103 protein-coding genes, 1 tRNA gene and 1 pseudogene (1 of these 105 running past the window's edge) are annotated in these 115,343 nt (G+C 56.4%); 38 read left to right on the forward strand and 67 right to left on the reverse strand.

What is annotated here, in order from left to right; all coding sequences use genetic code 11:
- A partial coding sequence (locus Poly51_RS31095; protein WP_222435931.1) for a hypothetical protein occupies positions 1-189 on the reverse strand: 189 nt, incomplete at its 3' end.
- A 247-nt stretch (positions 190-436) separates the two neighbouring features.
- On the opposite strand from Poly51_RS31095, the gene Poly51_RS31640 reads away from it, so the two are divergent.
- From Poly51_RS31640 to Poly51_RS23595, 5 genes are all read left to right on the forward strand, one after another.
- Positions 437-568: a hypothetical protein gene (locus Poly51_RS31640; protein WP_261344128.1), complete on the forward strand. Its 132-nt coding sequence runs from the start codon at positions 437-439 to the stop codon at positions 566-568.
- A 1,016-nt stretch (positions 569-1,584) separates the two neighbouring features.
- Positions 1,585-2,019 (forward strand): hypothetical protein, encoded by a 435-nt coding sequence (locus Poly51_RS23580; RefSeq protein WP_146460760.1) that lies wholly within the window; start codon positions 1,585-1,587, stop codon positions 2,017-2,019.
- A gap of 111 nt (positions 2,020-2,130) precedes the next feature.
- Positions 2,131-2,628 (forward strand): hypothetical protein, encoded by a 498-nt coding sequence (locus tag Poly51_RS23585; RefSeq protein WP_146460762.1) that lies wholly within the window; start codon positions 2,131-2,133, stop codon positions 2,626-2,628.
- Between the two features lie 377 nt (positions 2,629-3,005).
- Positions 3,006-3,440 carry a DUF7832 domain-containing protein gene (locus Poly51_RS23590; protein ID WP_146460764.1) on the forward strand — a complete coding sequence of 145 codons (435 nt, stop codon included), beginning with the start codon at positions 3,006-3,008 and terminating at the stop codon, positions 3,438-3,440.
- 182 nt (positions 3,441-3,622) lie between these two features.
- Positions 3,623-4,096, forward strand: coding sequence for a hypothetical protein (locus Poly51_RS23595; protein WP_146460766.1), 474 nt, complete (start codon positions 3,623-3,625; stop codon positions 4,094-4,096).
- 592 nt (positions 4,097-4,688) lie between these two features.
- Here the strand turns inward: Poly51_RS23595 and Poly51_RS23600 are convergent.
- Together Poly51_RS23600 and Poly51_RS23605 are read right to left on the reverse strand one after the other, a co-directional pair.
- Positions 4,689-5,003: a type II toxin-antitoxin system RelE/ParE family toxin gene (locus Poly51_RS23600; protein ID WP_146460769.1), complete on the reverse strand. Its 315-nt coding sequence runs from the start codon at positions 5,001-5,003 to the stop codon at positions 4,689-4,691.
- 9 nt (positions 5,004-5,012) lie between these two features.
- Positions 5,013-5,255: a ribbon-helix-helix domain-containing protein gene (locus Poly51_RS23605; RefSeq protein WP_146460770.1), complete on the reverse strand. Its 243-nt coding sequence runs from the start codon at positions 5,253-5,255 to the stop codon at positions 5,013-5,015.
- A 191-nt stretch (positions 5,256-5,446) separates the two neighbouring features.
- Between Poly51_RS23605 and Poly51_RS23610 the strand changes: the two genes are divergently transcribed.
- Positions 5,447-5,662 carry a type II toxin-antitoxin system HicB family antitoxin gene (locus tag Poly51_RS23610; RefSeq protein WP_146460772.1) on the forward strand — a complete coding sequence of 72 codons (216 nt, stop codon included), beginning with the start codon at positions 5,447-5,449 and terminating at the stop codon, positions 5,660-5,662.
- The gene (locus Poly51_RS23615) at positions 5,659-5,844 is read left to right on the forward strand and encodes a type II toxin-antitoxin system HicA family toxin (protein WP_146460774.1); all 186 of its coding nucleotides are present in this window, start codon (positions 5,659-5,661) and stop codon (positions 5,842-5,844) included. The genes Poly51_RS23610 and Poly51_RS23615 overlap by 4 nt, the downstream gene beginning before the upstream one ends.
- A gap of 248 nt (positions 5,845-6,092) precedes the next feature.
- Here Poly51_RS23615 and Poly51_RS23620 read toward each other — a convergent pair whose 3' ends face one another.
- Complete coding sequence (locus Poly51_RS23620; protein WP_146460776.1) at positions 6,093-6,509, reverse strand: CBS domain-containing protein; 417 nt, start codon at positions 6,507-6,509, stop codon at positions 6,093-6,095.
- A 562-nt stretch (positions 6,510-7,071) separates the two neighbouring features.
- On the opposite strand from Poly51_RS23620, the gene Poly51_RS23625 reads away from it, so the two are divergent.
- Entirely contained in the window at positions 7,072-8,061 is a 990-nt protein-coding gene (locus Poly51_RS23625) for a sugar phosphate isomerase/epimerase family protein (protein ID WP_146460777.1), read from the forward strand.
- A gap of 299 nt (positions 8,062-8,360) precedes the next feature.
- Here Poly51_RS23625 and Poly51_RS23635 read toward each other — a convergent pair whose 3' ends face one another.
- Positions 8,361-12,077 (reverse strand): carboxypeptidase regulatory-like domain-containing protein, encoded by a 3,717-nt coding sequence (locus Poly51_RS23635; RefSeq protein ID WP_146460779.1) that lies wholly within the window; start codon positions 12,075-12,077, stop codon positions 8,361-8,363.
- A 161-nt stretch (positions 12,078-12,238) separates the two neighbouring features.
- Here Poly51_RS23635 and Poly51_RS23640 point away from each other — a divergent pair.
- The 3 genes and pseudogenes from Poly51_RS23640 to Poly51_RS23650 form a co-directional block, all read left to right on the forward strand.
- Positions 12,239-12,454 (forward strand): annotated as a pseudogene (locus Poly51_RS23640) (integrase core domain-containing protein); the annotation flags it as partial.
- A 97-nt stretch (positions 12,455-12,551) separates the two neighbouring features.
- Positions 12,552-13,160, forward strand: coding sequence for a hypothetical protein (locus tag Poly51_RS23645; protein WP_146460781.1), 609 nt, complete (start codon positions 12,552-12,554; stop codon positions 13,158-13,160).
- Positions 13,161-13,245: 85 nt separating this feature from the next.
- Entirely contained in the window at positions 13,246-13,950 is a 705-nt protein-coding gene (locus Poly51_RS23650) for a 3-keto-disaccharide hydrolase (protein WP_146460782.1), read from the forward strand.
- Between the two features lie 3 nt (positions 13,951-13,953).
- Here the strand turns inward: Poly51_RS23650 and Poly51_RS23655 are convergent, their stop codons facing one another.
- From Poly51_RS23655 to Poly51_RS23685, 7 genes are all read right to left on the reverse strand, one after another.
- The gene (locus Poly51_RS23655; RefSeq protein WP_146460784.1) at positions 13,954-14,562 is read right to left on the reverse strand and encodes a thymidine kinase; all 609 of its coding nucleotides are present in this window, start codon (positions 14,560-14,562) and stop codon (positions 13,954-13,956) included.
- Between the two features lie 132 nt (positions 14,563-14,694).
- The gene (locus Poly51_RS23660) at positions 14,695-15,309 is read right to left on the reverse strand and encodes a DUF2238 domain-containing protein (RefSeq protein ID WP_246114723.1); all 615 of its coding nucleotides are present in this window, start codon (positions 15,307-15,309) and stop codon (positions 14,695-14,697) included.
- A gap of 10 nt (positions 15,310-15,319) precedes the next feature.
- The gene (locus Poly51_RS23665; protein ID WP_246114724.1) at positions 15,320-16,366 is read right to left on the reverse strand and encodes a leucine-rich repeat domain-containing protein; all 1,047 of its coding nucleotides are present in this window, start codon (positions 16,364-16,366) and stop codon (positions 15,320-15,322) included.
- Positions 16,367-16,383: 17 nt separating this feature from the next.
- Complete coding sequence (locus Poly51_RS23670) at positions 16,384-17,703, reverse strand: Gfo/Idh/MocA family protein (protein ID WP_146460785.1); 1,320 nt, start codon at positions 17,701-17,703, stop codon at positions 16,384-16,386.
- Positions 17,704-17,736: 33 nt separating this feature from the next.
- Positions 17,737-19,302: a sulfatase gene (locus Poly51_RS23675; protein WP_146460787.1), complete on the reverse strand. Its 1,566-nt coding sequence runs from the start codon at positions 19,300-19,302 to the stop codon at positions 17,737-17,739.
- 11 nt (positions 19,303-19,313) lie between these two features.
- A complete protein-coding gene (locus Poly51_RS23680) occupies positions 19,314-20,555 on the reverse strand; it encodes a glycosyltransferase (protein WP_146460789.1) in 1,242 nt (413 codons plus the stop codon).
- A 2-nt stretch (positions 20,556-20,557) separates the two neighbouring features.
- Complete coding sequence (locus Poly51_RS23685; RefSeq protein WP_146461622.1) at positions 20,558-22,396, reverse strand: sigma 54-interacting transcriptional regulator; 1,839 nt, start codon at positions 22,394-22,396, stop codon at positions 20,558-20,560.
- Between the two features lie 490 nt (positions 22,397-22,886).
- Between Poly51_RS23685 and Poly51_RS23690 the strand changes: the two genes are divergently transcribed.
- Entirely contained in the window at positions 22,887-24,059 is a 1,173-nt protein-coding gene (locus Poly51_RS23690; protein WP_246114726.1) for a type III polyketide synthase, read from the forward strand.
- 26 nt (positions 24,060-24,085) lie between these two features.
- Here Poly51_RS23690 and Poly51_RS23695 read toward each other — a convergent pair whose 3' ends face one another.
- Entirely contained in the window at positions 24,086-24,919 is an 834-nt protein-coding gene (locus Poly51_RS23695; RefSeq protein WP_146461626.1) for a class I SAM-dependent methyltransferase, read from the reverse strand.
- A gap of 413 nt (positions 24,920-25,332) precedes the next feature.
- On the opposite strand from Poly51_RS23695, the gene Poly51_RS23700 reads away from it, so the two are divergent.
- Entirely contained in the window at positions 25,333-26,550 is a 1,218-nt protein-coding gene (locus Poly51_RS23700) for a hypothetical protein (protein WP_146460790.1), read from the forward strand.
- Positions 26,551-26,722: 172 nt separating this feature from the next.
- Here Poly51_RS23700 and Poly51_RS23705 read toward each other — a convergent pair whose 3' ends face one another.
- The 12 genes from Poly51_RS23705 to Poly51_RS23760 all read right to left on the reverse strand — a co-directional run bounded on the left by Poly51_RS23705 (position 26,723) and on the right by Poly51_RS23760 (position 35,246).
- On the reverse strand, positions 26,723-27,658 hold the full coding sequence (locus tag Poly51_RS23705) for a lactate/malate dehydrogenase family protein (RefSeq protein WP_146460792.1): 936 nt from the start codon (positions 27,656-27,658) through the stop codon (positions 26,723-26,725).
- Between the two features lie 46 nt (positions 27,659-27,704).
- Positions 27,705-28,586: a class II aldolase/adducin family protein gene (locus tag Poly51_RS23710; RefSeq protein WP_146460794.1), complete on the reverse strand. Its 882-nt coding sequence runs from the start codon at positions 28,584-28,586 to the stop codon at positions 27,705-27,707.
- A gap of 90 nt (positions 28,587-28,676) precedes the next feature.
- Positions 28,677-28,958 (reverse strand): EutN/CcmL family microcompartment protein, encoded by a 282-nt coding sequence (locus tag Poly51_RS23715; protein WP_146460796.1) that lies wholly within the window; start codon positions 28,956-28,958, stop codon positions 28,677-28,679.
- Complete coding sequence (locus tag Poly51_RS23720) at positions 28,955-29,590, reverse strand: hypothetical protein (RefSeq protein WP_146460798.1); 636 nt, start codon at positions 29,588-29,590, stop codon at positions 28,955-28,957. The genes Poly51_RS23715 and Poly51_RS23720 overlap by 4 nt, the downstream gene beginning before the upstream one ends.
- The gene (locus tag Poly51_RS23725; RefSeq protein WP_146460800.1) at positions 29,587-29,850 is read right to left on the reverse strand and encodes a EutN/CcmL family microcompartment protein; all 264 of its coding nucleotides are present in this window, start codon (positions 29,848-29,850) and stop codon (positions 29,587-29,589) included. The genes Poly51_RS23720 and Poly51_RS23725 overlap by 4 nt, the downstream gene beginning before the upstream one ends.
- A gap of 5 nt (positions 29,851-29,855) precedes the next feature.
- Positions 29,856-31,280: an aldehyde dehydrogenase family protein gene (locus Poly51_RS23730; RefSeq protein WP_146460802.1), complete on the reverse strand. Its 1,425-nt coding sequence runs from the start codon at positions 31,278-31,280 to the stop codon at positions 29,856-29,858.
- A gap of 55 nt (positions 31,281-31,335) precedes the next feature.
- The gene (locus tag Poly51_RS23735) at positions 31,336-31,650 is read right to left on the reverse strand and encodes a EutN/CcmL family microcompartment protein (RefSeq protein WP_146460804.1); all 315 of its coding nucleotides are present in this window, start codon (positions 31,648-31,650) and stop codon (positions 31,336-31,338) included.
- 8 nt (positions 31,651-31,658) lie between these two features.
- A complete protein-coding gene (locus Poly51_RS23740) occupies positions 31,659-32,858 on the reverse strand; it encodes an acetate/propionate family kinase (protein WP_146460806.1) in 1,200 nt (399 codons plus the stop codon).
- 123 nt (positions 32,859-32,981) lie between these two features.
- A complete protein-coding gene (locus Poly51_RS23745) occupies positions 32,982-33,251 on the reverse strand; it encodes a BMC domain-containing protein (protein ID WP_146460808.1) in 270 nt (89 codons plus the stop codon).
- Between the two features lie 77 nt (positions 33,252-33,328).
- On the reverse strand, positions 33,329-33,622 hold the full coding sequence (locus Poly51_RS23750) for a BMC domain-containing protein (protein WP_146460810.1): 294 nt from the start codon (positions 33,620-33,622) through the stop codon (positions 33,329-33,331).
- Between the two features lie 99 nt (positions 33,623-33,721).
- Positions 33,722-34,450 carry a phosphate propanoyltransferase gene (gene pduL, locus Poly51_RS23755; RefSeq protein WP_146460812.1) on the reverse strand — a complete coding sequence of 243 codons (729 nt, stop codon included), beginning with the start codon at positions 34,448-34,450 and terminating at the stop codon, positions 33,722-33,724.
- Between the two features lie 16 nt (positions 34,451-34,466).
- Positions 34,467-35,246 carry a DeoR/GlpR family DNA-binding transcription regulator gene (locus Poly51_RS23760; protein ID WP_146461628.1) on the reverse strand — a complete coding sequence of 260 codons (780 nt, stop codon included), beginning with the start codon at positions 35,244-35,246 and terminating at the stop codon, positions 34,467-34,469.
- 229 nt (positions 35,247-35,475) lie between these two features.
- Here Poly51_RS23760 and Poly51_RS23765 point away from each other — a divergent pair, with 229 nt between their 5' ends.
- Both Poly51_RS23765 and Poly51_RS23770 read left to right on the forward strand, forming a co-directional pair.
- Positions 35,476-36,276: an SDR family NAD(P)-dependent oxidoreductase gene (locus Poly51_RS23765; RefSeq protein WP_146460814.1), complete on the forward strand. Its 801-nt coding sequence runs from the start codon at positions 35,476-35,478 to the stop codon at positions 36,274-36,276.
- A gap of 90 nt (positions 36,277-36,366) precedes the next feature.
- A complete protein-coding gene (locus Poly51_RS23770; protein ID WP_146460816.1) occupies positions 36,367-37,212 on the forward strand; it encodes a sugar phosphate isomerase/epimerase family protein in 846 nt (281 codons plus the stop codon).
- Here Poly51_RS23770 and Poly51_RS23775 read toward each other — a convergent pair.
- Both Poly51_RS23775 and Poly51_RS23780 read right to left on the reverse strand, forming a co-directional pair.
- Entirely contained in the window at positions 37,209-37,937 is a 729-nt protein-coding gene (locus Poly51_RS23775) for a family 16 glycoside hydrolase (protein WP_146460818.1), read from the reverse strand. The genes Poly51_RS23770 and Poly51_RS23775 overlap by 4 nt on opposite strands.
- 106 nt (positions 37,938-38,043) lie before the next feature.
- The gene (locus tag Poly51_RS23780) at positions 38,044-39,477 is read right to left on the reverse strand and encodes a DUF58 domain-containing protein (protein WP_146460820.1); all 1,434 of its coding nucleotides are present in this window, start codon (positions 39,475-39,477) and stop codon (positions 38,044-38,046) included.
- A gap of 117 nt (positions 39,478-39,594) precedes the next feature.
- Here Poly51_RS23780 and thiL point away from each other — a divergent pair, with 117 nt between their 5' ends.
- Positions 39,595-40,497, forward strand: coding sequence for a thiamine-phosphate kinase (thiL, locus tag Poly51_RS23785; protein WP_146460822.1), 903 nt, complete (start codon positions 39,595-39,597; stop codon positions 40,495-40,497).
- Between the two features lie 27 nt (positions 40,498-40,524).
- Here thiL and Poly51_RS23790 read toward each other — a convergent pair whose 3' ends face one another.
- A complete protein-coding gene (locus Poly51_RS23790) occupies positions 40,525-42,507 on the reverse strand; it encodes a carbon starvation CstA family protein (protein WP_146460824.1) in 1,983 nt (660 codons plus the stop codon).
- A 156-nt stretch (positions 42,508-42,663) separates the two neighbouring features.
- Between Poly51_RS23790 and Poly51_RS23795 the strand changes: the two genes are divergently transcribed.
- The 3 genes from Poly51_RS23795 to asnS all read left to right on the forward strand — a co-directional run bounded on the left by Poly51_RS23795 (position 42,664) and on the right by asnS (position 46,919).
- Positions 42,664-43,737, forward strand: coding sequence for an FAD-dependent oxidoreductase (locus Poly51_RS23795; RefSeq protein ID WP_186775765.1), 1,074 nt, complete (start codon positions 42,664-42,666; stop codon positions 43,735-43,737).
- A gap of 63 nt (positions 43,738-43,800) precedes the next feature.
- Entirely contained in the window at positions 43,801-45,453 is a 1,653-nt protein-coding gene (locus tag Poly51_RS23800; RefSeq protein ID WP_146460827.1) for a divalent metal cation transporter, read from the forward strand.
- A 71-nt stretch (positions 45,454-45,524) separates the two neighbouring features.
- Entirely contained in the window at positions 45,525-46,919 is a 1,395-nt protein-coding gene (gene asnS, locus Poly51_RS23805) for an asparagine--tRNA ligase (protein ID WP_146460829.1), read from the forward strand.
- Here the strand turns inward: asnS and Poly51_RS23810 are convergent.
- The 10 genes from Poly51_RS23810 to Poly51_RS23855 form a co-directional block, all read right to left on the reverse strand.
- Positions 46,916-47,935, reverse strand: a complete 1,020-nt coding sequence (locus tag Poly51_RS23810; protein WP_146460831.1) for an ABC transporter substrate-binding protein — start codon at positions 47,933-47,935, stop codon at positions 46,916-46,918. The two genes, asnS and Poly51_RS23810, sit on opposite strands and share 4 nt — an antisense overlap.
- Before the next feature lie 122 nt (positions 47,936-48,057).
- The gene (locus Poly51_RS23815) at positions 48,058-48,864 is read right to left on the reverse strand and encodes an ABC transporter permease (protein WP_146460833.1); all 807 of its coding nucleotides are present in this window, start codon (positions 48,862-48,864) and stop codon (positions 48,058-48,060) included.
- A complete protein-coding gene (locus Poly51_RS23820; RefSeq protein ID WP_146460834.1) occupies positions 48,861-49,628 on the reverse strand; it encodes an ABC transporter ATP-binding protein in 768 nt (255 codons plus the stop codon). Before Poly51_RS23820 ends, Poly51_RS23815 begins: the two co-directional genes overlap by 4 nt.
- Positions 49,625-50,806, reverse strand: coding sequence for a cadherin repeat domain-containing protein (locus Poly51_RS23825; protein WP_146460835.1), 1,182 nt, complete (start codon positions 50,804-50,806; stop codon positions 49,625-49,627). Before Poly51_RS23825 ends, Poly51_RS23820 begins: the two co-directional genes overlap by 4 nt.
- Complete coding sequence (pilM, locus tag Poly51_RS30690; RefSeq protein WP_186775766.1) at positions 50,803-52,401, reverse strand: type IV pilus biogenesis protein PilM; 1,599 nt, start codon at positions 52,399-52,401, stop codon at positions 50,803-50,805. The genes Poly51_RS23825 and pilM overlap by 4 nt, the downstream gene beginning before the upstream one ends.
- A gap of 36 nt (positions 52,402-52,437) precedes the next feature.
- Positions 52,438-54,126, reverse strand: a complete 1,689-nt coding sequence (locus tag Poly51_RS23835) for a type II secretion system protein GspK (protein WP_186775767.1) — start codon at positions 54,124-54,126, stop codon at positions 52,438-52,440.
- Entirely contained in the window at positions 54,123-55,127 is a 1,005-nt protein-coding gene (locus tag Poly51_RS23840) for a prepilin-type N-terminal cleavage/methylation domain-containing protein (protein WP_146460838.1), read from the reverse strand. The genes Poly51_RS23835 and Poly51_RS23840 overlap by 4 nt, the downstream gene beginning before the upstream one ends.
- Positions 55,124-55,597, reverse strand: coding sequence for a prepilin-type N-terminal cleavage/methylation domain-containing protein (locus tag Poly51_RS23845; protein WP_146460840.1), 474 nt, complete (start codon positions 55,595-55,597; stop codon positions 55,124-55,126). The genes Poly51_RS23840 and Poly51_RS23845 overlap by 4 nt, the downstream gene beginning before the upstream one ends.
- Entirely contained in the window at positions 55,594-56,196 is a 603-nt protein-coding gene (locus Poly51_RS23850; protein ID WP_146460842.1) for a prepilin-type cleavage/methylation domain-containing protein, read from the reverse strand. Before Poly51_RS23850 ends, Poly51_RS23845 begins: the two co-directional genes overlap by 4 nt.
- Positions 56,197-56,201: 5 nt before the next feature.
- Positions 56,202-56,612 carry a type II secretion system protein GspG gene (locus Poly51_RS23855; protein ID WP_246114727.1) on the reverse strand — a complete coding sequence of 137 codons (411 nt, stop codon included), beginning with the start codon at positions 56,610-56,612 and terminating at the stop codon, positions 56,202-56,204.
- Between the two features lie 499 nt (positions 56,613-57,111).
- Here Poly51_RS23855 and Poly51_RS23860 point away from each other — a divergent pair, with 499 nt between their 5' ends.
- Positions 57,112-58,602, forward strand: a complete 1,491-nt coding sequence (locus Poly51_RS23860) for a hypothetical protein (RefSeq protein ID WP_146460846.1) — start codon at positions 57,112-57,114, stop codon at positions 58,600-58,602.
- Between the two features lie 11 nt (positions 58,603-58,613).
- Here Poly51_RS23860 and Poly51_RS23865 read toward each other — a convergent pair whose 3' ends face one another.
- Both Poly51_RS23865 and Poly51_RS23870 read right to left on the reverse strand, forming a co-directional pair.
- Positions 58,614-59,258 (reverse strand): hypothetical protein, encoded by a 645-nt coding sequence (locus tag Poly51_RS23865; protein WP_146460848.1) that lies wholly within the window; start codon positions 59,256-59,258, stop codon positions 58,614-58,616.
- Positions 59,255-60,577 (reverse strand): hypothetical protein, encoded by a 1,323-nt coding sequence (locus tag Poly51_RS23870; RefSeq protein ID WP_246114728.1) that lies wholly within the window; start codon positions 60,575-60,577, stop codon positions 59,255-59,257. The genes Poly51_RS23865 and Poly51_RS23870 overlap by 4 nt, the downstream gene beginning before the upstream one ends.
- A 142-nt stretch (positions 60,578-60,719) precedes the next feature.
- On the opposite strand from Poly51_RS23870, the gene Poly51_RS23875 reads away from it, so the two are divergent.
- Complete coding sequence (locus tag Poly51_RS23875; protein ID WP_186775768.1) at positions 60,720-61,799, forward strand: DUF1570 domain-containing protein; 1,080 nt, start codon at positions 60,720-60,722, stop codon at positions 61,797-61,799.
- Here Poly51_RS23875 and Poly51_RS23880 read toward each other — a convergent pair.
- The 3 genes from Poly51_RS23880 to acnA form a co-directional block, all read right to left on the reverse strand.
- Entirely contained in the window at positions 61,774-64,722 is a 2,949-nt protein-coding gene (locus Poly51_RS23880) for a PQQ-dependent sugar dehydrogenase (protein ID WP_146460852.1), read from the reverse strand. The genes Poly51_RS23875 and Poly51_RS23880 overlap by 26 nt on opposite strands.
- A gap of 177 nt (positions 64,723-64,899) precedes the next feature.
- Positions 64,900-65,181 carry a peptidylprolyl isomerase gene (locus tag Poly51_RS23885; RefSeq protein ID WP_146460854.1) on the reverse strand — a complete coding sequence of 94 codons (282 nt, stop codon included), beginning with the start codon at positions 65,179-65,181 and terminating at the stop codon, positions 64,900-64,902.
- A gap of 23 nt (positions 65,182-65,204) precedes the next feature.
- The gene (acnA, locus tag Poly51_RS23890) at positions 65,205-67,910 is read right to left on the reverse strand and encodes an aconitate hydratase AcnA (protein ID WP_146460856.1); all 2,706 of its coding nucleotides are present in this window, start codon (positions 67,908-67,910) and stop codon (positions 65,205-65,207) included.
- 311 nt (positions 67,911-68,221) lie between these two features.
- On the opposite strand from acnA, the gene Poly51_RS23895 reads away from it, so the two are divergent.
- Positions 68,222-69,187, forward strand: coding sequence for a hypothetical protein (locus Poly51_RS23895; protein ID WP_146460858.1), 966 nt, complete (start codon positions 68,222-68,224; stop codon positions 69,185-69,187).
- On the opposite strand, the gene Poly51_RS23900 is transcribed toward Poly51_RS23895, so the two are convergent.
- Positions 69,151-70,269 (reverse strand): glycosyltransferase, encoded by a 1,119-nt coding sequence (locus tag Poly51_RS23900; protein ID WP_146460859.1) that lies wholly within the window; start codon positions 70,267-70,269, stop codon positions 69,151-69,153. The two genes, Poly51_RS23895 and Poly51_RS23900, sit on opposite strands and share 37 nt — an antisense overlap.
- Positions 70,270-70,568: 299 nt before the next feature.
- Here Poly51_RS23900 and Poly51_RS30695 point away from each other — a divergent pair, with 299 nt between their 5' ends.
- Positions 70,569-70,730, forward strand: coding sequence for a hypothetical protein (locus Poly51_RS30695; protein WP_186775769.1), 162 nt, complete (start codon positions 70,569-70,571; stop codon positions 70,728-70,730).
- 150 nt (positions 70,731-70,880) lie between these two features.
- On the opposite strand, the gene folP is transcribed toward Poly51_RS30695, so the two are convergent.
- From folP to Poly51_RS23925, 5 genes are read right to left on the reverse strand one after another with little or no spacing between them, the layout of a single operon-like run.
- Positions 70,881-71,735: a dihydropteroate synthase gene (folP, locus tag Poly51_RS23905; protein ID WP_246114729.1), complete on the reverse strand. Its 855-nt coding sequence runs from the start codon at positions 71,733-71,735 to the stop codon at positions 70,881-70,883.
- Between the two features lie 47 nt (positions 71,736-71,782).
- On the reverse strand, positions 71,783-72,319 hold the full coding sequence (gene lptE, locus Poly51_RS23910) for an LPS assembly lipoprotein LptE (protein ID WP_146460861.1): 537 nt from the start codon (positions 72,317-72,319) through the stop codon (positions 71,783-71,785).
- Positions 72,316-73,665 carry a tetratricopeptide repeat protein gene (locus tag Poly51_RS23915; RefSeq protein WP_246114730.1) on the reverse strand — a complete coding sequence of 450 codons (1,350 nt, stop codon included), beginning with the start codon at positions 73,663-73,665 and terminating at the stop codon, positions 72,316-72,318. Before Poly51_RS23915 ends, lptE begins: the two co-directional genes overlap by 4 nt.
- A 50-nt stretch (positions 73,666-73,715) precedes the next feature.
- Positions 73,716-74,474 (reverse strand): DNA repair protein RecO, encoded by a 759-nt coding sequence (gene recO / locus Poly51_RS23920; RefSeq protein WP_146460863.1) that lies wholly within the window; start codon positions 74,472-74,474, stop codon positions 73,716-73,718.
- Between the two features lie 57 nt (positions 74,475-74,531).
- A complete protein-coding gene (locus Poly51_RS23925) occupies positions 74,532-74,855 on the reverse strand; it encodes a hypothetical protein (RefSeq protein ID WP_146460865.1) in 324 nt (107 codons plus the stop codon).
- 229 nt (positions 74,856-75,084) lie between these two features.
- On the opposite strand from Poly51_RS23925, the gene Poly51_RS30700 reads away from it, so the two are divergent.
- The gene (locus Poly51_RS30700) at positions 75,085-78,195 is read left to right on the forward strand and encodes a DUF11 domain-containing protein (protein ID WP_186775770.1); all 3,111 of its coding nucleotides are present in this window, start codon (positions 75,085-75,087) and stop codon (positions 78,193-78,195) included.
- 221 nt (positions 78,196-78,416) lie between these two features.
- Here the strand turns inward: Poly51_RS30700 and Poly51_RS23945 are convergent, their stop codons facing one another.
- The 3 genes from Poly51_RS23945 to pyrF form a co-directional block, all read right to left on the reverse strand.
- Complete coding sequence (locus Poly51_RS23945) at positions 78,417-79,733, reverse strand: beta-ketoacyl-[acyl-carrier-protein] synthase family protein (RefSeq protein ID WP_146460873.1); 1,317 nt, start codon at positions 79,731-79,733, stop codon at positions 78,417-78,419.
- A gap of 130 nt (positions 79,734-79,863) precedes the next feature.
- Positions 79,864-81,096, reverse strand: a complete 1,233-nt coding sequence (locus tag Poly51_RS23950; RefSeq protein ID WP_246114731.1) for a hypothetical protein — start codon at positions 81,094-81,096, stop codon at positions 79,864-79,866.
- A gap of 163 nt (positions 81,097-81,259) precedes the next feature.
- Positions 81,260-82,153 (reverse strand): orotidine-5'-phosphate decarboxylase, encoded by an 894-nt coding sequence (gene pyrF / locus Poly51_RS23955; protein ID WP_146460875.1) that lies wholly within the window; start codon positions 82,151-82,153, stop codon positions 81,260-81,262.
- Positions 82,154-82,273: 120 nt separating this feature from the next.
- Here pyrF and Poly51_RS23960 point away from each other — a divergent pair.
- The 3 genes from Poly51_RS23960 to Poly51_RS23970 all read left to right on the forward strand — a co-directional run bounded on the left by Poly51_RS23960 (position 82,274) and on the right by Poly51_RS23970 (position 83,775).
- Positions 82,274-82,346 (forward strand) — tRNA-Pro (locus Poly51_RS23960).
- A gap of 610 nt (positions 82,347-82,956) precedes the next feature.
- Entirely contained in the window at positions 82,957-83,274 is a 318-nt protein-coding gene (locus tag Poly51_RS23965) for a hypothetical protein (protein WP_146460877.1), read from the forward strand.
- A gap of 111 nt (positions 83,275-83,385) precedes the next feature.
- Positions 83,386-83,775, forward strand: coding sequence for a hypothetical protein (locus Poly51_RS23970; RefSeq protein WP_146460879.1), 390 nt, complete (start codon positions 83,386-83,388; stop codon positions 83,773-83,775).
- 1,154 nt (positions 83,776-84,929) lie between these two features.
- Here the strand turns inward: Poly51_RS23970 and Poly51_RS23980 are convergent.
- From Poly51_RS23980 to Poly51_RS23990, 3 genes are all read right to left on the reverse strand, one after another.
- Positions 84,930-87,629: a BatD family protein gene (locus tag Poly51_RS23980; RefSeq protein ID WP_146460882.1), complete on the reverse strand. Its 2,700-nt coding sequence runs from the start codon at positions 87,627-87,629 to the stop codon at positions 84,930-84,932.
- A 110-nt stretch (positions 87,630-87,739) separates the two neighbouring features.
- Positions 87,740-88,927: a hypothetical protein gene (locus Poly51_RS23985; protein WP_146460884.1), complete on the reverse strand. Its 1,188-nt coding sequence runs from the start codon at positions 88,925-88,927 to the stop codon at positions 87,740-87,742.
- A 93-nt stretch (positions 88,928-89,020) separates the two neighbouring features.
- A complete protein-coding gene (locus Poly51_RS23990) occupies positions 89,021-90,268 on the reverse strand; it encodes an HD-GYP domain-containing protein (protein WP_146460887.1) in 1,248 nt (415 codons plus the stop codon).
- A gap of 378 nt (positions 90,269-90,646) precedes the next feature.
- Here Poly51_RS23990 and Poly51_RS23995 point away from each other — a divergent pair, with 378 nt between their 5' ends.
- Positions 90,647-92,107 carry a rhomboid family intramembrane serine protease gene (locus Poly51_RS23995; protein WP_146460889.1) on the forward strand — a complete coding sequence of 487 codons (1,461 nt, stop codon included), beginning with the start codon at positions 90,647-90,649 and terminating at the stop codon, positions 92,105-92,107.
- Here Poly51_RS23995 and Poly51_RS24000 read toward each other — a convergent pair.
- Both Poly51_RS24000 and Poly51_RS24005 read right to left on the reverse strand, forming a co-directional pair.
- Positions 92,104-93,426 carry a hypothetical protein gene (locus Poly51_RS24000; protein WP_146460890.1) on the reverse strand — a complete coding sequence of 441 codons (1,323 nt, stop codon included), beginning with the start codon at positions 93,424-93,426 and terminating at the stop codon, positions 92,104-92,106. The two genes, Poly51_RS23995 and Poly51_RS24000, sit on opposite strands and share 4 nt — an antisense overlap.
- 27 nt (positions 93,427-93,453) lie before the next feature.
- Complete coding sequence (locus Poly51_RS24005) at positions 93,454-93,657, reverse strand: hypothetical protein (RefSeq protein ID WP_146460892.1); 204 nt, start codon at positions 93,655-93,657, stop codon at positions 93,454-93,456.
- A 198-nt stretch (positions 93,658-93,855) separates the two neighbouring features.
- Between Poly51_RS24005 and Poly51_RS24010 the strand changes: the two genes are divergently transcribed.
- Together Poly51_RS24010 and coaD are read left to right on the forward strand one after the other, a co-directional pair.
- Positions 93,856-95,124, forward strand: a complete 1,269-nt coding sequence (locus Poly51_RS24010; protein WP_246114732.1) for an aminotransferase class V-fold PLP-dependent enzyme — start codon at positions 93,856-93,858, stop codon at positions 95,122-95,124.
- 45 nt (positions 95,125-95,169) lie between these two features.
- The gene (gene coaD / locus Poly51_RS24015; protein ID WP_186775771.1) at positions 95,170-95,667 is read left to right on the forward strand and encodes a pantetheine-phosphate adenylyltransferase; all 498 of its coding nucleotides are present in this window, start codon (positions 95,170-95,172) and stop codon (positions 95,665-95,667) included.
- Positions 95,668-95,672: 5 nt separating this feature from the next.
- Here coaD and Poly51_RS24020 read toward each other — a convergent pair whose 3' ends face one another.
- Positions 95,673-96,539: a phosphatase PAP2 family protein gene (locus Poly51_RS24020; protein ID WP_146460894.1), complete on the reverse strand. Its 867-nt coding sequence runs from the start codon at positions 96,537-96,539 to the stop codon at positions 95,673-95,675.
- A 356-nt stretch (positions 96,540-96,895) separates the two neighbouring features.
- Here Poly51_RS24020 and Poly51_RS24025 point away from each other — a divergent pair, with 356 nt between their 5' ends.
- The 4 genes from Poly51_RS24025 (at position 96,896) to Poly51_RS24040 (ending at position 99,948) form a co-directional block, all read left to right on the forward strand.
- The gene (locus Poly51_RS24025; RefSeq protein ID WP_146460896.1) at positions 96,896-97,696 is read left to right on the forward strand and encodes a DUF6655 family protein; all 801 of its coding nucleotides are present in this window, start codon (positions 96,896-96,898) and stop codon (positions 97,694-97,696) included.
- Positions 97,697-97,789: 93 nt separating this feature from the next.
- Positions 97,790-98,527, forward strand: a complete 738-nt coding sequence (locus Poly51_RS24030) for an SDR family oxidoreductase (RefSeq protein ID WP_146460899.1) — start codon at positions 97,790-97,792, stop codon at positions 98,525-98,527.
- A gap of 3 nt (positions 98,528-98,530) precedes the next feature.
- A complete protein-coding gene (locus Poly51_RS24035; protein WP_146460900.1) occupies positions 98,531-99,274 on the forward strand; it encodes an SMC-Scp complex subunit ScpB in 744 nt (247 codons plus the stop codon).
- A complete protein-coding gene (locus Poly51_RS24040) occupies positions 99,271-99,948 on the forward strand; it encodes an HAD family hydrolase (RefSeq protein WP_146460902.1) in 678 nt (225 codons plus the stop codon). The genes Poly51_RS24035 and Poly51_RS24040 overlap by 4 nt, the downstream gene beginning before the upstream one ends.
- A 16-nt stretch (positions 99,949-99,964) precedes the next feature.
- Here Poly51_RS24040 and Poly51_RS24045 read toward each other — a convergent pair whose 3' ends face one another.
- Both Poly51_RS24045 and Poly51_RS24050 read right to left on the reverse strand, forming a co-directional pair.
- Positions 99,965-101,302, reverse strand: a complete 1,338-nt coding sequence (locus tag Poly51_RS24045) for a DUF1552 domain-containing protein (RefSeq protein ID WP_146460903.1) — start codon at positions 101,300-101,302, stop codon at positions 99,965-99,967.
- Between the two features lie 45 nt (positions 101,303-101,347).
- The gene (locus Poly51_RS24050; protein ID WP_146460905.1) at positions 101,348-103,771 is read right to left on the reverse strand and encodes a DUF1588 domain-containing protein; all 2,424 of its coding nucleotides are present in this window, start codon (positions 103,769-103,771) and stop codon (positions 101,348-101,350) included.
- Between the two features lie 440 nt (positions 103,772-104,211).
- On the opposite strand from Poly51_RS24050, the gene Poly51_RS24055 reads away from it, so the two are divergent.
- Complete coding sequence (locus Poly51_RS24055; protein ID WP_146460906.1) at positions 104,212-104,433, forward strand: small basic protein; 222 nt, start codon at positions 104,212-104,214, stop codon at positions 104,431-104,433.
- 151 nt (positions 104,434-104,584) lie between these two features.
- Positions 104,585-105,583 carry an acyl-CoA desaturase gene (locus Poly51_RS24060; protein ID WP_146460908.1) on the forward strand — a complete coding sequence of 333 codons (999 nt, stop codon included), beginning with the start codon at positions 104,585-104,587 and terminating at the stop codon, positions 105,581-105,583.
- A 54-nt stretch (positions 105,584-105,637) separates the two neighbouring features.
- Here the strand turns inward: Poly51_RS24060 and Poly51_RS24065 are convergent, their stop codons facing one another.
- From Poly51_RS24065 to Poly51_RS24095, 7 genes are read right to left on the reverse strand one after another with little or no spacing between them, the layout of a single operon-like run.
- Positions 105,638-106,507: a type II secretion system protein gene (locus tag Poly51_RS24065; protein ID WP_146460909.1), complete on the reverse strand. Its 870-nt coding sequence runs from the start codon at positions 106,505-106,507 to the stop codon at positions 105,638-105,640.
- On the reverse strand, positions 106,508-106,915 hold the full coding sequence (locus Poly51_RS24070) for a hypothetical protein (protein ID WP_146460911.1): 408 nt from the start codon (positions 106,913-106,915) through the stop codon (positions 106,508-106,510). It lies immediately after the preceding gene.
- Positions 106,912-107,487 (reverse strand): hypothetical protein, encoded by a 576-nt coding sequence (locus tag Poly51_RS24075; protein ID WP_146460912.1) that lies wholly within the window; start codon positions 107,485-107,487, stop codon positions 106,912-106,914. The genes Poly51_RS24070 and Poly51_RS24075 overlap by 4 nt, the downstream gene beginning before the upstream one ends.
- Complete coding sequence (locus Poly51_RS24080; protein WP_146460914.1) at positions 107,487-107,936, reverse strand: hypothetical protein; 450 nt, start codon at positions 107,934-107,936, stop codon at positions 107,487-107,489. Before Poly51_RS24080 ends, Poly51_RS24075 begins: the two co-directional genes overlap by 1 nt.
- Entirely contained in the window at positions 107,933-109,114 is a 1,182-nt protein-coding gene (locus Poly51_RS24085; RefSeq protein ID WP_146460915.1) for a hypothetical protein, read from the reverse strand. Before Poly51_RS24085 ends, Poly51_RS24080 begins: the two co-directional genes overlap by 4 nt.
- Before the next feature lie 13 nt (positions 109,115-109,127).
- Complete coding sequence (locus Poly51_RS24090) at positions 109,128-109,925, reverse strand: hypothetical protein (RefSeq protein WP_146460917.1); 798 nt, start codon at positions 109,923-109,925, stop codon at positions 109,128-109,130.
- 20 nt (positions 109,926-109,945) lie between these two features.
- Complete coding sequence (locus Poly51_RS24095; protein ID WP_146460919.1) at positions 109,946-110,941, reverse strand: type II secretion system F family protein; 996 nt, start codon at positions 110,939-110,941, stop codon at positions 109,946-109,948.
- An 813-nt stretch (positions 110,942-111,754) separates the two neighbouring features.
- On the opposite strand from Poly51_RS24095, the gene Poly51_RS24100 reads away from it, so the two are divergent.
- Complete coding sequence (locus Poly51_RS24100) at positions 111,755-112,351, forward strand: RNA polymerase sigma factor (protein WP_146460920.1); 597 nt, start codon at positions 111,755-111,757, stop codon at positions 112,349-112,351.
- Between the two features lie 284 nt (positions 112,352-112,635).
- Positions 112,636-115,343 carry the 5' portion of a serine/threonine-protein kinase gene (locus Poly51_RS24105; RefSeq protein ID WP_146460922.1) on the forward strand. Its footprint extends 481 nt past the window's final position, so only the first 2,708 of its 3,189 coding nucleotides appear in the window; the start codon lies at positions 112,636-112,638; the stop codon falls past the right edge of the window.

Raw genomic sequence — 115,343 nt, forward strand, 5'->3', positions numbered from 1 at the left:
GTATGATTTCTTGTTGGAAATCGAACGCGACGCATAGAGGCATCGAACCATCGCATGCAACGGAGCCGGGCTTGCGAGTCTTAACGAATGGAACATCAACTGTCCCGGCCCGCTGATGCGTACCGTTCCCCGACTGACGTGTTCGCACGGAATCGCGATGTCTCGCAATGACCCGATGCTGATCGACAACACGGCAGCACTGCTAGCTCATCTCGAATCTTCTCGGATGACATTCCAATGGCTGATTCCGCCTAAAGCAGGACAGTCCATCTTGCTTTCACCTTCACATCTTCGACTACTCGTTGACGATGCTCCGGTGGCGAGTTGTCCGCTAATGGGCTCGTTCATAAGGTTCGTTTGTGCTTCCATTGGTGAGATTAAACACACGCCGGGTACGACAAACTCTGCGACTGGTACCTTGAAACTATCGACTTGCATGTCTGATCGCATGCTCGACATCGACTACGATTGCACTGAGTTGCCCGGCGTCGAGGGATCATGCTACTCTGGTGGTGGTTTGATTTCCGTTCCGCTGACGGACTTCCTCCTAGATCACGAAATCCGATGAAAGACGGCGGGGAACCAAACGATGCAACCGAGCGGCGAAGTCGGGCGTCTTGAAGTGGTTGATCTTCCGTCGCCGCCGGCTGATCGTCAACGTTCGCCAACTGAAGAAGACTCTGCGGTGGAAGCCAGCTACGTTTGCAAGCAAAAGAGATTTGCGCGATTTGTTGCGCGGACGATTCGGCGCTCACGACAACATGCGGGGTGATCGCACGGACGATGCGCGGGCGAACTGTTTGCGGCCCTTGATCTGGATCGATTGATACTCGCTCGCTGCCGACAATCTGGTCGCACATGGACTTCCACGTTCGGCCATCACCGAGATTCCTGGCTGAACCTTTTGCCGCAACGGTTGCTCTGTCGATCGATTCCGGTGGGTGCGATGACCCGAGCGGCCGATTTGCCGACGGTCGATGGGCATGGTACGATTGGTGCAACGCCGATCAACGTGGTTGGCGACAACCCGCTGCAAATGTGGCGAACCATGAAATGCACGGGAGATCGCCATGACGGTCTCGCAAATGGATCGTCTTGGGGGCGATCCCCGTGATTTCGGACGTTACACGAATCGAATCAAAGACAACGCGGATTCGTTGTGGTTGATCTGACTTTGCATCGCCTGCGCGGTCGATTGTTGCGCGGTCGGCAGGCTCGTGATTCAGTCCGAGATGCGCGGTCGTCGGTACGCGGGGCAGTTCATGCTCGAGATTGGTGCGCGGTTGCAATTCCGCAGCGAGTGCCCGTGGCGTTTCCTTGATCTACTATCCAATCTTCGAGCAATCATCCACAGTCAACGTTCAACTTGGCGTGCTCGGTCAAGCTTGCTCGGTCTTGCTTCGGTCGGCTACAATGGGCGGGCACGTCGATCGGACTGGCCAATCGGCAACCACACCGTCAGCACCCATCATGTAACCATGCCGTGCACCGGAGCACGGCATGAGAATTTTACAAATGGACACCACAATGGCCGTGCCGCAGTGACGGCGGCCGTTCGCCGACTGAAACATGACAGCGATCCGAATGGAAACCGTCAACCCATATCAACCGCCCTCATCACCGACACCGGAGGCGGTTCCTGATTCGCGTCTGCGGTTCCTCGCTTACCTCGTGCCTACCACACTAGCAGTCGGGCTTACTCTGCTGCTCTGGGTTGTACTTGTCTCGATTCTCAATGGCCTAATAGGACACCGTTTCTCGATGCTGCTTTGGGCGTTCACCCTTTTTCTTTCTTCGTCGATTTCGATCGTTACGCTCAATCGCCTTTGGCGAACACGAGCCCAACCGCTCGCCTTTGGTTTGGCCTTCGCGGTATTTAGTATTGTCTTTGCTTTTGCCGAAGGCGACACCTCGAATGGCACCGATTATTGGATTATGACTATCGTTTACGGTAGCTTGCTGTCTTTGCCTATCGCCATGTTTTTTCTCGCTCGGCGTATCGTGCGCAATGTCGTGTGACCTCAAACCGACGGCGAACCATCCGATGCACCGAAGGACCGGTGGTCAGTTTTCACGAATGGATGCTCAGCTCCCGGTCCTCGGTGATCGGTACCGTTCCGTCAATAAACGATGACTGAAATCGAAGACCAAGCCGAGTCGCAGGGCACGAGTTCTCCGTCAAGACGATCGCTCGTTGGCGGGGCTGGACTTGCGTTTGCCCTGCTGGGATTGGTCGCCGCGATTATGTCGCCCTGGATCATCGACGCGATTGAACCTGAACGGAAGCCAATCGACGAGGTCGCGGTTGAGTTCGCCACAAAGATCAAGGACCGGCTCGTTGCTAAGGCGAAGCGTCAAGAATATGTCTCGCCTGTTGAGGCGAATACAGGATTCAACGTTGCGAAATGGTATCCGGCAGGCACTATCGCTTTAGGATTGTGTGGAATCTGCCTTGGGGTTGGAGGATTTTGCCGACATGAAGACTTGCGAATTACTGGTTCGTCGGTTGCCGTCGGTCTGGCTGCAATCGTATTTCAGTACTTTTTGCTACTGGCGGCTGCTATCATATTCTTGATGTTGGTCGGGATCATCCTGTCGGCGATGGGCATCGACCTGCCAACGCCTTGAACGTTCGCTAACCCAAAGTGAAGACGGAACCATGCGATGCACCGGAGCCGGGCTTGCAAGGTTTCACAAATGGAACGTCAACTGTCCCGGCCCGCTGATCGCCGCCGTTATCGGACTGAGATGAAAACGCTCGCTCTACTGCTAACGCTCTTCGCTTGCATTGCGTCCAACGCAATGGCTGAGCCACTGCGTATTGCGACGTACAATCTGAACTGGGGCAATCGACGTGGCGACGTTCCCACTGGTGCAAACCCGCGATCACCTTGGCTCTTTGGCAACGGGCCCTCGCATTGGTACAATCTTTCGTAACTCAGAGTCACTCGCTTCGTTCAGGGCGGTGACGTAAAAACCTCCCGTTACACGCCCCTAGATTTCTCATGAGCGACGTCACCGTTTACGACAAGGCAAAATGGCACTTCGGTGGCGACTACCCCGCCGACCTCGACGCGGACTACGCCTACACTCACGCTGGCTACTTTTTCGGCTGGATCGTCGACAACGACTTGGTTGACTCCGACTTCCTCGACGACATCGGGGATGAGATCGCCCGTTTTCGGGCGCGCGAAATTTCCGCCCGTGAGCTGTTCATCATCACTGACGGCGCACTCGTTGACGACATGATGAACGACACCGGCAATGCATTTGCTGCACACTACTTCGATTTCACGAATGGCCAATACCTCGCCGACTACGAGTCTTTGCTGTGCGACGGACTACCAACAATGTACCACGCCGAAGATACGCCGGAGAATTACGAGACGATCTGCGCCAAAATCACGGAACGCTTTGACGAATGGAACGCGTCTCGGTAGTTCGCCGGGGCGTGTAACATGGTTTTTACGCTAGGCCTTCGGCACACCTTCGTTGGTAGGCAACGTGCGTTGGCATTGGTACAATTTCTCGTGATTCAAACTCCACCGCTTCGTTTGGGGCGGTGTCGTAAAAACCTTCCGTTATCCGCCGCAGGTTTTCCATGAATGCCACCGCTCACTTGGTGTTTGACCGCGCGTACTACGAATCCAACTACGACGCTTGGCTCCGACATCGCGCCAAGCTCCGCCCGTACGCGGTTTACCTTTCGCTGGCCTTGCTCGCTTTTGGCGTCATCATGGCTTTTGCTTTCCGCGCCCAGTGGTTTGTTGGCGTCCTGTTCGTCTGCGCTGGCATCTACGAACTCATCGAGGCGTTGACTCACAAATCGCGCTGGATCAACGCCCGCGTCAAGGCAACCCGTGAGAACAAAACCGTTGACATGCAACTCTCGGAGACAGAACTGACCACAACATCTTCGGTCGCGCATGGGACGATCCAGATTGATGCTTTTTCCGACATCATCCCAGCACCCGACGGTGTGTGTCTGATCCCCGAATCTGGCGTGTCCATCTACATTCCCGCTGCAACCGTCGAGCCGACCGACGCATTTCGCCCTCTGGTGGATGCGTGGATGGCAGCGCGTAGCGGCGGATAACAGGGTTTTTACGCAAGGCCTTCGGCACACCTTCCTTGGTTGGTCACGCGGGCTCGCATTGGTACAATCTCTCGTAGTTCAGGCATCGCTCGCTTCGTTTAGGGCGGTGTCGTAAAAACCTTCCGTTATGCAACCGACCGATCAACCGCTTCGCTTTTGCTTTACTCTCGGGTGCAACCAAACGCGTTGATCCGCGGCCCTTGCGATGGAGGCCGGGACGTTCGCTTCGATCGCGCTGAAAGGTGTCGCTGGGTTTTCCTGAATTGGCGATATTGTTCGTCCCCGAGCCCTGGTGCTAAACCGTTTTCATCGGCAACGTTCACTGGCGATTCCACGCAAGGGCCGCTCAGCTTTTTTGTTGGTCGTGGCGGTCGGTCGCATAACATGGTGTTCACGCTAAGTCAGGGCTTACGTCATTGCTGAATCTTCCGTTGATCAAAGCTCAACCGCTTCGGTCACGGGCTCTCCGCTGCAAACCCGCGATCGCCTTCGCTGTTTGGCAAACCGCGTCTGCATTGCTAAACTTTTGTCTAATTCAATGTCGTTCGCTTCGGTGAAGAACGGCGACGTAAAAACCTTCCGTTGTCGGTCGCTAGCTTTTTGTGATTTCGACGTCCATGTGCTGACCTCCACGCAACACTCTTACGACCTCGATCGAATCTTCTCTTTCGATGTAGAACACGACATGGTTGGAAAAATCCTTCACCAGCCTCGTTCTCAGGCCCGCTAGTTCGGGAACGCTGGTGGCGAACGGCCCACCACTTTCGGGGAGCATCGCCAGCCCCTTGATCGTCTGCTCGGCTCTTTCGAGAAACCGCAACGCAGCATCAATGCTGCCATCCGCGATGTACATTGCGTGTGACTCAACGTCCTCGACGGCTTTGGGCCGTCGCGTAATTGGTTTCATGCTCGCCACTTACTTGACGCTCTTTGAAACCACACGTTCTTTAATCGCCTGCCATTCTTCGTCTGTCCATGGTTCGGCTGGCCCACTCGATATGCCAGCCATCAACGCATGCTCAATTTCGAGTTGCTTTTCGTTCGCTGCCGCGACTAACGCGACAATAAACTCGCTCGGATTCGCAAATCCGCCTTTTTCCGTGGCTTGATCCACAAATTGCATCAAATCGTCTGGCAAATCGACTGGTATATTGGACATAGGGATTAACCTCACTCGTATGGTTCGCGACCGACAACATGGTGTTTACGCAGAGGCCCTTCGGGCACACCTTCGATGTGGTGCTGGCCTCGCTTCCATTATACAATCAAATCCAATTCAATTCACCTTCGCTTCGGCTGCGTCGGTGTCGTAAAAACCTTCCGTTGTGCGGCCTACTCCAAGGAAACCTGATGCTCACACCAAACTACAACGCTGTGATTCGCCAAGACGGCGAATGGTGGATCGGCTGGATCGAAGAGGTTCCTGGCGTGAACTCACAGGGCGCGACCCGTGACGAGTTGATATCGAACCTTCGCGAAGCACTCGCTGAAGCGATCGAGATGAATCGCGACGACGCTCGCAAGGCCGCTGGCGCGGCCTATGAAGAGGTGGCGATCCAGCCGTGAAACGTCGCGACCTCATTCGACATCGTATGGACAACGGTTGCGTTCTGATCCGCGAGGGCGGCAGTCATTCGTGGTGGGGCCAACCCGTGACTGGCGCGCGGTCGGCGTTGCCTCGTCATCGTGAAATCTCCGATCATCTTGCCCGGAAAATCTGTCGCGATCTCGGAATCCCAGATCCGTAGGCCGCACAACATGGTTTTTACGCTAGGCCTTCGGCACACCTTCGTTGGTTCGTCACGCGGGCTGGCCTTGGTGCAATCTTTCGTACCGATAGGCATCGCTCGCTTCGTTCAGGGCGGTGACGTAAAAACCTTCCGGTCGCGAGTTGCGTAAAGCCTGGGGTGTGAAGAGGCTGTAGCTCGTTTCGATCGTGCAGGCGTCAGGTTCCCGACGACACCTTTGGTTCGTGCGGTACAAACAATGCGAAAATCTAAGCGTCGGCAAGGAAACGAATCAAATCCGTGGACGTCACGATCCCCACGAGATTCTCGCCATCGACGACAGGTAGTGCGTGAAAGTTTTTTGAGCCGAGCATTCTTGCCGCCTCACGAACAGTTCCCGATATCGGGATCGTGGTGACATTGGCATTCATCACATCACGCATCTTGTAAGTGTGGTCAAGAATTTCGTCCAACTCCCTGCCGTCTTGGTTGCCAAATTCACCAAACGAAATCCTCATATAGTCATTCCAACTGACGATTCCAATGAGCTTCTGGCCGCTCGTAACAGGGATATGGTGGATATCGTCTTCCTCAAAGATCGTCCGCAGCTTCGAAACGGCTTCTCCGTCTTGAACGTATTTCACATTGGATGACATGATCTTTGAAATGGGTTCGTTCTTACGCATGAGATAAATCACCTTTGTATGATGGATGGACTGAGAACAACGAGAACCAAGAACCGTGCCAGATTCGTCTTGGCATCTGACACAATTGCTCAAGCCGTCGGCAACTGTGTTAAGTTACTGGCCGTCGCAAATCACGTGCCGTACGGCATTCAGATCGACGTTCAGGGAAAACACGTTCGTTGCCCATACGTCATGTGCGGGCCCGCACGCTTGCGGTGCTAGCTCGCGCGCTTGCGGAAAGGTGTCAAGTCACCGTCACGGTCGCAATGCCAGGGGGGGAAAGATGTCGAACGCCTTTTCCGACCCAGGTCTCTCTGAGACTCGGCTACACGAACGCTGCTCGATAGATGGCATAGGGCGCTGGCCGGTTATCCAGTCAGGTGACTGGCGATGTGGTTCGCTTCGCTCGTGCGTTCCAATCTGGCGACAAAAGGCGTCGACGAAACAATACGTTGCCAATTCGACGGCGTTATACTGCGTCGACAGTCGGTTGGAGACGCACCGATCTCACACTCGCCATTATTTTTATTTATCGTTCTCGTGATCCAATTGGGAAATCACCATGTCTGCAATGAATCGTCGACGCATGCTGACCGGTTCGGCGGGAACTTTGGCGGCGCTGGGATTGGTCCGCGTCGCCGCTGGCGAAACCTTTCCGGAGACCAAGGTCGCCGCGACTGCGACAGGGACGACATCGACAGCGAATCCGATCGCCGTATCGACGTATTCTTATTGGCGATACCGCGACGACAGCAAGTTGACGATCGAGCAGTGCGTCGACCTTGCCGCCGACGCTGGCTTCGACGCGGTCGAAGTCTTGCACGTCCAAATGGAAGACACATCGAACGCGACGCTGCAACGCATCAAACAGCGTTCGTTTCGCCACGGGATGTCGCTATGCGGCATGTCGACCCACCAGTCGTTTGTCTTCCCAGATCCGGCCGAGCGTCGAAGCAATGTCGATCATACGATTGATTGCATCGAACTGGCTTACGCGATGGGGATTCCCACGATCCGCGTCAATACCGGGCGTTGGGGGACGTCGGGCAGTTTCGATGAACTGATGGCGAACAAGGGCATCGAGCCACGGTTGGAGGGGCACACCGATGACGAGGCATTCGACTGGATCCGTGATGGTTTTGAAAAGTGTTTGCCGGTGGCTGAAAAGTGTGGCGTCGTGATGGGATTGGAGAATCACTGGGGCCTAGGACGCACCGCCGACGGTGTCTTGAAAGTCATCAACGACGTGAATTCACCTTGGCTGCAAGCGACACTGGACACGGGAAATTTTCTGGAAGACCAATACACCCAGTACGCCAAACTCGCCCCCAAAGCAGTTCTCGTCCAAGCGAAAACGTACTTCGGTGGCGGAACGTGGTATTCGCTGGACATCGATTATGCTCGCGTCGCGGAAATCCTGCGGAGCGTCAACTATCAGGGTTACATCAGCTTGGAATTTGAGGGCAAGGAAGACCACGCCACGGCGATCCCCAAGAGCCTTGCTCTGCTACGTAGCGCATTTGCTGTCGCAGGCTCTCGCAAGAACGAATAATGCAGACCTCTGCGGTCTTCGAATCTCTTGCGCTGCAAAATCTACACCGCAAAGTTTGGAAGACCGCAGTGATCAGTTCGGAACGGGTTGGGGTCTATCGCGACAGGATTGCGAGTGTGGCGCCGAAGTACCAGGTGTCGGCGCTGCGGCCTTCGGTGGTGATCATGTAACGTCCGAAGCCGCTTAGGCGAATTCGGGGTGACCACCAGAAGTGAACACCACTCTCGGGATAGACGGCCGCGAGTGCGCCGTCGAAACTGAACTCCGTTTCGCCATCCTCGTCGACCGATCCGTCGTCGTCATTCTCCTCTCGCTCGGTTGCCCTCGCTGGTTGTCGCCGGCCCGAGCGTTTCGTTGATCATGTTGATCAAGGCGTCGCCCCGGATGTCCTTGGCAATGACTTTTCCATCAGGATCAATCAGGAACGTCGCTGGGATACTCTGGATGCCGTAGTCCGATGACGCGTCGCTGCTATCTCCCACATGAACTGGAGTCCAAGGCATCGGGTTTTCGGTGACGTATTCATTCGCGGTCTCGGCTTCTGCGTCCATGCTCAAACTGATGATCACCAGTCGTTCATCGTCTTGATGTTTCTCGTAAACCTTCTGCAAGTTTGGCATCTCGGCCAAGCAGGGACCGCACCAAGTCGCCCAAAAATCCAGCAGCACATATTTGCCGGCGTAGTCCGATAGTTCGATCGATTCATTGTCGAACGTTTTCGCTGTGAAGGCCGGGGCAGGATCGCCGACGTTGACGAACTGACGCAATTTCAACGTCAACTCGCCGACATCCAAGGGTTCGTCACTACGACCGCTGGGCATTTCGGGGACTGGAAAGTGATGAACGACACTGCCCAGTGATTCGCCGAACCCGCATTGGTTGGTCGCCGTGGCGGCATGGATCGACAGTGAAAGCGTGTAGTCATCGGCGGGCACGTCGTCGACGCGGAATGTTCCATCGTCACGGATCACAACCGCATACAGTCTGTTTTGCTTATTCGTGTACGCGATACCTTCGTCTGTTTCGCTCCACTGGGCGTACCACTTCTGTTTTTCCTCGTTCGTCAACTTATCTACCGCGTCGGGATACTTGAACTTGGACGAATCCGGCATGATCAAATTCGTCCCCCAGTCGTACTTGGCATCGGTGTCAGGAACAAAGACTCGTCCGATCACGGGACGACCATCGCCGCCGATTCGGACCTCGTGATCGCCGCCCGGTTCGGTCGTCAACCGCACGGTATGCGAGAAAAGTTCGCCTTGGGTTTTCCTCGGGATGACTCGTTGCATCGAGAACGATTCGCCTGGCAAAACTCGTTTCAACACAAACCGTCCTTCGTTATCCGTGGTGGCGCGTCCCTCGATCCTAAATCGCGTTTGATCGTAGGGAACAGAGTCGGTGTGGTGCAGCGCCACGTCGGTTTCGGATGCCGGTTCGCTACCGATACGGACCGTGCCACTGATCGTCGCCCATGGTTCAATTTTCACCGTTTGGCCAGTCGTGAATGCTTCGCCCGCGATCAACTTTCCGCCGAAGGGGTGCAAGAACATCAACCGGAACGCGTCCGACTGGGACGGCAATTCAAATCGTCCTTGTTCATCCGTCGTGACCATCAATTCGTCTCTGGCATCGGATAAGCGGCCGTTGACGATGCGTACATCATATTGACCCGTCAGGGCAACGACGACCTGCGCTCCCGCGGCAGGCAGGCCGCCGTCCAGCGTCACGACACCCTTGAGCGGCGCAGAGGGTTCGAGTTCAAACGAAAGCGAAACTTCGCCCTCGTCAGACCGCAACACCCGCGAGTCCATCGGAGCGTACCCTTTGGCTTCGATCCGCAGCAGGTGGCCAGGTCGCGGGAAACCGAAGGTGCTTTGAAACGTGCCCGCGCTGCCGAGTTTGCTACTCTGTCGCTCCCAGTTAATCCAGTCGCTTCCCTCGAACTGCATCCCTTGAATGACTTCAAATTCTTCGATGGGCTGCTTGGTTGTCGCATCGACAACCTTCCCGCTGACCATCAACGGGCGAATGAATGTTACGACTTGTTCCTCGTCGCTGGCCGACAACTTGTATTGGCGTTTGTCCAAGAAGCCTTCCGCCAGCATGTCGAACGCGATCTCGTCCACCGGCCCGTTGTCCCACTGGTAGATTCCCTGCTTGTTCGACTTTTGAGGGATACTCGCATCGACCAACGAACGGTGACCACGCCACGTATCAGGAACGATCCACACACCGGGCAGCGGATTGCCCGCAGCGTCCACGGTGCGCAGTCGGAATGGATTGCCGGGTAGCAGCTCAATCGCGATCACACCGGTGTCCGCCGTTACGTCAATCTCTTTCAGTTCCGGTGCAAACTTGTCGGCCACGATCGTCAAGATCAACTGTCCCAGCTTTCTTTGCTTAAATTCAAACTCGCCCGCCGCGTCAGATGTTGTTCGAGGGTAGTCCGAACCGAATCGATCACTGCCTTGGAAAATCGTTGCTCCTTTGATCGGATTACCGCTCGTGTCGACGATTTTGCCTTTCACGGTGATGCCTTGTTTCATCACCATGCGATGCGTTCCCGAGCGAACTTCATCGACGGACACTTGGCCCGCGGTTTCGCCAAACGTTGAATCGCTGATATAGTCGGGATGAGTGAGTTTCAGCCAGACTTGCGAAAACTCCTTTGGCATCACGTCGCAAACCCAGCGTCCTTCCGAGTCGGTTTGCACGTCGTGCTTATACACTCGAGCTTGTGGTCGAGAGCTATCTTTCACGCCCGATGCATCAAGCACGGAGACGGTGGCATCTTTGATCGGGCTGCCCGCTTCATCCAGCACGTGCCCGCTAATCGTTGTGCCCACAGGCATACGGAATTCAAATGTCTCGCCGAGTTCCGTCTTTAACTCGTCTTCACGCCACGTCGCAACATGAGGATTGCGTTGCGGTGCCTTCGCTTTCAAACTCAAGAAGCGAGCGTCGCTAGGAAATGTGATTTTGTAGACGCCGTCGTCGGTCGGTTCCGGGCTGATCTTTTTAGAGTTGTACCAGGCATTGAACTCAACGCCGCTGATCGGCTTGCCTTGCTCATCGCCAATGCGAACGGTCAAAGAACGTTCGGCATCGTCATCAACCGCAATCTCAACAGCATCGTCATTCGGTTTGGCATCAACGGGCGGTTGAGCGTACACGAACCGAAAAGTTCCTAGCATCAAGAAAACGAATGAGGCCGAGACAATCGTTGCCGTGATTTGTCGGCGGGTCAGCGGCAGTAATTGGAACGTCTGCTTCACGCGATCGAGTCGGCGACGCACATCGCTGACTCGGGCCATGGCTAGCCCTACGGGACGCTTTCCGGCGGTGACGCTGAGGGCCACCTTCGCGAGTGTCCGCGAGTAGATTTCGGTTTCACCAAGTCGACACGTGGACTCAGCATCGGCCGCGTCCTCGCAAGCTTGCAGGTGGGCCGATCCAATCCGCCAAGCAAGCGGATGCGGCCACAGCAATCCAGTAACGATTCGTAGAAGTCGGTTCCAACCCAAATCGCCCGATCGCAAGTGTGATAACTCATGCATCAGGATCGCCGTGATCTCTGAGCGATCGGCTGTTGATGCGATGGATTGGGGGATCAAGATCACGGGGCCTCCGAAAGTCATGCACAAACACGGCGAGCCATCGATCGGCGTCTGAAGGGCAGGGCACCGACGAACCTTCAGCTCACGACACAAGTGGTCTGCCTGTTCGTTGATCCAATCGCTCGCTGGTTGCGACTTGCGAACCAGGTTTCGAACTTGGAACACGCCGACGAGCCAACGCATCGATAACAGCACGAGTCCAGTGATCCAGGTTGTGATCAAAATCGTGCTCGTTGACCAAGCGAAACCCGTGAATGGTTGTGCGGTGGCATCGGTTGTTTGTGGTGTTGTCACTGCCTGCGATTGTGTTGTCAACGAGAACTCGTCCGCCGGTGCCGCGGAAACGCCGGGTGTATGGTTTGGCTGGCCGTGACCCGTGATCGAGGAAACCAAGTTCACGATTGGGAGTTTGCAATGAGGCTATCGCTGCTTGGGTGTCGTCTCGCCAGGGCGCGAGTTTACGCGGCCAATTGATGGTTCGTGGTAGCTTTGGGTGCGTAAGGTCGTATCGACGCCTCATTAGCCTTCAAGACCGCGCCATAGGTTGACTCCCACGTTCGTACCTGCATCAAACGGACTTGATCAATGAAGACGACGCACGGACGAAGGCACGAGCTTGGCGGGAGGACTTCAACACACGCCGCCCGCACAGTTCGCTTGGTTACCTGACCCCATCGGAGTTCGCGATTCGCAGTGCTGCTTCCGTTCGGCCTACGGCCTCACTCCAGCAGCACTGCGAATCACCGATCCCAATTCCCCAACCCAATCTTTCATAACGCCTGGTACAGGAATTGGGGGCATCCCAAATTGAGCTCCAAAGCTGTGCGAACAAATGCTCACAGCAACGAATCCATTAATTCCAGGAATTTTCGCATGTCACGAGTCATTCTTTCGGCGGCCTGCTGGATGACCGTTGCGGTCGTTTGTAGCGCTCAGGGCAAACTGGAAACACCACCGCATTGGAATGCGGATCTCAGTGACAGCATCAATCCCAACAGCGAGCTAAAACAGCTCAATCACCAACGTTATCCGATCGGGTGGAAAGAGGAGGCAACATTTGCGTCAGGGAACGCAGTCGCACTAAGAATTCACAAAGGCGTTGTTTTGCCAACCTGTCCAGACGATGGCAAAAAAACGACCATATCGACGACGATTGATCTGCCCAAACCGATTCAATTTGCAACCATCGTGTCTCGAATGCGAAGCGTGGACTTCCAGCCGGGCGAATCGGAAACAGCGGGTGCTGGGATCACATGCACTCTGTTGATGCCAAACGGTCGAACTCGTGAATTTCCGCGGGTCCAACCGATCCACGGATACGGATCGCTAGGAGGATGGAAGACGTACCGCCACACCATTCGCGTGCTTCCCGGTTACACCAAGTTAAATATTCGTGCATTCATTGAAGACGCCAGCGGTAGTTTAAGTAGGGTGCGTGCTCGCCACGCACCAGACGCCACGCAGACGCGTTCAAATCGTTAAGCTATATCGGGCACACCTGATTCGTTTGTCCCCATTCGCTTGACTTGCTCAGCCGACCCTTCACTCAATACGAAAGCGTACTCTGATGAACCGATCGCTCGGAATGCTCTTTGCTTTGCTTGTCTCTGCTGGCTTGGCGACGGCCCAGTCGTGGCCCATCCAGGTCGGTGACGGAACGGGTTGGGTAACGTTGGGCGAGAACGATTTCACGCGGGTCAACGGTGATGAAAACACGTTGACTTGGAAAGGCGGAATCGCAATCGGAAGTGGCCAACCGATCGGCGTCACGCGAACAAAAAGATCGTACAAGAATTTCGAGCTTTCGATCGAGTGGCAGCATCAAACCGACGGCGGCAACTCGGGGGTTTTCGCCTGGGTGCCGATGTCTGCGCTGGAAAACCTGCCGCCCGATGATCTTCCCGATAGCGGTATCGAGATTCAAATGCTCGATCACGGGTTCACCGACCAGTACGAAAGGAGGACGGGGAAGCCGGGTGATTGGTTTTCGACCAATGGCGATATCTTTGCGGTCGGCAAATCCACGATGAAACCGTTTCCGCCGCTGTCACCCAACGGCAGTCGCAGCTTCCCGTCGAAGAACCTAAGCAAAGGTTTTGGTAAATGGAACCATTACTACGTACGCGCGATCGATGGCGAAGTTCGTTTGTGGGTCAACGGTGAAGAAGTATCGGGCGGCAACAAATGTCAGCCCGACGAAGGCTATCTGTGCCTGGAGTCCGAGGGCGCACCGATTCACTTTCGCAACATCCGCGTGCGTGAATTGCCGTAGCCTTCAATCCAACAACGGCAGTTGCCGCTGGCCGCCTTTTTCCATGCCTTCTTTGAAGTGCTTTCGACACACCGGTACGTAACGCTCGTTCCCGCCGATTTGCACTTGTTGGCCTTCCTTGACGACGCGACCGGTGTCGTCGACGCGAAGGACCATCGTTGCCTTGCTACCACAGTGACAGATCGTCTTGATCTCGGTCAGCGAGTCCGCCCACGCCAACAACGCATCACTTCCCTCGAACAAGTTGCCTTGAAAATCGGTTCGCAACCCATATGCCAGTACGGGAATGTTCATGGTGTCGCAAACGTCGCTCAATTGGTGAACTTGTTTCTTGGTCAAAAACTGTGCTTCGTCGATCAAGACGCAATGGATCGGTGATCGCTTGTGTTCATGTTCGACAATCACGAAAAGGTTGTCGGCGGTATTGAAGACTTCTGCATCGGCGTCGATACCGATGCGGGAGGAAACCTTGCCTGCGCCCATCCGATTGTCGATCTCCGGCGCAAGCACCAACGTGTTCATTCCCCGTTCGCGATAGTTGTAGCTCGACTGCAACAGGATCGTCGATTTCCCGGCGTTCATCGTCGAATAGTAGAAGTACAACTTTGCCATGGCATTGGGGGCGTTGGTCTCGCGGGGCAAATGGCGTTAGGAATGAGCCATTTAATGTAATCGAACTACGGAAAACGCCAGCGGCCGATTCGTCTGACAACCGATCCGAGTCGCGATTGAGGTAGCGAACACTCAGATTGCGCCGGTAAAACGGTGTCGCGCCAGAGCAACGGCGGCTAGAACGGCCCCAAACCACGCAAGCGTCATGTCCTTCTGCGGATCCCAGACGTCGCCTTGTTGACCGTTGTAGGATTCCGCTTGAGCCGGGGAAAGGATCGTCGCGATCTGCCATTCGACGATTTCGTAGACAGCGCCGATCGCCAACACGACCGCCACGGAGGTCATCGCGGCCGCCATCGGACGCATCCCGCCAAGTCGTTGTAGCGATTCCGCCGCCGGCGGCGCCAGCAAAATGCCCGACGCCAAGTGAACGAAGCGGTCGTAGTGGTTCCGCTGCCATCCGAAGTGATCCGAAATCGAAGTCCCCAAAATCGCCATCGACCACTCATCATATGGCACGAAAGAATAGATCCAACGGGCTCCGACGATGTGGATGATCAAGAACGAAATGATGCAGACGAATGATAGGTTCGACATGCGGAAGTAAAACGACGAAACGGCCAAGCCGAGCAAGATGGTAAGCGTCGGGGCGTGCTGTAATTTCAATTCATCGGGATAGGGTGCGTCCCAGAACGAAATCGCCATCAACGCAAACGCGATCACGATCAAGCCGAGTTGAAATTTCACGAGCCGTGCTTTACTGATCGCCGAGGTAAAGCAATTGAATCTTCGTATCCGGTAGCGACGCTTGCAGTTCTTCGGCGCCCACTTTCGTGACGCCTGTTCGCGTCACAATCAGATCCTTCAATTTCGTTAGGGCCTTCAAGCGAACCACGCCGGCGTCTGAAATCGGCGTCGATCCGAGATGCAAGAACGTTAATTCCGTCAAGCCGGTCAGCATGGAAATGCCATCATCGCTCAATCGTGTGTTGTCCAAATTCAACGACTGTAGCTGAACGAGTCCCGAAAGCGGTTTGATACCCTCGTCCGAGATCGGGACGCGCCAAAGGTTTAACTTCTTAAGCGATTTCATCTCGGCCATTGGCGGCATCGCATTGTCGGATAGCTTCGCACACTCGCTGGCGTCGAACTCTTCCAACTTGGACAGCTTTGGAAGTGCGGCGATTGCTTCCGCCCCAATACCGGTGCTTGCGACTCGTAACTTTTTCAGTTTCGGGAAACCCGCCATCACCGTGATCGCTTCGTCGCCGATCGTGGTGCCGGCCAGATACAGTTCTTGCAATTGTTTGAGCGACGGGAGTTTCGCGAGCCCGACTTCGCTGACCCACAAATGGTCGAGGGCAAGCACTTTCAAATTCGTCAGTTTTCCGACGTGCTGCATGCCTTCATCGCTAACACTACACGCACCGTCTTTGTTGGACAGTCGCAGTGCCTTTAGCTTCGCGAGCTTCACCAGATGACTGAGTCCTTGGTCACTGATCTCGCATTCACGAAGATCCAACTGTTCCAGCGAAAGGAGTTTGCCGACCGATTTCAGAACTTCATCTTTGACCTGGGTGCCGCGAAAATCGATCGCGACGATCGATCCGTTTCCGTCGCGGCGAATGCTTTCCGTAATGGCTTCGATCACAGCAACCGCCGCCGGATCGTCGGACGCTTTCACAGCCGAAACGACAGGCGGTTTCGCCTTGGCCGAATCAGTGTCGGCGTCCGGTTGAGAAACGGTCGTGCCGCAACCCACAAGGACTGTGAATCCGAATCCGAGAATCATTTTCCGAGACAAGTTGTTTCTCCGTCGTTTCAATTTGTAGCGTCGGCAAGTACCAGCGGTCCGACTTCCCAACCGGCTCGATACGTTTTGTTGACCAGGGCGTCCGCTTCGGGACAATTGGTTGCCTTCAAGTTAACAGCATCCCAGTCCAGTTGCTTGCCTGTTCGATAGGCAACGTTCCCCAGCAACACCGATTCGGACAACGCGCCCGAGTAATCGAAATTGCATGTGGTCGGCGTCCCGTCTTTGCAGGCAGCGATCCATTCGGCGTGGTGGCCGATCGATTTGGGAATCGACTGGGGCGGCGGTTGGAAATCGGCAAACTTGCCTTGCGGGAACAGTTTGTAATTGGTGTAGCTGGCAAACAGATTGCCTTCGCTGCCGACAAACATCACTCCGCTGCCGGGCACCCGTTCACCGGCAACTTCGCGAGGACATTGATCACCGTCGTACCAAGTCAGGTCGACGGGCGGCAAGTCACCTCGCTTGGGATACTTGTACCGGACGATCAAACCCAGCGGACAGGTTTCTGGATGAACGGCGGGCCCTTCGGCTTCGCACGATGTTGGGTGTCGAAGATCTAGCGCCCAGAATGGTAAATCCATGTAGTGGCAACCCATGTCACCGAGCGTGCCTTGTCCGAAATCCCACCATCGACGCCACTGGGCCGGATGATAGCGACCGATCGCAAACGGACGTTCCGCTGCCGGGCCCAGCCACAGGTCCCAATTCAAGTGCGCGGGGACTGGGTCTGCTTTCGCCGGCCGATCACCGCCGCCCCACCCTTTGCCGACCCAAACGTGTACTTCGCCGACATCGCCGATCGCGCCGGATTTGACCAGCTCGACCACGCGGCGGTAATTGTCTTCGGCATGGATTTGGGTTCCCATTTGCGTGACGATTCCCGCTGTTTTCGCGGCTTCGGCAATCATCCTGGCTTCGCCCACGGTGTGGGTCAGCGGTTTCTCGCAATAGACGTGCAAGCCCGCGCGGATCGCCTGCATCGTTGCCGGCGCGTGATGGTGGTCGGCCGTCCCAATCACGACGGCGTCGACACGATCCGCCGCGGCGGCGATCATTTCGCGATAGTCGGCATAGGTTTTCGCAGAAGGGAACTTTCCCGCCGCACGATCGAGGTAATTCTTGTCGACGTCGCAAAGCCCGACAATGTCTTCACCCTCGACGCCGTTGATATCCTCGGCGGCTCGATTGGCAGTACCAATGCACAGAATCTTCAGTTTCTGATTCGCAGAATTGGTTCCCTGAGCTTTTGATTCGGTGAAGTAGCCGCCTGCAATCGTGGCCACTGCGGCGGATTGTAAAAACTGACGCCGATGAATGGCATTCATATTTGTCTTTCGTTCGTTGAAGAGATCATTCGTTTAGTCCCTCGTTGTTGCACTGCCCCACCAATCGGCGTTGGGCTGCCAATCGGGATCAAGCATCGCGGCGTGTTGCCGTTCCAAGTCTGCTTTGCCAACCGTTTGAGCCCGCTCGAAATGCTTTTCAGCCTTCGCCGGGTCAAACCGCGGATCTTGTTCGGGGAACAAAGCGCCCACCGACAGCAACCAGTCATGCAGTTGAGTCGCCATTCGCTTGGCACGTATCGGATACGTCAACGACAAGTCGCTTTCTTCGGCTGGATCAGCCGCCAAATTGTATAGCTCGTCACGTCCGTCCTCGTAATAGTGAATCAATTTCCAATCCCCGTCGCGCAACAACGAACTCGGTTCGCCGCCTTGGTTGTCGTACTGTGGATAGTGCCAATACAGTGGCCTCTCGCTGATCGAACCATCGGTCAACAGCGGCACAAGGCTAGCACCGTCGACATGCTGTTCGTTCCGCGCCGGCAGACCGCACAGTTCCATCAACGTCGGGTAGAAATCGGCACCCGTGACCGGGACGTTGCACGTCGATCCCGACTTCACCTTGGACGGAAAGCGAATGTAAAAGGGTTCGCGGATCCCGCCTTCCCATTGTCGGCCCTTGCCGCCGCGTTGGGGCAGATTACTTGTCGAGTATGCATCGCCGGACGAAACACCACCATTGTCACTGGTGAAAATCACGATGGTGTTCTCAGCCAACCCCGTTTCTTCCAACGTTTTCATGACGTTACCCACGGCGTCGTCCATCAGTTCGATCATGCCCGCATAGATGGGGTTATCTTGAACCTGACGAACGGGCAAGGTGCGGTCCACCTTAAATCGTCCGGCACCCTCGGGAAGCTCCGGTGCAATCGATTGATATTTTGACCAAAGGTCTTTCGTCGTCTGGATCGGTCCGTGTACGGTATAGAACGACAGCATCGCGAAGAACGGTTCGTCTTGATTCGCCTTGATGAAGTCCGACGTTTCGCGAGCTAGTCGCAGCGTCAAGGACTCGCCGGGCGGTCCGTCATCAAGTTTCGGGTTTCTGTACGGCGAGAAATATCCGCCGGGCGGGGATCCCGAATGGTGTCCGCCCTTGTTGATGTCGAACCCGTGGTCGGTGGGCAGCGAACCTTCGCCCCCAAGGTGCCATTTGCCGGCGAAGAACGTTTTATACCCCCCTTCCTTAAGCGCCTCGGCCAAGGTGATGTCTTCACTGGGCAACGCGTGCAGGTAATCCGCCGGAAGCAAGCGGTCGCCGCGGTTCCAATCGGTACCCGATTTCGCACCGATCCACTGGGTGATGCCGTGGCGAGCCGTGAAGTTACCCAATTGGATGCTGGCACGCGACGGGCTGCAAACGCGGCATGTGGCGTAACCCTGCGTGAATCGCATCCCGCCACGAGCGATCGCATCAATGTTTGGACTTTGGTAATACGTGCTACCCTCGATCGATAAATCATGCAGTCCTAGGTCGTCCGCCAAAATGAAGACGATATTCGGACGATCCGGCGTTGCACCCACGACGGTCGATGTCGTGATCAGTGACAAAACGGTAAAGACAGAGAACAGAGTTTTCATAGCTTGAGATTTCAAATGTCTGATTTGATATTGAGTTTTGCTGCGGCCATCAAACGCTGAATTTCATCGGCCGCTCGCTCGGATGCATCACCTTGGATTCTTTGTTTGATCGCTTCTGTCGAAGCGATGATCTTTGCATCGTTTAAAACGGTTTGTAACGCTTCGGTGATTCGGTAATCGTTTCGCAACCAACGCCCACAGTTTAACCGCTCGACGCGTGTGGTGTTGTCGAACTGGTCAAACGCCATCGGGCGAACGACTTGCGGAACGCCAGCGGCAAAACACTGGGACGTGGTTCCGATTCCGCCGTGGTGCACGACTGCGGAGGCAACGGAAAACAATTTCGCGAACGATACGTATCCGGTCGTTTCCATGTTTGGCGGCAAACGATCGGGAAAGTTTTTGGCATGCGTTGAAACCAACAAGCCAGGCCGCCCGAGCGAATGACACGCCTTGGCAGCCGCCGAAAAGAACTCGCGACAATGGTGATGGGCGGTTCCGGCGGTGAACACAATCGGACGGTTTATCGGCAGACTCGAAGGACTGTCAGCGGCATCGTGAAGCGGAAAGCCGCAGTGCACTAAACGCGGCGCAAATTGATGGGTTGCCGGCGCAAACCAATCCGGATACATCGCCAGGATACGGTCGGGGGACAACCACCAATCGTGCATCACACGGCGAATCGGCGGCAAACCGACGTCGGCTCTTGCACGATTGACGTTGCCAGCGATAACCGGATCGACGGCAATTTTATCGATCGCGTAGTAGGCGGCGCGAACCAACCATTGCGGGCGACGGACTTCGATCGGCCACGGCGACAGACGCGGCGGATCATCGAACGTTCTTAGAATGGACGGGGCTAAATGGACGCCGGCAAGAGGCGTTGAAGGATCGGCATCACGATGAATCCGCGATGCCAGGTCCAATGGATGCGACACCAGAACCGTTTCGCCTGGCCGGTGATACCTTTGGATCACGTCGGCATGCCGAGGCAAAAAATCACTGACGATTTCTCGCAAGATCGCTCGAGCGCCGCGGATGGGTTTCCACATCGCGGGGTTGGAAAGCAGTTCTTCGAACCGCGCCGTTTCGATCACGGGCTCGGCGATCAGTCCGGCGTCCTGAGCGACCTTCGCATAGGGCTGGGCGAGCGAGATGATGACTTCATAGCCGCGCCGGCGCAACGCCACGCCGATCGCCACCATCGGGTTGACATCGCCTCGCGAACCGGGAGCGGAAAGGATGGCACGCACGGCTAGCGATCGATCTCGTATTCGGTGATCTTGCGATACGCGGTCGCCCGACTGATCCCCAGCAACTTTGCCGCTTCGGGTACGCTGCCGGCCGTTCGGTGAAGCGCCTTTCGAATCAACCGCCGCTCCCACTCGTCGATACGAAGCGTATCGAGCTGGCTTAACCCGGCGTCGCGCAGTCCAAGGTCTTCGACTTCAATCGTTGGATCGTCGGCCATCACAACGGCACTATCGATCACGTTTCGCAGTTGCCGCACGTTACCCGGCCAAGCGTATTGTCGAAGTCGGTCGCGTGCGAGTTCGTTCAACTTCAATGATCCGCGTCCATGTTGACGACGAAAGTGATCCAAGAAGTGATCAATCAATACATCAATGTCGTCACCGCGTTCTCGCAGCGGCGGCACGAACAGTTCAAAAACGCTCAGGCGATAAAACAGGTCTTCACGAAACTTTCGTTCGCGAACAAATTCGGCCAAGTCGCGGTTCGTTGCCGCCAGGACTCGGACGTCCACCAAGACTTCCTCGGTCGCGCCCACGGGCAAGAATGGATGGCCCTCTAAAATTCGCAGCAGCTTGGCTTGCCCTTCGAGCGGAAGCTCGCCGATCTCGTCAAGGAACAGAGTTCCGGTATGCGATTGCTGGAACCACCCGACGTGATCATTGTCGGCGCCGGTGAACGAACCTTTCTTGTGGCCGAACAATTGGCTTTCAATCAGTTCGCTAGGTATCGCCGCGCAATTGACCGTCAACATTGGGCGCCGGGATCGTTGGCTCGAACGATGCACCGCCCGGGCGACCAGTTCTTTGCCAGCGCCGCTTTCACCGCGGATCAGCACCGAACCGTTCGCGTTGCCGACACGATCGATCTTCGCTTTTAACTTCAACATGATCGGGCTGGTCCCGATGAAGTCATCCGAGTCCGCATTTCGATCAGCGACTCGGCGACGTTCCGCCCTCAACGTGTCATTCTCTAAGGCTCGCGCTAGCCCCACGGTCAATAACCGCCCGGCCGCGACAGACAAGTCGAAATGCTTCTCCTCGAATTGCGGTTTCGAACGATAGAGATGCAACACGCCCGGATAACTAGTGCCGCTTTCCAACGGAACATAGATCACGTCCGACCATTGCGGGTCGATTTTCAGATCCTCGTAGCTGGAACCGTCCGAATTTTTGATCGTTTCGTCGTTGATCCAAATCGCTTCGCCGCCGCGAACGACGCGGCGCACTAAGGCGCGGCTGATCGTGACTGCTTCGGATTGTTCAGGCGGATCGACGCGTAGCGGTTTCAGCCGCCCGTCGCCAATATCGATCGATACGGCCACCACGTCGGCCTGAGTCCGGTCGCGCAGCAACTGCAAAGTCGTCTCGATCACTTCGTCGGATCGTTCGCTATGAAGCAGGTGAAGACTGAGCGAGTACAAATCGATCAGATGGCCCGCCTCGGCGATGCCGGCAACCGGATCGTCCATATCCATTCGCCAATTCCGCTGAGTCGGCGCGTCATGGGTCATCGCCAGAGTGTTCATGGTCTCGTCGTGCGAATCTAAATCGGGTTCGACCAATTGCAGATCTGTGCTGCCGATCGAGACGACGGATTCGTGAAGCAAGCGGGCATGATCCGTTTTTTGACCGTTGACACGAGTCCCATTGCGACTGCTGGTGTCGCGCAGATGCCAATTGCTGTCTTCGAAGTACACGACGGCGTGGAATCGCGAGCTGACGGGGTCCGTCAACATGATCTCACAAGAAGTTCCACGACCGATATGCAACGGACGAGCCCGATCAAGTGGAAATTGCTTGCCCTTCTCGGGACCGCTGCGGACTGCCAGATAGGCCACCATGAATCGTTCAGGCTTTCGATATCGAGTATCTAGGAACAATCAGCAGCCTCGACGGGCGGCTAAGGAATGCGCGAAAATGAGTGTCGACCTCGGCTCGCCGGATAGGCTCTTCGGTTGCTTGGCACGAAAGGGGGCAGACACCATTTTCGCACCACGCTAATGCGAATCTATGCGACGTTAAGGACGCTGTCTCATTTTAGGGCGCGATCAACACTCTGGCGACCCACTTGAGCGCGAAAGTTGCCTTGACGTCCGTAGTCACCCGAATGGGGATGTTGCCCTGAATCGGTCTGGATCGCCGAATTCGCACCTGCCCGATACGTTGCTGGTTGGGTACTTTAGAAGCCGGGTGAAGTCGAAATAAGTCGGAATTCACTCATTGCGAAACGGTCGTTTTGGAATCAGGATCGTTTCATTCTTAGTTTACGTTCGCGGCGAATCGTTATTCCGCAGCACCATTTTGGTCCAAAGCCATCAACTGAACGGGCCCATGAAGCCGATCGCAACTCTCGCCGAAACCGCCGCCGACCTAGAAATCGTCATTCGCGGAATGGGAACATCGATCCCCAAATTTCGCGCCGACAACACGGCCAGTGCTCGGTTCGCCGACCAGATGTCGTGCACCACTTCAAGCCAGTCTCGCAAAGTCGCGGCGCTGTATCGCCGAACCGGTATCGAACATCGCGGCAGCGTTTTGCTGGACAGGAACGCGGAATCAGAAATCATCAACGATTTTTATCCGCCACTGCTCTCACCCGAAGACCGCGGGCCAACGACCCAGCATCGCAGTGATCGGTACGCCGTCGAGGCGCCGCAGTTGGCAACCGAAGCCTCGCGCGAGGCGTTGACCAACAGCGGAGTGTCGGCCGATGCGATCACCCACTTGGTCACCGTATCCTGTACCGGGTTCAGCGCCCCAGGCGTCGACATCGAGCTGATTGACCGCCTTGGACTGCCCGCGACGACACAGCGCGTCCAGGTAGGATTCATGGGGTGCCACGGCGCGATCAACGGACTCCGTACGGCCGCAGGCTTGGTCGCAGCATCACCGAATGCGAACGTCTTAATGTGCTGTGTCGAACTATGTAGTCTTCACTACCAATATGGATACGACCCCGATCGTATCGTCAGCGGAGCCCTCTTCGCTGACGGCTCGGCCGCTGCAGTGCTCGGACGCGGATCCCTCAAGGATTCAGATCTGATCGACGCATTGGACCAATGCGATGATTCGGAAACATCGATCGGGATCGTTGCCGCAACGGGATCATGCTTGGTCCCCGCCAGCCGTGAAGCGATGACATGGCGCATCGGCGACTTTGGTTACGAAATGACGCTGTCGGCGAAGGTTCCCGGCTTGATCGAGAAGCACTTGTCGTCCTTCTTGGAACCGTGGTTGGCCGCGCAAGGTGAAACCATCGAATCAGTCCAAGGATGGGCGGTCCACCCCGGCGGCTCACGTATCCTCAGCGCTTCGGAAAGCTGCCTAAAACTCGATACCGATGCCTTAGATGTGTCTCGCGGAGTGCTTTCCGATCACGGCAACATGTCGTCGGCAACCATGATGTTCATCTTGCGTCGGTTTGCCGAACAAGGTCGCCCCAAACCGTGGGTGATGCTCGGTTTCGGGCCGGGCCTGGAAATCGAAGTCGCGCTGATCCGCTAGCTTAAACCCCTGAGCGTTCCGCCTGCTCAACTGGGCAACCATATCGACGGAGCCGACTGGGGTCGGCTGGCGTCGGATTCTGCGACCGATGTCCCCTTGCGCCGTGCCTTGATTCGGACGTAGGGTGGAATGAATTGGGCTCGATGGGCAAACGAACCGAGCTCGGCGTCCGGCTTGGCATGGAACGGTTCGCTGAGATCTTCGACCACGAAGCCTGCGCGGCACATGCCCCCCACGATCTCTTCCCAGCGGTGTAGGTACTCGATCGCGCCGTGTTCTCGTAGGCGTTTTGCCGCACGCATCGACGCAGCCGACGTTTGCTTGGACGCCACCGGCGCGGGGACCGGGCGATTCGTCTTTTGGGCGTGCCGATAATAGGTGTGTAGCAATGGATAGCCTCCCCCGGACGCCGGTTCCATCGAAGCCTGCAGGCTGACCGGTTGCTTGTGCTGGCTGACGTAAACGGCGCCGCCACGCGATACCCGCGCGACTTCGGCATAGACACGAGCCAGGTTGGGAACATAACACGTGCTCACAGGCTGAATCACGATGTCGAATTCGCCGTCGCGAAGCATCGAAAGATCGTCCATCGAGGTTTCAAACAATCGGATCGAAAAACCTCGCTCTGACGCCACACGGCGATCCAGTTCCAACATCGCCCCGCTCAAATCAACCACCGTCACATCGGCGCCCGCTGCCGCATAGAGCGAACTTTGCCGACCTCCACCCGCCGCCAAACACAACAGCCGACACCCTTGGATCGATGCCCCCAGCCATCCCGCACCATCGACCGTCGCCAGCGGATTGGCAAGTTCATTGTCCTTAGCGGGCCGACACAGCGGGTCGCCAGCCGTCGCCATCGAGTCGTAGACCCGTCGATTGACGCGAAGATGCTCGTCAGATGTCATGTGCGGGCAGCCGAAATTAAGTAACGTTTGGTGTCCAAATGTGCGCCTTTCGCAGACGATCGAGTCGACGGTTCAACGAAAAATCTGGAGCGGTCTCTCAAGGGAGGGAACTCTCGCCCACGGGACTCTGATAAGCAACATCAGAGCGATACCGGACGCGATTTCGCCCTTGATGTACTCACAAAAAATCGAAAAAAGGCACCTTCAAGGAAGTTTTGGATCACCTGAAGGGAACTTTGGCAACCGGCCTCGCATCCCAACAAAGTCGAAAGCAACGAATGCTTTCCAATACCGCTATCATGCCTGCCCATTGGCAACGCGTGGAAACTTGCTGGAATCAGAGTACTTTTCTGATACGTACCCGAATGACAATCTCTCAAGAATACATCGACCAAATGCTGAGCGGCTATCTGGATGATGCCCTCAGCCCCGACCAGATCGATGAAGTCCAACGCTGGCTTCGTAGTGATCCGTCGATTGCATCGCAATTGAATCAGTGGAAAGAGCTGCGCGGATCGCTTCAGCACGTCGCCACCGCCGACCGCAATGTAAAACTGGATCAGGGATTTTCCGGTCGAGTCCTCGAGGCCGCCGTGGCTCGCGCACGGGCTGAAGGCCTTGGCGAAGACAATCCTTTGGTCCGAGTTTCCGAGCAAGCCACATCCGTCCGCACAGCCGCCGCATCCATGTCATGGCAACGCTGGGCCGCCGTCGCTGTCGGGCTGGCCGCCACCGTCGCCTTCGCTTCCCTGTCGCTTCGTAACGACCCCGTCGAGGTCGCTGAACAGTCTGGTCCGGTGCCGACCCCCCGGGCAATCGTCGAATTGACCGATCCGGCAAACAAGGCCATCGAATCGATCGCATCGGTGACTGAAAATCAAGACGCAGAGACGCCGCAACTTGCTCCACGAATCAAATCAACCGATATAGCGGACACAACCCAGCCGACGGACGCGTCCGATTCACCGGCCATTCTGGCGACAGTGGACGCTGACCGCGCCGCCAAAATGGACCCAGTATCAGTCGCACGGGATCGCGAGGTATCGCCACTCAGCGTGGCATCGACCGGGGATGTTGCCAGCCGGATGACGACTCGCCCGATCATGGTCATCCAAGTCACACAAACAGAGCTCGGCCGGGCTCGAAAGAGCGTCCGCCAAGCACTCAGGGCTAGCGGAATCGCGCCAACCCCCAGCAGCGATGTCGAGGACGGATTGAAAGAAGCTGCCGTCGACGTGGTTTCAACCTCGGGTGACACCAGTCGCGTTTCAATGTTCTATCTGAAGACGACAGGCAAGAACTTCGATCGCTTCCACGTTGCATTGCTTAATGACGACACGGCCATCGAGTCTGTCGAACTTGCTCTATCAAGCGATGTCAGTCTTCGGTCGGACTTCGAAACTTCGGTGGGTGACCCGACAGCGATTCGCCATGACGATTTGGTGCTCATGAAGCAACGCAACTCGCTGACGCAGGAACTAGCCCAGGGGATCCACCAATTGGATTTCGTATCGATGCCCCGCGGGACCGTCGGCGATGCGGGCGCCGACGTCAAAGTCCAAGTCATTCTGGTCGTCAAATAGCGACCAGCCGGCAAAGTGTCAGAAGCGTCTGACTAGAAAGCGCGATGCCCCGAGAGGGAGTCACAGACAACATTTGAACGCAGCCGTTAAAATGCGACATCAGCTACCTGTGCACCCATCTCGAAGCATCGCGAAACCTTACTTTAATCAAAACGCGGGCCTTCGCGAGCCCCTATCCGACGCGTTTCATAACGGTCTCGAGCGTCTTGCGTAACGCGGCGCCGCTTGCCCGCAACCCTTGGACTTCCTTGGGCCATAGATCGATCTCTAAACGGCCTAAAACGCCTGTGCGTCCGACCAGTGTTGGCACCGACAGTGCAACGTCGTTGATGCCGAAGCAACCCGATTGCACGCTGCTGACCGGCAGCAGGGTCTGTTGGTCCAGGGCAATCGCATCGATCACATCGCGAATCGCGATTCCGACGGCGAACCCGGCGCCACCTTTGCGTTTGATCACTTCCGCACCACTGCCACGCGTCCGCGTGAACAGTTGGTTCGCTAGGTTCGGGCTCCAGCCTGGATACTTGTCCAGCGGCAAACCCGCGATCGTAGCGCTGCTCCAAATCGGCACCATCGACTCACCATGCTCGCCCAAAATCAACGCCTTGGTTTGCGTCGGCGGTGCTTTCAACTCGCCGGCAATCAGTGAGCAGAAACGAATCGTGTCCAACTGAGTCCCTAAGCCAATCACTTGATTGACGGGCAATCCCAGTTGCTGGGCCGCAACATATGTCAGAATGTCGACGGGGTTGCTGACGACCAACACGATCGCCGAAGGCTTTGGCTTACCAGCTTTGACGTCGCGAAGAATTTGAACGAACAGGTCCGTGTTACGGTTGATCAAGTCCAATCGCGACTCGTCGGGCTTCCGGCGAAGTCCAGCGGTGATGCAAATCACATCGCTGTCGGCAATGTGTTCGTAACCGCCGCCGGCAATCACTTGGTTGCCGGTGCTGGGGGTGCCGTGTTGCAAGTCGAGCGCTTGCCCGACCGCCAATTCTTGGTTGACGTCCAACAACGCAATTTCACTTGCAATGCCGCCGCACTGCAGCGCGAACGCTGCGCACGAGCCGACGAGTCCGCCGGCACCGATGATGGAAACTTTCATGATTCTAAATCGAGGTAAGAGTAAACGTGCTGCTTCGCTGGCATTCTTAGTTCTGACGCATTTGACGCATGACTTCGTCGGTGATCGCTTTCACCAAAGCTTCTTCGTTCATGCCCGATGCCGCACCCGACGAGGCAACGGTTGAGGCTGCCGTGTCGGCCGCTTTCTTCAGTGCCGGTGGTGCCGCAAACGCACGACGCGCTACACCCGAATCGGCCCACGAATCGCGAAAAATATCGTTGGCGCAGATATCACAGTCTTCGTACTCAGGCGTATTGCGTGGATCCTTGTAGCCCCACTTGTCCTTCAAATCGAGCAGTTCTTTTGACTTCTCGCCGCTGAGGTACGAGATGTTTCCGAGTTGTTTCGCCAAGATCAGCATGCGGCAATAAGCATCCAAGATCTCAGTCCACCAGAAAGCCTGCTCAACGTTCTCGCCGTAGCTGACCGTACCGTGATTGGCCAAAATTATCACGTTGGTTCGATTCACGAACGGGACGATTGTGTCCGCAAAACCTTGGCCGCCGGGCGTTTCATACTTGGTGATCGGCACGTCGCCCAAGAACACTTCGACTTCGGGCAGGATGCACTGTGGAATGGGTTCGCGAGCGATCGCGAACGCGGTGGCGTGCGGCGGGTGACAGTGAACCACGCTCTTGATGTCGTCGCGTTGGCGATAGATTTCAAGGTGCAGCAACGCTTCGCTGGACCGTTTCTTGCGTCCCGACAACTGCTTGCCCGTCATGTCGACCAACGAAATGTCGTCGGGCGTCAAAAAGCCTTTGCAGTGCAATGTCGGCGTGCAAAGCACTTCATTTTCGCTAACGCGGACGGTGATGTTTCCATCGTTCGCAGCCGCGAATTGACGGTTGTAAATGCGTCGACCGATGTCGCACATGTCTTGCTTGATTTTATGAAGGTTTTGCATTTCCGAGTTCTCAATAAGGTGTCAATTCAGTGTTCGTATTGATGGGCAACCGATCATCGCTGTACGATTCGGTCGCCCCATTTTCGGCCGTCATCCGAGGTCGACTTCATCCAACAGAGCGACGATCGACGCATCGATCGGCTTGACGTCCGGTCGAAACGGCTGAGCCGCCTCAGGTCCTTCTGCCATCGCCACCAAGTCTCCGACTCCGGCGCCACACAGATCCCATGTCACAATCATTTCACCGCCAAGCGGCTGTGTTTCGATGCGGTCGATCGATTCGACCACTTCCACACATTTCAACGTCGCGCCACGCATCGCCGGATGAGACCGGGCCAGCGTGACCGTTCCAATGGTTCGTGCTATTTTCATGCCCGTGACTTCCCTAATTGGACGGACTTTCGAAATTGAACGATCGAGGCAATCACGTTGACTGCGGCGATCATGTTCAATCGTTTCATGTCCAGTACCCAAACTTGCGGATCCACTTCGCCGCCAAATCTCGCAACGTCGCTTAAAACGCCGATCATCACTGCACGTTTGCCTTGCCCGCCTTGGTCAACGACCTCACGTGCCGGTGTATCGCTTAGCACCACGTCCGCGGTGATCCCCGGGATGCCCCGACGGCGCAATTGGTTTTCGATCGCGGTTCGTCGCTGATCGTCTTGGTCAATCAAATTCTTGGTGCTGTTGGTCTGCCTCGTCGTGCCAATCGCGGCACCCGACTGGCGAACCAGTTGGATGTTTTTTCGTTTGGCTTCGTCCTTGGCTGCCGGCGTGACAACGGCCTTGGGCGATAGGATGAGGGTGGATCCCGCTTCGGTTTCGGCAATGATTCGTACGTCGACGACTTTAGCCAACAGTGCTTCGCCGCCAACGTTTGTCGTGACGTCCGCAGTCGCAGCTTTATGTGCCGTCGCCGCATTCAACCGCGCAACCACTTCCGCGACGATCCTGGCTACCCAGGCTGGGTCGATCGACATGGCGGAAGCGTGTTCACTCATACGGCCGAGTCCAAAATCCCCATCACAGTCCAGCGAGCTGGTGTGTTTTCGTTGTTCGTAAATTCTCTTGCTAATGTTCCGTCGCTGGTCAACAAGACCCGGTCACCCTGTCGGCAACCGAGGTTGTCCAGTGCAATCAACGGTGATCCGTCTGCGGCTTCGTTCAAGAGCAGCGGTTGCACAATCACCAACCGTCGGCCTTTCAGGCTGACGTCTTTGACGGTCGCACGCGTTGATCCAAGGACGATGGCGGTTTGCATCTGGCTTATACCACTCGCAATTCGTCGATCATGCTGCAACGACGTTCGCGAGTGAACGTGTTGGGCGTCGTGACACCCTCACCGGTTGGTCCGGCGATCGAAAACGACAAATAGCCTTCACCGCCCAATCCGAGCGAAGCCATGCAAGGCCCGTTCTTGACGTACAGGGTCGTGTCCAATTCACGACCCATTTTGGTCATGTTGTGGACGTTTCGAGAGTGAATGATGGCGGTGTGTCGGAAACCGTGTTCGTAGAACTTGGCAAGCTCGATTGCGTGATCGACATCGCGGGCTCGAACGAACGGAATGAACGGCATCATCTGTTCTACGGTGACAAAGGGATGATGCTCGTCGGTTTCACCGAACAACAACTCGGTGCCCTCGGGAACCGATACGCCTGCTGCCTGGGCAAGAACGGATGCGTCGCGACCAATGAAGTCCTTGCAAGCCGCATCGTGTTGATCGTCGCCGACCTTGACGATGGCCTTGCTGGTCAGCTTGCTGATTTGATCGGCATCGAGTTGCACGGCACCTGCGCGACGCATCGCTGCCATCATCGCATCGAAAACACTGTCGACGACGAAGACTTCTTTTTCTGCGATGCAAAGCAGGTTGTTGTCGTAGGAACCGCCTTGAATGATGCACCGCGCCGCGTTGTCCAAATCAGCAGTTTCATCAACCACGACGGGCGGGTTGCCCGGTCCTGCTACAATCGCGCGTTTGCCGCTGTTCAATGCAGCGCGGCCGACGGCCGGTCCGCCGGTCACACAAATCAATGCAACCTGGCGATGTTTGAACAGGGCTTCCGCCGTTTCCAACGTCGGTTCGGCAATCACGCAGATCAAGTTGTCGATGCCGATCTCGCGAACGATCGCTTCATTGAATCGACGCACACCCTCGGTGGCAACCAGCTTGCCGGACGGGTGGGGATTGACCACGACGGTGTTTCCACCTGCCAACATGCTGACCGCGTTGCCCGTGATGGTGGGCAAACTGTGCGTCACGGGAGTGATAGCACCGATGACTCCAAACGGCGCTCGTTCGATGATCGCCAACCCGTGATCACCGCTGTAACACTTGGTTTCTAAGAACTCGGTTCCTGGTGACAATTCGCCGAGTGTTCGCAACTTTTCGATCTTGTGTTCGGGGCGACCGATCTTTGTTTCGTTCATCTCCATCATGCCGAGTTCTTCGCAGTTCTCGATCGAGACACGGCGAATGATATCGATGACTTGTTTTCGTGTCGCCATCGACTGGGCGCGAAATTGCTCGAACGCGGTACGAGCAGCATTGACCGCGGAATCCGCGTCATAGAACACGCCATACTGGCCACCGGCATGTGAAGACGATCCGTTCGCCTTGGGCAACGGCCCCACTTCGGCCAAGACTTGAGCGACAACGCTGCGGATGGTGTTTTCGTCGAATTGCATAAGAAGTAGATACTAGGCGTAAGGTATTAGGTTTTAGAGTTCAACTGGCGAACTTTTATTCACGATTCCGGTCGTAGACGTTTAGCTTTTCGATATGGACGCTGTCGACGATGCCGATCACAACGGCATCGATGGGCAGGTCCTTTGTTTCGGGAGTCAATCGTGCGCTGCTCCCCTGGCAAATCAAAACGAAGTCTCCTTCGCCGCTGCCAAGCGTATCAACGGCGATGAATGTGCGCCCCGTCGTCACCATGGATCCACGCTTCTTCTCGTCTAGTCGGTAGGGTTCAACCACCAACAATTTGTGTCCTCTCATCGAGTCCACTTTTTGCGTTGCGACAACCGAACCGGTAACCTTTGCGATAAACATAAGTGTCTTTAACCGGGGTTTCGCGGGTCTTGCAAACGCTCGACACATTGTCGAGCGACGATGACTTCTTCGTTTGTCGGAATCACCAACAACTGTGTGCGACTGCCGGTGGCGTGGAACGATCCTTCACCCTTGATCGCGTCGTTGGCATCCACGTCAACCACGATGCCAAGCTCTTCCAAGTTGGCACAAACGTTCTTGCGAACATCCTTGCCCTTTTCACCGATTCCGCCCGTGAACACGATCGCATCGACGCCACCCATCGCCACGATCATTCCCCCCATGTGCCGACGAACTTCTTCGACAAACGCGTCCAAAGCGAGTTGCGATTTCTCGTCGCCCGCAGCGGCCGCCTCTTCCAGGTCTCGCATGTCGCCACTGCGATCGCTCAATCCCAAAAGCCCGCCTTCACTCGCCAACTTTCTCAACACTTCGTCGAGCGTTAGACCGGTTTTTTCGATGATCAAAGGCAAAGCAAACGGGTCGAAATCGCCGACACGATTGTTTTGAGGCAATCCTGTTTGAGGTGTCATTCCCATCGTTGTCATCACGCTCTTCCCGCCGACGATCGCAGTCAGTGAACTGCTGCCACCCAAGTGACACGAGATCACGCGAGCGTCGTTGCATCCAAGAACTTCTGCGGCGCGGCCGGCGATAAATCGATGGCTTGCGCCGTGGAATCCATACCGACGGATGTGAAACCCATCTGCCCATTCACGCGGAATCGCATACTCTCGTCGCGGCGCCGGAACAGTTTGGTGAAAATCGGTTTCAAATGCCGCAATGAGCGGAAGATCCGGAAACCGCTCGCGAAGCAACTTCATCGCCGCGATGTAGGGAGGATTGTGCGCCGGAGCCGCAGCGTTCATTTCCCCCATCGCATCAAGCACATTGTCGTCGACGACAAAGACACCCGATAGACGACCACCGTGAACGGCTTTGAATCCGATCGCGGCAACCTCCGATGCATCCTTCAGCACTCCATGCTCAGGATTGGTCAACTGTTCCAAGCACGCAGCAACCGCCACGCCATGGTCAGCCACCGGCATCGATCGTTCATCCTTCCAATCGCCGATCTCGACTTCACAATGGCTCATGGGGTCACCGATGCGATCGACTGCCCCTCGCGCCAAACAACGCTCGTCGGACATATCGAACAATCGATACTTGAAGCTGGTCGATCCTAGGTTCGCTACAAGAACAAGCACGGAAGTAACAATCTCGGGTTAGGGAAGCCTTGGCCAATACGATCCTCGATACGGACTCCGCCCTCTAGGTCATCAACTCAGCGCTGACACTCGACGGCACGAACCGATTCGAAAAACGAAGAACTACGACAACAATGCGGCGGCAAGACCTTCGGCCGGACGCGGGATGATGTGGCTGCCGACCAATTCGCCGACTTGCGCGGCGGCGGCGGCACCAGCTTCGACAGCAGCGCGAACGCTGCCGACGTCACCGCTGACGATGGTGGTGACGTAAGCGCCACCGATGTCAACACGCTTTACGATTTGCACGTTGGCAGCTTTGGCCATCGCATCCGTCGCTTCGATCAGGGGCAACAAACCTTTGGTTTCAATCAAGCCGATTGCATCATTCATGGGAGTTTCTCTTCGACAGTGGTTTCAATGGTTGGGTGATAGTTTTGGAACACCGATCACATAGATCGTGGTCGTGTTTACTTTTTGGGTGCGGGGAACTTCAAGACCTTGGTCACATCCTCGTGAGGACGAGGGATGACTTGCACACTGACAACTTCGCCGACACGGCCGGCTGCTGCTGCACCCGCGTCGGTCGCTGCCTTCACCGCAGCAACGTCGCCGGTGACGAATGCGCTGCACAAGCCGCTGCCGACTTTGTCCCAGCCCATGAATTGAACGTTTGCTGCCTTCATCATTGCGTCGCAAGCTTCGACCAAGGAGATGAAACCTTTGCACTCGATCATGCCGAGCGCTTCGCTAACTTTTGCCATCGTTAAAAATGCCTTACTGAGTAGGGAAAGAGGTGTTTGGTGTTAGGACAGGAGAAAAGGATTTAGGAGATTCGTTACCTAAGACCCAATCTTTCAAACCTATTTTTTCTCGCAGCCGCAGCCGCTTTTCTTCAGAACGACTTCGGTGGCTGCGTCCAAGTTGCAGGCGTTGCCTTCGTCTGTATCGATGTGAACTTCCAACTTGGCTGCCTTGTCGGCTCGAACCAACACGTCTTCAAAAGTGACGCTGCAGTCGGGGCTGGAAATTTTCAGTTTCATCATGTCGCCATCGTGAACACCAAAGTGTTCGCAATCGGCAAAGTTCATGTGAACGTGTCGGGCGGCGCGAATGACGCCTTGCGTCAACTGGACGCTGCCGGCGGGGCCGACCAGCACACATCCAGGTGTGCCATCGATTTTGCCGCTATGGCGAACCGGTGCGTCGATGCCCAGTGAAATGGAATCCGTGAGTGCCAATTCAACTTGGCTGAATGGACGTGTTGGGCCGAGAACCCGGACGCTGCCAAGCATCCGGCGACGCGGACCGACCACCATCACGGTTTGTTCGGCCGCATAGAAACCGTCCTGGTACAGATCCTTTTCGGCTTTCAAAACCGAACCGGCTCCAAAAAGGATCTCGACGTGTTCGTCTGTTAGGTGGCAATGCCGCGCCGAAATGCTGACACGCAGATTGGGTTTGCCGTCGACCCATCCAGGCGCATTGGCTGAAGCGACTGCGGGGCTTGCCGTCGAAGTTGGGGAAGATTGGCGAAGCGCTTGCCTTACCAATTGTTCAACGAGACTTCGATCGAGGGAAGTTGAATTCATATCGGAACGTGTTCGCTCAAGTTGCTGATTGATTTTCGGGTGATGCCAAGACTAATTCGACACCTGTCGATTCCAACTGTTCTTTCCACTGGCTTTGTAGTCCGGTGTCGGTAATGACCGTGTCTACTTCGTCTAATCCGCACAAACGGCTCAAACTGACCTTTCCAAACTTGCTGCTGTCCGCGACGACCACGGAACGGTCGGCCGATTCGAGCATCGCTTTTTCGCTTTCTACCAACATCATGTTGCTGTTGAAGAAACCTCGCTCAGTGATTCCTGCCACCGATAAAAATGCTTTTCCGACATTGATGCTTCGCAACATTGCGTCGGCCATTGGGCCGATCGTCACGGCCGTCCGACCCCGCACGCATCCACCAATCATCACTAAGTCGATCGACTCGCTGGTCGATAGCAGGTGAGCGACCGGCAAACTGTTTGTCACAACTTGCAGAGGACGTTGGACCAATTGACGGGCCAATTCGTACGTCGTGCTTCCACCATCAAGCAAAATCGTGTCGTGATCTTCAACCATCGCCGCCGCCGCTTCGCCGATCGCAACCTTGGCCGGCCAGGAATCGTCTCGCCGGTTTTCAAACACCTGAATCGTGTCCGATTCACCCGTCCAGAACGCACCACCGTGAGTCCGTCGTGCCAGTCCTTCACGCTCAAGTTGTTCCAAGTCTCGGCGAATCGTCGACTCGCTGACCTCCAACGACGCTGCAAGTTCACCCAGCGACGCGAATCCGCGAGCCTGCACAAATTCGCGAAGTCGCTCTCGTCGATTTTCGCTCGTAATCATGCCAGCCATCGCAGGACGCCCATGTCACCGATATTCCAAGAATGACAGATTCCTCTCATTCGTGACAGAAATCAATCACCCCGCTGAGTATTTGAGAGAATTTTCGCAAGAAAAACGGTTCCGGCCAGGAATCGACCGCGCCAAGCCAGCGCGTTACGCTGGGACACGCCGCTCGGCAATCGAACAGATCCCCCTTGGCCTCACCTCGCTAACCCAGATTCGACCGATGACATCTTTGACAGGAAAACGAGCCATTGTCTCTGGCGCCTCACGCGGGATTGGGCGTGGAATCGCTATCCAATTGGCCAGGGCCGGCGCCGAGGTCATTGTCAATTTTCGTGGCCATGCCGAGGAGGCCGACGAAGTGGTGGCGAAGTGTCATGAAGTTGGCGGAAAGGCTCACAAGATTGCTGCGGATCTTGGCATTCAAGCGGACGTTGAACGCTTGGTCGCCGAATCCGTCGAGATCATGGGCGGCTTGGACATCGTGGTCAGCAATGCCGCCTACAGCGACCGACACTTGATGCTGGAATCCGATCTTGATGAGTTTCGCAAAACTATCGACGTCAGCATGTGGGGCGCTTTTTATCTGATTCGCAGCGGCGCCAGAGTCATGGTCGATGCCGGCAACGGCGGAAACATGGTCGTCATCAGCAGCCCTCATGCCCACATGCCGATTCCCGGTGCGATGGCGTACAACATGGCGAAAGCCGCCAATGACCAGATGGGTAAGACTGCCGCTTGCGAACTGGCCCCGCACGGCATTCGCGTCAACATCATCCACCCAGGCTGGACAGACACACCGGGCGAGCGAAAGTTCTTCTCCGAAGAAACGCTTGCCCAGGAAGCCGCCAAGTTGCCGATGGGACGCCTCGGAGCCCCCGAAGAGATCGGCCACGGAGTCGTTTTTCTATGCGCCCCCAACAGCAGTTACATTACCGGAAGCACGTTGACGATCGACGGCGGCATTCAATTACCTTGGCGCGAAATGTATCGTGTCAAAGAGAAACCCGCGGGCGCACAGTAGGCTGAACCCGTATTGCCACGCCGGTATCGTCGTCAACATCGAATCGCGCAGCCCTCGGTCCGCATTCACATCCTTTGCGAAGTTATTAACATGGAAAACTGGCCTCTTGGTGTGTTCGCGTCCGTTGACGCAGGACTAGGTGTGGGCTGGAACGTGATCTCGGAATTAAAACTTCCGACGATTCAATTACACGCGCCCCACCCCGACAAACGAAACTCGGCAACGGCGAAATCGTTGGCCGATCAACTCGCTGACATGGGCGTTCGATGCACGGCGGTGTTTGGCGGATTCGACGGCGAAAGCTATGCCGACATTCCGACGGTGGTCCGAACGATCGGATTGGTGCCTGAGTCGTCTCGCGCGGCGCGGCTGCAAGAAATGAAGGACATCTCGGACTTCACCAAGACGCTTCGTTGCGACGCAATCGCGCTGCACCTGGGGTTTGTCCCCGAGGGTCCGTCTGCCGACGGTTACGACGGAATCGTTGCTGTGACTCGCGAATTGTGCGACCACGCAGCCGCGAATGACCAGTATCTGCATTTGGAAACAGGTCAAGAAACGGCTGACGGATTGCTCGAATTCATCCATCACGTCGAGCGTGACAACCTGAAGATCAACTTCGATCCCGCAAACATGATTCTTTATGGAACGGGTGAGCCGATCGATGCGCTTCGCAAAGTCGCCAAGCATGTCCGCAGCATCCATTGCAAAGACGGAACGTGGAGCGATCAGCCGGGCGTGACCTGGGGCGCCGAAGTCGCACTTGGTCAAGGCGACGTGAATATGGCCGCGTACTTGAAGGCGCTTAAAGAGATTGGTTACGAAGGACCGCTGACGATCGAACGCGAAATCCCTCAGGATCCCGTGCGACAAAAAAGCGAGATCGGTGCGGCGATTGATCTGCTAACGAAACTCCGCAGCGAGATACTTGCTTAGCGTGATGGCACCGAAACGTTCACGTCGTCAACCCACGCTTCGCGATTGACGGCCAATCGAATTCGATTTTTGGTCGGGTGCCCGATGCCGGGTGACGAGAACTGACCAACTTCGCTTCCATCAATGGCAACGATCATGGTGTCACCCGAGAGCGTGACGACAAGTTGATGCCATTGATCGGGGGTCAGTTTCACCGGAACGTACTTCACGGCTTTCTTGATTGCGAGATTGTCATTTTCGCTCGCCAAGCCGTCGAGTCGACGTTTGCGGACTTCCAAATTCATCCGCCCCGTTTTTAGGTCTGTCATTTCAACTTGGTTCGCCTTCACCTTTGCCATGCAGATATGGCCTGCGTGAACGGATTTCTCTTTCATGTCCGCGATATTGATTCCCAAATCGTCTTTGGGTCCTAGCTTAAATCGCAATGCAATCGTGGCGTCACCAAAAGCAATGTCTTGAGTGACCGAGACACCGTGGTCGGCTTCGGCATGCTTGACGATGTGGATCGCGCCGTCGACCAAATCGACCTGCTTGTTGCCCTTAGCCCGGCTCTTGCTGTTTGTCCCCCAATTCTTCCCGACTTCCTCCAGCTCGGGCTTGGATTCAGTCCGTTCGAAATCGTCTTGAAATAGGACTTTCGTCGCCGGAGCGTCGGCTTGAAGCTCAACGAATTGAGCGGAAACGGACAAGCTGGCAACGGCGGCGAACGCGAACAATATTCTCATGGTTTTGAATCCAAAATGGAGCACGAAAGAAGCAAACGGGGGACACGATCGTTGGCGCGAGAAGCAGTACGAACGACTGCCACAAACGTCTAAAACGGTTGGATGCTTAAAGCAAGTGCTTTGCTTTGACTTCCAGATATTGGTTCACCAACGGGGCGGTCAGCTCATCCGGGAACGCGTCAACGATCAACACGCCGCGATGTTCCAAGTCTTTGACGACTTGATTGCGCCAAAGCAAAATCTCCGCGGCGGCCGCGGCGCGGTACATCGTGAATGAGTCGCCATCGGGGGAATCGGCGGCGTCGAACATCTCGCGGTCTCTTAGCAGCACGCCAAGCGGCAGGTGTTGTCCATTGATATTGCCCAGATAGTCGACAACGGCGCCCGCGTTGACTTCATCGATCACGTTGGTCGCCAAAACGACAAGTGACCGGCGTTTGCAATGCGACGACAGATACAGGAACGCTTGGTCGTAACGAGATTCAACCAATCTCGGAAACTGGTCAAAGCCCGCTTGGATCAGGCGATTCATTTGACTCTTGCCACCGGCGGGCGGAATGTACGAATGGATTGTGTCGGAAAAACAAAGCATCCCAACGGCGTCGCCCTGCGACAGCGCGACATAGGCCATCATCAGGATCGAATTCAAGGCGTGGTCGAGCAGCGTGTAGCCATCGCGTTGGTTCGTCATCATCCGCCCACAATCGAGAAGAAAGATCACCCGTTGGCTTTGGTCACTTTGAAATTGTCGGACGGTCAGCTTGCGGCGACGGGCGGTGCTGCGCCAATCGATGTGGCGATAGTTGTCGTCTCGGGAGTAATCACGTAGGCGCTCGAATTCGCTGTCCTGCCCAATCCGCCGCGTCTTACGAACACCGATCAGACTCAACCGATTGGTCCTCGCCAACAACGCATAGTCTGCCAATTGCTTCATGTCGGGATAGACGTTCAGCGGGTTTTGCAGCGGCAAGGCGATGTGCCGCTTCCACAAGCGGCACAAACTGGACAGCCGCAGGTACACCGTGCTCAGCTCGAAAGCGCCGCGTCGGCCCGGCGTCAACTTTCGTTTCAACGTCAACTGTCCAAGCGGCGCTAACCGGATTTCATGCTGTTCGGGTGTCGACGAAAAATGCTCCGGCAAATCGTCCCTCAACTCACCGATCAGATTCATACCGCATCGATTTTCGAGCGTGACTTCGCTCGGAATCGAGATTCCCAACGAACACGTTCGCGCAATCGTCCGCCGAACTTCAATGCCCTGGCTGGTGAGCACATAGAGCAGCACCAAATCGCCCGTCGCGACCAACACGAGAGCCAAGTCAACGACCGCAGCAACAACCAAAAAGTTTGGGAAGAAGATCGTCATCACGCAAACGATCAGCGACACGGCTAGCAAAACCACCCATGCAATCGACGGGTAAACCTTCAGCTTCCAAGCGACCATTAACAGCGGTGCGGCCAACGCGACCAAAACCAGCCACGGCAGTTGACTTTGCCATTGGATCTGGTTTTCGAGAGACTGCCGTATCGAATCATTCATGGTGAATTGCAAACCGGCGAAGAAAGCGTATGCGTTGCGGGATTGTAACGGATCGAATCGCTATTTAGGTTGCCATGCCGACTTACTGATATTCGAAAAGACAAACCGAGCCGAATCGTGGAACAATCATTTCTGGCCTATTTGCGAGGCCGTTGCCGCAACCTTCCCCAGGTCACCGTTGGAATCGGTGACGATGCGGCGGTCATCGAACCGGTCGTCGGCCAGCAAATCGCTTGTACCGACCAGATCATCGACGGTGTCGATTTCCTGTCGGCCGAGCACGCTTTGGCGGACATCGGATACAAGTCGATGGCCATCAATTTAAGCGATGTCGCAGCAATGGGCGCGGTGCCGACGTCTGCCTTGGTGACTCTTGCGCTACCCAAAACGAACGCGACTCGCATCGCGGGTGAGGTTTACGAGGGCATTTTTGAAGCGGCGACCACCTTCGGCATCGCCATCGCCGGCGGTGATATCTCGACATACGAAGGCCCGCTGGCGATTGGCGTCACCCTGCTCGGTCACGTTCCCACCGGTGGTGCATGGCTGCGCAGCGGGGCAAGTGTCGACGAAGCTATTTTGGTCAGCGGGGCTTTCGGCGGCAGCCTCGCTGGTCGCCACCTGCGTCCGATCCCGCGAATCGAATTGGCTTCGCGATTGCGCGAACTCGTCGATGTCACGGCTGCGATCGACGTCAGCGACGGACTTTCGCTGGACTTGGATCGATTGCTGGCCAAAAGCGATGTAGGTTGCGAATTGAACGTCGATACGATTCCTATTCACGAGGATGCGATCGAGATGTCGAAAACATCCGGTCGAACGCCATTCCAGCATGCATGGAGTGACGGCGAAGATTTTGAGCTGATCCTTACGATGAGCCAAGCGGACGCCAACAAAGTGCTCTCGCAAGACGTTGGCGTACGACTGTCACAGATAGGGAAAACGACAAGCCGAACCGGATTGTGGAAACTCGAAAACGGCCGGCATGAACGCTTGTCGCCACAAGGATTTACTCACTAGGATTCAATCACAGGCCGGCAAAACGGGCTAAGCGTTTCCTTCGCGATTTGGAACCGCTGCCGGCGTCTCGAGGATCCCCCTGACTCGCGGCCACAAGATCGCGGCTTCGATCAACATCCATGCTTCTAGAACAAGTGTTGCGATTCCGACGCCGATAACGACCCAGTTCGGATTGTCTTCGCTCAGCCAACCGGGCAGCTCCGATAGCATCGCCCAGGCCGGGACGATCAGCATGAAAATCATGGGGATAACGATGAACCAAACGGGAACTCTCCGTCGCCACAAGAAGAATGAAATCACCAAGAACGCCAGCCCGGCCAACAACTGATTCGTCGCACCAAACAGTGGCCACAAAATCAATCCGCCCTTGCCGGCAAACGTGGTCAGCCACCATGCCGCGCCGCCAAGCCCGCCCGCCGTCGCAGCAGTCGGCAAGTCGGAATTCGCAGCAACATAGTCCGCTGGCAGGTTACCGGTGATGGACTCGGCGAAGGTGACCGGAGTCTGGGGTGCCGGCAGTGCGGCAATGATAACCCCCAACGTTACCGCAAAGATGGTGGCTCCGTGTTTGTTCGTTAACCAGACCATCGGATTGAACGACCGTTTCGGCTTGCCGAGTTTGTCACGATCGGCTTGATCGCCCACGAAAGTCGCTGCGAGTTCTTGGATCACGTAGCGTTGCAATCGGCACGCCGTGTCCAGCGTCGTGCCCGCGAACGAAGCGACCAGAACGCCCATGATGGCGACCGCAATCTGCGAAGGTACCGCGATGGCTTTCAAGAAGTTTGCCGATCCATCGACGAACGCGCCTACGGTTGGCCCCAACCCCTTCGCCGACGCCCATGTCGCATACCTCGCATTGAACGCATCGGCGCCCGTCAAGACGTCGGTGCTGCCAACGGCACTGGCCCCCAATCCCAATCCGGCGACGCAGGCCAGGATGACGATCGTCGCCAAAAATCCTTCGGCCAACATCGATCCATAGCCAACGAACAAGGCGTCGGATTCATTCTTGATTTGCTTGCTGGATGTCCCCGACGAAACCAAGCAATGAAATCCGCTGCAAGCGCCGCAAGCGATCGTGATGAACAGGAACGGTATCACCGATGGTGCACCGACCGGATCCATGCGAATCATCGGCGCAACGATCTCAAGCGGGATCCGCTTCCCCGACGCTTCGATCGGGGCACCGCCGAACAAACCCGCCACGACCAAGCCGACAACGACCAGCCCCAGCGCAGTGATCAACTGCAACGAATTGATGTAGTCACGTGGTTGCAGCAGCAACCAGACGGGCAATACCGATGCGACGTAAGAATAAATCAGCAACAGCAACACCCAAGTGATCACGGACCACTGGGACATGGCTTGATTGATGCTGCCCAAAAATCCGTCGTTTCCATGGATCAACGAGACATACATCGCCACCAGCGCAAGGATCGATGGAATCAACAGGTTGACGTTCTTACGATGCAACCACATTCCGATCGCAACGGCGATCGGAATCTGGACCAAGCACGGGATGATGGACGCAGGGTACTGTTTGAAAACGGTCGCGATGACCAAACCAAAGATGGCCAGCACGATGGTCAGTGCCATGAACAGGATCAGCAAGAACAGCATCCGGACCCTTCGATTCAACACCCGACCTGCTACGTCGCCGACGGTTTGCCCACGGCTGCGAATGGAAACGACCAGCGACCCGAAATCATGAACCGCACCGACCAAGATAGAACCCAGCAAGACCCAAACAAGCGCTGGCAACCACCCCCACATCACTGCGATGGCGGGGCCCACAATCGGACCGGTCCCCGCAATGGACGTGAAGTGGTGTCCAAACAGCACCGATTTGTTCGTCGGCACGAAGTCGCAATCGTCGTTTAGCTCGACGCTGGGAACGCCGGCCAACGGATCGAGCCGGAAGATTTTCCGAGCCAACCACCGGCCATACGTATGGTATGCAACCAAATACGCCACCATCGCGCCGACGGCAATCAAAAGAGTACTCATGGCGATCGGACCGATGAAAAAACTAGATAGAAAACAGTATTCGACTGAGACACACTGCCACCGCTACGTCTGGCGGCCGACGAGCCGTATACTGAGCGTCCAACAATCTTAACAACTTTCCCATTGCATACGACTTTCTCGCGGAGCGATTTGAACGTGTCGGAAAACATTGAAAAAACAGTCATCATCGGCAGTGGCCCCGCAGGCTGGTCCGCCGCCATCTACGCGGCTCGAGCCAATTTGAGTCCCGTCGTCTACGAAGGAACTTTCAAACCCGAGATGATTCCGCTGGGCCAGCTCGCTTTCACAACCGAAGTGGAAAACTACGCCGGATTCCCGGCTGGGAATGTTCGCGCGTTCGTTGAATCGGCGGTCAGCCAAGATCGTCACTACAATCTGCCGCCCGCCCCGGCTGGACACGAAAAGGACGGCCAGCCGCACTACGCCGTTCAAGGCACCGAGTTGATGGAGTTGATGAAACAGCAAGCACTCAACTTCGAAACGCGTGTTGTGGGCGATGACATCGAACGTGTCGAGTTCTCGAATTCGGGACCTCATACGCTCTATCCAGGATCAGGCGATCCGATCAAGACCCACACCGTCATCGTGGCAACTGGCGCGCGAGCCAACTATCTGGGTTTACCGTCGGAAGAGAAGTACAAGAACAAGGGCGTCAGTGCGTGTGCCGTATGCGACGGCGCACTTCCAATCTATCGAAGCAAGCCGTTGGCCGTTGTCGGCGCCGGCGATTCGGCGGTGGAAGAAGCCACTTATTTGGCAAACCTGAAGGGCGCGGCAACGATCTACATGATCGTTCGACGCGACCAAATGCGTGCTTCGAAGGTGATGCAGGATCGTGCACTCAATCACCCCAACATCGAAGTCTTGTGGAATAGCGTTGTTGGCGAAGTCTATGGCGACGAAAAACTGGTAACCGGACTGAAGATCAACAGCACGGTTGACGATACGACTCGCGATTTGGCCGTCGGTGGCATGTTCGTTGCCATCGGGCACACGCCCAATACGGCGTTCTTGGATGGCGCCCTGGACGTTAACGAAGCAGGCTATGTGAAGTGGACCAAGCCGTTCCGGACGAATACCAGCGTTCGCGCAGTTTTTGCGGCAGGTGATGTCGCCGACGATTATTATCGTCAAGCGATCACTTCGGCCGGTACGGGCTGCATGGCTGCCCTGGATGCGGAACGTTACCTGGCCGAACTTGAATCATAGCCGAATTCCCTGCCTCCTTTCTTCTCGTCAGCACCCCGCTTCTTCTCGTCAGCACCCCGCTTTATGAACAATCAAACCGACTTTTCGCGTGAAGACGCGATGTTAGCCGACGCCGCGACGAAGGGGCCACTTGGAAAATCCCTCATTTACACGCGGCTTTCCGGTCCTGGATGGCTGCAAGGCGCGATCACGCTTGGCGGCGGGTCGCTGGCCGGTGCGTTGTATCTGGGCGTCATCGCCGGCTATGACCTGATGTGGTTACAGCCGATTGCGATGGTTTTGGGAGTCATCATGTTGAGCGCGATTAGCTATGTCGCGCTGTCAACGGGCGAACGTCCCTTTCAAACGTTGAAGACGCACATCAGCCCCGTGTTAGCATGGGGATGGCTGATCGCCACGATGATGGCCAACATCGTTTGGTGCTTGCCACAGTTCGCCCTTGGGACGGCATCGGTCCAGCAGAATCTGCTTCCATCGACCAACACTGACTCTGGTAAAGCGATCGTGGCAGTGACCATCTTGGTTGTGGCTTCGATTGTGGTCTGGTTTTACAACTCGGGCAGCAAAGGGATCAAAGCGTTTGAGCTGATCTTGAAAGCGATGGTAGGTGTGGTCGTGCTTTCGTTCTTTGGCGTTGTTTTGGCGATGACGTTCGAGGGAGCACTCGATTGGGGCAAGATTTTTGCCGGCTTCGTTCCCAACTTGACCTATCTATTCGAACCAGTGCCAAGCCTTGCCGCCTCGGTTTCGGAAACGGGTGAGTACAGTGATTGGTGGACGAACATGATCGCGGGCATTCAAAAAGACCGAATCATCACGGCGTTCGCGACCGCCGTCGGCATTAACATGACGTTCCTGTTGCCTTATTCGATGCTTCGCAAGGGCTGGGGCGTCAAGCACCGCACGCTCGCGATTTTCGATTTGTCGATCGGTTTGATCGTGCCGTTCGTTTTGGCAACCAGTTGCGTTGTGATTGCGGCGGCAAGCCAATTTCATGGCAACACCTCGGACGTCATGCGAATGCTAGATAATGGGCAAACCGACGCCAGCGAAGTGAAGGAGTATTTCAAATTCCTGGACAAACGAATTTTGCAGGAGTCACCCAATGCCAGCGAGAGCGAAATCGTGCTCGCCCGTGAATCCCTTCCCGAAGCAGACAAGCAAATCGCAGCCATGTTGGTCGGACGCGATAACTTTGCTTTGGCCGGAACGCTTGAACCATTGGTTGGTCGCACGGTCGCTCAGACCCTGTTCGGCGTCGGCGTTTTGGGGATGGCCGTATCGACCATCATCATTTTGATGCTGATTAATGGGTTCGCGTTTTGCGAACTGATGAATGTACCGCCCGAAGGAACGATGCACCGAATCGGAAGCTTTATCCCCGCGGTCGGTGTCCTCGGACCGTTTGTCTGGGGACAAGCCGCGCCGGCGCTTGCGGTTCCGACATCGGTCATCGGTGGTGCGATGTTGCCGATCGCCTACCTTTCGTTTCTGTTGCTGATGAACTCGCGGCGAGCACTCGGCGATGCGATGCCAACAGGCGGCAAACGATTCGTTTGGAATACGCTGATGATTCTGGCAACCGGTGTGGCCGGCTTCGGATCGGCCTGGGGATTGCTGAGCAAAGGGATGATCGGATACGTCGCCCTCGGTGGTATTGCGGTGATGCTACTTCTAGGCATCGGCGGATTCATCAAGAAGCAATCAGAGAACTAATTACCATCCGGCGGCCGGAACCTCTGCGAGGCTGTCCGCCGGTAAGGATGAAACTTATTCAGGATGGACTCATGAGCAACTGGATCAGCGTCGACAAGGCCCGTCAAACATCGGCGATCGCACCCGATGCAGAAATTCGCGGTTGGGTGCGAACAAGACGAGACAGCAAGGGCGGCTTCAGCTTTATCGAAATCAACGATGGAAGCTGCTTCGGTAATTTGCAAGTCGTTGCGCCGGCCGAGCTGCCCAACTATGCAGACGAGATTCAAAAGCTGTCCGTTGGGTGCAGCGTCGTCATCGTTGGTGAAATCAAAGAGTCACCGGCGGCTGGACAGCCCACCGAATTGCACGCCACCAACGTCCGGGTGCTGGGGTGGGCCGACCCCGAAACGTATCCGATGCAAAAGAAGCGTCACACGTTCGAAAAGCTTCGCGAGTGGGCTCACCTACGTCCGCGTACAAACACGTTTGGCGCCGTCGCACGCGTCCGCAATCAAATCAGTCAATCAATTCACCATTTCTTCAACGACAATGGTTTTTTCTATACACACACACCCATCATCACGGCCAGTGATTGCGAAGGCGCCGGCGAGATGTTTCGCGTCACGTCGCTGGACCTCGAGATGCTGGCCAAGAAGGGCGGACCGGTCAACTACAAGTACGACTTTTTCGAAAAACCGGCGCACTTGACCGTCAGCGGTCAGCTGAACGGAGAAGCCTACGCGACCGCGATGGGGCGGATCTATACATTCGGCCCAACCTTTCGCGCCGAGAACAGCAACACGTCGCGGCACCTCGCTGAATTTTGGATGGTCGAACCGGAAGCTGCGTTCTTTGACCTGTCGGACAATATGAAGCTTGCCGAAGACTTTTTGAAACGCATCTTCACCGATTGCTTGAACAAGTGCGGCGAAGACATGAAGTTCTTTGACGAACGAATCGAGAAGGGAAAGATCGAACAGCTGACCGCCGTGATCGAAAAACCGTTCGCTCACATGACCTACACCGACGCGGTGGATGTACTGACATCATCGAGTGAAAAATTCGAGTATCCGGTCCAATGGGGTACCGATCTACAAGCCGAACACGAACGCTTTCTGACGGAAAAGCATGTCGGCGGACCACTGATTTTGACCGACTATCCGTCGACCATCAAACCGTTTTACATGCGTGTTTCCGATGACGGAAAAACGGTCGCGGCGATGGACGTTCTGGTCCCTGGCGTCGGTGAAATCATCGGTGGCAGCCAGCGGGAAGAACGGCTCGATGTGCTGCTATCGCGAATGGACGAAGCGGGGCTCAATCAAGCCGACTACGACTGGTACATCGATCTGCGTCGGTTCGGCACGGTTCCTCACGCCGGGTTTGGGCTAGGACTCGAACGCGCGGTTCAGTACGCCACCGGGATGGCCAACATCCGTGACGTCATCCCGTTCCCGCGAACGCCGGGCAACGCTGATTTCTAGTCAGATCCGTTCATCAGAAATTGGTCGGTGAAACAGTCTTCGGCTTTCACCTTTCCGGCGGCACCTGGGTCGAGTGCGTCCATTTGATCCACCAGTGTTTTCCAACGGGCTTGCGACATTGCGCCGATTTGATCAATGGCCATGCCCTCGGGCAGAGCCAACGGAGTCAACTCTTTGCTGCCGAAGTCCAATGCTTCCTGGGTCATTCCGTGTTCGTTGGCCGATAGGATCGCCTCGTTGCCCAACTTGGAATCGGCGAGGTAGTTTGCCCATCCTTGCTGAGTCGCCTTCACAAACGTTCGAACCAATTCGGGTTGCTCACGAATCAGCTTGCCGGACGTGATCAACACACTGCTGTACGGGTTCCAACCTAACTCGCTTACCATCAGCGTGCGAACTTCAACACCTTGCTCTCGGGCAAGCAACGGTTCGGCGAACGAATAAGCCTGGATAGCAATCTTGGGATCGGCAATCATCGACGACACGCTGCCGTGGTAGGGGACCTCGGTGACTTTGTCAAGGAAACCCTTCGACCGCATGAACTCGAGAAACATGCGACCGGCTTGTCGTTGCAGCGTCATACCGGCCAATCCCTTAAAATCCTCCACGCCACTGTCTTCACGCACCAGGATGCAGCGCGGACTGTTTTGCAGCACCGCCAACACGGCAACAATGTCCATCCCTTCGCGGCGGAACAAGACAACGTCATCGGCGTTGGCCATCGCAAATTGGACACGCCCAAGTTGCAGTTCCGGCGCCACAGGCGTTGCACGTCCACCCGGGCGGACGTCAACCGTTAAACCCGCGGACTTGTAGGTCCCATCGGCCCAGGCTTGGTAAACCCCACCGTGTTCGGCTTCGGGGTACCAGTTCAATTGGACGGCAACTTTGTCGCTGGCCGGTACGGGAACCGAATCGGACGTTGGCGACTTCGCCGAATCCCTGGAACCACCACAACCAACGACTGTGGCAATTAAAAAGACGGCGACGCAAAAGACGTTTGGTTTTACCGACATGGAATCTTGATTTCGCGTAGGGATCAATGAACCGGAACACCCTTCTATGATTGTCGATCGTCAATCCGGGAGGAACCGGAGTGCGAACACAATCACAAATCCGGTCACCAAGGCGCACTCGGCTACCGAGTCGGCCGCGTTGATGTCCATCGCCTCAAAAGCGTTGCCGACACCAATTGGACGCTCCCGAACAGAGCTAGACCCAGAAAAGCTGACGCAAATAAGGCCGCGATCAGTGCATCCGTCTTGGTCAGCGCCTGCCATCCGGTCATCAATGTCCCCAGCCCGTCATAGCTGGTTCCGTTGCCGACAAAGAACTCGGCCACAATTGCACCGATGACCGCAAGTCCGCTGCTGGTTTTCGCGCCAAGCATCAGATGGCGGATGGCCGAAGGGATTTGTAGTTTCGTCAATTGCCGTCGCCGACTGGCACCGTAGAGTCGAAAGAGGTCCGACGCGTCACGGTCGATCGACATCAGCCCCGAAGTCACACTGTTGACGATCGGAAACAGACACACGATCACCGTGACAATCACGACGGTTCGGAACGTGTAGCCGCTCCAAATGATCAACAGCGGAGCGATCGCAACGATGGGCACCGTTTGCAGCAAAATGACATAAGGAAAGAAGGCCAAACGCAGACGACGCGACAGACTAAACACGACCGCGATCAACGATCCCACCACGATCGCGACGACCAGCCCCGTGACGGCCGAAACTCCCGTCGATAGCGTCCCGCGAAACAACGCATCGCGATTCTCGATCGCGGCCAACAGACACTCAATCGGCGTTGGCAGAAGCGCCTTGGGCAAGTCGAACCAACGCACGACGGCGTACCAGATCGAGATCCCCAGTACCGCCACCAAGGTGACCAATACGGCGCTGGTGGTCGCATCGGCGACGCTGAAGCGGCGGCGACGTTCGATCATGCTTCACCTCGAAGCGTAGCGCTGACCACACCATAAAAGCGACCGAACTGTGCGGTACTGCGAACGGAATCCGTCCTCGGAAACGGCAGTGGGTTGTCCACGACCGTCTTCACTTGTCCGGAACGCATTACCGCGATTCGGTGCGACAGAAAAATCGACTCGCCGATGTTGTGCGTTACCATCACTGCGGTAAATCGCTGGTCGTCCCACAACTGCAACAGCATTTCGCCCAACTGGGTCCGCAGCATATCGTCGAGCGCCGCAAACGGTTCGTCGAGCAACAAAATGCTGGGGCCGGTCACCAATGCTCGAGCGATCGATACTCGCATCTTCATCCCCCCTGACAATTGGTGGGGATATCGATCCAGAGCGTCCGATAAGCCCACGCGCGTGAGCATCTCCATCGCAGCATCTTTTCGCTCGTGTCGGTTGCCCCGCGATATCAATTCCAACGGTAACGCAACGTTTTCAACCGCTGTTCGCCAAGGCAGCAACGAAGGCTGCTGAAAAACAAATGCGATTTGCCCAAGTTTCCCCGCCGTTGGTGGTTCAAGAACGACCCTACCATCGGTCGGGGATTCCAACCCGGCCATCAGCCGCAGAAGCGTCGTTTTGCCGCAACCGCTCGGACCGACCAGCGACAAGATTTGGCCCGCGGCGGCGACCAGTTGGACATTCGCGACGGCGCGAATGCCACCACCGAATTCCATTGAAACGCCCTCACAGCGGATCGTTGATTCATTGGCGGTGGCGATCTTCGTCAATCTTCTTCCGACGCTTTGGCGGCTTCGCTGAGGTTACCCGACTGTTGTAAGTTAAACCGTCGGCCATCGATTTCCAAAACAGCATAGCGACGTGTCACCTCGATGACTTCGCCTTTGAGTGTCCCGATTTCGAACTTATCACCGACCCTTAACTTCAGCGTTTTATCACGGGTCCGAACGTGCATCCATGCCTCCCAATCGTCACGCCCTTTCACCAATCCGGTCAACACGGTTTGAGTCGCGTCGTCAAACTTTGGTTTCTCGGGTTCAACGGCGGGCGGCGGTGGAGGGTCAACGACCTTGACCGTCAGTGTTTGCTCCGTCGATTGTGCCGGGTGTCCGTTATCGGTAACGCGGACCGAGATGGGGAACTCTTTCTTGTCGGGGCTGTTGATCTTTAGCGTTCCCGACTCGCTACTGAGTGACACCAAGTCGGTCGGCCCGTCGATCAGTTCATATCGAAGCGTATTTCCTTCGGCGTCCTTGAATGTCAACGGCGCAGGTGTTTCGCGACCGACGATCGCTTCGATCGTTGGGCTGCCTTCGTAACGCGGCGCTTGGTTGGGCGGTTGGAACAGGTTGCGATTCATGATCGGATCCTGATAGGCCGCCAAACTTCCGTCGACGCGCCATGAATCATCTTTCCGTTCTGGCAATTCATTGGGCGCGGTCATCAACGCGATCGCATCAACCGTCAACTCGACGGTGAAGCTTCCCGTCTTGGTCGGACGCAGCGATAAGTCGCGAATGCGGTGCAAGTAATCTTTGGCATAAAACGAATGCAGCAACGCAACCGTCTTGGGGACATCCGCTGTCCCCAGTACACGGAAGGACATTTGATGGTACAGACCACCGACCGGACGCGGCCCGATCGGGTCGACGCTGTAACCAGCGATTTCGTTTTGCTGGACGATGCTGATCAACCACTGTTGATACATTCCTTGAGCGATTTCCAGATTTCCTGGTAGTGATCGCACCATGTACTCGCCCATTTGGCGGTTGGCGTATTCACCTTGCAATTGTTGCTCGGTCAATCGTTGCTGCTCTTCTTGCAGCCGAGTGATTTCGTTGGTGCGCTTTTTGACAGCCGTTCGATACTTATCGAACCCCCACCAAACACCACCGGCAATCAACAGGCCACCAACCAAAATGGCTAGGAAACGTTCACGTTGAGTCATGCTTGCACCTCCGAAGCAACGGATTCGGCTTCAACTTCGGTCGGGGTTCCCGTTTCGCCAGGCGATTCTGGTTCCGGTTCTGCCTCCGTTTCTGGTTCTAATGCTGTTTCTGGTTTCGGTTCCGGCTCTGCTTCCGATTTCGGTTCGGCCATCAACCGTTCCAAAATCCCCTCATACCGCTGATTGCGAACGGCTTCCGAATCGATCGTAATCGTTTCGTTGATTCCGTATCGATAGGCATCTTGGTTCTTGGATTCGACCACGCCGTCCCCGACAACACTGTGCGTGGCATCGCGAAGCGATTGTTCGAAACTGTCGATCACCGATGGTTCCGTCACCGCCGCCGTCACGACTAATTTGCCGCCGCCACGTCGCGGGTCGCTCGAACCTGAGATGCTGCGCACGATCATTTTGTCGGCCGGAGGCATGGTCGCCGCTAGCCGCCGCATCTCATTCAACCAATTGACGTCGCCGTCAAGAAACTGATCCACCGTCTCCGTTCTCGCGGCGCTTGCCGACGCTAAATCGACAGCCGGCTTCATGCCAGCGTTGGCGGTTTTCAGCTCCGCAATCTCGCGGTCCATCCCGCTCAAACGTCCAAACAACAGGTAACCGCCGACCAGCGTTAACAAGACGGGGGCCGCTACCATCGCAGCGGTTCGGAATCGGTTGGGCTCCTCTTCGACTCGCTTGCGAGGATTCAAAAAGTCGATCAAGCGATCGGCATGGTGCTCGTCGGCGGCAAGCAGACCCACCAAAGGCGCTAGTCGACCGACGTGATCGGGAAGCGAGTTGGCACATTCTTGGTCAACGTCCACCAAATCGAACGGGTTCAAGACCTCGACCGTCGCGCCGGACGCCTCGGCCAGCATCCTTTGATCGTCCACGTGAACGGATTCACGTCCCCAAAGAACCACCTTTTCTGGCGTCGCGCCTGCACCGCATGCGACCAGACTTCGCTTCAATTCGCCTGCCAATGCCCGTGGCCGCGCAGCTTGGTCGGTCGGCATCCGCACCGTTCGCACAAAAATCACTCGACCGGCACGGGCGATAACGATTTCCGCGTCACCGGCCAATAGATCGACCAGCACCACATCGCCCTCGCGAGCGGCAGCGGACTGGATCAAGTACAAGGCCGATGCAGCCAACGGGCGAAGCGAGACTCGCGATGCCGTGATGCCACATGCTTCACAGGCTTTGCGAATTTCGTTCAGCTTCGCCGGGCCGATCGCCGCCGCGATCATATCGACGCCGTTTTCCTTGCGACGCGTTACCAGAAAATCGACCGTTGCGCTGTCCCCGGCCGACGCAAAACTGCGAATGGCTTGGAACCGAACCATGTCGGGCAGTTCTTCGTCCGGCACCGGCGGCAGTTGCAGCTCTCGCAGTTCAGCGTATCCGCGTCCGATGGCGATCATCGCTTCGGTGCCCGTCAATCCCAGCGTTTTCATTGCGCCGCGAAGAGCCTCCGTCGCCGTTGTTCCTTCCAACGGAATGATCATCGCATCGGTGACCTTAACCCGAGAGCCCGAAACTTGGCCAACCACCAGTCTCAGTTCGATCTCGTCCCAGTCGATCGCTATTTTTTTTGGCATGAAGTAACTCGTGATGATATATCGGAAAGGGGGACTCTACTGAGCCAATACAGCGTTTGCTCGAAGACCGAGCACAGATTGATCAAAGCCTCGTCCCAAGTGGCTTAGATCACGCCACGAAACGATTTTCGGATTGACGGTCGTCGCATCGATGATCACTTCGACTCGTGCCGAAGCACCGGCGCCTTCAAAGTACCCAACGATTTGAGCCCGATACACGTCGCCACCACCTGTCAACAACGGTGTGACTTGCCGCAACTCGTCCAACGTCAACAGGCCTTCGACCAACAACCAAGACTCGTAGTTTCGGTTGGGATCATCGGACTGGGGATCGCGGGACTCCAAAATGGCTTGCACCGTTTCTTCGCTCAGCAATGGAATTCCATACAGCAACTCGGCGGGGCATTCATTCAGGTTAATCCGTCCCGGCATTGCGTCGACATCTTGTGTAGATAAAGCATCCATCAAAATGGGCATCACCAACGATGCCGTTACGGGATCGCTCGCAAACGGTGACGTATACGACCTAGCACGGTCCCCATCGCCGACGGTGACGGTGGCGTCGACAAGGTCCAAAATTTGGTTGATCGACGTGCCGCCGCCACCGGTCAGATCCAACTGTTCGATCAGTTCGGCTGTCCATGCACCACCGGGCTGGGCGCTGGCTTGATCGTTGTTGCCCGTATCTCCACCAGCCGCAGCGCTAGCGATTGCCGAAGTCACCGAAGTCGACGTTCCCGCAATTCGGTAAGCGGCGATGAAGCTGGCGTACGTTTCGTCACCGATCGCATCGAGCAGTTCGTCGTAAAGGACCTGCAAATCATCCTGGTTGACATCGACGCGTGGCGAACCATCACGGCGGGTGTTCGCTTCGGCGCCGTGAACGGTCAAGTACGCCGCCCAGCCCAACGCACCGGGCGTATCAATGCTGACGCCGTAACGTTGTTGTTCGTCGGCATCGATGACACCGTTTCGATTTCCGTCGGCGCCAAATAGCAGAGTCGGCGTGACGCCTCGAACCAATAACAACTCTTCGACGCTTCGCAGCGGTCCGTTCGTAGCCGAATAGGGCGTCGACAAGGATTCGTAGTAGTCCGATTCGGCGCCATACGGTCGCGATTCTTCATCGGTATCGATCCAATCCAAGATCGCATCGGCGACGTCTTCCGTCATGTTGGGTAACGACATTAGCAGCGAGACAGCGATATTCTCGGAATCCAATTCAGAGTCAGCCGCCTCGTCGCTGGTCGCTGCGATGGCGGGAATCAACCCACCTCCGTTCTCTTCCAGCACCACCAAAGCATTGACGTTCAAACGTGCCGATTCGTTTTGCAGACCGAATCGAATCCCGCCCAACGTTCCCATTTCGGACAAGTCCGGTGCCAAAATCGTGAAATTAGACGGCAAGGAACCGTCGTTGCCACCGGCGATATTGATCGCCTGGAACATTTGTGGATTGTTGTAGAGGCCGCCAAAATCAGCTCGTGTTTCGGGCGGGTTTGATAAAATCAAACGAGCCACCTCGGTCGCCGATTCGACGTTCACCCGAGCTTGAACCAAGTCACCGGCAAGGTACGCCGAGTCGTCATATGCCAGCATCAGTTCGGTGAAAGAGTAAACCGCCATCGTGGCAACAGCCACGACGATCAACACGATCACAAGAAAAAAGCCTTGCCGTGGACGCCGCGGACGCAATGAAACGACAGGGTTGGCAATATCTTTCATAGTGCCCCTTCCGCGTCGTCGGTTTCGGTCGTGTCGATCGAGCGTGCAAGTGGTAATCGCACCACGTGCGAGAAGGTCCGAATGGCATCGGGATCCAAGCCGGAACCATCTGCGTTCATGGCTGTCGGGTCGGCCATCGTCAATTCGACTTTGACGGCCAACGGCAGTTCCCCATACTCGTCGCTACTCCACATCAATTGCCAAGTCACGCCGTCCCAATACTCAAACGAAATCGACAGCACTTCCGGTGCTAGCAGTTCACCGGTTTGATTGAGTAACGATAACGCTCCGGTTGATGCTGCGAAAACGGTAGCCGAACGATCGAGCGAGCGTCGAACCAATCCGCCGCCATCGACGTCGACCCTACTAGCAGAATCACTTGCGGCGGAATCCGAGGCCAGACTTTCAAGTGTGTCTTGGACACCTCCGATCGTTCCCGCCGCCTGAACGAAGTAGCACACGGTTTTCAAATCGCTGGGCATGTCGTCAATGTCGGAAGTCGTTTCGTCCATCATGACGACGTACTCTTCCAGACGTGGCAACCGACTGAGGTCGAGCTGGATCTGGGTCTGGTTCCCGATCAACCCCGGCGTCTGCAGCACTGACGAACCGACGGCCAAATCCAGCGCTTCGGTATCGGCAGACAGTGTTTCATCGGTTTCGTCGATACCAGCGGCCGAAAGGTCTTCGCCCTCGGTGGCTGCGGGTGCTTCGCCGCCCGACGTTGCTTTCAACAACGCTTCCAGTCCGGCCATATCGGCTGGCTCACCGTGCAGCGTCGCCCGCAAATCGTCTTCGATCATTTGCATGACCGCCGCGGCAAGTTGTGTTTGGCGAATGTCCATGTCGCGGACATTCATGTCGCGCGCATAGAACTGGATCGCACCGCCGATCAGAATCATCAGGACGACCGACATTGCCAGCGTCAACAGGATTTCAAGCAGCGTAAAGCCGGCACGACTGGCGCCGCCAACGCTCCGGTGCATGCAATGGTGACTCACAGCGCGGCCTCTTCTGATTCCAGTGCCTTCATCGCTTCGGCTTCCGCCTCGGCCGCCTCCAACCCCAATGCAGGATCCACTAGCCAACGCGTCAATACGAAAGTTGCGAGAGGCGACCCGCCATTCGGGTTTTCGGCAACCACAGTCACCCGGAGTGAAAGCAATCCATCAAGTGAGGCCGGTTGGACTTCGATGCTGTAGTTGAACGTGGTCATCGACCCCGAATCGAACGATGGCAGCGGCGCCGTGATGATCGTTTGCGGCGTGATGCCGGACGCGGCATCGAGAAGTGTTTCCGACAACTTCGATTGACACATCAAACGGGCTACCGACAAATCCCGGGCTTCGCGCGCCGCTGACGTACCGGTCTCGGCAATCTGGCTTAGCATGGCCAAAGCACCACCCAGGATTGCCAGCGCCAACAAGATTTCCAACAGCGAAAAGCCTCGCCGATTGCGGTGATGGGTCAAGGCAGCACCTCGGTGATGGTCGTGTCACCGGTGATGCCGCGCAGCTTGACGATCACCCGCCCGACTTCGCCGCCCGTCAACACGACGGCTGCGGTGCTGGTTGATCCGTCGGGATAGAACATGATCGGGCGACTCCACCCTTCGGTTTGGTCGGCCAGGGTTTGTTGCTCGATCTCCGAAGCTCGCGCCGCGGACGCGACACCCACGGAACCAACAGTGACTCCTTCCGGCAACTCAACGGTTTTCTCGGCTTCTTCATCGACGTTGATCGCGACAACGTTGCCTTGGTCAGCGCCGGTAAGAAGCGCCGATTGAGATCCCGTCTGGTCGATGGCCTCGGTCGCGTCACTGGTTGAAAAGTATGGTTTGACGCGGATCGAATTGCCTTCAACCATCGCTTGCAGCATCAAGACGCGTCCGTCTCGCATCGCTTTGACACGGGCGACCGTCATTTCGACGCGCAGCTGTTCACCAGCACGAACGAGTTTGCGATCGCCCATCAACAACCCGACCTGCGGGATCACGACGGACGCAATCGCCGCCAAGACGGATAGTGTCAACAACAGCTCAAGCAGGGTGAAGGCAACGCGAGATCTCACGAGGACTACGACCCTTCGACGATGATGTCGTCTTCGGTATTGGCTTGTCCGTCGATTCCGCCGCTGCGGATTTCGTAAGTGTTACCGTTGACCGTGTAGACCAAGCTGTTTTCCCAAGCGTCGGTGGGAATTTCCGTGATGATCGGCGCGACCCATTTAGCCTTCTTGGCTGCGTCACTGGGCCCGTCTCGAAGGGCGTCTAGGGTTTCGGGAAGCGTATTCATCCGAATTTGGTACATCTGGATGTTGTTCTTTAGCCCGTTCAGCTGGGTCTTGGTGGCATTGACCTTCGCTTCGGTGGACGCGCCGCCAATGTTGACGGTCACGATTCCGCCGATGACGACCAAAATCGCCAAGACCAGCAACAGTTCGAGCAGCGTAAAACCCAGGTTCTGGGCGCGTCGCTTACGATTCACGTGGTTGGTTCCGCGGTTTAACGGTGAAATTCGGCTTCTCATGGCTAGTGGAGGGCTTCCAAGCTGGAGTGTTAGGGAGGGGTAATGGGGCATCGACAGTGATCATGTGTATACTCGCCGCTGTCGAGAACCACACGGTGACGCTGGTTTGTTCTGTTCACAAACGCGCATCACCGAATGGCTCCGCTTATATTAACCACGATCCGCCCAGTTGGTTCCGTCATCTTTGGGAACGGCGGGGTGATAGATCAGTCGGTTTTGGGGGTTTCGGTGCTCGACCCAACCGCCTTTCAACCGGATGACCCGGCACGATCGCGCTGATATGACGCATAGAATCAGCAAATGGAACCCAATTGGGAGACGGAAACGTTAATTCTGTCCTCCCAGCGGTAGAATAAACGTATCGATTAAATAGGGTGTAGTGGCGGCTGATTTCAGTCGCGCCAGCCCGCACGGCTTTTCCCCAGCTTCTTTCGCTTCCAAAACGCACGAAACGACTATGGTGGCTCGCGACGATTCCGTCATCCGCGGCAGTTTGATTGCCTGCATGATTTTCCTGGTGCTCTCATTGGCGCTGAACTTCTTCCTATGGAGAAGCGGCAACTTTGCTGCGCAGGAGGCCGCCGCTACCGATGCGCGGCTGCAAACCATCAATTCGAACGTTCGGACGATGGAAAGCCAGATCAGCCGCTTCAAGGGCATGCTTGGCCAGGAACCGTTTACCCAAGCCCAGATCGATGAAATGAAGACTGGGACCTCGGAAGACCCTGTGATGCAGGCCATCGAAGAACAGTTCACCAAGGACATGTCGTACTTCGGCAGCGAAATCGAACCTCAAGATCGCAACTACCCGCGTTTGCCCGAGTATCTGGTCAACGCGATTCGCGACCGCAACATCAACTATGCCAACGCTCGCAGCGAAGCAACTAAGATTCGAACCGACGCGGAAGCCGAAATTTCCAACGCCGAAAAGTCGATGGACCTTGCGAAGCAGCAAGCGGCCGATGCGAACAAGAAGGTCACTGTCTTGTCGACCGAGTTCGACGAAGATCGGGCGAGAATGAACCAAGAGAAGGAAGAGACTCGCGACAAGCTGAACACGACCGTCCAAGACTTTGGACGCTTCCGATCCAAGGCCAGCGAAGAAACCAAAAAGCTTACGCAAGACAACAATCGCTTGATCGGAACGATCGAGACGCAGAAGCAGCAACTTAACGAAATTCGCAACGACCAATTCGAAACCACGCAAGGCGAAGTTCGCTATGTCGTCCGTGGCGGCAACGTGGTCACGATCAACTTGGGATCGGCTGATGCCCTGCGTCCCAACGTGACTTTCGGCGTGATCGACGCCGACGACATTCGTTTGAAAGACGCGAAAGTCAAAGCGACAATCCAAGTCACGCAAATCCAAGGTCCCCACCTTGCGTTGGCTCGCGTGATTGCCACGCCCGAAATCAAGAACCCAATCATTCCTGGCGATAAAGTTTACTCGCCGTTCTGGGCACCCGGTCGCCGCGTCAAGATCGCGTTGGCTGGCGACATCGACATCGATGGTGATGGGCGTCCCGACAACGAAGCGATGAAGGGACAAATCAAGGCAGCAGGTGCCGAAGTGGTTGCCGAAGTTTCATCCTCGGGCGTGAAGACGGGAACCATGGACGCGAGCATTCGCTTCTTGGTCGTCGGCGACGATCTGGAAGTCTCCGATGGCAGCGATGTAGCGGGTGACAACCGAGATGCTGTTGCCGCGATCGGAAAAGCGAAAGCCGAAGCAATCGAGTTGGGCATCACAACGATTCCCGCTTGGAAACTGCAAAGCTATTTGAAGACGATCAACGACACGTTGACCACACCGTTGGGATCGGCCGTTCGCGGCGACGACTTCCCACCAGAACCGATGAAGGGCCGTCCTCGTTTGCCGACGGACATCTCGGAGATGTACAAAGAACAACTAGAAGGCATGCAGAAGGGCAACGAAATCCTTCCTTAATCCGGATCGATTCAGCGCTGGCGTTCTTGTTGGTAGAGCGATTCGATGAACCACTTCACCTTGGTTTCCGATTGGCTCGCGACCAAAGATTCGAACAGAGCGTTGGCGGCATCGCGGCGCAGATCGGCTTGGTCGGTCAGCCCGTCAAACGTCGCAGCGGAATATCGGTCGGAATGAGACTCAAAGTATCGCCGTAAGTTTTCCGGTGTCATCTTGCTCTTCAAGTACTGAGTCCACGCGGTCGTCCATGCGATGTCCGCCAGCATCGCGTCCTCGGTTGCCTGTCGAGCCGCAGCAAGTTCCGCCACGCTTGTTCCCCGCCGTTTCGCTTCACCAGCGTAGGCTTGAAGTCGTCGGTCGATGCTGTCGCGAAGCGTTTCGCCGCCCAACTTGGACATCGCTTTCATGGCCAAATGTCGACGAACCAGCACCAGCGCCGTAGCCCGTCGAACATCTTCACCGACTCGCGTCAAATCTGTCGCGGCGATTCGCTGAGTCAGCACCAAATTGATTTCACCGATATAGATAGGATCCCCATCGACGGCCGCGAACGGATCGCCGGGTTCCAAATCTTCTTTCGCCTCGGCGATATTCGCTCCGGCGAACAACAATCCGGGCACGACGAAGCATGCGATGGCGAGTGAGCGAATATTCACGGCAACAAGATATCCTGAATCACAAACGGTACTTCGCTGGGCAATACAGCCGTGGGCGAACGATAAATGAGCTTCGACTCGCCGACCGCATCGCCAAGCTCGAACAAATAGCCGACACCAACGCCGGTCGTCGTCTGGCGATAGACCTCGTATCCGAGATGGTCTGCTCGCGACCCGTCTTTGCGTTCCACATGGACTTCATTTTCGAAGATCCAGTGCCGGTGACTTTCCAATGACCGTTCGGCATCCTTCAACTCGACCGACAAGCGAACCTCGTGTAGCGGACCGTTGGGTCGCACCGCTTCGACAACGACGGTCATGTCGTCGATCGTTTTTTCGTCACCCGTCTGTGACAACGGCAATTCGAACGTTTGCTTTTTTCCCGGCAACAGGGCTCGAATCAATCCCGACAGCGATGCGATCTTTTGCGGTTGCCCGCCCGGCAACTTCATCGGCAAAAAGAATTCGCTGAACGCGATGTCAGTGTTCGTCGCGACGTCAATCGATTCGCCGGATTCCTGGGGTTGGAGCCTCGCGCCGTCGTCCAGCTTGCCCGACAACTGATCCACAGGCAACGTCAAGCCGATGGGTGTGGTACGCGGCTGCCACGCGATTTCGACGCTGATGTTCAAAGCCGAAAGCGACGGATTGTTCAAACTGCGGCGCGAGGTGACCGCCGTGGGCTCGATTCGATAGACGCCCGCATACGCGGCCGAGTCGACTCGCGAAGGTCGTTCGGGCGCGCGTGGCACCAATTTCAAAGTTGATTCGTCGCCCGCGTAGAAATTGATATCCAGATTGGCTTCGTCCAGCACGATGTCCAACGCGTGCCAAAACGACAGAGGACTCGTCACCGCATTGATGGAAAGAGACGCTTCAGCATCGTGATCGAATTCGACGCCGCTATCGCGACTGATCGCTTCGAGTGCTTCACCAAGATTAGAAACCTCAGCAAGCGAAACACGGATCGCATCTGATTCGGTTTCGCCTTGCGTCCGTTTTTGCATCAGCGTTTTGCGCACCCGCGCTAACCGCTCGGCGGCTTCAATCGAAATCCCGGGTTTCGATTCGGGCAAGAACGGCAGCGCTGGGGGACCGGCTTCGATCAAGGCCCGCTCGGCAGCTTTCCGCTTACTCAGGCTGTCGGCGTCGAGTTCGTCGATCCACTCCAACACGTCAGCCTTCAACGCGATCGGATCAAGATTCTTTGGCGAATTCGATATGTCTGTGTTCTGTGCCGTCGCCAACGTGGCACCGCCGACGATCAGTCCCAGCACAAATCCCAAGCGGCGACGTTTGCCCGTCATATTCCCAACCATCGATAGAATCCTGCGCGTTGTTCCGTCCCTTGACCGCTGTTTCGTTTCGATCACGGCCCGAGATGTGGGTGTACCGCTGGATTCTAACCTAGCCTTCACCAAGCCGTCTCGCCTGAAAACCGCCCGCTCGACAGATCAACTCATGAAATCCTCACGCCTGGTTGCTGCTTTCGTCGTCTCGCTGCTCTTGTGCTGGGACCGATCGCTCGTCGCTCAGGCTCCGGCGATGGTCGAATTTTCGGCTCTGGGAAAAACTCAACAAGGCATTCCGTTGCTGAAACTGGCTCACGAAATGGTGATCCTGGGACGCGATGGTTGGATGCACTCGCTGGACCCGCGAGAGCAAAGCTCAAAAATCCACGAAACCAATCGCCCGTATCAGCCGATCTCGGTCGTCGAATTTCGCAACGAACTGCGGGCCGAGTTTCGACCAGGATACGAAGTCATCGCGACACAAAATTTCCTAGTCGTCCAACCCGAAGGTCGCGGCGATCGGTGGCCCAAGCTGTTCGAGCAATCCCACCGAGCGTTCACCGACTATATGTCCAAACGCGGTGTGACCATCCGCGAGGGCAACTTTCCCATGGTGGCGGTGGTGTTGCCGGATGAGAACACGATGTACCGCGAGTTTCGGAAACTGGACATTGAAATCAAACGGGTCGCCGGCCTGTACTCGGGCGAAAGCAACCGAGTGATGACGCATGACGGCGGACGAAGCGAGTACACCGCGGCGACGGTCCGCCATGAAGCGGCTCATCAATCCGCTTACAATTCGGGCGTTCACAGCCGGTTGAGTGAAACGCCGCGCTGGATCACCGAAGGCATCGGCCAGATGTTTGAACCAGCTGGCATGACGACCGCGCGATCGGCGACACAACTTGCCGACCGCATCAACCGGGATAGCTATGACTACATCAAGCAAACCTACGACGGACGCAGCGACTATCGGTTTACGCAAACGGTGATGCAGTTGGTCAGCGACAATACGATGTTCGAATCGCAGAACTCGATCGACGAAGCCTACAACGTTTCGTGGGCCATGATGTTTTACTTGGCCGAACGAGAAAGCCGCAAATTTGCCGAACTGTTAAACCACACGTCCAGTCGCCCACCGTTCCGCGAATACTCGCGCACCGATCGCGTAAAGGATTTTGAACGTGTCGTCGGTTGTGACGTCGCCGAATTCAGCAAACGGGTCAGTTGGTTTGTTCAGTCGATGTAGCGAGTCGTTCTTTCTGGGCCGCCAAAAAGGCAACCAAGTCCGCAGCTTGCTGGGCCGTGAATTCCGCAAGCAACCGGTCGGGCATCACAGACGTGTCCATCGACCGAACGGTTTCGATGTCGTCGCTGGCAATAAGGTGTCGCTTTCCCGATGTATCGACTAACTCGATGCCGTCTTTATCGTCGCGGATCAGCAGTCCCGAAATGACTTTCCCGTCGACAGTCAGAACCAGTTTCCCTCGATACTTTTCGTCGATCTTGGCCGAAGGATTCAGGATACTCTCTAGAATCTCCTGCCTTGTCCGTTCGGCGCCGATGCCACTCAAATCGGGGCCGACGGATTCGCCTTTTTCGCCGATCTTGTGGCACTGGCGACAACTCACCCCGGCTGCTTCGAAGTACAAATCTTGCCCCGCATTCACATCGCCCGTCATCGATAACAGGGCGTTGGCATCGATGGACGCTCCCAACCGTTTGGTGCGACGTTCTTCCGGTAAGTAACGTTCGAACAAGTCGCGGACGATCGATTGGGGATGGGCCGCCGCTATATCGGCGATCTCGGTCCGCTGCGCAGGTGAAACCGAGCCGTCGACACATTGATAGGCAAGCCGCAACGCGCCGGCGGTCGACGCCAACGACGGCTGTGCATCGGCGTCGCTGGAACGTGGCATGGACGCGATCCAGTCGTGGATCAATTGCACACCCGCATCATCAATCAACGATGGTCCGAACTGCGGCATGTGCCCCCTTCCCGATTTCATCATCCGATAGAACAGGATGCTGTGGTAAGGATCGCCCGATGCAACAATTCGAGGATCCGTCATTTCAAATGTTCCCTGCGTCGGCATCGCGTCGACGATGTCCATGGATTCCACCGATGGACCAACGACAAGTTGAAACGCGCCCGTCCCGCCGCCGCCTCGTCGGTGACAGTGGGCACAATTCATGTGCAAATAGCTGCGCGCACGTGCCTCTAGCGAAACCGACAGATCATGCGGCGACGCGATCGGCGTGACTTCGCCCGAAGGCCTTTCAAACAAACCGGATTGCACCAAACGATCAAGCTGGTTGCCGTTCGCAAACGGATCGTCACGATCAAGTTGTGCCAGCTTAAAACCGTGGATCGTGTTTGCGCTAAACGAATGACATTGCATGCACTCGTCGCGACTGGCGTGGTGCCAGACCTGTTGCGTCGATGTTCCGGTACGGGGATCGACAAGCGAAATCGTTCGATCGGTCGCCACGTTGTCTTGCAAGAACGCGTCGGTTTGATCGTCGTTCCAAACGTAGTTGTAGGCGTTCCACTGCATGCCATCGCGGTGCAGAATCTGGGTCTCTAACCGAACGATGGATTCGGGCGAATTCGGATCGGGACAGTAATGCACCGTCTTTGCCAAAACCGTTTCGGCGGGAAACAGGAAGTTGTCTTGGACTTCACCCGTGCGCCAGTCATCTTGCGGCGAGACGCCCAATGACTCTCCACTGGGCACACCGATCCACTGTTGCGATTGCGCGTGATCGGCCCAATGATGGGCGTTGATTTCGTACGCGATCACTCCGGGCGACGGGGCTTGATCGACGGTCGATTCGAATAACCCCGTTTCACTTAAGCCGCGTGGGAAATTGGAATCTGCCGCATCGGCTTCGTTGGGAACCAGCCGATAGATCTCGCCTCGATAATCGCAAACGTACACTTCGCCATCGCGGTCTCTTGCGAAACAGATGACCTGCAAAGTTGTATCGGCAAGTTCTTGATGCCAGCGGAGTTCCGCACCGTCGTGACGAAGGCCCCAGATCTTGCCCGTCATCCAATCGCCATACAGATACGCGTTTTGAAGTTCGGGCAAACGCGATGATCCGTAAAATTCACCCCCGGATACCGACCGCGCTTCTAAGTGCGAATGTTCGACGATGGGCGGAGTGATGGGGATCCCCATCGCCGGCGAGCCTTCTTTAACGGGCTGGCTGCCCTCCATCAGACTCCATCCGTAGTTCGCGCCCCGATCAATGCGATACACCATCTCTCGCATTTCCCATCCGACGTCACCGGCCCACAACGTGTCGGTGACGGGGTCGAACGCCATCTTCCAAGGATTGCGAAGCCCGAATGCCCACACTTCACCTCGCGCGCCGGGCACATCGACAAAGGGATTGTCCGGCGGGATCGAATACGGCAAGTCTTGTGACGAATGAAGCGCATCAATGCGTAGCACCGACCCGGCGAGATCGCTGATGTCTTGTCCGGTTCCGATCGCGTCAGGCGGCGTGGGGTCTTGGCCGTCGCCCACCGAAACATAAAGTAAACGATCGCGACCAAAGTGCATGCTGCCACCGCCGTGACCGCCGCCCTTCCAATCGATGATCCGTTCTTCGGAATCGGGGTCGATGATGACCCGCTTCGTATCGGTCACCGTGAATCGGGAAAGGTGCGTCCCATCCGGCGGCCCGTTGACGGCCATGTACGAGATATAGCACGACGGTTCGGTTGGATAGTCGGGATGAAAGGTAATCCCAAAAACCTGCATCGATTTCTGCGCCGACTCGCGCAGATTGATTGCCAGTTGAAGGTCCAGATCGCCGTCACCCGACAATCCGCGATCCGAGAAGCTAGTGACGGCGCCGTTTTGTTGTGTAACGATCCATCGATCCGAGTGCGGCACGCGACGCATTTCGGTCATCGATTGGAAGGACGCGTCAGGAAAGACTCGTTCGATCGCGTAGGGCGGCGGCGGATCAGGAGTGCCGTGAATCCGCGACGTCGCCCAGACGGTGGGTGTCTTCGGTTGTCCTGTGGATTGCACTGTCGTTTGCCCTGTCGTTTGCCCTGTCGTTTGCCCGGGCGCGTCGGCATTGACCGTCGCTCCCAAAGAAACGACGCACGCCGCGATCAAGACGTTCACGAACCCGACAAAGCGGCCACGCATCCCAGAGCTCCAAAATGTAAACAAACAACAATCATCATCTTAGCAAGAAGGCGATTGTACTTTATCGGAGACAGAAACGCCGGACGCGAGATCCGCGACTTCAGGGCAATTCAATTTTCAAACGGAATAGAGCCGCAAAATGATCGGCCCTATCCTCGACAGCACAGCTGGCTGGAACTATTCGGTGCGTTGGGTGACTTCGAGCAAGTGATAGCCAAAGTCGGTTTTCACCGGCCCTTGGACCTCACCAACTTCGCCACCGAAAACGGCCGCATCAAATTCCGGCACCATTTGGCCGGGGCCGAACGTTCCCAACGCGCCGCCATCGGCGCCCGACGGGCACGATGAATATTCCGCGGCGATTTGGCCGAAGTCAGCGCCTTCGGCGATCTGCTTCTTCAGGTCCAAACATTCTTTTTCCGTCGACACCAAAATATGTCGGGCGCTGGCTTGTGGCATGACTCTGATCCTCGGGCAATGAGTTACTTCGACAGGTTTCGCAGCACGGTCGGAAGGATACCGCCGTTTTGGTAATACTGCATTTCAACGGGCGTATCGATTCGCACGACGCACGGGAATGTTTTCACCGAACCATCGGGACTGGTGGCCGTGACCTTGATCGTCGATCGAGGTTGAAGATCGTTGGATAGACCTGGGATGTCGATGGTTTCTTCGCCCGTCAAACCCAGCGATTGCCAAGTCGCGCCGTCGGCGAATTCCAACGGCAAGACACCCATGCCGACCAAGTTGCTGCGGTGGATGCGTTCATAGCTGGCCGTGATAACGGCTTTGACGCCCAACAACATCGTGCCCTTGGCGGCCCAGTCACGACTGCTGCCGGTGCCGTATTCGGCGCCGGCGATCACCACCAACGGAGTTCCCGCGGCTTGGTACTTCATCGACGCGTCGTAGATGCTCATCACTTCATTGGTGGGCAAATAACGTGTCACGCCGCCTTCGGTGCCCGGCGCCAACTGATTTCGAATGCGAATGTTCGCAAACGTACCGCGGACCATGACGCGGTCGTTTCCGCGCCGCGACCCGAAACTGTTGAATTCGCGGATCGGTACATTCTTGTCTTGCAAGAATTTGCCGGCGGGTCCGTCTGATGCAATCGCACCGGCTGGTGAAATGTGGTCGGTCGTCACCGAATCGGCCAACAACGCCAAGACTTTCGCGCCGTGAATCGGTTGGATGTCGGGCACGTCTTGGCCCGTGACTGCATCCAAGAATGGCGGATGCTGGATGTAAGTGCTCTCGTCGCTCCACGGATAAATCGCGCCGGTGGCGACGTCGATCGCATTCCAAAGTTCGTTGCCTTTGACGGCTTCGCCGTACTCTCGCGTGAACATTTCGGGATGGATCGACGAAGCGATGGTTTCGCGAATCTCGTCTGCCGATGGCCAAATGTCTTTTAAGTAGACGTCGCTGCCATCGGTTCCCTTGCCGATCGGCTCGGTTGCCAAGTCGATGTCGGTGGTCCCGGCAAGAGCGTAGGCAACAACAAGCGGCGGGCTGGCCAAGTAGTTTGCCTTGGTCAGCGGATTGACGCGGCCTTCGAAGTTGCGGTTCCCCGACAACACGGCCGAGGCAACCAGATCGCTTGTTTTGATCGCGTTGGCGACGGCCGGCGGCAGCGGGCCGCTGTTACCGATGCATGTCGTGCAACCGTAGCCGACGGTTTGAAACCCGAGCTTATCCAGCGACTCGGACACGCCGGCTTTGTTCAGGTAGTCCGTCACAACGCGAGAACCGGGGGCCAGCGAAGTCTTGACGTGTGCGGGCACCTTCAAACCGCGGGCGACCGCTTTCTTGGCCAGCAATCCGGCGCCGATCATGACCGAAGGGTTGGACGTGTTGGTACACGATGTGATCGCCGCGATGACGACGGCGCCGTGCGTGATCTGGCTGCTGTGGCCGTTGTCTTTGACATCCGCGACTTTGCCCAGCTCGCTCTTGTCCAATCCAAAGCCCGACTTGCCGACCGGCGCGGTCAACGAATCGTTGAAGGCCTTCTTCATGCCGGCAAGTGCGATGCGGTCTTGCGGTCGTTTGGGGCCAGCCATCGATGGCTCGATCGTGCCCAAATCCAACGACAACGTCTTGGTGTAGTTCAGTTTCGGACCGTCGTCGGTTCGAAACAGCCCTTGTTCTTTGCAGTAGGTTTCCACCAGCTTCACGTGCGCTTCGGTGCGTCCCGTTTGGCGCATGTACGCCAGCGTCACATCGTCGACCGGGAAGAAGCCCATCGTGGCACCGTACTCGGGCGCCATGTTTGCGATTGTTGCTCGGTCGGCGACGCTCATCTTGTTCATGCCGACGCCAAAGAATTCGACGAACTTGTTGACGACGCCTTCTTCACGGAGCACTTCGACGACTCGCAACACCATGTCGGTCGCAGTCGCACCGGCCGGCAATGCGCCGGTCAATTCGAAGCCAATGACTTCGGGCATCAACATGTACAACGGTTGGCCAAGCATGTTGGCTTCCGCTTCGATCCCGCCGACGCCCCAACCCAACACGCCAAGTCCATTGATCATCGTCGTGTGGCTGTCGGTTCCGACAAGCGAGTCGGGAATCGCAACGGGGCCATCGGGTGAGTCTTGCAACGCGACAACGCGAGCCAGGTATTCCAAATTGACTTGGTGAACGATGCCGACGTTAGGCGGAACGACCGAGAAATTATCGAACGCTTGTTGGCCCCAACGAAGGAACTCGTAACGTTCTAGGTTGCGCTCGAATTCGATTTCGACGTTCTGTGAAAGAGCAGACGCGGTACCGAAGTGATCGACTTGGACGCTGTGGTCGATGACCAGGTCGACAGGAATCAGCGGATTGATCTTTTCGGGATCACCACCGATTCGCTGCATCGCCGATCGCATGGCGGCTAAGTCGACGACGGCGGGAACGCCGGTGAAGTCCTGCAGCACCACTCGGTACGGTTTGAAAGGGACTTCTTGCTTGGCCGGCGCCGCGGCGTCCCACGCGGCCAGGTTTTTGACGTCGTCTTCGGTAACCGAGAATCCGTCGCAATTGCGGAGCACAGCTTCCAACAAGACGCGGATCGAAAACGGCAACTTGCTGATCTCGCCCAGTCCGGCCTCTTCCAATTTGCTCAGGCGGTAGATCGTGGCGGTGCCGTTTCCGGTGTCGAAGGAATCGCGAACTCCAAAGGGATCAAACGTCACGGTGGTGGTCTCTCAGCAGGGGGCAGGCACGGGGGACTGGGTGAAAGCTGCGTCAAACGCCGCGTTAGTCTAGCAATCAACCTTGGGGCTGTCAGCGTGTCCGATCCGATCGAAGCTGCTCGGGGGCCGGTTTTTTACGATGCCATTTCTACGATCTCAGGGCACTTCGATCGCCTGCCCGCACAATGTCAAAATAGGGGAACTTTGCCGGTCCTTCGGATTCATTTGGTCGTATCGGTTCTCACACGTCGATACCTCATGACACCAGTGCCGATTGTAAGGTCTCGCGATCCGAAAGCCGAGTTTTTGATATGCCCGTACATTTTACGTCCAAGCGTTCGTCTACCCAACGCCGTTACTTCGCGTCCCTGCTCGCCGGAGGGCTGCTTTTCGCCGCTCCTACGGTGGGGGTCGCTGCGGATTTTGGCTGTGGCGTCGAAGAAACCTGTGACGCAATGCCGATGTTCGAAGCAACGTGTGGTTGTGGGGACGATTCCTGCGATTCGATGAATTGCGGCCGAAGCAAAGGTCTGCTGTCCGGCCTGAAGATGCCACGGATGAAGATGCCCAACATGAGCGTTCCGCGGATCAACATGAAACGGACGGTCGTCTACAAGGCACTCGATTCGGTTGCCGGCGGTATCGAAAAGGTACTGATGCTGGACAAATGCAACGACGGCTGCGACGTGATTTGTGATGACGGCTGCGATGCAGGAATGTTGGACGAGTGGAACGGTTCCATGTCGCCACACATCAACGGCTATGCGGAACCGATGCACATTCAATCCGCCCCGATGATGCCGCCAAGCCCGCCGCCGATGATCGTCCATCCGCATACGGGTTCGCCAAACACCGGCATGCCTCACGTGGAATCACCCCATGTGGAATCACACAGCCATCCGATCCAGATGGCGCCGATGGCGGCTCCACAGACACAGATGCGGATGAGTCAGCCACGGATCGCCCCGCGCAGCGTGCCGACGCAATCGCGCAGCGTGCCGACTCAACAACGCATGCCGACCCAACCACGGGTCCCCGTGCCACAACCGCTGCCCGAAGCGAATCGCCCTGCTGTTCCAGCCCCGCCGATTCCCGATGACAAGACAGACTCGATGTTCGATTCGCTGTCCGACCCGTTCGGCGATGACGAAGTTCGCGTCCGACGCTACCAACCGGTTCGCCCCAGCAGCTATGAAAGCGATGCGGTTGAGTCGACGGAACGTCCGCTCTCACGCAGCAATCAAACGTCAAGCCGCCGCGTCCGCAGCTCGCGATAGAGACTCCGGTAAGCATCGACCATGGTGGGAATCGAGAACTCGCTTCTCATTTTCGCCTGGTTGAGTTCGCCGGTCCGGTCGGCACAATCGGCATCCGCCAAGAAAGCGGCAACCAATCGCGTCATCGACGGACCGTCGTCGATCGCGAACGATTGCCGGTCCCAATCGTGACCTAGCAGTTCGCGAGCCCCTTCGGCGCGGCTACATACGACCGGTCGACCTGCCGCCATCGCTTCCATGGCAACGTTGGGCATCCCTTCGTACCGGCTGGGCAGGACCAAGACGCGACAAGCACGCATCAACGGGGCGACGTCGGCTTGCCAGGGCAAAAGAACGACACGTTCGTTTCCCACTTGCCCGGCCCATCGATCGATGGCAACGCGGTCGGGCCCATCCCCCACGATCAAAAGCCGACGCTTTGACCTGGCCGGCGCGATCTCGTCCACAGCTTTCTGCAGCAGATCGATCCCCTTTTGCGGATGCAAGCGTCCGACAAAAAGAGCCACCGCCGCATCGGAAGGCCAACCGATCGCGGTCCAATCAAACGCTTCGGCGATTGCGAATCGTCCAACGTCGACCGCGTTGGGAATCACAATCGACTTTTCGCTGTCACACCCCAGCCGCAGCGACGCAAATTTTTGCACGTCGTCGCTGACGCAAACCAACGACGTCATTTGCCGCACCGCCCAACGTTCGATGCGGCACCGCAGCGTCCGTGTCTCGGCAACTCTAAGGCCACCGACCCGAACCGCGACACCGGCCTTTTTCGCTGCCATCGTGCCGATCACGTTGGCATGAAAAAGAAAGGTCTGGCACACGTCGGCCGGTGACGATCCCAGCCACCGCGTCAAATTTTGATACGCGCCACGAAACTGCCACATCGAATCTGCGTTGCCCGAGGCGACTTCGACACCACCGCTGCGAAGGCGATCGACCAACAACGATTTCGGCCCCGTCGGCAGCGATCCGATCGAAAACACGCGGACATCATCGCCCGCAGCCGCCATCGACGTCGCCAGCTCGGTCAAACATCGCTCGGCGCCACCGACAAACAGTTCGGTGATAACAAAGTCAATTCGCATGGCGAGGGTCGTGATTCAACAGAAAAGGCGGGAATACGGAAAGGGCCAGTAAAGTCCACGAACGCGTCTTAATTTATCCACAGCGTGACTTAACGCCCCACTAACGACTCGGATGAGATTCAGCTTCTCGGGTCAAAGTTAGCACATTCCGTACAACCGTAATCCGATCCTTCCGGTTTAAACTTACCGCCGCGGTTTCCCGGCGCACAGGAAAAGAAGGTGACCGATGCTTTCATTACTACTGAGCATTTCCCAATGTCTTCCCAAATCCGGCACGCAAAGTTGCAACGAGAACGATGATGAATCTAACCACTTTCACGATCGAATCGGTCCACGGCGTCAAACAAACACTTTGCCTTGAAACCTTCACCGTCGGTCCTCAGCCGTCATCGAAGACGACGGTGTCCGCACCTGCCGATCCGGCGAAGAAGTCAACGGCGACGAACGACGTTCGCCGCTGATACGATTGGCTCGACCCAAGTAACACGGCCCCCAGGGCCGTCGTGTTCTGAATTTCCACGGGTCGGCGACCCGCACCACGGACGTTTTAAAAACCTGTGCATGGTGATGTTGTGGCGATTCGGCGGAGTCAAGACCACGCTCGGTTGCCCTCACAGATTCTCGAATCCTCCGGCGGCCTCAAATGCCCTTAGCGCCTGAACTGACTCTGGCACGTCATGGACGCGAATGATGTCCGCGCCGGCTGCGGCAACGGCAAGGGTCACCCCAAGCGTGCCCGCCATTCGGTCCGCATCTTTGTCGCCAATCACCTTTCCGATGAATCCCTTGCGTGAGTGTCCGATCAGAATCGGGCAACCCAAAGTAGTGAACCGTGGAGTCGCACGAAGTAACGCCAAATTGTGTTCGTGCGTTTTCCCGAATCCGATTCCTGGATCCAAACAGATCCGATCCTCGCGAATGCCGGCTTCCAAGCAGAACGATTTCCTCGCTTGCAAATACGCGAATATCTCGTCGACCACGTCCGTGTAAACCGGATCGTCCTGCATCGTTTGCGGAGTTCCCTTCATGTGCATCACGCACACGCCGACGCCGGCGGCCACGGCAATACCCGACATCGCCGGGTCGCCTTCCAGTCCGGTGACGTCGTTGATGATTTCGGCGCCGGAATCGACCGCGGCTTGGGCGACGGCCGCCTTGCTGGTGTCGATGCTGATGGGGATCGAAAGCGAATCTCGCAGTCCATCGATCACGGGAATGACCCGATCGAGTTCTTCTTGGACACCGACGGGATCGCTATACGGACGAGTACTCTCACCGCCGATGTCGATGATGTCGGCACCGGCCGCCTCCATCGCAAGCGCCGACGCGATCGCACGTTGGGCGTCGTGATGTTTTCCGCCGTCGGAAAAACTGTCAGGCGTGACGTTTAGAATTCCCATCACCAGGGGGCGACGACCTAGCGTCAATGACCGCCGGCCGAGATTCCAGATTCGATCGTGATTCATCCAGCAGGCTGCGCGAACAGAGAAACGGGTCAAGAAGCCCTCCCAGGCTACCAACGCATCTCCATTTGCGAAACGATCCGCTGGGCCAAATCTTCGATCGCCATTTGCATGGCCGAGTCCACGGATTGCCCCGCCTCGGGCACAAACCGTGCATCCTGACCGAACGTGGTCGAAAAATCGCCGGTCGGCACGATCGCGTTTTGCATCAGCAGTTCGCCACCGCGTCCGGTCCAGCTAGCGCGGACGGAAACCGCTGCATCGAGAGCGCGCGGATCGTCGGTCCCCGTTTCGGTCAGCACTCGTTTCGTTTCGCTAACGACGCGGCAAATCAACGTGCTGTCCGCGTTCGGGTCACCGGTGACTTTGTACGGCGTGCGAACTTCGATTTCTTTGATGATCGCTTCGGTCAGACGCACACCCAGGTCATGCCGAAACGTGTCGTTGCGCACGATCGGAACATGAACCGTCCGAATCCCTGGGCGAAACAATGACGCGGATCCGAAACGGTACGCCGCACAACCGGTGGTCAGCATCAAGCCGATCACCGTGATCACGATCAATGCCGCAGGGACGTGTCGCTTCATCGAAACAGCGTCTCCGTAGGTTCGACAGATTGATCCGATGCAGGAATGTTCAGCTTCAGTGGATTCTTTTTACGCGATTCGGGGAAGATCGTCGTCAGCCATGACAACCGTTGTGTGGGCACGCCGGGAAGTCGTTCGATTTCTGGTAGACGCTTACGAGCGATTTCGGCCTGCGGCGTATCGCCGTATTTTTCCAGCAGTTCGTTGTAGTACGTGGCCGCCGCACGATACTCTTTTCGTTTCTCGCGAAAGCTGGCCTTTTGGGCCAAACGTTCGGCGCGGTGATAAGCGATCTCGGCAGCCGCGCGAGCAACCAGATCGCCGTACTTCGGTTCCGCCATTTTGTCGGGAAAACGTTGCCGTGTTTGGCGAACCAATGTTTCCGCTTCTTCCAAGACCAGTTCGCTGTACTTCGGCCCGGCATAGATTTCCAGCTTGCACCGCAGTCCCAACAGGTGCGCCAGAAACAAGTGTTCGCTATCGCCGAATGTTTCACGCAAGTCCGTCAAGAACTCGTCAGCTTCCTCAAACTTTTCTTGTCGAATGTACTCAGCTGCTGCTGCCATCGTCGCGTCATCGGCCAGTCGCCCGGTCGGATCGTCGTAACGAATTTGGTCCAACACTCGGATCGCATGTCCGTCGGTGTCCAAACGAGGGCGAGACGAGTCGGTGAAGTTGATCGGGATCCAACTGCCTTCGTCTGCTTTGACCGTGTCGATCCAGTAACGGCTGATCGAAAACAACCGAGCCGCTACGCGGTCGTTGTGACGATTGCGTGGATATTGCTTTTGTAGTTTTTCGTAAGTGTCCGTCGCCATCGTCAACTGATCAGCAAAGAACAGACTCTCCGCACGCATGAACATCGAGTCCTGCTCGAGAGCCGAACCCGGCGCGGATTCGCCAGCCTTCTTGAACTGCTTGGCGGCCTGAGCATACGTTTTCTTACGTACTTCGGTGGATTGAGTTCCGGCAGTCCGGAACAACTGGTCACCGGCTTTATAGAACTGCTTTGCCCGTTCGCGGTCTTCTTGTTCGCGTCCGGTCAAGAAATTCGTGACGCTCTTGGTTGTGTTTTTCGTTTTCTCGGCAAGTGACCCGTCGGCCACTGATATTTCGTCATTCGTACCGGGAATCTCCTCGCCGGAAACTTGGGCGATCGGATTGACGGAATCTTGATAGTCGTTGTTGGTCAATCCATAGGGCGAATCGTCAGGCGGACCAAACGGGCTTCGCAGCGATTGACAACCGCCCACCATCGGCAAGGCGATGGACGAAGCACACAACCACACGGCAACCCGCGCACGGCGGCGCATCATGGCGAAGGCAATATTGAAGTTAGCCGACATCGTTTTCCTATCCATAGTTTGATCGAATCGCTTCCTGCGATCGGCCTGACTCATTCGCGCTGGTCCGACTTGGTCGGAAGAAACGCTTGCATTCGAGGGACACTGCCCAACACCGTTGGTAGGTATCGGTTCATCATGCTGCGCAACTCGCCATAAAGATGCTTGGCAACGGTCGTTGGCAGCTCGGTCGACGCGGCTTGCAATCGGCGAAATTCATCGATTGCCGCGGCGGTGATTGAAATGGTTTGTTGCTGGCGAGGTCGGCAACGATTGCAAACGATCCCGCCCGCCGATAACGAAAAAGCAATTCGCGACACCGACTCGACGTCACCGCCGCAATCGGTGCACTGATCGGTTCCCGGCGCATGACCGAGAAGTCGCAATATTTGGGCATCAAAAAACAGAAGCGTCGAGGCGACATCGCCGCAGCCGTCGATCTGTTGGAGTGATTGGATGGCCAAGTCGTAAACTTCGGGATGGGGATCGTGTTCATCAGTCATCAAACGCAGCAATTCCGCTACGTAGTAGCCGGCATAGAGCCTTTCGAGCGATTTTTCAGCGCCACGAAACCGACGATGCAGCTTCGCTTCGGTCAATAAATCGAGCGTATCGGAAGTCTTCCTATGAACGACTACACGACAGACGGCCAACAGGTCAAGCGCGCCTTCGAAAGGACCTTTGGGGCGTCGCGCCCCTTTGGCGATCGCCGACACGCGACCAAAGTCGTGAGTCAACAACGTCACGATCAAGCTGGTCTCGCTGAATTCGATCGTTCGAAGCACAATTGCCGTCGTTTGTTCGGCCGCCAAAACGTTTTCTCGTCAAAGGAAAAGATGCAGGACACCCATCACGCGCTGAATTGGCGACTACAGTTCCCCCATTTCGCCCAACGTCGCCAAAAGGTCGCTCATTTCGGCGGCGGCATGCGCGTCGCCTTGGGCACGGGCCTGATCGATCCCGTCACGCAGGTGAGTTCGTGCTTGTTCGATTTCGTCGATGTCGACCAATAATTGGGCGGACATGAAAAACGCCTGAACGAACGGCGGTGTCTCTTTCATCAGCGCGTCAAAGATCTCCAGGCTCTTGGCGTTTGCGCCTTCGCTGCGTAACTCCATCGCGAGCGAATAACGCAGAAAGTTGTCGTTCGGGTCGTCTGCCAGCATGGCTTCGATCTTTTCGCGTCGTGTCATGGTGATCTTCGAGCGTGGGTTTGCGGTCGCGGTGGGCGTTTTCATCAGTGGTGATTCTGCGCCAGTTTCACGGATTCCGCCATCGTGCGTTCCACGCAACCCCGTGACGGGTCGGCCAATCCTTGAAATCGTTTCAATCGTCAAATTTTACTCATCGCAATGTCTGAGGGTTGCCGATGAAGACGATGGACTGAGTACCGAATTTCCGCCTACGTTTTGAGATTGACGCATGGACCGCGTAAACCGCCGATTCCTTGTCTTTTCGACAGCCATCGCCGCACCCGCTTTGTTGATGACTTCGCTGCTGCACGGCGCGTCACCCAATGACGCTCCGGCTAACGGTGCTCGACAAGCCGTAGGTGTCGAAAAATCGTCCAATTCAGGCTCCCCCAACGGCCAAGTTCGCCAAGTGGTGGGCAAGCAGTTAGAACGAGGTGATTCTCGCCCCGGCTTCTTTCAATCGTTGACCGGCGGCGGGAATAGCACTCGGAAAACGACTGCGAAGTCGGCGACGCCAGCTCGTGGGTTGCTTGATTCGTGGTTTTCGGGAGGCGGACGCTCGAGTAACAGTTCTGGCGCGGCGCAAGCTAAGTCGGCAAGCAAGTCCAGCGCGGACGTGAACTGGGACGGCATTCCGTTTCATAAAGCTCAGGCGACGACCGCAACCAACGCTGCGGCGCCGATTCGCGATCCCAGCCGTTCCGCCGCACCAACGGCGCCTCGCATCGTCCGTGGGAACGCATCGCAAAACACAACACAAAACATGGCACCGGAACCGGCGAAAACGACCAGTGCTCGGACCGTCTCGACGCCATCGGTGACCCGCCGAAACATCGCCGCCACAACGCCACGAGGTGTCCCGACACCTCCGGCCGAGACCGAAATCAAAACGAGCGCGCCATCGCCATCGCTGTCGGCTTCATCAAGCAGTCGTCGCAGTGACCGCCGCGACGTCGAACCGTTTGAATTGGATCGGACCGCCGTATCGAACACGTCACCAACGGTAGCTCGCACGCCGAAGCCAGCCTTCGCCGATGACGTCGTCGACTTGGTTCCTCGCGTGACACGACGTGAGATTCCTTCGGCAACGGCGGCTGCAAAAAAAGAGACTCCAGCCGTCGCGAAAATCGAGTTGCCCAAGACGACGGAACCGAAGGTCGAACCGAAACCGGCCCCGCAACCCAAACCTGCTCCGGCGGCGATCGTGGCGGAACCCAAAACAGCGGCCACCGGCATTGCCGCGGCAGTACCCAGTGCGACCCTGAGTGCACCGGCCGCTGTTTCCACGCCGGCCTACACCACACCCGTCGATCCAACGACGACTGCGGTGGCACCGGCACCTAGCTTGGTAATGCCCAGTGCGGCAATACCCGGTTCGGCAGTGCCCAGCATGACGATTCCCTCGCACCCGTATGCCGCGTCGAACCCGACGCCCGCGTCGACAGTCTCGCACCGCGCCGGACCACCGGCCGCGGCCTTCGAATCAAGCCCCGCTTCCGTTCCCAGCTTGGGCGTGCCCGCGACTCACTTCGGTTCGGGGAATACCGCGATCGGCTCTGGAATCTCGGCCCCCGGTGCAGCTTCGCAAATGACTCGCCCATACGTTTCGATGCCGGCGACCGATTCCGTGCCCGCGTTTGAAACCGCTCGAGTAACGCCAGACCCGTTCGACGATCCCTATGGTCGCCCTAGCTATGGTGCGTCGAACTTCGAACCTCGTAATCCAGGCCCGGCGACTGCTGCGGTCCCAGGACGATCCGCTCGCCCGGCACAAGACACAACGAACGTGCCGATGCATGCGATCAACGGTTACCAAAACAAAGAAGCCGTCGCGGCCCCATCCCATCGCGACAACTTCGATCGTTCCAATGCTGACTCACGCAACCAAATGCGAAGTGCTGTCGGTCAGCCTCCGTCGTTGATGGGATCAGGAATGGCATCGTCGGAATTGCCCGGCATCCGGGTCGTGACACGCGGTCCCAGCGAGGTCACGGTGCGTCAGACCAACGAATATGAAATCCGTGTCGAAAACCGTGGTTCGATCGACGCCGAAGGCTTGATCGTGCGAGCCATGATTCCCGACTGGGCCGAAGTTCGCGGTCAAAACGCGACTCGCGGCCAAGTCGACAGCCAAGGCGAAGGCACCGTCGAGCGATTGGTCTGGAAGATCGATCACTTGCCGGCCGGTGCTTCGGAACAAATGTTCATTCGCTTGATGGCAGCTCGTAGCGGAACCCACGACGTCGACGTCGACTGGACATTGATGCCGCAAAAGAGTGTCGCGCAAATCAAGGTTCAAGAGCCCCGCCTGGACTTGGCGATCGAAGGTCCCGATGAAGTGATCTATGGCCAATCGCAGACTTACAAAGTTCGCGTGCTGAACCCCGGGGACGGTGTCGCACCCAATGTCGTGTTCACCCTGTCGCCCAATTCGGCAACGCCGCAATCGCAACGCATCGGTGATATCCCGGCGGGCAAAGAAGCCCAATTCGAAGTCGAGTTGACGGCTCAAGACTTGGGTGACTTGAAGATCCACGGCCTGGCAACGGGCGACTTGGAACTTCGCGCTGAAGCGGCAAAATCGATCCGCGTCGCGGCGGCTCAGATCGAGGCCATCTTGAACGGCCCGGAACTGAAGTACCAAAACACGGAAGCGATGTACAACCTGCAGGTCAAAAACTCTGGTTCGGCAACGTCCGAAAAGGTCGTCGCAACGCTGCGGATGCCTGCCGGCGTGAAGTATCTCGGTGGCGTCGAAGGTGCCGAACTGCGTGCGAACACCCTGCGTTGGGAAATCACATCGCTGGCCCCGGGTGCAACGCGTGACTATCAATTCCGATGCAATATGGCTGCGACGGGTGACCATCTGTTCGCGTTCGATTGCAAGGGAACCGCGGCTGGTTTTGCCGATGTCGCGTTGACGACTCGCGTCGAATCGATCGCCGACTTGGTGCTGACCATCGATGACCCAGTAGCACCGGCGCCGATCGGCAGCGAAGTAACGTACGAAATCGTGATTCGTAACCGCGGCAGCCGCGAAGCTCGCGACGTCACGACCTTGGCACAATTCAGCCACGGCATCGAACCCAAGCGAGTCGATGGGCAAAGCGGCGAGATCGTCACTGGACAAGTCTTGTTCGATGCGATCCCACGAATCGGTGCGGGTGAAGAAATTCGGATGCGAGTCGTCGCCATCGCCGATCGTGCCGGTCACCATCGCTTCCGCGCCGAAGTGCGATCGGGCGATACCGTTCTGGTTGCCGAAGAGGCGACGCACTACATGAGTCCTCAATCGGACCGTGTCAGCCGCAGCAGCACCGACGGCAAGCAAATCCGCTAACCGTCGCAAGACGCTGCAAGTTCAAGCGGTTCCGGAATCGTCCGGCCGCTCTTGGCCGACTTGCAGTTTTGACCGTGTTTCCGGAAGTACGAGCTCACCTTCCCTCGGGCCAGAGGTACCTACACCCAGGAATGTTGAGCTACGCCAAGTGTTCACTTGTGCGGATGGGTGTTCGCGGTGGTGTGTCTAACAATCGCTAGCACCCCGCGTCTTTGCAGCGACTATTTGAAGACGGCGATACGCGTGGCCGAGGCTTGGCCTTGCGGCGTCACGTTCACGCTGATGAAGCTGTCGCCGGCCGGTGTTGAGTTGCCGGTACAGGCGTTGATCGGGCAGGCCGGATCGAGCTGGTTCAGATTGCGAATCGGAAACAGTTCGCCACCCATCGCTTTGATGCTGGCGATGACTTCGACCATTCCACCGCCCGCGCCAAGGTTGCCCATGTGACCCTTCGCGGTTGTAACCGGGGGCTGAACCGCGACATCACCGAACACCGTGGCGATCGCATCGGCTTCCTGTCGATCACACTCGACGGTTCCCAATCCATGAGCATGGATGTGGCCGACCGACGCCGGATCGGTCCCACCGAGAGCGCCGCGAAGCACGTTGATGAACGCCTGCCTTAAGTGCGAATCTTCCATGCCGGTTTGCGGACCGACGGCGCTGCTGCCGTAACCCACAATCTCGGCCAAGATCGTCGCGCCGCGATGGGTCGCGTGTTCAAGCGTTTCGCAAACCAGAGCCCCGGCACCTTCGCCAACCACGCTGCCGTCTCGCGAGACGTCGAATGGTCGCGACATCGTCGTCGGGTCGGCTTGGTCGGTCGCCAATTTTTCTTGCAGCGACGCGTGCAGGGTTCGCAACGAGTGGATGCGTGACCCTGTCGAACCGACGACCAATACGTCCGCATGGCCTCGTTGAATTGTCGAATAGGCTTCGGCCAGCGCCGCGCCCGCGGACGCTTCACGAACAGTGATCGAATTATTGGGACCACGCAGATCGTTATAGATCGCGATGTGGCTGGCCGGCATGTTGGGCAAGTACTTCAGCAACCAAAGCGGGTTCACTTCGGGCTTGCCGGTTTGTCCCCATTTTTCGAATTGGAAATTTCCGTCTTCATCTAAGCACTTTTTGATGCCAGCGGCGAACTCTTCGGGCAACGACATGATGTAGTCACAACCGTACAAGACGCCCGTGCGGTCGCGATCTCGATTGGATTCGTTCAGCCCGGCGTCGTTCATCGCTAACTGGGCCACCGCGACACCCATCTCGATCTCGCGGCACATCACTTTGCTGCCTTTCTTGATCGTTCGGGCCAGCGTCTTTTCCATTGGGCCGTAGTCCGAAATGTCGCCGGTAAAAGCGATGGCTTCGGCGCCGTGGTCAATACCCAACACCTTTTGGGGCACCTGCGTCAGCGGGCGGATACCGCTGGAGCCGTCGCGCAGGGCACCGATGACACTGTCGGAATCATTCCCCAACGGAGAAACCACACCGAGACCCGTGATGACGACGCGGCGAGACGAAGAAATAGGCATGGACGGCTGAGACGGGATAACGAGATGGCGGACAAACGTTGGCCGGCATTCTAAACCGCAAATCCCAGGTCGACCATGCGGAGACAAACGGCATCTGCCGTTTATCATCCACGGGAAGCAAAAATGCCCGTTAGTATCGGCCTCGGTTCGCGCCACCGGGCTGATTCGCGACCTGTGGCACCGTAGCCGACGGTGTCAGCGTTGATGTCAGGTTCTCGGAAGCATCGCCTCGGAATTGGATGAACATCAACGCATCGGCTCGTCCGGCCGTCGATCCGGTAAATGCACCCATGTTCAAAAGCGGCACCGTTGATTGAGCCCGCTCGGGGCTGGCGACGACGCCACACGATAACAACAGCACCATGTCGGACGGCCAACGGAACCGTTCGTGCAACCGCCAACTGACGACCTGGGGCACGTCAATTCGGGCGCGATGAGTTTGATTGTTCGGCAGCGGCAATTCCAAATCGACGTGGTTCAGCTTGTCGACTTGGTCGATTTCCGCCTTGATCATGCAGTCGATCGCGCGTCCATCGGTGCTAAGCAGTGGGCTTATCGACAAGCGATAGCCTTCTTGGACTTCGCCCGTTTCGGGCTCGTAGGGAGGCCACGCCTGCGGCGCCGGACGGACATTGCGGACATAGTTGCGGCCACGTGTGCTGGCCAGTGTTTCGGTTTGGCCGTTGTAGGTCACGATATTCAAGTCGTGAACTTGGCGAGTATCGGTACGTTGGCGAAGCAAGTTCAAAACCAACGCCGCGTTTTCTTTGCTCAACAGCCACGCTTGGACGCCCGGCGAATCCACGCTGACGTGCTGCATCAACATGTGTGCGCGGCTGCGCCAGTTGGCATTGCCGACCGTCATCACTCGCAGGTGCATCACTTGGGGTTCTTTTTCGCCCGCCACAAAGCGATCGACGACGCCAGCGATGACTTCGTGCATTTCGCGAGTGTGATAGACCGACAAGGATTCTCGGTCCGCGTTCATGAATCCGAACGGCTCGGTGAACCAGACGTCGGTGCCCGTTTCGCGAAGCACCCAGTCGATCACCGCTTGTTCGGGATGGTCGTGCTTGGTGAGGTAACCCGAGTACGGCCGCAAATCGTAGACACGATGCTCTTGGCCGGCCGTGCGAGGCAGTTTGCCGCCGCTGGAGATCTGGCCAGAAGATGCCGCGGGCGCGTTTTGGCTACCAAAAGCGTTGCCGGCCGTTCGTTGGGTCGCCGGATTCTGCATGCTCGGCGGAGTGTCGTTCATGCGTGGAACCGCCGCGGTCGTACCACCGGGCAAACCCATGCCGCCCTGACTAAATCCAGGAGTGCAGACGGCGCTAAACAAAAGACAAGTAACAAGGCGACGCATCGATTGGGTTCCCGTTGGATCGGTTCCAGAGCTGAGACTCTGTGTGGCTATACCGAGAATGGGAAACTCGAGGCAAGACTGAATGTGAAACGTCAGTTTCCCCCCGCCGGGGCTCGCTCGGATCCGTCGATGTCTAGGAACGTCCAGAAACAATCACGATGATTCAGAAACGAAGTTGACCGTTCATTTCGTCCGTCGCTGCCGAAACAGCGTCCAGCCACTTGGCGTCCCCGAACTTGTCTTTGTACTCTGGCCGAGCATGCGCAAAGATGATGTGCCGCGAACTGTTGACGACCGCGCCCAGCCCGGACGCGTCAAAACCGGCTTTCACGTCGTCAGCCGCGCCGCCTTGCGCCCCAAAGCCGGGAATCAAGATCCAAGCCCCCGGCATCGCCGCCCGCATCTCGGCCAACTGTTCGGGATAGGTCGCGCCGACGACCGCGCCGACGGGCCCGTAGCCCGACTTGCCAATCCGCGCTGCATTCAACTCCGTCACCAAATCGGCGACTGCCGCGTAAACCGACTTGCCGTCCGTGACTCGGTCCTGCAGCAATCCGCCGCCCGGGTTGGACGTCTTCACCAGTACAAAAATACCGGCCTGGCGAGCATCACACACTTCAACGAATGGCTCCAGCGAATCACGCCCCAAATAGGGGCTGACCGTCAACGAATCGCTGCCCCACGGGCTGGCGTCGCCCAAATAGGCGTCGGCGTAAGCCGTCGCGGTGCTGCCAATGTCGTTACGTTTCCCATCGGTGATGACTAACAAACCGGCCTTCCGCGCGTGGGCGATGACGTGCCCCAGCGAGACCATTCCGGCCGGCCCGAGTTGTTCAAAAAACGCCGCCTGAGGCTTCACACAGGCGACCCGACCGGCGACCACATCGATGATTTCGGTACAGAATTGCGTGTAGGCGGCGGCCCATGCGTCGGGCGTATCGCCGACCACTTGATCGCGGATGGGCGCGGGCAACTGGGCCTTCCGCGGATCCAATCCGACACAGGTGACCGAACCCGACGTTTGAACGGCCGCAGCCAATCGATCCGCAAAACTCATCCGAACATTCCCAAAAATGGTGGCTTCAAAACGGCAACGTAAAACGCTGTGGACCATCAGCCAAGGTCACCTAGCAAACCTTCCGTCGGTTTACTAACATAGCTACTGATCAAAAGAGTTCGGGCCGTAGCGCAGTTGGTAGCGCGCTTGACTGGGGGTCAAGAGGTCGCAGGTTCAACTCCTGTCGGCCCGACTAACGAAACCCGCGTTTTCACAAGTGAAACGCGGGTTTTTTCGTGTCTGGCCACAACGCTGATTCGACCATTGATTTGATTTTGATATGACCAGGCATGACCAAACGGGTCAATATTTCTGATTGGCCTGCATTCTGGATTCACGTTCCGTTTGAAAAATCGGCCGAGACATCGGTTCGGAAACCTTGATTGTGAAAGCCTCGCGGTGCGTGGTCTGTTGACACTGAGGATGGAAGAATCCAGCTCGCGATACCGAGGTGGAAGATCGCGCAGCACTCGCATAGGGCCCGGGCCACTCGCTTGCATACTTCGCGTCCGCCACCGACGGATGATCGTCGGTCCGCATGGCTGCTATCCCCACTCGGGATCCTGCTTGATTCACCCCTCTGTGCCGGTGACTAAAAGTCGAAACACCCCGTTCCTAGCCTGTCCGGAAGGGGAGAAACAAGCTATCCGGCTGATGTACTGTTTTCACTAAAATCCAAGATTCAACGAAAGATCACTGAATCGAAAACGACTATCCTTGCGTTCCCGTCGCTTTCTGGAGGGGCGTTGTGCGCACTCAAGCTACAACCACCGATTTGCCTCAACACGACTCATGGCTAAAGAATGAACGCTCCATCACCAAACGCGGACATACACCGACATCCAATCGCGGCCGCATTCGCGTGGCTGATCGCTGCGGTGCTGAGCCTGATCGGCATCGTCTACCTCTCAGGTGTCACTCTATCAGACTACGCCGACCCCAATTTTTGGTACGTCGCGGTCTGCATGATTCCAATTTTGTTCTCTGCTTCATTTCTGAATACGGTTGCTGGACTGCTGTGGCTGAATGGTTCGCCTCGGCCCGCGTTCGTGCTACAGATCGTTGGCGGTGTGATCCTATTTGGCGGCAGCGCTCTGGTCACTCGTTTCGTGATCGCATAGCAAGCGGCGGATCTTCGTCGGTTGCACCACAGTGACGGTGGTTAGCTTTTCCGTCCCCTTGCACATTTTTACCGCCGCCCGCTGGACCGCACCGCTATCCGATTTAAAAACATGCGATCGCTACCTCATTTTCAAACAATCCAATTTTCAGTTGCAACGATCTTTGTTGTCACTTTGGTGGCGGCACTCTACTTCGCCATGGCTCGGCTTAACCTTTTGTTTGTTGCGATTACCTTTCCATTCACGCTCGGTCCCATAGCCGCGTATCACGTGAACAAGACAAAGTATTCACTCGTCGTTGGGACATTGTATTCCTCGTTGTGTTCACTTATCGGGATTGGGCCGTTGATTCTTGCGATGTGGTTCTTTGTTGTTCCGATTGGCTGGATCGACGACGGGCTGCTTACTCGATCACTGTTCGTTTCAGCCACCCTCTCGTATTTCCTTGCGGTTTCGCTGGTTGGTGGCTACGTTGGCGGAATCGTGGCGGGACAGGACTGATTCGTTTCGGCTCCGAGTTTCGGACAACTTAACCGAGCCCCCTCCGTCCATCTTACGGGCGATTTTGAAATGGTCGACTCTTGCGCTCCGCCTTCTGGGATGCCGGACGTTACCCGACTGAAACGGCAACGATTTTCTTGCGCCCGCGGCTGTATCTTTTCAGGCCTTAGCTACTGACTTCATTTTTGAAATCGCCACCAAAAGCGAAAAATCCAATGTCCGTATCACAGTTCATTGCCAAAAAGATCCTGCCAGAACCATGGTTCGACCGGATTCGCGACTCTTCCGAACGTTGGATGGTACGATGCACGCAATGCAATTCCGAACGTTCGATCTGGAGCATGGGCGGAATCCGTTTTGGTGCTGTATCCGCTGTCAAACGCATAGGTGCGAGATGCTCGCATTGCGGGAAATTGGTTTCGGCCCGTGTGTACTTCCGCGACGAACCGACGGCTGACTCTTGTCCTTTTGAGGACGATCAAGATGCTCACGCAAAAGCATAACAAGGGTCTGCACCGGAGCGACGGTGGTCCTGAGTTTTTGAAATCACGGCTTTCGCTCCCACCCGGTGATGCATAGCCGTCACCCGCCTCAGGAGCTAACGCAAGCGATTGAGAGGAAGCGTCCTAATAATTGCTGAAAGTCAAACGATGCTCAATCCCTACACGCCACCCTCAGTCACGATACAAGAAACTCGGCTCATGCCACCATCACGTGGCTGGTGGGTTCCAATCGGCGGGACGGCACTATCTGCGGTCCTCGCTTTCTGGGCTGGTGCATGGGACACGGTTGCAATTCTCATCGCGTTGGTAGTGCTGTTGTGTTTCGCAGCCTGGATTACTCGAGCCGAAATCCAACCCGACAACACGGACGATTCGCAGTCGCAACCACAGTTGGATTCGGATGCTGCCCGACGTCAGTCTGGCCCAATCGTTCAGCGCCGCCGATCAAACTGATTGATCGCGAATCCAGCCACAGACGCGGCGCAATCATGACCTGGACATGGAGGACACCGTTGCGATGTTCCAAGTGGTGACTCGTTCACGCGTCCCCGGGGATGCCCGCCGTTTGACATTTCTTCCGATGCAAACTCTCTTTCTCAACCCGCTTCACAACGTCGTGGAACCTTTCTTATTTGGTTGTTCGCCAGCGAGTCAGTTCACGGACTCGTTCTTGACCCATCCGGTGGAACCGTCTTTGCGTTGAACGTTCGTCCAACCACCGCGACGATCGATGATCGACACGACCTCGCCATCACCATCGGCGATATCCAGTGCCAACGGAAACTCGTCGCCGTCACCTGCTCGCAATGGGATTTGGGATCCTACAAGAACGCCCACGTCGGTCCGAACCAACGGTACAACGCGGGCCGCGTACGACGTCGACGCCAACACCGACATGAACACCAGTACGAATCCCATCGAAACCGACGCCCGCTTGATGCTGTCACCCGGACGACGCAGGACTGCGACCGCAAACAACACCCATGCAACGACCCATCCAAAAACGGCCAGCCATTTCATCGTCCGCGGGGACACGAATCCCAATACAAAATCATTGACGCGGCGGACCGATGACGATGGATCACTTCGCTTCGACTCGGCGATGCGAAGCTGGTCGTAGTAGATCGGATTCTCGGGCTCAATTCGCAACGAACGACGGTACGACGCTATCGCTCGACCGTTCTGGCCCGCCTGCGCTGCTGCGGTTGCCACATTGAAATAAAGCTGGTCGTTCTGGACCCCAGAATCCGCGATCGCTTGGAAGTCATCTGCCACCTCCGCGAACAAAGTCTCTGCGTCGGTTTTTGGCGTTGTCGTCAACGCAACTTCGTATCGGCGTACTGCATCACGAAACAAAGTAGCTTGCGATTCCGCTGACATCGCCACGGCTTCACCAGCAACGGAAACACCAGAATTCACGAACCCACCTACAAAGAGCAGTACCAGCCCCGCAACCGTCGCCGGCCTCCGAGAGCCCACGATGGTTCGCGATGACGGACGTATGTCGGCGGCGATTTCGCGTGCTAGTTTCTTGAACCCGGCCAATCGTTCGTCGTCGGTGACACGGGAAAACTCTTGCTCCGAACGTGTGACATTTGCGAAGAAACGTTCAGCGCGGACGGCCACATCGGTCTGGCCGCTCTGCCGCAACTGACCGACGACATGATCCAAAGAACGCGATCCGTTTCGCGCACCAACACGATGACCGATCCATTGCCCCAGTGCGTCGGCGACCTCCGTTGCCGAGGCCGCGGATTCAACGGCTTTCGTAAACTGGCGCTTGGGCGAAGTCAAGAAACCGAATCGGCTTCTTGAGCGGTACACCAGCAACAAAACGAAGACCGCCGGCGGGACGGCGAACGCCCCGATGACCCAGGACGTGATTCCACGATGTCGCGTGCGTCGGACCAGCGCATCATCACTGGAAAAGAGCGTCGTTCGCCGCGTCGGCTCGGCAAGAGGGTTCGTGTTGGAAACGACGGGGTCGCGGCGCGCGGCGCCTGCCCGTTGGGTCACGGTCGAATCAAGTTTCAACATGTCGCTGGGCGAAACACGAATCGGAATCGGGTCCGTGGTGACCGTCACGAACGATTCCGTATCCGGATCGAAATAGCTGTACGTGATCGGCGGAATCTCGGATACCGATTCGTCTTTCGGGCGTATTGTCGTCTGAAACAGTTTTCGCTGACCGTCAACGAACCCGGCAAGCTCTTCGTCAGAAACCTTGAAGCCATCGACTAGGGATGGCTGGGTAGCCAATTTCGGCGGCAAGAGCAAATCCATCGGCCCGGTCCCCCGGATCGCCAGTGTCAACGTAATGGGGTCCCCCACGTTGACCTCCGTCGAATCCGCTTCCACGTCGATACTGTATTTCCCGACGGCGCCGACGTAGTCGTCCGGACGTCCTTGCGTGGGAATCGGCTTCACCTCGATCGACTCAACGACGGCTTCCACATCGATCGGCCGAACCGCCGTCACCCTCAATCGGGCTGCAGCCGACCGAAAGAAATCATCCCCGAACATGGACCCGCGAAAGGGCGATCCGACACCTTCGAGCATCTCGTCGAAAGGATCCCGGCTACGCCCGATTTCGCTCGGGTAGTTCATCACGATCCGAACATCATCAGCGTCGATCTTCCCCGGACGGGTCGGATAAACGGGGGCCTCGATCTCGTATAAAAAGTACTCGCGATTTTTACCGCTTGCGTCTTTCCGCTGGACCGAGCGACCGGCGGGGCGGCGGCGATTGGCACCCATTTCTCGCAACGTCTCCTCGAAGGGGCCCCAACTCGACTTGCCCGAAAAACTCTGCCACATTTCTCGCTCGCCAAGCGTCACGCCATATTCTTCGTTCTCGTACGGCAAAACCCAAATTTTTAGCGTCAAGTCGATCGACTGGCCGACGTAGACGCTGTCGCGTTTGCCGACAATCTCGACAAACATCGCGTCACCGGTTTCACTTTTGACAGCCGAAAACCGCACGGCTTCGGTGATCGTCGAAAGCCCGCCGACTTTGACCTTGATCGGCGGAATCGTAAAGTCGCCTTCACGAAGCGCTGTGACTTGGTACTGGTAAACCACCGTCGAAGTCGTGCTGGTGGATCGACCGTTGAACGACATGGTTTGCGAACTGATCGACGGACGCCCCACAGCCTCGATCGACAATCCATCGACGTCCGGAACTTGCGGGGCATCGCCAAGGTCTGCGTTGCTGACCTGAACTTGAAGCGTGATCGGCATTCCGACGTACGCTCGGTTCGACGAAATCGCGATCGACACCTCCGCCGCAGTGACGCTGGGCGCGATCGCAACGACGGCCATGAAAAGTACGGGGATGCACCGTGGGATCATCTCGTAAAAACTCTCTTCGATTCCAAAATGGGGCTCACCTGGGTCATAGCAGCAGGCATAGACAAGTAACCATCAACCATGATTGAACCAGTCACATTCACCAGTCACATTCACCAGTCACGATCAACCGGGACACGGCGATCTCGCTCGGCGGCCCGTTGCCGAAGCCGCCGAAGCATATCGCGATCCCGAATCGACTGGAGCAACTTTTTCGCTTCTTGCGGCGTCATCGCATCGGCTGCCCCGTCGGCCATCCTCGCCATCGATTCTCCATCGTCTGGCGGCGCATCGGACAGGTCACCGTCGGACGCGGTCAACTCACCCTTCGAATCCGTAGCCTCGTCGCTCGATTTATCTGCGTTCGACTCCTTCGAATCGCTGTTGGACGTCGGATCCGATTCACCGTCCGACCTTCCGTCCATCGATGAATCCTGTCCGGAATCATCCGACGAATCACCATTCGCGGAAGGCGCCGAAGGCGTACCCGAATCGCTCTCTTCCGGATCGCCGCCAGGCGATTCGGAAGAGGATGACTCATCGGACGCTTCCTCGCCCGGGCTTCCCGACGAATCACCTTGCGAAGGCTCGGACTGGCCCGACCCGGCCGATTGATCGGCGGGGTCATCAGACGACTCCTGTTCGTCCGCAGCGTCTTCGCCCCCGCCGGATTCTTCACCTCTTTCCGCATCGTCATTCTTGGAGTCATCGCTCTCCGACTCATCGCCCTCGGAACTCGATTCATCCGACTTAGAATCGTCCGCCGGATCACCCTCCTTCGACTCCTCATCTTGTTCCGAATCTTGCTCTTCTTGTTGACCGTCTTGATCCTCCGGCGGCGACTGGGCCTGGTCCAGTTGCTGGATCAGCCTGGCGGCCGACTCGATATTCGCGCGTGCGTCATCGTCGGACGGGTCCAGCCGGAGGCTACTTTGATAGTGGTCGATGGCGGATCGCAATCGCTCGATGACCGTCGCGGAAGCACCGGAATTGTTGGAATTTCCGGGATCGGCCGGACTATTGGGATCACCGGTCGCAAGTGCGTCCACGGCCTGACGGTATCGAACGTTTCCGAGGTTGTACCGCGCCCTAGCAGCGATCGACGGGTCGACGGCCGCGGAAACGCTCGCGAAATGCTCCGCTGCCTCTTCAATCTTGCCGGCCTGGAACAGCGAGACTCCGCGATTGTAAGTTTCGGCCTCGATGGCAGACGCGGGACGCACTTCCGCAGCGAAGACAGGACCGCCCTGGACGCAAAAAAGAATCAGAAAACCGATGATGTATCGCGGTTTCCATCGCATCGAAAAAATCCGCATTGTTGTGAAGTGAACCTGGAAATGCCGAACCGGCAATCACTATTCTTCTTCGATCATACGTCCAATGGCAAGAACAGTTCAGACGACAAAGGAGTCTTGGGCAGGGTTCCACTGGCAGGCCTGCATCCATTCTTGGCTCAATCGGACCGTCTCTTCACCTCCGGTCGGCCGCGGGCGAACCACTGCGATCGAAGATTTCTCTAAGTCGATCAGTTCCCCCTCGAGCGATTTGACCAGCGGCAGCGAAAATCCGTTTTGCGGGCGGCGGATCACACGGGCAAGCTGGCCGGTACTCAATTCGACATGGCTGCCCAATGGAAACAGCGATTCGATACTCAAGAAGGCTTTGATGACTTGTGGGTCAAAAATGCCTTTGGCAGCCCGGTGCAAAAGCACGCCCATCGCGTCGTGCGGAAGGACGGGCCCACGGTGGGCGGTCGGCGACGTTAGCTGCAGATAGGCGTCGACGACGTTCAAAATTCGAGCGTACAAGTGAATGCGTTGTCCCTTCACACCGCGAGGAAACCCTGAGCCATCGAACTGTTCATGAACCTGTTCAATCGCGATGCAAACGATCGGGGAAACCTGGATCGCGTCGCCGATACACCTGGCTGTCAGCAAAGGGTGTTTCTGATACTCCCAGCGATCGGATTCACTTTGCAGATCGACGCCGCACCACAAGTCGGGATCCAGCACATACAAACCCAGGTCATGCAGCAGACCCGCCATCCCGACTTCTAATGTTTGCTTTCCTGTCAAACCCATCTCGCAAGCCACCGACATGCCGAGCACCGCCATCCGCACCGATCGTTCACCAATCGGGTCGACGGAAACATGATCGCTCATCGAACCGACGGTTTGATCGTGGTCATCAACCATCGAATGGACAAAATTCTCTGACAGCGCGTCGAAATCCGAGAGAGAATGCAGCGCGCCGCGTGATATTCCGTGCTGCAGTAGTTCGAATTGTTTCTTGGCGGCCGTCATTCGATTGGCAAGGTACTCGGCGCGAGCCGTGCTGAGCGATTCGCCATGACGGCTAACCAGCATCTCCTTGACCGGTCGCGACGGATCCCATTTTGAGTCCTTGGGTCGCGCCGGTTTTGGCGTGACAACGGCCTTTGGCTTCCCTCGCAACAGAGCCAAATCGCTAGGGTCAACCGAAATGTAATCGATGCCGCGTTCGCGAAGCCCCGTGATCACCTGCTGCGTGATGCAGGTCTTGGCACCAAGTAAAAGGATGCCGCGATCCGAAACGATCGGCTGACTACACGTCACACCTATCGCCAGCTGATCAATCGATACGGAAACCTTTTCGAGCCCCATTGGCGATAGATTCGTTTCGAACGCGAGAAAAAAAGAAAAGAAACCTGCCCTTACTACAGAACCTAGGTCACAAAATTGCGATTCTGCGACAGCCGTCGTCGAATCTCACGCCCCATCGAATCAATGAAACGATCTTGCGGGTTATGCGTTTTCCGACGAGGCTCAACACCCCAACGGAACCGAAGCCAGGATCTTGTCGCGAAGGAAAGATTCGACTTTGCGTCGATCGGCGGCGGGGAATTGCGAGACCGCTTCGCCTTTGACCGCAGGCCTCGCAGTCCGTCGCACCGGCCGGTTTCGACAAAGGCTCACGTCCCGAATTGCCAGCGGTTATGATGGTTTGCATTCCGGTTTCTGGCCTGTCACCAATGCAACGTCATGCTATTCATTTACGGCACCGACGCACCGCTCTATCACTATCCGATCGTGACGACGGCAATGGTGGTCATCAACATCGCCGTTCACTTTGCGCTGATGTTGTTCGATGTCGACCCGACACCCTGCATCCTTGCGTTTGGCGACGGCTATCATCCGATCCAATGGTTGACGCACAATTTTTTGCACGCTGGGTTGTTGCACCTGTTCGGCAACATGCTTTTCCTGTTCCCGTTTGGAATGGTGGTCGAAGGCAAACTCGGATGGCTGCGAATGCTGATCCTTTACTTGGCGATCGGCACATTCCAAGGATTCACGCAACAGACGATCATGCTGCCGTCCGACCCGGCCGGTGATGCCGAATCGTTGGTTTCGATGCTAGACGATCCCGACAGTCCGCTTGATGCGGAAACACGCGAGGAATTGAAAAAACAGTTTCGACAAGACTTGATGAAGGACGGTTTCGGGTCCCTGGGCGCATCGGCAGTCATATTTGGACTTTTGGCCGTGTGTGTGATCTGGGCACCGAGCAACAACTTCGATGTTTACTTTCGTTGGAGCCTGTTCGTATCGGCGCCGGACGGTGGTGTACGCGAGTGGGCGATATCAACGGTATGCGCGATCTTTGTCGCCAAAGAAGTGTTCATGTTTTGGATGACGGGAATGCCGATCAGCAGCGAAGCGTTGCACCTCAACGGCTTTATCGTCGGTGGCGTTTGCGGGTTCGGCATGCTTTTGTTGGGTTGGGTCGATTGCGAGGGATTTGATCTGGTTTCACTATTGCAAGGAAAACCGTTCGTCGCAAAGTCCGTCGTCGCGCGTCAAAAACGCGAACACGCCGAGTACCTCGCGTCGATCAAGCCGGCCGGACCTCCCCAAGCCGTCGTGCCAAAGCTTGCCCATCAAATCCAGCAAGTGGCACCGCCAAGACCATCCCCCGTGATCGCCAAGAAACCCACGGCCCAAATCCCTCCGGCGCCGTTGCCGATTCCAACGACGATATCGAGCGCGACGAACGTCGACCTGTTTGACGACGATCTCGCCCTGCCCGACTTTGACGACGGCGCCGTGATCGTTGACCCGATCGCGCAAGCGCAGGAAGAGATCGATACCATGATCGCCCAGAATCGATTTATCGAAGCGGTGCGCGAGTTCGCCGCGATTCGGAAAAACGATCCGGTATTCGTACTTCACCCACGGTCCATGGATCGGTTAGCCGAAGGATTGATTCGTTCGCAGCAAAGTAAACCGGCGATGACCGTTCTTGGGATCGGTTGCCAGACTTACCCCGTCGATGCACCACGCTGGCGAATCCGAATGGCCGAGCTTCACCTGTCCGATCCGGCGGACCCCATCGCAGCGATCAAGCAACTTCGCTTGATTGACAAGGAAATGTTGGACCCGTCGACGCGAAATCGTTATGTCGAAATCGGGACGCAGGCAAAACAACTCGCCCAGCGCTAAGCTTCCAGCACCGATCGAATGTCCATCAAGTAGACTTGGCGGCCCGATTCGTGCGGGCTGTCAATCGCGACATGAGTGCCGGCACGGTTGCTTCTGGGATGCGTGTCGCAGCGCCATTCACCGCGGTAATCAGGGCCGGAAGGGAAGTGTCCTAGATCGACGCGCCGTCCGCTCTTGGTGTGAAAAAGGTAGACCGTTTGACGCGACGTCTTATTGTCGGGATACGTATCGTTTAAGATCCAATCGTCGTAGGGCGCCGGCAGATAGGTGTTGTGTCCATTGACCGTCATTGTGTCAGGGCCAACGACGACATTGTTTTGCGTTTGATCCGCGAACGTGTAAAAGCGTTCGGGCTTGCCCGCCGGCTTGGTCCACATCGTCACTTCTTTGTCATTCTTCCATATGAAATGAGAAGTCTTTCCGCTTGGATCAAGAACATAGCGATCGCTACCATCCATGTTTGCAGTAAACATCCGCGTGACGAATCCGCCATCGTATCTCAAAGTTTGCGGATCAAACTTGGGACGATATCGATGCAATACGATGAATCGTGTCCCCGACGGATTGATCAACAGATGATTGAAGTAGTGCCACGCTTCGTCATGCGTCGTGCCGTCGAGCCAAGGGATCGCTGCGACGTCCGCCAGCGACAAAATCAGTTCTTCGCGGCCGGAATCCAAATCGACCTTCCAGACACCCGAATCCGGTGGCGCGCGTTGGGCAACGCACGGATCGCTCAAGCCGGTATAGCCATAGCCCGGCCGCAAATTATTGATTCGCCGAAAGTCCGCACTCAATCCAAATCGACCGTCGGGTGAAACGGTATAAATCGGTCGCGAAAGAGTGGAAACCGAACCGGTCGACCGAGAATAGACGCGGCAGACAAACGAATCGCCTTCGCGATCATTCCAAAGGATTTTGTCACCGTCACTTCCGACCCACTGCAGCATGCAACCCTGTTGCCACCCCCAAGCATTGCTGGTTCCGACCGAAGTCCAGATGTCGTTGTTGTGTGTGTCGACAAATCCAACTCCGATCTTATCGTCGGCAGTTGGCGATCGCCCTTCGAAATCGACTTCGTTCGCGAGAACAAACTGTCCGGTCGAATCGAACTCGTGCTTGTCGTAGTACCCGAACCAGTGGTGGATGGGACCGCGCGTGATCGCTCGCGTGGGCACGAAAGTTTCAAGCGGCGCAAGGTGGGGTGCGGACTGAGTCGCCAGATCCGGCTTATCCGCGAAGCCGACGGATGGGAACGCCAAACCGGCCAGCATCGACGATGAAGAGAGTCGGCAAAATTCACGGCGGTTTAGCGACATCTCAATTCATCCGTGATGCGTCGGAGATCAGCGCTGTTCGCGGTACGTTTTCCAGCTCATGAAGATCAGACCAGAACCCAGCAGTATGAAGGCGATATCCATCGTCAAATTGGCCGCCCGCAGGGGTGCAGTGTCCTGCATACCCAACATGCCCATCGCGGCATCGGCCAAAAATAGCACGACGATCAAAATCGACGCGACAAGGCTGATTAGACAGAGAGCCTTGGGCATCAATTTCCTCGCCGCGAAAAAGAAGAGTAGGGAAGCATGAAGTTCATCAGGGTGCCGATTTCAATGGTGGGTCGCAGTATAGTTGCAAATCCCCACGTTTCCCAAGCCTACGAAGGACCGCTAAAGTAAACCCGGCGAGACGAGCGCCCGACTGTAACGATTGCTCGGAACTTGACGCGAATTTATGCGGGATTTTTCATGGTAATGGGCAAAAATCGTTCCTCCGTTTCGACAACCGACGGCGGATCGGCGACTAAGATAGCAGCACCGGTCACGCTCGGGTTCGACCCTAGCGACGAAAAATTGCTCAGCGAACCCTGGAAATGGTGGCGAGACCAGATGCCGGTGGCTCGGAAAATCGCCTACTTTGACCACGCCGCGGTCGCTCCGCTCAGCCAACCGGCGGCCACCGCGATCGCAGAATTGACCAACGACGCCCTGACTTCGGGCGATTCCAATTGGCCGTCGTGGTCGGCTCGGTTGGGAAATCTTCGGAAGTCCGCATCTTCGCTGCTGAACTGCTCAATCGACGAAATTTGCCTGATTCCCAATACAACCACGGGCATAAACTTCGTCGCCGACGGCTGGCCCTGGGAACCGGGCGACAACGTGATTTTGCCAAACGGCGAATTTCCATCGAATCTTTTCCCTTGGATGAACCAAAAATCCAAAGGCGTCGAGGTACGTATCGTTCCCCGGCGATCCGATGCATATGGCGAAAGCGAAGTCTCGGTCGATGACCTAATCGACCGAATTGACGCATCCACACGGATCATCGCTGTCAGCTGGGTCGGGTATGCCAGCGGATTTCGCATGGATATCGATTCATTGGTCCACCGAGCCCATGAACGAGGGGTCGCGGTTTTCTTGGATGCGATCCAGGGGCTGGGGATGTACCCGCTGGATTTGGCCAAAACGCCAGTGGATTTCCTGGCGGCGGACGGACATAAATGGCTGCTCGGCCCCGAGGGTGCCGGTGTGGCGATGATCCGCCGCGACCATTTGGACCGGCTACGCTGCGGCACGGTGGGTTGGGGTAGCGTCAAGAATTCGCACAACTACAACGCGCCCGCGTTCGACTTAAAAGATGACGCGACTCGATTCGAACCCGGCTCGCCCAACATGCTCGGCGGCGCAGCGTTGGCAGCCAGTATGGAAATATTCCTTCGTGTGCGTCACGTCCACGGCGATCAAGCGATCGAGAATCGCGTGCTGGACTTGACCGAGCAACTTGACCAGAAACTAAGCGGCGTGGGCGCAACAACATCGCTGCCCGCCGACCGACGACATCGCAGCGGCATCCTGAATTTCTCGCTGCCGGGCGTAGCGGCGGCGACGTTTCGCGAGCGTGCGATTGAACAAAATATTGTGCTCAGCTGTCGTGGTGCGGGCGTACGCGCCAGCGTTCATGCCTACAATGACGACGACGATATCGACCGGTTGGTCGCCGTCGCTGATTCGTTCTAAATCGCCACCGCTATAACTCGACATTCTCCTGAATTGGCTCAGCCCGTGACGCCTAAATCGCGCATCGCCGTTTACACCGGCTCGTTCGACCCTATCACCTTAGGACACTTGCACATCATCCAGCGCGCCGCGCCGCTGTTCGATCAATTGGTAATCGGCATCGGTACCAACGCCGAAAAGACGTCACTGTTTCAACCTGCCCAACGCGTCGAATTGGTTCAACAGGTCACCGAAGAATTGCCTAATGTTCGAGTCCAAACGTTTGATGGGCTAGCCGTTGATTTCGTACGCAGCGTCGACGCCCACGTCATGATTCGTGGCATCCGACCGTTGACCGACATCGCCGGTGAATTCACGATGATGATGGCGAACCATCAATTGGACCCCGGTATCGAAACGTTGTTCCTGATGGCGGCCGAGCGGTTCGCGCACATCAGCAGTTCGCTGCTGAAGCAAATCGCGGCGCTGAGCGATGACGACGTACAATTGGCAAAGTTTGTTCCGAAACAGATCATCGGCCCGCTCCGCGAAAAGCTGCGCTAAGTCGCTTAAGCGGCGAACCGGTCCGATTCTTCGTCGGACGCGGCGGTATCCGCGGATGCAGGTGTGTTTCGGCGCTCTTTCATCCGTAGGGCACGACCTTCAGACTGACGTACCGAAGGACTTCCATAAGACCGCGATCGCCGTCGGGGCACTCGATCCGGCTCCATCTTGTCAAACAGGCTGCCAAGCATCGCGGGGTGGAAGCACACGAACGCCCAAGCCAATCCGATCGATGCCGAACCAAACAGATCGCTGACGAAGTGAGCTCCGCACGCCAGCCGTTGCAACATGGTGCCGATGCAGATCATCACAAACATCCAGCGGCCCAGCGGCAAGACAACCCACAATCCCACCGTCAACGCGGCTGCCGTGGCAAGCGACGCACTGGGGAATGCTCGTGTGCTGGCGTCGAAATTTGCGATATGGTCAAGCGACCAATCGAATGACCAGACCCAAGCGAAATCATAGCTGGCCGCATCAAGATTCAAACTGTTCGGACGCGGGCGCAGTACAAACATCTTGGTCAGGGTCGCCACCGCGCCGGCGCCCATCGCAAGGGTGGCCAATCGCGGCACGTACCAACGCCGCGTCGGCGCCAATACAATCACACCCAACAAAATCAAAAATACGCCCGTGCCGTGGGCATAGTAGCTAGACAGATCAAGAACTTGACCGATCTCTTTCGAAAGCGGTGCGTGCGAAAACCATCGCGAGATCGGAACGTCGACCAGCGTTGCAAGCGGGACCATCAAAATCGTGATGCCGGCCATCCACAACAAGGTGGCCATCCGAAACTTTGCAACTTCTTCAGCGATCGGTTTTCCGAATACGGCAGTTCCGCCGGTCGCTGGTCGAATTCGTTGTGTGGTCATAACCGATCTACTCGCACTGGTTCCTTCGAGCGTGGGAATGCAGTCCGCTTTCCACAATCACGTCGCCCGCGCCAACTTCCAACCGGAGGCTACTTAAAAAAAGTCGCCGCCCGAAAGGTGACTTCCCAAAACTCTCGCACGGGGGCGAAGGAATGGCCAGCGTGATAAGCCAGGCAACTTACGCAGAATTGAATGGGGATGCCGCAAAATGGGGGAAACGAATTTTCCGATTATCAGATGTTCACGTGAAATCACGTCCCGGAACAGGCCGAATCATTCCTATAGGCGTCATCACCCGCGCACAAAATTTGTTGCAGCGGACCTTATCACCGACGCGAAACAAGCAAGGACCAAAAATGACTGTAACTCACAACAGAATAGTTCCCGGCGACACTCGCACGAACCGCCGCCGCTTCCGCCAATCGCTGACGGTGTGCGTCGCATTCACCCTACTGACGATCTGGGTTACCGGCTGCGCAAACACGAAAACTTCAAGCACCGCGCGAACGGGCACCGAACAGCTACTGATTTCGTCGGCAATCGATCGATCGATGTCGAACGTCCACTTTGACGACTTCGCCGGCTACAAAGTCTTCATCGAAGAGAAGTATCTCGACTCCGTCGATAAAGGTTACCTAGTGGCTTCACTCCGCCACAAAGTCCTGCAATCGGGCGGCCAACTCGTGGCAGCAGCCGACGCAGCAGACGTCGTCGTTGAAGCTCGCAGTGGTGGCGTCGGAACGGACCTTCAAGAGAGCTATTTAGGGATCCCTTCCCTCGGTATCCCCGGCATGCCGATCGAACTTCCCGAAATCAAGTTCGCGTCCCGCAATACACAAATGGGCACAGCGAAACTGGGCCTGGTCTGCTACGACGCCAAGACGGGCAAGGCGATGGGGTTGGGCGGCGAGTCGACCGCGTTGACGCACAATAACGATACATATCTGCTTGGCATGGGACCGTTCCGCAGCGGTTCAGTCCTGGATCAACGCGAGAAGGCCGTCGGTTTCAACGGTGTCGGCGGCAGCTTCATGAGCAGCCCCACCCACATCGCCCGAAGCCGTCCCGTCGACATGGTCGACCGCCCGATCGACAACACGTTCGAGGGCATCCCGCAAATCGCCGACCTGCCCGACGGCCTTTCGACGACACGCTAGCATCCTTGGGTGAGACCACGGTTTTGTTAGACTTGGTAACCGCGGGGAAGGACAAGTGTCTTCCCAGAAATCCCTTCTAACAAAAGAACCAACATCGTGGCGAATCTGGCTGGAAAAATTGTTGCGGTGACCGGTGGCGGCACCGGCATCGGCGCAGGCATCGCAAAGACGCTAGCCGAAGCCGGGTGCAGAGTCACCGTCGGTGGCCGACGACTCGAACCGCTCGAAGCTCTCTCGGGGTCGGTGACCAGCCAGCATCCGATTCGCACCCATGTGATCGACGTCGCCGATCCCGCCAGTATTGAGACGTTCTTCGCAGACATTCGCGACAACGTGGGCGAGGTTGACATCCTGGTCAACAGTGCGGGTATCAACATCCAAAAACGCACGATGGCTGAAATGATCCCCGACGATTGGGATCGTGTGATGCAAATCAATGCGACGGGTGCGTACCGCTGTATCAAAGAAGTCTTGCCAGCGATGCGAGCACGTAAAGACGGATTGGTGATCAACATCTCGTCGGTTGCCGGCAAGCGAGCGATCGCTTTGGGTGGCGTGGTTTACTGTGCTAGCAAGTTTGCAATGACAGCGATGGGCACGGCGATATCGAACGAAGTCCGCCAAGAAGGTGTTCGCGTCACCAACGTCTATCCCGGCGAAGTCAATACGCCAATCTTGGACAATCGGCCGACGCCGGTCAGCCAAGAACACAAGGACTCGATTTTGCAGCCCGAAGACATTGCATCGGTTGTCCTTTCGATCTGTCACCTTCCGCCACGAGCCAACGTACCCGAAGTCGTGATCAAACCAACGACGCAAGAGTGGGTTTGATCGATGGTCGGCGATGACGATCCAGACGAAGACCTCGGCGAACTTTCGCTTGACGATCTGGGGGCCGCCTACGCACGCGCCGCTGCGCAGCACGATCCCGAAGCGTTTGCGCCGGTGGCTAGCGACGAGTCTGAATCGGAACTTCCTGATGACGGGGACGACATCGTCGACGATGTCCAGGCATTCGACAATGCACCCGTCGAAGACGAAGTCGCCACGCCTGAAATGATCATCGAGGGCGCGTTGTTCGTCGGTGACCCCGATGGAAAACCGATCTCCGAGCATCGACTCGCGTCGCTGATGCGTGACGTCACGCCGGAAGAAGTCATCCAGATCATCGACCACCTCAATCAATCCTATCGGCTTCACGATCAAGCCCTACGCATCGTCGGCGATGACCAAGGTTATCGCATGACGTTGGCTCCTGAAGTCGAGAGTGTTCGTCGTTCGTTCATGGGCAAAGTTCGTGAAGCAAAGCTCAGCCAAACCGCCATCGAAGTCCTTGCGTTGGTCGCCTACCAACCCGGTGTCACGTTGCAAACGGTGCAAGACCAACGCGGGCGCGAGAGCGCATCGCTGTTGAATCAATTGGTGCGCCGGCAATTGCTTCGCGTAGAACGCGTCAAAGGGGCAGACGGCGGCCGCGCCGAACCCCACTATTATCCGACCGAACGGTTCTTGTATCTATTCGGTCTAGAATCGATCGACGATTTACCTCAGGTCGAGGAAGGATTACGAGAAGGATGACAAACGACACGACCAACGGGTCGCGATCAACCGTCGACGGCGTCGCACTCGACATGGACGGGCTGCTTTTCGATACCGAGCGAATCTACTGGGACGTCGGTGACGCGATTTTGATGCGACGCGGACACCGGTTCAGCCACGAGCTTCAACAACGCATGATGGGGCGAGTCGGCGTTGCCGCGATGCAGCAGATGATCGACTTGCATCATTTGGACGATGCGCCCGACGAGCTACTCGCCGAGTCAGATGAACTGTATGGCAACCGTCTGGCCGACGACATCACGCCGATGCCGGGTCTAGAAAAATGGATCGCGTTCTTGATCGAGACGAAGACGCCGTTTGGTTTGGCGACAAGCAGCCGCCGCAGGTTCGTCGACATCATTCTGGCGACGATCGATTGGCGCGACGAGATGCAATTCGTCTTGACGGGCGACGATGTCGTCAACGGCAAACCGCATCCCGAAATGTACTTGAAGGCGGCCGAAAACCTTTCGATCGCTCCCGCACGCATGCTGGTTCTCGAAGACAGCGGTAACGGTTGCAAAGCCGCGGTCGCAGCGGGTGCTTACACGGTCGCCATTCCAAGCGAACACACACGCGGTCAATCGTTCGACGGGGCAAAGCTGATCGCCGAATCGTTGACCGATACGAGACTCTGGAACTTGGTCCGATAACCAATCGCTCTTCGCGTTAACCGTTCAATCCGGTCAACGCGCCGTCGCCGCAGAACTCCGGATTTCCGAACGATTTTTCGGGATGTCCCATCGCCTCGGCGAAGCTCAACAACAATCGGTTGTGAGCAACATGGTCGAACTTCATCGCCCGGCCCATCTTGAACCCCAAGCCGCCCCCAACCATCACGAATGGGATGCTGTTGCGGGTGTGCGAATTGCCTTTGCCCAGTTCGTTGGTCCAGACGATCGTGGTGTTGTCGAGCAGGTTTCCGCTCCCGTCCGGTTCAGGTGTTTCCTGCAATCGCTTGGCCAAGAATGCGATCTGTTCACAGTACCAGGTATTGATCCGAACCAGGTTCTCGTACGCCTTTTCGTTGTTGTCCGGTTCGTGCGAGATCTCGTGGTGACCTTCGTTGATGTCCATCCATCGAAAACGCGGATTACCGACGCTATTGGTGATCTGGACCGTTGCGACGCGGGCAAAGTCAGCTGCGAAACTGCTGACCAACAAATCACTTTGCATCCGCGAAATTTGCGGCATGTTATCGTTCTCTTCCTCAATGTTTGGCGGCAGCTTTGGCATCGCGTGCCCGGCCTCTTTTTCCTTCGACGGGTGGGCCAGTTCCAATTTCAATTCCTTCTCGACCGATCGAACCATTGCAACGTGTTGTCGCAGCAATCGTCGATCTTCTACGCTGGCCATTTTCTCGATCTGCTTGAAGTCCTCGCTCAAGTCGTCCAACACACTGGCCAACATCGCCCGGTTTTGCGACTGCCCGTAAAGCTTGTCAAACATTTGGTAGGGATCACTGATCGGCGCAACCGGTTGGTTGGGTCCCGCGTACGACCATCGGGTCCACGTATCCGCCCGCTCGGGAACCATGACCCCGAATTCGAGCGAACCGAATCGCGTTCGTGAAGCGGCGTCTGCTTGCAACTTGTTCTTCAAATGCTGGTCAATCGAGATACCCATCGACCATCCGGCCGGCGTATCCGAACCGCCTTGAACGTCACCGGGAAATAGCTCGACACCGGTCAACAAGCAACCGATGCCACGCATGTGACCGTCGCCGTCACCGTTGATCTTATTGTCGATGCCTTCCAGCGTCAGAAGTTGACTCTTGAACGGATCCAAAGGCTTAAGAATGCGTTTCAAGTCTTGATGCTCGCCTGCTTCATCAGGCCAGAAGTGATCCGGGATCACGCCGTTGGGGCTGAACACGAAAACGACCCGCTTCTTCCGAGCTGCCGAAGCCGCCCATCCCAAACTCGGAAGCGCGAATGCGAAGTTGGCCGCCGCGGCGCTGACGCCGAGCTTCACGATAAAATCGCGTCGCGAGAAATTTGATGTCATAGGTGGGGCCTTCGAAGAATACAGGATTGTTGTGCGAAACGATGACTAGGTACCAGCGATGAGTTCGCTTTTGGCTTCCGCGGCGATCACAGCGATGGCGACAATCAATTGATGAATGTTGAAGTCAGTGTCTTGGAAATAACGCGTTAACTCATCCGCCCGATCGGCGCCAAACGCAGCGATGGGTTGCTTGACAAAATGCTCAAACGCCGATTCAACGAACGAACGATGGCAATCGGGGCTGCCGGCCAAATAATCGCCCAGCTCGCGGGCACCGTTGAACGAGACAGAATCGCCCGTTCGCGTTACATAGTTTCCCGCTGCGTCAATCGGCTTGCCGTTTTCCTGGTCACGATAGACGCCCGTTGCGTCGAAGTGCTCTAGTGCGAATCCGAGAGCGTTGATCTTAACGTGACAGACCTGACAATTGACTTCGCCGGTTTGCAATTCGACGCGTTGCCGCGTCGTCAGCCCCGGATGCAAGTCTGGATTTATCGGCGAGAAAGCCGCGTTTGGTGGTCTCAGCACTCTGCCCAAAACGTGTCGCGTCAAGAAAACACCGCGGTGGATCGGTGACGTCGTTCGGTGGTACGCCAAGTCGCTCATCAACAAAGGATGCGTCAACAATCCGACGTGGACTTTCGCGTCGCGGACGCTACGGACAACTCGTTCGTTGGCCACAGCTTGTTCCGCTTTCGGTTCACCAGAGTCACCCGGCGCGTCCGAAGGTTCCCACTCCTGGCCGTAAAATTTTGTCAATCGTTCCGTCGTGTAGGTCCAATCGGCTTGCAACAATTGGCGAAAATCGCAGTCTTCACTATCCAAAACCTCATCGATGCACCGATCAAACGATTGCCGAAGATCACCGACCAATTCGCGATCAAAACCAGGATACGCTTCTTTGTCTTTCGTGATTTCTTCGACGTCACCCAGATCGAACCACTTGTAGATGAACGCCCTCGTTTTTGCTTCACAGCGATAGTCGCCGACCATTTTCCAGGCGGCTTTTTCAAGCTGCGCGTGATCCTTGAATCGATCTTTTTCGATGTCGCGAATCATCCAATCATCCGACGGAAGCGAGTCGAATAGCGTAAGGGCCAATCGATTGGCCGCTCGTTGGCTATCCGATCGATTTCTATCGAGCGACGGGTATAAGAAGCGAGGCGACTTGATCGTCATCAGCACAACCTGCTTAATCGCCTCGGCGTCATCTTCGCATTGGTCAACCTGTTGATTGACATAGAGATCTCGAAGTCGATCATCCAAAGGACCTCGAAAGGCGGCCTCGACCAATTCCGCCAGAAATCGTCTTAGCTTGCCGCGGTTCTCATCCGAGTCTTTTTTGTGCTTTCGCAAATACAGACCATACAGCTCGCCGCTTGCCATCGTCGCGAACTCGAGCGCGGCGGCGGTGGTCGAATCCTCCCAAGTGCGGCTGACCGAAGTCCCACGCTCATAGCCGTAGGATCGATCGTCCGGCGGCAACTTAGCTTGAAGTGCGAAGGCAGACGGCTCGAAACTGGGCAGCAAGAACCGCGAAGGGATGATTTCTTCGACTCCGCCCGGCGGAACCCACGATAGGGAAATGTATGCGGCAGGCTGTTCCGTCTTTCGTTTCCGTTGATACATTTCCAATCGGATTGGATACACGCGGCCACCCGTCAAATTCAGCGTACGTCGAAACTCTTCCTTGCCTTCCGACTGAACGTGGTTGTCGACGAGCTTCCGCTCGTGACCGCCAAAATCCATCGTGCATGAACACGACGAGCGAAGAATGATCTCGTATCGTCCGGACGTTTCAACTTTCAATGATCCACCCCAGTGGATGTGAAACTCCTCTGCTCGGATTCCTTTCCCTGGGCTTTCCTTGCCAAAATCAAAGTTAATGACAGGATCGTTTCGCTTGATTTTCCGATCGTTATCCTTCCAACCGCTGCCATCAAAATACGTGGCTTCCAGTCCACGTTCATTGACATGCCAAGGCGTGCCACTGATCCGCCCGTACAGGTCGGCCAAACTTTGACGAAGTTGTTCCGCCGTCAAACGCGATAGCGTCGCGCGGGGGGGACGACGACGCACTTGTGCCGCTTCGCTATAGAAGTCGTGATGAATGTACGTCGCGACGGCCAGGGCATCGCCCGCCACACACGTGTCGGGCTCTTCCTCAGGCATCGTTTCCGAGATCAGTTCTGCTAATTCTCGGATCGTCGCGTCGCCTACAAGTGGATCGGGATAAAATTGCTCAACGCCGACGCCGGCCTTTCCATGACACTGGATGCAGGCCTGTTGATAGATGGCCTCACCTCGAACGATTGCCGCCGTTTCCTCCGCAGCGTGAATCGATGTTCCGTGGACGCCGGCCATCGTCACCAGACTGACGCAGATCGTGCGAACAATCCGTGAGATGCAGTACGACCATGGATTCGTGTTTCGCATGATGAATTCCAAGCCTCCGGAATTACCGTTCACGGCGTCGCTCGAAAGATTTCGGGCGTCGTGACGATCGTTCGGGGGCGGGTGGGGTGCAGCGAGGCGGGTCTAGGCAGGGAAAGCGGCCGGGCGGGGGAGGACAAGTACCTTGGGAACAGCGGCTCAATTCCAACCGCGAAAGGCCAGATACTTGAGAGTTGACGATCATTGTCCCAACAAAATTTTAGATTCCGAAGGTCCAGGCAAGTTAATGAAATTATAGCTTGCCGGTCAAAACTAAGAAATGAGTTCGCAAAACTGTTTTTCCATCCACCCCCCGCGGGCCGAATCCCAACCCAATGTCGCTGATATCCCCGCTTTTTCGCCTTCGGATGTAATTTTCATGGCAACCTTGCAAAAAACCGTGCCAAACCATATTCTCCGGTCCCACAAAGTACTCCCAGTCCAAATTCCAATTTACGTTACGACCGAGTTTTCCAATGACCATGGATCGCAGCCTCAAGGTGCAAGCCGGGGCCATCAAGTCGCGAAACGTGCTGACACGGGCCGAGCGAATCGCCCGGCTGAAAGCGCTTGACAAATTCGACGAAGAAAAAAGTATCGTCGGCATGCCTAAAGTTCGCGTCGTCAAGGTCTCCCTGAAGAAGAAGAAGAAAGTCAAGAAGGCCGAAGACGATCCGAAGGACAAGAAGAAGAAGTAGTCGACGGCGATTGTGCCAGCGAGCCGGTGACACGTTCCTCGAGAACGAACGCCGGCTTTTTTTTTGCCTTCGTCCGAGTTTTCGTTCGCCTTGCTTTTTATAGTACGAATAAGCGACACCCCCCAAACGCAGCGTCAAGAAGGATAACGGGATGGCAGATTCTCTATGTGAACCCGAAACTTCGCCCCTCGATGACCCCACCGTCGGTCCGTTGCCGACCGAAGGCATCGACCCCCAGCGGCTGCCGCTGCCCGAAGAAACGCAGCCGTTAAAAATCATGTGGCGATACGTGGTTGTCTTGTCAGCGGTTCACATCGTGGCGCTGCTTGCCTTCCTGCCGTATCTGTTCACTTGGTCTGGCCTGATCGCCGGGATAGCGGGTCACTTTCTGTTCGGCATGATGGGGATCACCATCGGCTATCACCGACTATTGACGCACCGCGGGTTCACGTGTCCGAAGTGGCTCGAACACTCCCTAGCAATTCTGGGAATGTGCAACCTGCAAGACAGTCCGGCGCGATGGGTGGCGATTCACCGTATGCACCATCAACACAGCGACCATCAACCCGATCCGCATTCGCCGCTTGTCAATTTCCTGTGGGGCCACGTGGGCTGGGTGGTTTGCCGCCACAAATCGCTGGACCGCACCAGCCACTATGAACGTTATGTGCGCGACCTGTTGCGAGATCCGTTCTATTTGAAGCTGGAACGCAAAGACGGATGGTTTTTCGTCTTCCTTGCACACGCAACCGTCATCACGCTTGTCGGCGCCGTCGTCGGCTTCATTGCCGGCGGTGGCCAGTGGTCGGAAGTCGGTCGCTACGCGGCAAGCTGGTATGTGTGGGCCGTCGCGGTGCGGACAGTGTTCGTCTTGCATGGAACTTGGTCTGTCAATTCGCTATCGCACGTTTTCGGCTACCGCAACTACGACACACGCGACCACAGCACCAACAATTGGTTGGTTGCACTGCTGAGCCACGGGGAAGGATGGCACAACAATCACCACGCCCAACCTCGCAGTGCGGCCCATGGCCACCGCTGGTGGGAATTCGACATGTCCTGGGGAGTCATCCGTGTGCTCGAAACTTTAGGTCTGGCCAAGGATGTCGTACGCCCAAAACCAGAAACGAAGTCGGCCAGCACGACGTAGTTGCAGCGTAGCGCCTAGACCGACGCAACAACGGCGGCAAACAACGACGACCACCTACGGTTCAGTTGTCATCCTCACGATGGGTAGCTCGCCGTCGGCGATCGTTGCCATTTGGCGAAGCAACTCGCGATCCATTTCGTTGCTTCGAAAATCGACCTCGCCACCGCCCATCAACAGGTGCAGGCCGCCGGGGTGGTCGCTCGCCAAGCCACCGACGTAGGTTTCGGAAACTTGAGCCACCGCGTCTTGGGGACCGCGAACGCGACGGCGTTCGTCATTAAGCCCGTGTCCCATGTTTCGCAGACTCGAACGCGTTCCGCTCATCCACCCCAGATCCTCGCCGATGTGAGAGAGCTTTTCGCCGACGAAAACGGTGTACGAAAGCCCGTCCGTGATATCGCTTGCGCGCGTGGGAATGTTCAAGCGAAACACTCCATTATTGGTCGCGTCGATTGGCGTCTCTGCGGAATCATGTATGCCCGCGTAACAAGTAGTGTTGTCCGCCACATCCGTGGCCGATGGACACAGCAAGCTTGGCAAGCGAATCGCGCGGACTTCGGCATTCTTGGGATCGTAAACACTGACATTGTGATCGATCGAGTCGTAAACAACGCCAAGATCCATCATCGGCAACAGACCAATCAGCCAGTTCTGATGATAACCTTCCGGCAAATTGTTGATCGGTCCCGAATCGGCGAGCGTTCCTACGGGAAATTGCTCCATACGCGTCTCATAGGACGACAATGCCAACGAGAGCTGCACCAAGTTGTATTGGCAATTGCTTCGCCGGGACAACTCTCGCATGTTCTGCATGGCCGGCACTGCCATGCCGATCAACACGCCGATGATCGCGATCACGACCAACAACTCGACCAACGTAAACCCAGCGCCGAAGTGCCGAGACATCTGATTTCGGTGACTCATCTACTCATTTCCTCTCGAAGTGTTTTCAAATGGGCGAACCAACTGGTCCAACTCTTTTTCGCCCCGCATCCAACGTGCTGTAATTTTTTGTGACGGAAAATCTTTCGTCACAATGATCCGTTCGTTTGAATCTTCCGCTAACGGCAACGTCATTTCGTTTTCCGCAACGTCGCGCACCGCATCGATTGCCGACTGCAATGTTCGGACACTCGCCCGATCGCGCTGCTGATGCCGCGTCGCCCACTCGCCTCGGATCATCGCGCCCGTGGCCGCGACAATGACGATCAGCACAGCAAGCACCAACATGAAGAACGCTGCCCCACGCCGCTGAAAGCGCCGCCGGCTAAGACTCGCGTCGCGCCGCCTCGGCAACGGCGACTTCCCTGACATTACGGTTCTGCGTTTCATGACTTTTCCGACTCCGTAATACCCGCGTTTCCATTGCCCTTATCTCCGTCGCCCGAGTCGCTGGTGCCCAGGTCTTTGATGTCTATGTCTCTGGCACTCAGCTCTATCGTCCACGACACGTCTTTTCCACGCATCAACACGATCTGTGCTTGCCCTGCATCGCTTTCCAACGCCGGTTCGCAACGGCGCGGCAGTGGAAATCGGTCTACCACGATCTTTGCTCGGCTTGAATCACGCAATGTTCGGCGAATCTCTTGCAGCTCGAAATCCATATCGTAGGTGACTTCACCTCGTTCTGTTTCCAACGAAAGCGGCCAGTCAGTCGCATCCATGCTTGTCGCTGATTGCCTGTCTTCGTGCATCGCATCTGCCAACCTGAGAATCGATGCTCGTCCTCGCTGATTCTCTGCGGTCTGTCGCCCAATTTCAGTGACCGATGACAGCATTCGCACCGCAACGATCGATAACGTCAACAGCAACGACAGCGTCGCAACCATTTCGACCAATGTGATCCCAGGCTGAGACTTGCGTCGCGCGAAAGCGAAACGATTCGGATTTTTCAAATCAATCATTACGAGGCCTCCGATTCATCGAGCACTTGGTCGCCTGCATCACCCTCGGGTTCATTGAATTTCCAATGGTGGCGACGAACGCGACCTCCGCCACCCGTGGTTACTTCGACTCGCACATGGATTCCGCGAGCATCGACTCCGACAACGTCATCGATGATCGCTTGCACATCGCACCCGGATGATCGACTGATCGAGGCGCACGTCTTGTCCACGGAACTGCGGACGTCTTCAACGGAAAGCCCGTCCAATCGGTGCATCACGTTATCGGCCGCCAAGGTAGCTGCCAACTGTTGATCGGATTGCCGGTTGAGTGCCGCCGAGCTTTGAGCCAACCTGGCGAGCGTGACACCGGCGGTCGCCAGCAAAGCCGACGCCAAGACGGCCTCGAGCACGACGCTGCCACGCCGCATTCTTGACGGCCGTACGGAAAAAAACAAAGGACGTTTCATGCCAAGCTTTCGATCAATTGGAAGAGAGTCGAAAAGAACCCGAACGCATAACGGAGAACAGCGGCGGACAAGAGTAAAACGAGTGAGGGAAACAACAATCCCATCAACCAACGCAAATTCGCATTCGAATCACGGACCGTTTGGTCGGCAAACGTACGCAGCAGTTCCGCGGTTCGAACCGGTGAAGCGTCCTCTAACCATGCCGCCTCGTCGGAATCGATCCATCCCGTTTGATAGATGGCATCGGCGGGCGTGCGTCCCTGTTCGATCAACTCCATGGCGCGCTGCAACGATCGGCGTTCGTATCGACGAACTGAAATCAAGTGCCCGACGGCCAAGGCGCGCCCCATCGGCCACCCGTGATCAATGGCATCTGCCAATCCCGTCAAGACTTCCGACTTGTGCTGTGCCAATCGCGGCGTGATCGGAAACCATGTCGGCAATCGTATTCCGAAGAGACTTCCCCGACTCATCACCGGCACCACAACCAGCACAATGAAGCTCAACAGAAACAAGACCATATAGGCCGGTTGAACCGCCATCCGATCGCGCTGCACCATCTTCATACCGAACTCATCGAACATGCTCTCTAAAGTTGGCACAACAAAAATTGCCATGAAACTGAATACCGCGCACGTCACCGATGCAGTGACAACCAAGTAAAGAAACTGGCCATATGCAGGCATCCAGCCGCTGTCTCCTAAGTTTTCGTTCTCCAACCCGCCATCAACCGATTCGTAACGCTTGATGGACGCCGACGAACGGTTGTTCTGGGATCCGGGCGTAATTGCATCAGTCGATTGCTCGGAAGGGGGCGTTTGCAAGGCGACGGCCGTCGCCAATTGCAGCGGAACTCGTGAACGAGCCGCCGCTTCGATGGGATCCTGCCCCATCATCAACCGACGCGCATATTCGTAGCAGGGCCCGGCAAGGGGTCCCGACTTCGAAAACGCGACCGCAACCTTGGTAATCGCGCCGTCATGACGGCAAACGGCACGCAAGGTCGAATTGAAAGCACGCGTCGCATTGAGATGGCGACGCGCGGCGAAATCCATCACCGCAAAGACTAGCAGTGTCATCATCACCAAGCCGAACAGTGACGGCAACACAAACACGAAGCAAAGCAGAGTGAACAGGATCAACAAGGTCCACAGAATGACACGAAGCGTTCGATTCATAATATGTTCCTACCTAAAAACCGAAACCATTGACCATGCTGCCAACCGATTTCCACATCCAACCCAACGTTGTGGATATCGAAACCCAAATCAAAAAACCTGCCAGTACGGTCGTGATCATCGGAACCGTGTGCGTTAACAACATCAGTCGCCGCTTCGCAACAACGAAGAAGTGCTCGGTTGCCAGACTCCACTGGTGTTGCGGTTGGTCATTGACTGCACCGAGCATCAATTCAAGCACTGCCGTGTCGCCTCGCGCAACGTTGTTTTCAAGGGTGGGGGACATGCCCTTCTCGACGCGTTCGGCTGCGTGAATCAACCAGCCGCGACTTTCGCTCGAGGGCATTGCGGCGGCCGCAACTCGGAATGCGTCGGGGTAAGTGCAACCCGCCGACAACAATCGCGACACGGCATCGGCCGCCGATGACCAGTCGAGCGCCGAACGAGTCGAGCGAAGTCCAGGGAAATACCCTGAAAGCAACGCGACCAATCCGCCAACCAGCAGAACCGCTGCAATAGAGAACAGAATCCAAGGAACGTAAACGATTGCTAGAATCGAACCCAAATCATCGCGAAACTGTTCGTCAAAAATGCTGCGCACGTTTGCCGACATCATCAGCGCCGTGACCGCCGCCACGATCGCCGCGACCGTCAACATCAACCAGGCGGCGAAAACGCAAAAGACTGCACGTCGACGCATTTCGCCGAGTTCACGTTGCCCATCAAGCCATCCGATGGCGCTGGGCGAATGACCGGGGACACTGGCCAAGTACGAGGCCACCGAGTCGAGTTGTTTTTTGGGTGTATTCATCGGACGGTCACTTTTCTCCATCACCACTGGGCAACTTGGCGGTACACCGGCGCGATAACCCACCAAGCGTAAGAGATCACGAAACCACAGCCGACAACGACCATCAGGGTTCGCGGTAAGAAACGCGACCAAAAATAGCCCGACCTGCGAGACGCCTCCGCGTGCCAGCTTCCCAAAAAATAAAGTCTCGCGGCTAGAATCGACGGCGGCATCCCCAACGACGAACCCGAGTTTGATCCGGATACCGTCACAGCTGCATTGGTTCGCTGCTCCTCATCGATATCCGTCAACTCGCTTGCTCGACCGATCAACTTCGCGATCGGAGGACTCGCAAGCGTCGGATTCTCAAGCCCCGAGAGCATGGAGTCGCCTGACAGTTTCGCCGCATGGACGATGGCTTCTTGCTCGGGAACGTCCGCTTCAATCTGGTCCGCCAACGAATAGAAAAACAAGCTCAATCGGGCATGACGGGAAAGCGAACTGCGTCCCGTTAATAGCCACCAAATTAAGACGCCGATCAACAGTGCGATCAACGGCGGCCACCAAGCGTTCTGCTCTAACCACTGGCACGCCGAAACCAACCAAGGTTCCCATCGAAAGTCACGACCCTGGTTTCGATTCACCAGCGGCACAGCCACCATCACGGTTGCGACATACGCAACCATCAGCAGCACGATCGGATAGAAGTACGCGATCACAGCCGTTCCCATGAACTGGCTGCGCCGACGCAACTGTTGCCCCAAACGCGAAATCAGCCGCTGATCGGCCCCTCGACCAACGGCGGCAATCGCTGCGGAGATTTGCGAGGTCATGGGGGAACGAATCACCGAAATTGCTTGCTCAAGCGATTGCCCTCGGTCAAGCTGGTCGGCAATCTGGCCGGCACATCGCCCAACTCGCCCCATTCGCCGTGTTTGCAACCGCCGCATCGCACGTTCGACCGGTGCGCCCGACTTCATTGCACAAGCGATTTCGTCAATCACCCCGGCCAACTGCAGGTCGCTCAACTTGATCATGGAATGGACGCCTCTATCGCGACGGAACCCAAATAAGACATTCCATCTATATTAACGGCGTCGATTTTCGCTTGCAAGTCCTGGTGTCGGAATTTAGCGAAGCGTTAGCAATTGTGGGCCAATCTAAATCTTCGAAACAATTCCGCTTCGGCGGTGTTCCCACATCTTTGGAGCCGCCCGAGTTCCGTGCGTCCTAGAAAATCAAACGATGGCGAGTCGGGCGACGGCCTCTCGTCCAAAACGAAGCTCCGGCAGACCGCCGAAGAGATTTGCTGCGGCGTCCATGTTTTGACGTTCGGAAGAAAGAGAAATCGTGCCGAACGAAGGCGACAAAAACCCGAAGCACTGCCAAAGGCTAATGCAAAACCCCTCTGTCGAGGAAAACGTTTTCAACAAATCCCTGTTTTTGCGGCTAACTTGCTTTCCGTAAGAGCCAGAACCCGAAATGCCCGTTGAATACCGAAAAAAGATGGCGGACTACACAGCTGAAAGGAGCTCAACCCTTTGAGAGCACTTCGTCCGATCGCAAATCGGCACTTGCGAGCGCGGCCATGATGGGGCACCTTTGTTTGCAGCTAGGCGAAAGTCTGGTCTCCGAATCGAGACGTCTGGCCGCGTTCGCTCTCAATTCTTGATGATGGAACTTGCATCTGCCCATCACGTCTGGATCCGGCTTCATCTTTTCTAAAGCCGACAGAGTCTTTGACGCGCCGCTACAATATCAATGATCATTTACATCCCATCCGGTCGCAATGATCTGCAACCACATCCGCTGATCTGCGATTGATCTATGCTGATCGCAAACCTTGCATCATGACTACGTCCGGCGACAAAGACTCAATCAGACTCGCGCACTCTGACCGCTCGCTTGTACGACTGGTTCGCGATGGAGACGAGCGCGCAGCGAGTGAACTTTACGATCGCTACGCCCGGCGAGTCTTTGGCCTGATCGACGTTAAGATGGGCGCAAAGCTTCGCAACAATACGATGACCGAAGATATCGTCCAATCGGTCTTCAAGAGCATCTTTCGTGGTGTGCAAGCTGGCGACTACGACGCGCCGCCGGGCAAGACACTTTGGAACCTCCTTGCCGTGATCGCTGCAAGCAAACTCGCGGACAAAGGAAATCACCATTCGGCAGGCCGACGTGACATCAATCGTACCGTTCGACTTGTCGACCATTCCGAAGAATTGGAAACCGACGAGCGTTCGATCAATCTTCTGAGCATGACGCTGCAGGAGACACTGGAAAAGCTAAGCCCGATCAATCGCGAGATCCTAAAGCTACGGATCGAAGGTCACTCCGTCAGCGAAATCTCTGCGACCACAGGGCGGAGCCATCGAACCGTGGAACGGATGCTACAAAAGAGCCGGATCCAACTAGCAAACATTCTTCTCTCTGAAGACTAAGCCGTCTACGCAAGTCACGCACTTCTTCGAACTTTTGGCCGTCGCAGAAACGCTAGACGGCGCGACCAACACCACGGCAAGCCGCGCGCAAGAAGGCACCGGGTATCTTAAGCGACACAGCCGCTTACGAGAGTCATTCGTGCGATATTTCTGCGCAGTCACCGCAGACACCCCACACTCCTGTGCGGAAATGAATTCTCATTTTCCCTCAAGAAACTTGGCGGTGCAACGAACCCGAAGTCGCTATCCACCCTGACCGCATTCTCTTTTCGATCGAGAAAGCAATGACATTTGCAAAACCTCATCTTGCGCCGCACATGCAGGTCGACCCTACACGGATCGCCACACTTGATGACTCGACCGAACATATCATTGATCTCTTTGAAACCGCCTGGACCGAAGGCCGACGCTTAGACATTGCCGAACTCGTCGATCAACACGGCGTGCGTCATCACATCGATTTGCTAACCGAACTGATTCGAATCGACGTCGAACGACGAAATGCTGATGCCTTATCGTTCACGATTGACGAGTACGTCGAAGCCTTTCCTGGACTTCTTGATCACGCAACTGCTCTTTCAGATATCTGCTTTGAGGACTTTCGATCGCGACTTCGATTCGAACGAACATTTGATCTTGAACGCTGGAATACGATTCCACAAATTTCAAAGCAATCATGGTTTCGCACGCTGGCACATCATGATCCGAAAACACGCGGGACAACCGATCAGCACGGCGACGAAACGGGCCCCGATCCATTGCTCGAAATCGAGCTGGGCCGCATCGGCTTTCAGTTGGTCAAAAAAATCGGCAGTGGTGCTTTCAGCGAAGTCTTTCTGGCGACGCAAAACGAGTTGGCCGGTCGTTTTGTCGTTTTGAAACTGGTTGACCGAGTGTTTGCCGAACCACAAACACTCGCAGTTTTGCAGCACACAAATATCGTTCCGATCTATTCCTGCCATAAAGTCGCAAAACGAACCGCGATCTGTATGCCTTATGCAGGAAGCCTGACGTTGCTAGACCTGTTTGACGCGTCAGGACCATTCGGCGATCTGCGAAGCGGTCAATCGCTGGTGACGACGGTTCGCGCTCGGGTCGCAGAGACTCATGTCGGATCAATCGCTGGCACTTCGACGATTCCGTGCGACGAATCCAAATCGTCGATCGACCGCAGTCAATCCCCTGCCGCCGATGAACCCACCGTACTGAGTCCGCTGGATCGACTTTGCCTGCTCGATCAAAACGAATTGACGGGTTGGGTTTTTGAACGATTGACGGCTGCTCTGATGCACTCTCACGCGCGAGGCATCATGCACGGCGACATAAAACCCGCCAACATTTTGATTCGAAATGACGGTGAGCCAGCCCTGCTGGATTTCAATTTGGGACAAGACCTGCAGCGCGACAACTCCAACCGTGTGGGCGGAACGTTGCCGTACATGGCACCCGAAGTGATGGGCGGTTTGATGGGGCAAACGTTCACGGCTGGACCCGCGTCGGACATCTATGCCGTCGGCGTTGTGATGTACCAATTCGCGACGCAACGATTGCCGTTTCCGTCGCCATCATCCGTTGCGGCGGTGGACTTAGAACCCGCGATCGAAAGCAGGCGACACGCTGTCGAGTGGACGGAAAACGATTCCGTATCTCCGGGCATCCGTTCCATCATCGAAAGGTGCCTTGCCTTTGATCGAAGCGAGCGATATGCGGGCGTCGAAGAACTCCACTGCGATCTGGATTGCCAGACACGGTCATTGCCGTTGGAACATTGCCCCGAGCGATGGATCGATCGAGCGAGAAAGTGGCTTCGTCGCAATCCCCGTTCGACTTCGGCCGTCACCTTTGGAACTGCATTTCTTCTGCTGCTGATTCCGTTGACGTTCGCTGCCATCCAATCGCGTCGAAGTTCGCTCGAAGCCAAGACACTCCAGCGTTTCAGTGAGTTCGTCGACGCATCGACTCCCGTTCTGGCGTCCATGGTTGCGAACCCGGTCAAGCGAAGTGATTCCGAGATCGCAGATGCCATGAAACCTCTACGAGACTTTGGTTTCGTGCCCCCGTCGCAACTGAGTCCCGCTGACTGGAATCGCTTGCCGGCAAACCGAGTTGATGGCTTTCGCAATGCGCTGCTCCGCCATGTCGGTCAGGTCGCGATCTTTGAGTCGGATCGACTCGCAGCGGCAAAGAAATCGAAATCGCTGGTTGCATCCGAGTTTTCTCGCCTGGACCAATTGATCGAAGTCGCCCAGCGGTTGGTCGACGATGAACCGTCATCGTTCATTCACAATATTCAACGGCAACGGGCACGGTTGGCCGACGAAACCTTACCTGCGAATGAGTCTCGCACGATAGCATCCGAATCATCAAGCGAATCGGACACCGAGATCTATCTGGACGCGATTCGTTTGATGAAAAAGGAAAGATGGACCGAAGCCGGCCACAAACTTGACCGTCTTTCCGGCAAAGACTCGATCCCTCCGGAACTTCGATGGACGGGACTCGGTCGATCTCAGTATCACGCCCACCAATACGATCAGGCTGCTGCATCATTCACAAAGTCAATCGAACGAGCACCCGATTCATCGCGGCTAAGACTGCTGCGAGGACTCTGCTATTTGCATTTGTCGCGTGGTGATCGCGCGGAAGCAGAATTTGACGCTGCACTCGACCTGGACGCTACCAATTGGCAAGCAGAAACCAATCGCGGCCTGATTCGTTTGAGTCGTGATCGAATCGACGAAGCAATCGCAGACTTCACCAACGCAATGACGCATTCGCCCAATCGTGTCCACTTGCTGTTGCTTCGCAGCCGCGCATACCGCTTGCAAGGCGACTCGGTCGCGGCGGATCGAGATCTCGTGGCCGTCATGAACGAGAAAGACCTTACCGCGCCGTCTTTGCTGTCGCGTGCTCGGGCGATGGAAAGCACCAACCCGAGCGCCGCACTGGCAGACCTGAAGGCCGCGGAGGCTCTAGATCCGAATTCCGCGGA

The organism is Rubripirellula tenax (assembly GCF_007860125.1).
GTDB classification, from domain to species: Bacteria; Planctomycetota; Planctomycetia; order Pirellulales; family Pirellulaceae; genus Rubripirellula; species Rubripirellula tenax.

What these genes read in the sequence shown, in the direction of transcription:
- Poly51_RS31640 (WP_261344128.1), top strand. Translation starts at nt 437, where the DNA reads ATGTCTGATCGCATGCTCGACATCGACTACGATTGCACTGAGTTGCCC.
- Poly51_RS23580 (WP_146460760.1), top strand. Translation starts at nt 1,585, where the DNA reads ATGGAAACCGTCAACCCATATCAACCGCCCTCATCACCGACACCGGAG.
- Poly51_RS23585 (WP_146460762.1), top strand. Translation starts at nt 2,131, where the DNA reads ATGACTGAAATCGAAGACCAAGCCGAGTCGCAGGGCACGAGTTCTCCG.
- Poly51_RS23590 (WP_146460764.1), top strand. Translation starts at nt 3,006, where the DNA reads ATGAGCGACGTCACCGTTTACGACAAGGCAAAATGGCACTTCGGTGGC.
- Poly51_RS23600 (WP_146460769.1), bottom strand. Translation starts at nt 5,003, where the DNA reads ATGAAACCAATTACGCGACGGCCCAAAGCCGTCGAGGACGTTGAGTCA.
- Poly51_RS23605 (WP_146460770.1), bottom strand. Translation starts at nt 5,255, where the DNA reads ATGTCCAATATACCAGTCGATTTGCCAGACGATTTGATGCAATTTGTG.
- Poly51_RS23610 (WP_146460772.1), top strand. Translation starts at nt 5,447, where the DNA reads ATGCTCACACCAAACTACAACGCTGTGATTCGCCAAGACGGCGAATGG.
- Poly51_RS23620 (WP_146460776.1), bottom strand. Translation starts at nt 6,509, where the DNA reads ATGCGTAAGAACGAACCCATTTCAAAGATCATGTCATCCAATGTGAAA.
- Poly51_RS23625 (WP_146460777.1), top strand. Translation starts at nt 7,072, where the DNA reads ATGTCTGCAATGAATCGTCGACGCATGCTGACCGGTTCGGCGGGAACT.
- Poly51_RS23645 (WP_146460781.1), top strand. Translation starts at nt 12,552, where the DNA reads ATGTCACGAGTCATTCTTTCGGCGGCCTGCTGGATGACCGTTGCGGTC.
- Poly51_RS23650 (WP_146460782.1), top strand. Translation starts at nt 13,246, where the DNA reads ATGAACCGATCGCTCGGAATGCTCTTTGCTTTGCTTGTCTCTGCTGGC.
- Poly51_RS23655 (WP_146460784.1), bottom strand. Translation starts at nt 14,562, where the DNA reads ATGGCAAAGTTGTACTTCTACTATTCGACGATGAACGCCGGGAAATCG.
- Poly51_RS23670 (WP_146460785.1), bottom strand. Translation starts at nt 17,703, where the DNA reads ATGAATGCCATTCATCGGCGTCAGTTTTTACAATCCGCCGCAGTGGCC.
- Poly51_RS23675 (WP_146460787.1), bottom strand. Translation starts at nt 19,302, where the DNA reads ATGAAAACTCTGTTCTCTGTCTTTACCGTTTTGTCACTGATCACGACA.
- Poly51_RS23685 (WP_146461622.1), bottom strand. Translation starts at nt 22,396, where the DNA reads ATGGTGGCCTATCTGGCAGTCCGCAGCGGTCCCGAGAAGGGCAAGCAA.
- Poly51_RS23690 (WP_246114726.1), top strand. Translation starts at nt 22,887, where the DNA reads ATGAAGCCGATCGCAACTCTCGCCGAAACCGCCGCCGACCTAGAAATC.
- Poly51_RS23695 (WP_146461626.1), bottom strand. Translation starts at nt 24,919, where the DNA reads ATGGCGACGGCTGGCGACCCGCTGTGTCGGCCCGCTAAGGACAATGAA.
- Poly51_RS23700 (WP_146460790.1), top strand. Translation starts at nt 25,333, where the DNA reads ATGACAATCTCTCAAGAATACATCGACCAAATGCTGAGCGGCTATCTG.
- Poly51_RS23705 (WP_146460792.1), bottom strand. Translation starts at nt 27,658, where the DNA reads ATGAAAGTTTCCATCATCGGTGCCGGCGGACTCGTCGGCTCGTGCGCA.
- Poly51_RS23710 (WP_146460794.1), bottom strand. Translation starts at nt 28,586, where the DNA reads ATGCAAAACCTTCATAAAATCAAGCAAGACATGTGCGACATCGGTCGA.
- Poly51_RS23715 (WP_146460796.1), bottom strand. Translation starts at nt 28,958, where the DNA reads ATGAAAATAGCACGAACCATTGGAACGGTCACGCTGGCCCGGTCTCAT.
- Poly51_RS23720 (WP_146460798.1), bottom strand. Translation starts at nt 29,590, where the DNA reads ATGAGTGAACACGCTTCCGCCATGTCGATCGACCCAGCCTGGGTAGCC.
- Poly51_RS23725 (WP_146460800.1), bottom strand. Translation starts at nt 29,850, where the DNA reads ATGCAAACCGCCATCGTCCTTGGATCAACGCGTGCGACCGTCAAAGAC.
- Poly51_RS23730 (WP_146460802.1), bottom strand. Translation starts at nt 31,280, where the DNA reads ATGCAATTCGACGAAAACACCATCCGCAGCGTTGTCGCTCAAGTCTTG.
- Poly51_RS23735 (WP_146460804.1), bottom strand. Translation starts at nt 31,650, where the DNA reads ATGTTTATCGCAAAGGTTACCGGTTCGGTTGTCGCAACGCAAAAAGTG.
- Poly51_RS23745 (WP_146460808.1), bottom strand. Translation starts at nt 33,251, where the DNA reads ATGAATGATGCAATCGGCTTGATTGAAACCAAAGGTTTGTTGCCCCTG.
- Poly51_RS23750 (WP_146460810.1), bottom strand. Translation starts at nt 33,622, where the DNA reads ATGGCAAAAGTTAGCGAAGCGCTCGGCATGATCGAGTGCAAAGGTTTC.
- pduL (WP_146460812.1), bottom strand. Translation starts at nt 34,450, where the DNA reads ATGAATTCAACTTCCCTCGATCGAAGTCTCGTTGAACAATTGGTAAGG.
- Poly51_RS23765 (WP_146460814.1), top strand. Translation starts at nt 35,476, where the DNA reads ATGACATCTTTGACAGGAAAACGAGCCATTGTCTCTGGCGCCTCACGC.
- Poly51_RS23770 (WP_146460816.1), top strand. Translation starts at nt 36,367, where the DNA reads ATGGAAAACTGGCCTCTTGGTGTGTTCGCGTCCGTTGACGCAGGACTA.
- Poly51_RS23775 (WP_146460818.1), bottom strand. Translation starts at nt 37,937, where the DNA reads ATGAGAATATTGTTCGCGTTCGCCGCCGTTGCCAGCTTGTCCGTTTCC.
- Poly51_RS23780 (WP_146460820.1), bottom strand. Translation starts at nt 39,477, where the DNA reads ATGAATGATTCGATACGGCAGTCTCTCGAAAACCAGATCCAATGGCAA.
- Poly51_RS23790 (WP_146460824.1), bottom strand. Translation starts at nt 42,507, where the DNA reads ATGAGTACTCTTTTGATTGCCGTCGGCGCGATGGTGGCGTATTTGGTT.
- Poly51_RS23800 (WP_146460827.1), top strand. Translation starts at nt 43,801, where the DNA reads ATGAACAATCAAACCGACTTTTCGCGTGAAGACGCGATGTTAGCCGAC.
- asnS (WP_146460829.1), top strand. Translation starts at nt 45,525, where the DNA reads ATGAGCAACTGGATCAGCGTCGACAAGGCCCGTCAAACATCGGCGATC.
- Poly51_RS23810 (WP_146460831.1), bottom strand. Translation starts at nt 47,935, where the DNA reads ATGTCGGTAAAACCAAACGTCTTTTGCGTCGCCGTCTTTTTAATTGCC.
- Poly51_RS23815 (WP_146460833.1), bottom strand. Translation starts at nt 48,864, where the DNA reads ATGATCGAACGTCGCCGCCGCTTCAGCGTCGCCGATGCGACCACCAGC.
- Poly51_RS23825 (WP_146460835.1), bottom strand. Translation starts at nt 50,806, where the DNA reads ATGACTCAACGTGAACGTTTCCTAGCCATTTTGGTTGGTGGCCTGTTG.
- pilM (WP_186775766.1), bottom strand. Translation starts at nt 52,401, where the DNA reads ATGCCAAAAAAAATAGCGATCGACTGGGACGAGATCGAACTGAGACTG.
- Poly51_RS23835 (WP_186775767.1), bottom strand. Translation starts at nt 54,126, where the DNA reads ATGAAAGATATTGCCAACCCTGTCGTTTCATTGCGTCCGCGGCGTCCA.
- Poly51_RS23860 (WP_146460846.1), top strand. Translation starts at nt 57,112, where the DNA reads ATGGTGGCTCGCGACGATTCCGTCATCCGCGGCAGTTTGATTGCCTGC.
- Poly51_RS23870 (WP_246114728.1), bottom strand. Translation starts at nt 60,577, where the DNA reads ATGGTTGGGAATATGACGGGCAAACGTCGCCGCTTGGGATTTGTGCTG.
- Poly51_RS23875 (WP_186775768.1), top strand. Translation starts at nt 60,720, where the DNA reads ATGAAATCCTCACGCCTGGTTGCTGCTTTCGTCGTCTCGCTGCTCTTG.
- Poly51_RS23880 (WP_146460852.1), bottom strand. Translation starts at nt 64,722, where the DNA reads ATGCGTGGCCGCTTTGTCGGGTTCGTGAACGTCTTGATCGCGGCGTGC.
- Poly51_RS23885 (WP_146460854.1), bottom strand. Translation starts at nt 65,181, where the DNA reads ATGCCACAAGCCAGCGCCCGACATATTTTGGTGTCGACGGAAAAAGAA.
- Poly51_RS23895 (WP_146460858.1), top strand. Translation starts at nt 68,222, where the DNA reads ATGCCCGTACATTTTACGTCCAAGCGTTCGTCTACCCAACGCCGTTAC.
- Poly51_RS23900 (WP_146460859.1), bottom strand. Translation starts at nt 70,269, where the DNA reads ATGCGAATTGACTTTGTTATCACCGAACTGTTTGTCGGTGGCGCCGAG.
- Poly51_RS30695 (WP_186775769.1), top strand. Translation starts at nt 70,569, where the DNA reads ATGAATCTAACCACTTTCACGATCGAATCGGTCCACGGCGTCAAACAA.
- folP (WP_246114729.1), bottom strand. Translation starts at nt 71,735, where the DNA reads ATGAATCACGATCGAATCTGGAATCTCGGCCGGCGGTCATTGACGCTA.
- lptE (WP_146460861.1), bottom strand. Translation starts at nt 72,319, where the DNA reads ATGAAGCGACACGTCCCTGCGGCATTGATCGTGATCACGGTGATCGGC.
- Poly51_RS23915 (WP_246114730.1), bottom strand. Translation starts at nt 73,665, where the DNA reads ATGTCGGCTAACTTCAATATTGCCTTCGCCATGATGCGCCGCCGTGCG.
- Poly51_RS23925 (WP_146460865.1), bottom strand. Translation starts at nt 74,855, where the DNA reads ATGACACGACGCGAAAAGATCGAAGCCATGCTGGCAGACGACCCGAAC.
- Poly51_RS30700 (WP_186775770.1), top strand. Translation starts at nt 75,085, where the DNA reads ATGGACCGCGTAAACCGCCGATTCCTTGTCTTTTCGACAGCCATCGCC.
- Poly51_RS23945 (WP_146460873.1), bottom strand. Translation starts at nt 79,733, where the DNA reads ATGCCTATTTCTTCGTCTCGCCGCGTCGTCATCACGGGTCTCGGTGTG.
- Poly51_RS23950 (WP_246114731.1), bottom strand. Translation starts at nt 81,096, where the DNA reads ATGCGTCGCCTTGTTACTTGTCTTTTGTTTAGCGCCGTCTGCACTCCT.
- pyrF (WP_146460875.1), bottom strand. Translation starts at nt 82,153, where the DNA reads ATGAGTTTTGCGGATCGATTGGCTGCGGCCGTTCAAACGTCGGGTTCG.
- Poly51_RS23965 (WP_146460877.1), top strand. Translation starts at nt 82,957, where the DNA reads ATGAACGCTCCATCACCAAACGCGGACATACACCGACATCCAATCGCG.
- Poly51_RS23970 (WP_146460879.1), top strand. Translation starts at nt 83,386, where the DNA reads ATGCGATCGCTACCTCATTTTCAAACAATCCAATTTTCAGTTGCAACG.
- Poly51_RS23980 (WP_146460882.1), bottom strand. Translation starts at nt 87,629, where the DNA reads ATGATCCCACGGTGCATCCCCGTACTTTTCATGGCCGTCGTTGCGATC.
- Poly51_RS23985 (WP_146460884.1), bottom strand. Translation starts at nt 88,927, where the DNA reads ATGCGATGGAAACCGCGATACATCATCGGTTTTCTGATTCTTTTTTGC.
- Poly51_RS23990 (WP_146460887.1), bottom strand. Translation starts at nt 90,268, where the DNA reads ATGGGGCTCGAAAAGGTTTCCGTATCGATTGATCAGCTGGCGATAGGT.
- Poly51_RS23995 (WP_146460889.1), top strand. Translation starts at nt 90,647, where the DNA reads ATGCTATTCATTTACGGCACCGACGCACCGCTCTATCACTATCCGATC.
- Poly51_RS24000 (WP_146460890.1), bottom strand. Translation starts at nt 93,426, where the DNA reads ATGTCGCTAAACCGCCGTGAATTTTGCCGACTCTCTTCATCGTCGATG.
- Poly51_RS24005 (WP_146460892.1), bottom strand. Translation starts at nt 93,657, where the DNA reads ATGCCCAAGGCTCTCTGTCTAATCAGCCTTGTCGCGTCGATTTTGATC.
- Poly51_RS24010 (WP_246114732.1), top strand. Translation starts at nt 93,856, where the DNA reads ATGGTAATGGGCAAAAATCGTTCCTCCGTTTCGACAACCGACGGCGGA.
- Poly51_RS24020 (WP_146460894.1), bottom strand. Translation starts at nt 96,539, where the DNA reads ATGACCACACAACGAATTCGACCAGCGACCGGCGGAACTGCCGTATTC.
- Poly51_RS24025 (WP_146460896.1), top strand. Translation starts at nt 96,896, where the DNA reads ATGACTGTAACTCACAACAGAATAGTTCCCGGCGACACTCGCACGAAC.
- Poly51_RS24035 (WP_146460900.1), top strand. Translation starts at nt 98,531, where the DNA reads ATGGTCGGCGATGACGATCCAGACGAAGACCTCGGCGAACTTTCGCTT.
- Poly51_RS24040 (WP_146460902.1), top strand. Translation starts at nt 99,271, where the DNA reads ATGACAAACGACACGACCAACGGGTCGCGATCAACCGTCGACGGCGTC.
- Poly51_RS24045 (WP_146460903.1), bottom strand. Translation starts at nt 101,302, where the DNA reads ATGACATCAAATTTCTCGCGACGCGATTTTATCGTGAAGCTCGGCGTC.
- Poly51_RS24055 (WP_146460906.1), top strand. Translation starts at nt 104,212, where the DNA reads ATGACCATGGATCGCAGCCTCAAGGTGCAAGCCGGGGCCATCAAGTCG.
- Poly51_RS24060 (WP_146460908.1), top strand. Translation starts at nt 104,585, where the DNA reads ATGGCAGATTCTCTATGTGAACCCGAAACTTCGCCCCTCGATGACCCC.
- Poly51_RS24065 (WP_146460909.1), bottom strand. Translation starts at nt 106,507, where the DNA reads ATGAGTCACCGAAATCAGATGTCTCGGCACTTCGGCGCTGGGTTTACG.
- Poly51_RS24070 (WP_146460911.1), bottom strand. Translation starts at nt 106,915, where the DNA reads ATGAAACGCAGAACCGTAATGTCAGGGAAGTCGCCGTTGCCGAGGCGG.
- Poly51_RS24075 (WP_146460912.1), bottom strand. Translation starts at nt 107,487, where the DNA reads ATGATTGATTTGAAAAATCCGAATCGTTTCGCTTTCGCGCGACGCAAG.
- Poly51_RS24080 (WP_146460914.1), bottom strand. Translation starts at nt 107,936, where the DNA reads ATGAAACGTCCTTTGTTTTTTTCCGTACGGCCGTCAAGAATGCGGCGT.
- Poly51_RS24085 (WP_146460915.1), bottom strand. Translation starts at nt 109,114, where the DNA reads ATGAATCGAACGCTTCGTGTCATTCTGTGGACCTTGTTGATCCTGTTC.
- Poly51_RS24090 (WP_146460917.1), bottom strand. Translation starts at nt 109,925, where the DNA reads ATGAATACACCCAAAAAACAACTCGACTCGGTGGCCTCGTACTTGGCC.
- Poly51_RS24095 (WP_146460919.1), bottom strand. Translation starts at nt 110,941, where the DNA reads ATGATCAAGTTGAGCGACCTGCAGTTGGCCGGGGTGATTGACGAAATC.
- Poly51_RS24100 (WP_146460920.1), top strand. Translation starts at nt 111,755, where the DNA reads ATGACTACGTCCGGCGACAAAGACTCAATCAGACTCGCGCACTCTGAC.